Raw genomic sequence first — 115,343 nt, forward strand, 5'->3', positions numbered from 1 at the left:
GAGGCGACGGCTGGGACGGTGCGCTGGTCGAAGCACTGGTCGCGCGAGGCGCCCTGGTCGAACGGGTGGAGTGTGCCCCGGACTCCGACCGGGCGGAACTGGCCGCGCGGCTGACCGAGGCGGCCGGGCAGGAGCCGTTCGCCGGAGTGGTGTCGTCGCTGGCCCTGGCAGCGGGCGAGCGGGACGGCACACCCATGGGCGTGCTGACCACGACGCTGCTGGTGCAGGCGCTCGGTGACGCCGGGGTGGCCGCTCCCGTCTGGGCGGTGACACGCGGCGCCGTGTCCGTCGGACGCTCGGACGCGCCCCCGACCGCCCCTGCCGGCACCGCCGTCTGGGGCCTTGGCCGGGTGGTGGCGCTGGAGCATCCCGACCGGTGGGGCGGTCTGATCGACCTGCCGGAGTCATGGGACCGGCGGACCGCCTCGCGGCTCGCCGCCGTACTGGTCGACGGCGACGAGGACCAGGTGGCCATCCGCCCGTCCGGCGTGTTCGCCCGTCGGCTTGTACGGGCGTCCGGTGACGCGGCCTCGGCAGAGGGCGGCTGGGCGCCGCACGGCACGGTGCTGATCACCGGGGGTACGGGCGCGCTGGGCGCCCGGGTGGCCCGCTGGGCGGTCGAACGCGGCGCCGAGCAGGTCGTCCTGACCAGCCGGCGCGGCCCGGAAGCCCCGGGGGCTGCGGAACTGGAGGCGGAGCTGTCCGCCACGGGCGCCCGTGTGTCGGTCGTCGCCTGCGACCTGGCCGACCGGGACGCGGTGGCGCGGCTGCTGGAGGCGCACCCGGTGGACGCGGTCGTCCACGCGGCCGGGGTACTGGACGACGGCGTGATCGACACCCTGACCGCCGACCAGTTCGCCTCCGTGATGCGCGCGAAGGCCGTGTCCGCCGTCCACCTCGATGAGCTGACCCGGGACCGCGACCTCTCCGCGTTCGTCCTCTTCTCCTCCTTCGCGGGCACGGTCGGCTCCGCCGGTCAGGCCAACTACGCGGCGGCCAACGCCCTGCTGGACGCCGTGGCCGAACGGCGCGTCGCAGCGGGTCTGCCCGCCACCTCGATCGCCTGGGGTCCCTGGGCGGGCGGTGGAATGGCCGCCGAGGTGGGGAGCGGACAGCGGCAGCGGCGCGGGGGAGTGGGCCTGCTGGACCCGGACCCGGCGCTGGCCGCGCTCCGGGCGGCGGTCGCCTCGGCCGATCCGGTCCACTTTGTCGCGGACATCGACTGGGAGCGGTTCGGCCCGGCGTTCACCGCAGTCCGCCGCAGCCCGCTGATCGCCGACCTGTACGAGGCACCGAAGGCCGACACCGCCCACCGCACCGGCCCCTCCGAGCTGCGCCACCGGCTGGCCGGCCGACCGGCGGACGAGCAGGCACGGGAACTGCTGGACCTGGTGCGTACCCGGGCCGCCGCCGCGCTGGGACACTCGGGCCCGGAGGCGGTCCCGGCCGACCGGGCGTTCCGGGACCTGGGCGTCGACTCGCTGATCGCCGTCGAACTGCGCAACACCCTGGGCGCCGACTGCGGCGTGCCCCTGCCGTCCACCGTGGTCTTCGACTACCCGACGCCGCTGGCGCTGAGCCGCTATCTGCGCGGGCAGCTCCTCGGCGGCGACGCGGACGCCGACGGGGACGCCGACGCCCGGCAGCCCGTGGCGGGCGCTGTGGCGGTCTCCGACGATCCCGTGGTGATCGTGGGGATGAGCTGCCGCTTCCCCGGAGAGGTGCGCAGCCCCGAGGACTTCTGGACCCTGCTGGCCACCGGCCGGGACGGCGTCGCCGACTTCCCGCAGGACCGGGGCTGGGACCTGGACGCCCTGTACGACCCGGACGCGCGCCGCGAGAACACCAGCTACACGCGACTGGGCGGCTTCCTCTCCGGGGTCGACGGCTTCGACGCCGGGTTCTTCGGGGTCTCGCCGCGCGAGGCGCTTGCCATGGACCCGCAGCAGCGGCTGCTGCTGGAGGCCTCCTGGGAGGTGCTGGAGCGGTCCGGGATCGCCCCGGTCTCGCTGCGCGGCTCCCGTACCGGCGTCTTCGTGGGCACCAACGGGCAGGACTACCCGGCGCTGCTGGCGGCCTCGACCGACGACTTCGCCGGGTACATCGGCACGGGCAATGCGGCGAGTGTGGCGTCCGGGCGGATCTCCTATGTGCTGGGGCTTGAGGGTCCGGCGGTGACGGTGGACACGGCGTGCTCCTCGTCGCTGGTGGCGCTGCACTTGGCGGCGCAGGCGCTGCGGTCGGGGGAGTGCGACCTGGCGTTGGTGGGCGGCGTGACGGTGATGTCCACGCCGGGGGCGTTCATCGAGTTCAGCAAGCAGGGCGGACTTGCCGTTGACGGGCGGTGCAAGGCGTTCGCGGACGGCGCGGACGGCACCGGCTGGTCCGAGGGCGTCGGCATGCTTGCCGTGGAGCGGTTGTCGGATGCGCGGCGGCTTGGGCATCGGGTGTTGGCGGTGGTGGCGGGTTCTGCGGTCAATCAGGATGGTGCGAGTAATGGTCTGACGGCGCCGAATGGTCCGTCGCAGCAGCGGGTGATTCGGGCTGCGTTGGCGGGTGCGGGTGTGTCGGCTGCCGAGGTGGATGCGGTGGAGGCGCATGGTACGGGGACGGCGCTGGGTGATCCGATCGAGGCGCAGGCGCTGCTGGCGACCTACGGTCAGGGGCGGCCGGAGGGCCGGCCGTTGTGGTTGGGGTCGGTGAAGTCCAACATCGGGCATACGCAGGCTGCGGCCGGTGTGGCTGGTGTGATCAAGATGGTTTTGGCGCTGCGGCATGGGGTGCTGCCGGCGACCTTGCATGTGGATGAGCCGTCGTCGCATGTGGACTGGTCGGCGGGTGCCGTGCGGCTGCTGACCGAGTCGGTGGAGTGGGCCGCTGCCGAGGACCGTGTGCGTCGGGCGGGTGTGTCCTCGTTCGGGCTGAGCGGTACCAATGCGCACATCATCCTGGAGCAGGCTCCCGAACTCGCCGAGTCTGAGGGCGAGTCTTCTGCCGCCCAGCCGGAGCTGGTGCCCTGGGTGCTCTCTGCCCGTGGGGTCGACGCTCTGCGTGCCCAGGCCCGGCAGTTGCTGGCCCGGCTCGACGCGGACGCCGAACTCTCGCCGGTTGATGTGGCGTACTCGCTGGTCTCGACGCGTTCGGTGTTTGAGCGCCGGGCGGTGGTGTCGGGTGCGGGGCGGGCGGAGTTGGCCGCTGGGCTGTCTGCTTTGGCGGAGGGCGGTGAGCTGCCGGGGGTGGTCCAGGGGACTGCCGGTGAGGGGCGGACCGCGCTGCTCTTTGCGGGGCAGGGTGCGCAGCGGGTGGGGATGGGGCGTGGGTTGTATGAGGCGTTCCCCGTCTTTGCCGAGGCGTTTGATGCGGTGTGTGCCCATGTCGATGGGGAGTTGGGGCGTTCGCTGCGTGAGGTGGTCTTCGGTGACGATGCGGAGCTGCTGAACCGGACTGGGTTCACTCAGCCCGCGTTGTTTGCGGTGGAGGTGGCGCTGTTCCGGCTGCTGGAGTCGTGGGGTGTCCGGGCGGATTATCTGGTCGGGCATTCGGTGGGTGAGCTGGCGGCTGCGCATGTGGCGGGTGTGTTGTCGCTGGAGGATGCCTGCCGGCTGGTGGTGGCGCGTGGCCGTCTGATGCAGGCGCTTCCGGTCGGCGGCGCGATGGTGTCGGTGCAGGCCGCAGAGGCGGAGGTGCTGCCGCTGCTGGTCGGTCGCGAGGCCGAGGTGAGCGTTGCGGCGCTGAATGGCCCGGCCGCCACCGTCATTGCGGGCGACGAAGCCGTCGTCCTGGAGGTTGCCGGGGAGTTGGAGCGGCAGGGTCGCAAGACCAAGCGGCTGCGGGTCAGCCATGCCTTCCACTCCCCCCGGATGGAGCCGATGCTGGCGGACTTCCGCGCCGTCGCGGAGAGTGTGGAGTACCACCAGCCCGTGATTCCGGTGGTCTCCAATGTGACCGGCGAGCTTGCCACGGCCGAGGAGTTGACCTCGCCGGAGTACTGGGTGCGCCATGTCCGCCAGGCGGTCCGCTTCGCCGATGGCATCGGCTGGCTGGAGCAGCACGGGGTCACCCGCTTTATCGAGCTGGGCCCGGACGGCACCCTGACCGCCATGGCCCAGGGCTGCGTGGAGGGCGCCGACCATCTGCTGGTCCCGGCGCTGCGTAAGGACCGCCCGGAGTCAGCCGCGCTGCTGGCGGCGGTGTCGGGGCTGTTCGTGCGGGGTGGCGATGTCGACTGGGCGGAGTTCTTCCCGGGTGCCCGCCGGGTGGACCTGCCGACGTATGCCTTCCAACGTGAGCGCTACTGGCCGACCCTCGCCCTCGCCCCTGCTTCTGCCGCCGATGCGGGGAGCGGTGTCGATGCCCGCTTCTGGGACGCGGTCGAGCGTGAGGACCTGGATGCCCTGGCCAGCACGCTGGGCGTGGACGAAGGGTCGCTCGGCGGGCTGGTACCGGCGTTGTCCTCGTGGTGGCGCGGGCAGCGCGAGCAGTCCGTGGTGGACGGCTGGCGCTACCGGGTGACCTGGAAGCCGCAGCCCCCCGCGCCCGGCGGTGCGCGGCCGGCCGGGCGTTGGCTGCTGCTTGCGCCCGAGGGCACGGAGCTGGATGGCCTGGCGGCCTATGGCGCTGCGATCGAGTCGGTGGTGTGGGACCCGGCTGCGGAGCGTGATGTCCAGGCCCGGCGGATCAGGGAAGCGGTCGGCGAAGAGGCCGTCGCCGGTGTGCTGACGCTGACGCTGCCGGTCTCCGCCGACGCAGGGCCGGACGGTGTGCCTGCGGGCGTGCCCGCCACCGCGCTGCTGGTGCAGGCGCTGGGTGACGCTGGGGTGGCGGCTCCGCTCTGGGTGCTGACCCGTGGCGCGGTGTCGACCGGCCGCTCGGACGCGGAGCCCGATCCGGCGCAGGCGGCGGTCTGGGGTCTGGGCCGGGTCGCGGCGCTGGAGTACCCGGACCGCTGGGGTGGCCTGGTCGACCTCCCGCAGCGGCTGGACGAGCGGGCGACGGCCCGGCTGGCGGCCGTCCTGGCGGACGGCGCCGAGGACCAGGTGGCCATCCGCCCGTCCGGCGTCTTCGCCCGCCGGCTCGTACGGGCCCAGGGCGGCGAGACCGGACAGGAGTGGCGTGCACGCGGCACCGTGCTGGTCACCGGCGGGACGGGCGCGCTGGGCGCCCGGGTAGCCCGCTGGGCGGTCGAACGCGGCGCCGAGCATGTCGTCCTGACCAGCCGACGCGGCCGGAAGGCCCCGGATGCGGCCGGGCTGCGGGCGGAGCTGCGTGCGCTGGGTGCCAAGGTCACCATCGCCGCCTGCGATGTGGCCGACCGGGATGCGGTGGCGCGGCTGCTGCGCAGGTACCCCGTGGATGCGGTGGTGCATGCGGCGGGCGTGCTGGACGACGAGGTGATCGATGCGCTGACGCCCGAGCGGTTCGCCCCCGCGATGCGCGCCAAGGTGCTGGGTGCGCTCCACCTCGATGAGCTGACCCGGGACCGGGAGCTGTCGGCGTTTGTGGTCTTCTCCTCGATCGCCGGGGTGTGGGGCAGCGGCGGCCAGGCCGCCTATGCCGCCGCCAACGCCGCCCTGGACGCGCTGGTGGAGTCGCGGCGCGGCCGTGGCCTGGCGGGTACTGCGGTGGCATGGGGTCCGTGGGCCGAGGCGGGGATGGCGGCGGACGCGGACGTACGGGAGCAGCTTCGGCGGCGCGGCCTGGCGGCGCTGGAGCCGCAGTCCGCACTGCTGGCGCTGGAACGGGCCCTCGCCCTGGGCGATGTGTCCGTGGCGGTGGCCGATGTCGACTGGGGCCGGTTCGCCGCCGCGTTCGCCAGCGGTCGGCCCAGCCCGCTGCTGGCGGAGCTGCCGGAGGCCGCGCAGCAGCGAGACGACGGTACGGACGCACCCGGCGCCCGCACCGCCGGTTCGGCGCTGCGGGAGCGGCTGGCCGGGCTGTCGGCCGAGGAGCGGGACCGTGACCTGCTGGACCTGGTGCGCCGTCAGGCCGCCGTGGTGCTGGGCCACGCCGATCCGGCCTCGGTGGAGCCCGCCAGGGCCTTCCGCGAGATGGGCTTCGACTCGCTGACCGCCGTGGAGCTGCGCAACCGGCTGACCGCCGGGACGGGGGTGGCGCTGCCGTCCACGTTGGTCTTCGACCACCCGACGCCGCTGGCCGTCGCCGGGCACCTGCGCGACCAACTCTTCGGCGCGGAGCATGCGGCCCCGTCGGCCGTCACGCCCCTCGCGGCCGTGGACGACGACCCGGTGGTGATCGTCGGGATGGGGTGCCGCCTGCCGGGCGGGGTCTCCGGTCCCGAGGATCTGTGGCGGGTGCTCTCCGCCGGGCAGGACGCGATCTCCGGCTTCCCCGCCGACCGTGGCTGGGACCTGGACACCCTGCTCGGCGCCAGCGACACCCGGTACGGCGGCTTCCTGCCCGACGCCTCCCACTTCGACCCGGCGTTCTTCGGCATCAGCCCGCGTGAGGCCGTGGCGATCGACCCGCAGCAGCGACTGGTGCTGGAGACCTCCTGGGAGGCGCTCGAACGGGCCGGGATCGGCCCCGGTTCGCTCAGGGGCAGCCGGACCGGCGTCTTCGTGGGAGCGGGCAGCTCGGGGTACGCGGCCGGTCTGCGGCAGGTGCCCGAGGGGCTTGGCGGCCATCTGCTGACCGGCAGCGCCGGCAGCGTGGTCTCCGGCCGGGTCTCCTATGCGCTGGGTCTTGAGGGTCCGGCGGTGACGGTGGACACGGCCTGCTCCTCCTCGCTGGTCGCGCTGCACCTGGCGGCGCAGGCGCTGCGCTCGGGGGAGTGTGACCTCGCGCTCGCGGGCGGTGTCACGGTGATGGCCGACCCGGGTGCGTTCGTCGAGTTCAGCCTTCAGGGCGGTCTGGCCGCCGACGGCAGGTGCAAGGCGTTCGGGGACGGTGCGGACGGCACCGGCTGGTCCGAGGGCGTCGGCATGCTGGTGGTGGAGCGGCTGTCGGACGCCCGCCGCCACGGGCACACCGTGCTCGCGGTCGTCGCGGGTTCCGCGGTCAACCAGGACGGCGCCTCCAACGGCCTGACGGCGCCCAACGGCCCGTCGCAGCAGCGCGTCATCCGGCAGGCCCTGGCGAACGCCGGGCTGACCCCGTCCGAGGTGGACGCGGTGGAGGCGCACGGCACCGGGACCACCCTCGGCGACCCGATCGAGGCGCAGGCGCTGCTCGCCACCTACGGCCAGGACCGGCCGGAGGACCGCCCGCTCTGGCTCGGCTCGGTCAAGTCCAACCTCGGGCACACCCAGGCCGCCGCCGGGGTGACCGGCGTGATCAAGATGGTGCTGGCGCTGCGGCACGGCCGGCTGCCGCAGACCCTGCACGCCGACGCGCCGTCGTCCCGGGTGGACTGGACGGCGGGCCGGGTGCGGCTGCTGACCGAGCCGGTGGAATGGCCGGAGACCGGCCGTCCGCGCCGGGCCGGGGTCTCCGCGTTCGGCGTCTCCGGCACCAATGCGCATGTGGTGATCGCGCAGGCTCCGGCGCCGGAGCGGCCGGCGGACCCGCCGACCGCAGCCACCTCCCCGGTGGCCCCCTGGGTGCTCTCCGCGCGCAGCGCGGCGGGCCTGCGGGCGCAGGCGCAGCGGCTGCTGGCGCATCTGGAGGCGCGTACCGGCCTGGCACCGTTCGACGTGGGCTACTCGCTGGTGACGACCCGTTCGCCGTTCGAGCACCGGGCCGTGGTCTCCGGCACCGCGCGTGAGGAGCTGCTGCGCGGCCTGGCGGCGGTCGCCGAGGGCGGCGCCGTGGCCAACGCCGCCGTGGGGGACGCCTCCTCGGAGGGCCGGGTGGCCTTCCTCTTCGCCGGTCAGGGGACGCAGCGGCTCGGCATGGGCCGGGAGCTGTACGAGGCGTTCCCGGCGTTCGCCGACGCCTTCGACGCGGTCTGCGCCCAGCTGGACGACGCGCTGCCGCGCCCGCTGCGCGAGGTGGTCTTCGGCGACGACGCGGAGGTGCTGAACCGGACGGAGTACACCCAGACCGCGCTCTTCGCGGTGGAGGTGGCGCTCTTCCGGCTGGTCGAGTCATGGGGGGTCAGGCCGGACTATGTGGTCGGGCACTCCATCGGGGAGCTGGCGGCGGCGCATGTCGCGGGGGTGCTCTCCCTGGAGGACGCCTGCCGCCTGGTGGTGGCCCGGGGCCGTCTGATGCAGCAGCTGCCCGCCGGCGGGGCGATGGTGGCGTTGCAGGCCACCGAGGACGAGGTGCTCTCCCTGCTGGGCGGCCGCGAGGGCGAGGTGAGCATCGCGGCGCTCAACGGCCCGCAGGCGACGGTCATCGCGGGCGACGACGATGTGGTGCTCTTTGTCGCCGAGCACTTCGAGCGGGAGGGGCGGAAGGCGAAGCGGCTGCGGGTCAGCCATGCCTTCCACTCGCCCCGCATGGAGCCGATGCTGGCCGCCTTCCGGGAGGTGGCCGCCGGGCTGGAGTACGGGCAGCCGAGGATTCCGCTGGTCTCCAATGTGACCGGAGAGTTGGCCACCCCGGAGGAGCTGGCCTCGCCCGACTACTGGGTGCGGCACGTCCGGCAGGCGGTGCGCTTCGCCGACGGCATCGGCTGGCTGGAGCGCAACGGTGTGACCCGGTTCCTGGAACTGGGACCCGACGGGACGCTGACCGCCATGGCGCAGGGCTGCCTCCGGCAGACCGGCCTGCTCGCCCTGGCGACCCTGCGCGACGACCGGCCCGAGGTGGGCGCGCTGGTGGCGGCGGTCTCCGGCGCGTATGCGAACGGCGTGGCCGTCGACTGGCGCTCCTTCTTCGCCGCGACCGCCCCCGGTGCCCGCCCGGTCGAGCTGCCCACCTATGCCTTCCAGCACCAGCGCTACTGGCTGGAGGTGCCCGCCGGGACCGGCGACGCCTCCTCGATCGGCCTCGCCCCGGCCGACCACCCGCTGCTTGGCGCGGCCGTCCCGCTGGCCGCCAGCGGCACCGTGCTGATGACCGGACGGCTGTCGCTGCACGCCCAGCCGTGGCTGGCCGGGCACCGCATCGCGGACGCGGTGGTGCTGCCCAGCACGGCGCTGCTGGAACTGGCCGTACGCGCCGGAGACCAGGTCGGCTGCGGCCGGGTCGGCGAACTGACCCTGGAAGCACCGCTGGTCCTCGCCGACCACGGCGCGACCCAGCTCCAGCTGCGCATCGAGGAGCCGGACGCCTCCGGCACCCGTGCGCTCGGCGTGTACGCCCGACCCGCCGCCGACGGCGAGGACGGCGCCGATGGCAGCGGCACCCCCTGGACCCGGCACGCCGGCGGTGTACTCGGCGTCGGCACGCCGCACCGGCCGCAGGACGGCACCGACCTGGGCTTCGACTTCACCGCCTGGCCGCCCGCCGACGCCCGGCCCGCCGAGGTCGACGGCCTCTACGACCGGCTCGCCGAAACCGGATTCGGCTACGGCCCGCTCTTCCGGGGGCTGAAGGCGGCCTGGCAGCGCGGTGACGAGGTGTTCGCCGAGGTCGCCCTGCCCGAGGGCACGGAGGCCGAGGCCGGACGCTTCGGACTGCACCCGGCGCTGCTGGACGCGGCCCTGCACCCGCTCGGCCTCGGCCTCTTCGAGGACCTGGGCGACGGCCGGATGCTCTTCTCCTGGAGCGGCGCGACCCTGTACGCGGCCGGTGCGACCACCCTGCGCGTCCGGCTGGTCCGGCGCGGCCCCGACACCCTCGCCCTCCAGGCGGCCGACGGCACCGGGCAGCCGGTCCTCACGGTCGACTCGCTGCTGCTGCGCCGGATCGGCGCCGGACCGCTCGGCGCCGCCGCCTCCGGGCAGGCCCCGGGATCGCTGCTGCGCCGGGACTGGGTGCCGGTGGCCGTCCCCGGTGACGCGGACACCACCGGCTGGGCCGTCCTGGACGGCGACCGCACCGGGCTGCCGCAGCTCCTCCCGCTGCCCGTGGACGGCTCCGCCGCGACGGCCGAGGTGGTGCTGGTGAGCAGCGGCCCGGACGCCGGACCGCTCCCGCTGGAACTGCTGGAGCAGTGGCACGCCGACGGCCACCCCGGCCGACTGGTCGTCCTCACCCGGGGCGCGGTCGCCGTGGGCGACGAGGCAGCCGACCCGGCCGCCGCCGCGCTCCGCGCCCCGGCCCGCGCCGCACAGGCCCGGTACCCCGACCGGGTCGTCCTGGTCGACCTGGACGCACATGGGGAGTCGCTGCGCGCCCTGCCCGGGGCCGTCGCCTCCGGCGAGCCCGAACTCGCCGTACGCGGCGGTGCGGTGTCGGCAGCGCGGCTGGTCAGGATCGCCCCGGCCGCGACGGCGGACCTCGATCCGCACGGCACCGTGCTGGTGACCGGCGAGCTGGCCGGGCCGGTGGCCGAGGCCCTGGCAGGACGGGTCGCCGTATGGACCGCCGCGCCCGGCGAGGACCCGGCCGAGGCGCTGGCGCGCATCCCGGCCGAACGCCCGCTGACCGCCGTGGTGCACACCACCGACCTGGCGGGGGTCGACGCCGCCGACCAGGCGCTGCGCCTCCATGAGCTGACGGCGCACAGCGGCCTCTCCGCCTTTGTGCTGCTCGCCGCGACCCGCGACGACGCCGACGCCGGCGGGGACGGCCAGACGCAGGAAGCCGCGCTCGCCGCCCTCACCGCGCTCGCCGAGCGCCGCGCCGCCGACGGCCTTCCCGCGCTGGCGCTGGTCCCGCCGCACGGGCCCGGCATCGCGGCGCCCCCCGCACCGTCCCCGCTGGCCGCCCTCTCCCCCGGGAGACCGCCGAGCTGCTGCCCGCCGCGCTCGCCGCCGGCCGCACCACCGTGCTGGCCGCCCGGCTGGACACCGCCGCCCTGCGGTCGCCCGGCACACCGCTGCCGCCACTGCTGCGCGGGCTGGCGCCCGGCAGCGCCCGCCGCACCGCCGCCCGGGGCCAGGCCACCTCCGGCCTGGTGCAGCGGCTGGCCGGACGGACGGCGGCCGAACGGGACCGCGCGCTGCTGGGCGCGGTCCGCACCCAGGTCGCGGTGGTGCTGGGCTATGCCGGAGCGGAGGAGGTGGAGCCCGCGCGGTCCTTCTCCGACCTGGGGTTCACCTCGCTGACCGCCGTGGAGCTGCGCAATCAGCTCGGTACCGAACTCGGGGTGACGCTCCCCGCGACGCTCGTCTTCGACTACCCCACGCCGTCCGCACTCGCCCGGCACCTGGCCGACGAACTCTTCGGCGAGCAGCCCGACACGGCCGTACCCGCGCTGCCGGCCACCCTGGTCGACGACGACCCCATCGTCATCGTCGGCATGGCCTGCCGCTACCCCGGCGGCATCCGCACCCCCGAGGACCTGTGGGAGCTGGTCGCCACCGGCGGCGACGGGATCTCCCCGCTCCCCGCCGACCGGGGCTGGGACCCCGACCGGCTCTACCACCCCGACCCGGACCACGCGGGCACCGTCTACACCCGCGAGGGCGGGTTCCTGCACGACGCCAGCCGGTTCGACCCGGGCTTCTTCGCGATCAGCCCGCGTGAGGCGCTCTCCATGGACCCGCAGCAGCGGCTGCTGCTGGAGACCTCCTGGGAGGCCCTGGAGCGGGCGGGCATCGACCCGCTGGCGGCACGCGGCAGCCAGACCGGCGTCTTCGCCGGGGTCACCTACCAGGACTACGTCACCATCCTGGCGGCGGCCGAGGACAGCTTCGAGGGCTATGTCGGCACCGGCAACTCGCCGAGCGTGCTCTCCGGCCGTATCTCCTACGCCCTCGGGCTGGAAGGCCCGGCCGTCTCCGTCGACACCGCCTGCTCGTCCTCGCTGGTCGCGCTGCACCTGGCCGCGCAGGCGCTGCGGCAGGGCGAATGCGACCTGGCGCTGGCCGGTGGCGTCACCGTGATGTCCACCCCCGGCTCGCTGATCGAGTTCAGCCGGCAGCGGGCGCTGGCCGAGGACGGCCGGTGCAAGCCCTTCTCCGCCGACGCGGACGGTGCCAGTTGGGCCGAGGGCGTCGGCATGGTCGTGGTGGAGCGGCTCTCCGACGCGCGGCGCAACGGCCACACCGTGCTCGCCGTCGTACGGGGCAGCGCACTCAACCAGGACGGCGCCTCCAACGGCCTGACCGCCCCCAACGGCCCCTCCCAGCAGCGGGTGATCCGGCAGGCCCTGGCCGCCGCCCGGCTGGCACCGCAGGACGTCGACGCGGTGGAGGCGCATGGCACCGGTACCACCCTCGGTGACCCCATCGAGGCGCAGGCGCTGATCGCCGCCTACGGCCAGGACCGCGACCAGGACCGGCCGCTCTGGCTCGGGTCGCTGAAGTCCAACATCGGCCACAGCCAGGCCGCCGCCGGGGTCGGCGGCGTCATCAAGATGGTCATGGCCCTCAACAACGGCCTGCTGCCGCAGACCCTGTACGCGGAGCACCCGAGCCCGCACGTCGACTGGTCGGCCGGCGACGTACGCCTGCTCACCGAGCCCGTGCCCTGGCCGGAGACCGGCCGACCGCGCCGGGCCGGGGTCTCCTCGTTCGGCATGAGCGGCACCAATGCGCACGTCATCATCGAGCAGCCGCCCGCGCCGGACGCCGAACTGCCCGGCGGGTTCGGCCGCGCGGCCGGTGCCCCGGCCGCCACCGGCGGCGAGGTGCTGCCGGTCGTGCCGGTCGTCCTCTCCGGGCGTACCGAGGAGGCGCTGCGGGCCCAGGCCGCGCGGCTGCACGCACATCTGCTCGGCAACGGCGGGCAGAGCCTGGCCGACCTCGGGTTCTCACTGGCCACGTCGCGTTCGGCCTTCGAGCACCGGGCCGTGGTGCTGGCCGCCGACCGGGACGCGCTCGACCCGGCGCTGCGCTCGCTCGCCGAGGACGGCCTCGTCACCGGCGCCGACGTGGTGCGCGGCGTCGCCCGGGAGAGCGCCGGGCCTGTCTTCGTCTTCCCCGGCCAGGGCGCGCAGTGGGTGGGCATGGCGCGGGAACTGCTGGACGCCTCGGTGGTGTTCGCGGACCGGATCGCGGAGTGCGAGTGGGCGCTGCGGCCGTTTGTGGACTGGTCGCTGACGGCGGTGCTGCGGGGCGAGGGGGACCCTGCGGAGCTGGAGCGGGTGGATGTGGTCCAGCCCGTGCTGTGGGCGGTGATGGTCTCGCTGGCGGAGCTCTGGCGGTCGTTCGGTGTGGTCCCGGCCGCCGTGGTGGGCCACTCGCAGGGCGAGATCGCCGCCGCCTGCGTGGCGGGCGCGCTCTCCCTGGAGGACGGGGCCCGGGTGGTCGCGCTGCGCAGCCGGGCGATCGTGGGCATCACCGGTGCGGGCGGCATGGTGTCGGTTCCGCTGGCGGCCGAGGTGGTGCGGGAGCGCATCCGGCCGTGGGGCGAGCGGCTGGCGGTCGCCGCGGTGAACGGGCCCGGGTCGGTGGTGGTCTCGGGTGAGGCCGCCGCGCTGGACGAGCTGTTCACCGCGCTCACCGGCGAGGGGGTGCGGGCGCGGAAGGTCGCCGTGGACTACGGCTCGCACTCGGCGCAGGTGGAGGCGATCCGCGACGAGGTGCTGGAGGCGCTGTCCGGCATCACGCCGCGCGCCGCCGAGGTGCCGTTCTGCTCGTCGGTGACCGGCGGTTGGCAGGACACGGCGGAGCTGGGCCCGGAGTACTGGTACACCAACCTGCGGGAGACGGTGCGGTTCGAGGAGGCGGTGCGGGGCCTGCTGGCGGACGGCCACCGGTCGTTCATCGAGGTGAGCCCGCATCCGGTGCTGGCGGTGGGACTGCGGGAGACCGTGGACGCCGTGGGCGTGGACGCGGCGGCGCTGGGCTCGCTGCGGCGCGGCCGGGGCGGCCTGGACCGGTTCCTCACCTCGGTCGCGGAGGCCCATGTCCAGGGCGTACCGGTGGACTGGCGGGCCGTCTTCGCGGGCAGCGGTGCACACCGGGTGGACCTGCCGACCTATGCCTTCCAGCGGCAGCGCTACTGGCCGAAGGTCCGCGAGGCCGCCGCAGCGGCGGCCGGGGACGGCGCGCTCACCGCGGACTCCGTGGAGGCGCGTTTCTGGGAGACCGTCGAGCAGGAGGACCTGGAAGCGCTGACCGGCGCCCTCGACCTCGGCTCCCTCGGCGGCGACGCGCCGCTGAGCGCCGTACTGCCCGCCCTGTCCACCTGGCGCCGCAGCAGCCGTGAGCGGTCCACCACCGACGCCTGGCGCTACACCGTCACCTGGGCGCCGCTGACCGGGCGTGCCACCCCGGGCCCGCTCTCCGGGACCTGGCTGCTTGTCGTCCCGGCAGACACCGCCGGGTACGACGACCTGGCGACCGCCGCCGAGAAGGCGCTGCGGACCGGCGGGGCGCAGCACACCGTACTGGTCCGGCTCGCCGACGACGACGAGGGCGAGCCGGGCCGCGAGCAGCTGACCGCGCGGCTGCGGTCCGCACTCGGCCACGGTGACGGCGACGGTGACGGTGACGGCGACGGCGACGGCGACGGCGAGGAGACCCGGCGGATCTCCGGTGTGCTCTCGCTGCTGGCCCTGGACGAACGCCCGCACCCCGACCACCCGGCCGTGCCGCTTGGCCTGGCCGGCACCCTCGCCCTGGTGCAGTCGCTCGGCGACCTCGGGGTCGACGCTCCGCTCTGGTGCGGCACCCGTGGCGCCGTGGCGACCGGCCGCTCCGAGACGGTCGCCGCCCCGGCGCAGTCCCTGGTCTGGGGCCTCGGCCGGGTCGCGGCGCTGGAGCACTCCGAGCGCTGGGGCGGCCTGGTCGACCTGCCGCCCACCCTGGACTCCCGCGCCGGGGCCCGGCTCTGCGCAGCCCTCGCCGCACCCGACGGCGAGGACCAGATCGCGATCCGCGCCTCCGGGACCTTCGGCCGCCGCCTGGTCCGGGCGCCGCAGACCGACGCCTCGGCGGAGGTCTGGCGTCCGCGCGGCACCGTCCTGGTCACCGGCGGCACCGGAGCGCTCGGCGGCCATGTCGCCCGCTGGCTCGCCGGACGCGGCGCCGAGCATCTGCTGCTGACCAGCCGCCGGGGCCCCGACGCGCCCGGCGCGGCCGAACTGCGCGCCGAACTGGCCGCGCTGGGCTGCCAGGTCACCATCGCCGCCTGCGATGTCGCGGACCGCGACGCGCTGCGCGCGCTGCTGGACGCGGTGCCCGAGCAGTACCCGCTCGGGGCTGTGGTGCACGCCGCCGGTTCGCTGGACGACGGCGTGATCGACTCGCTCGACCCGGCCCGGATGGACCCGATCCTGCGCGGCAAGGTCACGGCCGCGCTCAACCTGCATGAGCTGACCAGGGACCTGGACCTGTCGGCCTTTGTGATGTTCTCCTCCACCGCCGGAGTCATCAGCGGCGCCGGCCTCGGCAACTACGCCCCGGGCAACGCCTTCCTGGACGCCCTGGCCCAGCAGCGCCGGGCCGCCGGCCTCCCGGCCACCGCCGTCGCCTGGGGCCTGTGGGCCGAGGGCGGCATGGTGCAGGACGCGGCGGGCGACCGGATGCGCCGCTACGGCGTCCACCCGATGGCGCCCGACCTGGCCTGCATCGCCCTCGGCCGGGCCCTGGACCACGCCGACACCGCCGTGGTGGTCACCGACATCCGCTGGGACACCTACGCCGTCGCCTTCACCGGCCCCCGGCCCAGCGCCCTGCTCCGCGACCTGCCCGACGCCCGGCGCGCACTGGACGCCGCAGCGCAGACGGCCCCCGCAGCCGGTGACGGCCCGGACGCCTCCTCGCTCCACCGCCACCTGGCCGACCTGCCCGAGTTCGAGCGCGACGGCGCCGTGCTGGACGTCGTACGCGCCTGCGTGGCGACCGTCCTCGGCTACCCGTCGCCGGACGCGGTCGACCCCGACCGGCCCTTCACCGACCTGGGGATCGACTCGCTCAGCGCGGTCGAACTGCGCAACAGCATGAACCGGCTGACCGGCCTTCGGCTGCCCGCCACCCTGGTCTTCGACTACCCGACCTGCACGGGACTGGCCCGCTTCGTCCGCACCGAGGTGTCCGGCACCCAGCCGGGCACGCCGGAGCCGCAGGGGCGGGCGGCGCTGGCGCCGTCCGCCGCCGCCGAGGACGACCCGATCGCCATCGTCGCCATGAGCTGCCGCTTCCCCGGGGAGGTGCACACCCCGGAGCAGCTGTGGCGGATGCTGCACGACGGCGCGGAAGCGCTGGTGCCGTTCCCCACCGACCGGGGCTGGGACCTTGACGCGCTCTACGACCCCGAGCCCGGAAAGCCCGGCGCCGTCTACACCCGCGAGGGCGGCTTCCTGCACGACGCCGGCGGGTTCGACCCGGCCTTCTTCGGGATCTCGCCGCGTGAGGCCGTCGCCATGGACCCCCAGCAGCGGCTGCTGCTGGAGATCGCCTGGGAGACCTTCGAACGGGCCGAAATCGACCCCGCCTCCCTGCGCGGCAGCCGGACCGGCGTCTTCGCGGGCACCAACGGCCAGGACTACACCGGGATGCTGGCCGCCTCGGGCGAGGACTACGAGGGGTATCTGCTCACCGGCAACGCCGCCAGCGTGGTGTCCGGGCGGCTCTCCTACACCTTCGGGCTGGAAGGCCCGGCGGTGACGGTCGACACCGCGTGCTCCGCCTCGCTGGTGGCGCTGCACCTGGCCGTGCAGTCGCTGCGCTCCGGGGAGTGCGACCTGGCGCTGGCGGGCGGACTCACCGTGATGGCCTCGCCCGGACTCTTCCTCGACTTCAGCCGGCAGCGCGGCCTCGCCGCCGACGGCCGCTGCAAGGCGTTCGCCGACGCCGCCGACGGCACCGGCTTCTCCGAGGGCGGCGGCATGCTGCTGGTCGAGCGGCTCTCCGACGCCCGCCGCAACGGGCACCGGGTGCTGGCGCTGGTACGCGGCTCCGCCGTCAACCAGGACGGCGCCTCCAACGGCCTGAGCGCCCCCAACGGCCCCGCGCAGCAGCGGGTGATCCGGGCGGCGCTGGCCGGTGCTGGACTGTCGCCGTCGGAGGTGGACGCGGTGGAGGCGCATGGCACCGGGACCACGCTGGGCGACCCGATCGAGGCGCAGGCGGTGCTGGCGACCTATGGCCAGGGCCGGGCCGAGGACCGGCCGCTCTGGCTGGGGTCGATCAAGTCCAATGTCGGGCACACCCAGGCGGGCGCCGGCGTCGCCGGGGTGATCAAGATGGTGCTGGCCATGCAGCACGGTGTGCTGCCGCAGACCCTGCATGTGGACGCGCCCTCGTCCCATGTGGACTGGACGGCGGGCCGGGTCCGGCTGCTGACCGAGAACACCCCGTGGCCGGAGAGCGGCGACCGGCCGCGCCGGGCCGGGGTCTCCTCCTTCGGCATCAGCGGTACCAACGCCCACCTGATCCTGGAGGAAGCCCCGGCCGCCGAGACTGCGGACCAGGTCGACGCATCGGCGCCGCTGCCCGTGGTGCCGTGGGTGGTGACGGCCAAGAGCCGTACCGCCCTGCGGGCCCAGGCGGAACGGCTGCTGGCGCACCTGGCGGCCCACCCGGACCAGGAGCCGCGCGACCTCGGCCGCTCGCTGGCCGCGACGCGGGCGGTCTTCGACCACCGCGCGGTGGTGCTGGGTGCGGGGCGGGCCGAGCTGCTGCGCGGGCTGGAGTCCGTGGCCGCTGGCGAGTCCGCTGCGGGCGTGGTCGCCGGGTCGGCGCGGGCCGAGGGCAAGACGGCGCTGCTCTTCACCGGGCAGGGTGCGCAGCGGGTGGGGATGGGGCGTGGGTTGTATGAGGCGTTCCCGGTCTTCGCTGAGGCGTTTGATGCGGTGTGTGCGTGGGTGGATGGGGAGTTGGGGCGTTCGCTGCGTGAGGTGGTCTTCGGTGCCGACGCTGACCTGCTGAACGAGACCGGGTTGACTCAGCCCGCGTTGTTCGCGGTGGAGGTGGCGCTGTTCCGGCTGCTGGAGTCCTGGGGCGTCCGGGCGGATTATCTGGTCGGCCACTCGATCGGTGAGCTGGCGGCTGCGCATGTGGCGGGCGTGCTGTCGCTGGAGGATGCGTGCCGGCTGGTGGTGGCGCGTGGCCGTCTGATGCAGGCGCTGCCGTCCGGTGGGGCGATGGTGTCGGTGCAGGCGTCCGAGGCTGAGGTGCTGCCGCTGCTGGCGGGCCGTGAGGCCGAGGTGAGTATCGCGGCGCTGAACGGCCCGACCGCCACCGTGATCGCGGGCGATGAAGCCGCCGTCCTGGAGGTCGCCGGGGAGTTGGAGCGGCAGGGCCGCAAGACCAAGCGGGTGCGGGTCAGCCACGCCTTCCACTCCCCCCGGATGGAGCCCATGTTGGCGGACTTCCGGGCGGTTGCGGAGAGCGTGGAGTACCACCAGCCCCGGATGGCCGTGGTCTCCAATGTCACCGGAGAACTGGCCACGGCCGAGGAGTTGACCTCCCCCGAGTACTGGGTGCGCCATGTCCGGCAGGCCGTCCGCTTCGCCGACGGCATCGGCTGGCTGGAGCAGCACGGCGTCACCCGCTATGTCGAGCTGGGCCCCGACGGCACCCTGACCGCCATGGCCCAGGGCTGCGTGGAGGGCACCGACCATCTGCTGGTCCCGGCGCTGCGCAAGGACCGCCCGGAGACGGCCGCGCTGCTCACCGCCCTGGCCCAGGCGTTCACCAAGGGCGTCGGACTCGACTGGGCGGCGGCCTTCCAGGGCAGCGGCGCCCGCACGGTCGCCCTGCCGACGTACGCCTTCCAGCGGCAGCGGTTCTGGCCGAAGCCCCCCGTGCTGCTGGGCGATGTCGGCTCGGTCGGGCTCGGGTCGGCGAACCACCCGCTGCTGGGTGCGGCGGTCGGCATGGCCGGGGGCGAGGAGTTCCTCTTCACCGGCAGGCTGTCGCTGCGGACTCACCCCTGGCTGGCCGACCACGCGCTGACCAGCACCGCGCTCTTCCCCGCCACGGGCTTCCTGGAACTGGCCCTGCACGCGGCCGACCAGCTGGGCTGCGAGCGGGTGGAGGAGCTGACCATCCTCACCCCGCTGACGCTGCCCGAGCACGGTGCGGTCCGCACCCAGCTGCGCGTGGAGGCACCGGATGCGTCCGGCAGCCGCGCGCTGAGCGTGTACTCGCGCCCCGAGGACGCGCCCGAGGAGCAGCCGTGGACGCTCAACGCCGCCGGGCTGCTGGCCGCAGGCAGCACGGCCGCGCCGGAGGACGGGCAGCGGCCGTATGACTTCGCCGTCTGGCCGCCGCAGGACGCGGTTGCGGTGCCGCTGGACGGCTTCTATGAGCGGTTCGCCGAGCGCGGCCACCTCTACGGTCCGCTCTTCCAGGGGCTGAAGTCGGTCTGGCTGCGCGGTGACGAGGTGTTCGCCGAGGTCGCCCTCCCGGAGGGGCACGACCCGGACGCCGCCGCGTTCGGCCTGCACCCGGCGCTGCTGGACGCGGCGCTGCACGCGGTGATGTATGTGCCGCTGGAGGACGCCGACCGGCTGCCGTTCTCCTGGAGCGGGGTGTCGGTCGAGGCGGTCGGCGCCAGGGCGCTGCGGCTGCGGATGGTCCAGGAGGGGCCCGAGTCCATCTCCCTCGCGCTGGCCGACCCGGCAGGCCGACCGGTGGCCTCCATCGGCGCGCTGACCCTGCGTGAACTCACCGGTGACCTGGCCGGCGGCCCGGCGGGCGGCACGCACCATGACGCGCTCTTCGCGCTGGACTGGGCCACGGTGCCCGCCGCCGCCACCGCTCCCGCACCGGGCGCCTGGACGGTGGTCGGGGCCGACCGGGCGGTCGAGTTGGGTGACGCCCTGGACGCCGCCGGGTTCCCGGTACGGGTCCACGCCGACCTGGCCGCGCTGGCCCGCTCCGGGGCGGAGATCCCCGAGACGGTGCTGCTCGCCCTGCCCGGCACCCCGGACCGGGAGGCCGGTGACCTGGCGGCGGCCACCCACGCGGTGGCCCGCGAGACCCTGGCCCTGGTCCAGCAGTGGCTGGCCGAGCCCCGGTTCGCCCATGCCCGGCTGGCCGTGGTCACCCGGGAGGCGACGGACGCCGGACACCGGCGGCCCGATCCGGTACAGGCCGCCGTCTGGGGCCTGGTGCGGGCGGCGCGGTCGGAGAACCCCGGCCGGTTCCTGCTGCTGGACCTCGACGGGGCCGCTGGTTCACCGGCGGCGGTGCCGGGGGCGCTGGCCTCGGGCGAACCCGAACTGGCGGTGCGCAGCGGGGCCGTGTACGCGCCCCGGATCGCCCGGGTCGCGGCCGAGCAGTCGCTCACCCCGCCCGAGGGGGCCGCCGCCTGGCGGCTGGGCATCGAGCGGAAGGGCACCCTGGAGAGCCTGCGCCTGGCCGAGTGCCCCGACGCCGTCCAGCCCCTCGCCCCCCGCGAGGTCCGGATCGCGGTGCGGGCCGCAGGCGTCAACTTCCGCGATGTGCTGACCGCGCTGGGCATGTACCCGGGCGATGCCACCGCCATCGGCCTGGAGGGGGCCGGGGTGGTGACCGAGGTCGGCGCCGAGGTGACCGGGCTGGCCCCCGGCGACCGCGTCATGGGCATGTTCGCGGGGGCCTTCGGGCCGCTCGCGGTGGCCGATGAGCGCATGGTGGCGCGCATCCCGCAGGGCTGGTCGTTCGCCGAGGCGGCGACCGTGCCGATCGTCTACCTCACCGCCTACTACGCGCTGGTGGACCTGGGCGGGCTGAGCGCCGGGCAGTCGGTGCTGGTCCACGCGGCGGCGGGCGGCGTCGGTACGGCGGCGGTGCAGCTCGCCCGCCACCTGGGCGCCGAGGTCTTCGGCACCGCCTCGCCCGGCAAGTGGGACGCGCTGCGCTCGGCGGGTCTGGACGACGCGCACCTCGCCTCCTCCCGCGACCTGGACTTCGAGAAGGCGTTCCTGGCCGCCACCGGCGGCCGGGGCGTGGATGTCGTCCTGGACTCGCTGGCCCGGGAGTTCGTGGACGCCTCGCTGCGGCTGCTGCCGCGCGGTGGGCGGTTCCTGGAGATGGGCAAGACCGACGTCCGCGATCCGCAGCGGGTCGCCACCGACCACCCGGGCGTCGCCTACCGGGCGTTCGACCTGGTGGAGGCGGGCCCGGAGCGGATCGGCGAGATGCTGGCCGAGCTGGTCGCCCTCTTCGAGCAGGGCGTACTGCGACCGCTGCCGCTGACCACCTGGGACGTCCGGCAGGCCCCGGAGGCGTTCCGGTTCCTCAGCCAGGCCCGGCACATCGGCAAGGTGGTCCTCACCGTGCCCGTGTCCGCCGACCCGGAGGGGACCGTGCTGCTCACCGGCGGCCTGGGCGGGCTGGGCAAGGTAACGGCCCGTCATCTGGTCGCCGAGCGCGGCGTACGGCACCTGGTGCTGGCCGGCCGGCGCGGTCCGGACGCCCCCGGGGCTGCGGAGCTGCACGCGGAGCTGACCGCGCTGGGTGCCGAGGTCACCATCGCCGCCTGCGACGTGGCCGACCGGGACGCCCTGGCGGCGCTGCTGGCGGCGATCCCGCCGACCCATCCGCTGACCGAGGTGGTGCACACCGCCGGGGTGCTGGCGGACGGGGTGGTCACCTCGATGACCCCGGACCAGCTCGACCGGGCGCTGCGGCCGAAGGTCGACGCGGTGGTCAATCTGCATGAGCTGACCCGGGACGCTGACCTGGCCCGGTTCACGGTCTTCTCCTCGGTGGCGGGCACCTTCGGCGGCGCCGGGCAGGCCAACTACTCGGCCGCCAACGCCTTCCTCGACGGGCTGGCCCACCACCGGCTCGGCCTGGGCCTCCCCGCCACCTCGCTCGCCTGGGGCACCTGGGTGGCGGACGCCGGGATGACCGGCGAGCTGACCGAGGCCGACCGCCGGCGCCACGCCAGGACCGGCATGGTCCCGCTGGGCCCGGACCAGGGCATGGAACTGCTGGACACCGCCTCCGACCTGGGCCGCGCGGTGCTGCTGCCGATGGACCTCGACCTGGCGTCCATGCGGGACCGTCCCGAGGCGCTGCCGCTGCTGCTCCAGGGCCTGGTCCGCAGGCGGCCCCGCCGCACCGCCGAGGCCGGCGCGTCCGGCTCCGGAAGCGGCGCCGCGAGCGGCCCCGACCTGGCGGAGCGGCTGGCGGCGCTGTCCCCGGCCGACCGCGAGCAGTTGCTGCTGGACCTGCTCTCCGCGCAGGTGGCCGCCGTGCTCGGGTACTCCTCGGCCGATGAGATCGAGCCCGAGCAGACCTTCAAGGAGCTGGGCTTCGACTCGCTGACCGCCGTCGAACTCCGCAACCGCCTCAACGCGGTCACCGGGCTGCGGCTGCCGGCCACCCTGGTCTTCGACTACCCGACACCGCTGGGTCTGGTCGGCCAGTTGCTGACCGAGATCGAGCTGCCCGACGCCCCCGGCGGCGCGCAGACCCTCCTCGGCGAGCTGGACCGCTTGGAGGCCGTACTCGGCAGCACCGCCCTGGACGGCGAGGACCGCTCCACGGTCGCCGCCCGGCTGCGGGAGCTGGCGGCCCGGTGGCAGGAGAAGCCGGGCACCGGCGCCCCCCTGGGCGGGGCGGTCCCGGAGCAGGACCCGGACGACGACGCGGCCCTCGCATCGGTCGAGACGGCGAGCGAGCTGTTCGACCTCATTGACAAGGAACTCGGCACGTCGTGATCGACACGTTGGGACAACGGAAACCGCTCGGCTCGGCTGGAGGATGTGGCGTTCGTGGCTGACGACGAAAAGTACGTGGAATACCTCAAGCGGGTGACGGCGGAACTGCGGCAGACCCGCCGTCAGCTGCGCGAGGTGCAGGCCCGGAGCCAGGAGCCCATCGCGATCGTCGCCATGAGCTGCCGCTTCCCCGGCGGGGTGCGGTCGCCCGAGGACCTGTGGCGGCTGGTGGACGAGGGCCGGGACGCGATCGGGGAGTTCCCCGCCGACCGGGGCTGGGACATCGAGGGGCGCTTCGACCCAGACCCCGACACCCCGGGCACCTTCTACGCCCGCGAGGGCGGCTTCCTGCACGACGCCAGCGAGTTCGACGCCGGCTTCTTCGGCATGAGCCCGCGCGAGGCGCTGGCCACCGACCCGCAGCAGCGGCTGCTGCTGGAGACCTCCTGGGAGGTCTTCGAGCGGGCCGGTATCCGGCCCGCCACCGTGCGCGGCAGCAGCACCGGGGTCTTCGTCGGCGCCGCGACCTCCGGCTACGGCGTGGGGCCGGTGGAGGTCCCCGAGGATGTGCACGGGCTGATGCTCGCGGGCAACGCCACCTCGGTCGCCTCCGGCCGCATCTCCTATGTCCTCGGACTGGAGGGCCCCACGGTCACCGTGGACACCGCCTGCTCCTCCTCGCTGGTGGCGCTGCACTGGGCGGTCCAGGCGCTCCGGTCGGGGGAGTGCGACCTGGCGCTGGCCGGCGGCGTCGCCGTGATGGCCACCCCTGGGCTGCTGTTCGAGTTCAGCAGGCAGCGCGGGCTGGCCCCGGACGGCCGCTGCAAGGCGTTCTCCGACGACGCGGACGGCACCGGCTGGTCCGAGGGCGTCGGCATGCTGCTGGTCGAGCGGCTCTCCGACGCCCGGCGCAACGGGCACCCGGTGCTCGCGGTGGTACGCGGCTCGGCGGTCAACTCCGACGGCGCCTCCAACGGCCTCACCGCGCCCAACGGCCCCTCCCAGCAGCGGGTCATCCAGCAGGCCCTGGCCGGTGCGGGACTCACCGCCGCCGAGGTGGACGCGGTGGACGCGCATGGCACCGGGACCTCGCTCGGCGACCCGATCGAGGCGCAGGCGCTGCTGGCCACCTACGGCCGGGGGCGGGACGAGGACCGGCCGCTCTGGCTCGGCTCGCTGAAGTCCAACCTCGGGCACACCCAGGCGGCGGCGGGCGTCGCCAGCGTCATCAAGATGGTGATGGCGCTGCGCCACGGCACGCTGCCGCGCACCCTGCATGTGAGCGAGCCGTCGTCGCATGTGGACTGGTCGGCGGGCCGGGTCCGGCTGCTGACCGAGCCGGTGCGGTGGCCGGAGACCGGCGACCGCCCCCGGCGGGCCGCCGTCTCCTCGTTCGGTATCAGCGGCACCAATGCGCACACCATCCTGGAGCAGGCCCCCGAGCCCGAGCCCGCCGAAGCCGAAGCCGAAGTCCAGCCGACCGAGGCGCCCAGGGCCGGGGCCCGGCTGCCCGTGGTGCCCTGGATCGTCTCCGCCCGCAGCGAGGCCGCCCTGCGCGCCCAGGCCGCCCGGCTGCTCGCCGGGCCCGCGGCCGACGACCGGATCGACCCGGCCGACCTGGGCCATGCGCTCGCCACCACCCGGCAGACCTTCGAGCACCGCGCCGTCGTCGTCGCCCCGGACCGCGCCGCCGCCCTGCGGGCGCTGGCGGCGCTGGCCGACCCGGACGGCGACGGCACCGGGCCCGGAGTGGTCCGGGGCCGCCCGCTGCGCGGCAGCACCGCCTTCCTCTTCTCCGGCCAGGGCGCCCAGCGCCCGGGCATGGGCCGGGAGCTGTATGAGGCGTTCCCGGTCTTCGCCGAGGCGTTCGACGCCGTCTGCGCCCACCTGGACGGGGAACTGGACCGCCCGCTGCGCGAGGTCGTCTTCGGCGACGACCCCGAACCGCTGGACCGGACCGACCTCACCCAGCCGGCCCTCTTCGCCGTCGAGGTCGCCCTCTTCCGCCTGTTGGAGCACTGGGGCGTCAAGGCCAAGTACCTGGTGGGGCACTCGCTCGGCGAGCTGACCGCCGCCCATGTGGCCGGGGTCTGGTCGCTGGCCGACGCCTGCCGGCTGGTGGCGGCGCGCGGTCGGCTGATGCAGGCGCTGCCACCCGGCGGCGCGATGGCCTCCGTGGAGGCGTCGGAGGCCGAGGTCCTGCCGCTGCTCGCCGGCCGCGAGGGGGAGGTGGCCGTGGCGGCGCTCAACGGCCCCCGGTCCACCGTGGTCTCCGGTACCGAGGCCGCCGTGGCGGAGATCGCCGACCACTTCCGGCAGCAGGGCAGGCGGACCCGGCGGCTGCGGGTCGGCCACGCCTTCCACTCGCCGCTGATGGACGCCGTGCTGGCGGACTTCCGGGCCGTCGCCGAGCAGGTCGAGTACCGCGCCCCCAAGACGGCCGTGGTCTCCAATGTGACCGGCAGGCTGGCCACCGCCGAGGAGCTGTGCTCACCCGAGTACTGGGTGCGGCATCTGCGGCAGGCCGTGCGGTTCGCCGACGGCGTCGGCTGGCTGGCCGAGCACGGGGTGACCCGGTTCCTGGAGGTCGGCCCGGATGGCACGCTGACCGCGATGGCGCAGGCGTGCCTGCCCGAGGACGGCGACCGGATGTCGTGGGCCGCGCTGCGCGGGGACCGGCCCGAGGCGGCCTCGCTGCTGTCGGCGGTGGCGGGCGTCTTCGCGCATGGAGCGGCGGTGGAGTGGCCGGCGGTCTTCGCGGACCGGCCGACCTCCCCGGTGGAGCTGCCCACCTATGCCTTCCAGCGGGACCGCTACTGGCTGCGGATGGCCGCGCCGCTCGGCGACATGGCGGCGGCCGGGCTCGGCGCCGCGAGCCACCCGCTGCTGGGCGCGGTGGTGCGGGTGGCCGACGGCGACCAGGTGCTGCTCACCGGCCGCCTGTCGGTGCAGTCGCACCCCTGGCTCGCCGACCACGCCGTGGCGGGCACGGTGCTGCTGCCCGGTACGGCCTTTGTGGAGCTGGCCGTGCGCGCCGGGGACGAGGTGGGCTGCGCGCTGCTGGACGAGCTGACGCTGGAAGCCCCGCTGGTGCTGCCCGAGAAGGGCGCGGTGCACCTTCAGCTCGCGGTCGGTGCGCCCGACGCCACCGGCAGGCGGCCGTTCCGGGTGCACTCCCGGCCGGAGGGGCAGGAGGACGCGGACTGGGTCCGGCACGCCGGCGGTCTGCTGGCCGCCGCCCCCACCGACGTACGGGCCTCCTTCGACCTGGCGGCGTGGCCCCCGGCGGGCGCCGAACCGGTGCCGCTCGGGGGGTTCTACGCCGACCTGGCCGCCACCGGCTACAGCTACGGCGACGCCTTCCAGGGGCTGCGCGCCGCCTGGCGGCTGGGCGGTGAGGTCTTCGCCGAGGTCGAACTGCCGGAGAGCCTGCGCAAGGAGGCGGGCCGCTTCGGGCTGCACCCGGCGCTACTGGACGCCGCGCTGCACGCTCAGCTGGTCGGCCCCGGTGACGGGCCGTCAGCGGTGAGTCTGCCGTTCGCCTGGAGCGGGGTGTCGCTCCAGGCGTCCGGCGCCCCGGCGCTGCGGGTACGCATCGCCAAGGCGGCCGGCGGCGTCACCCTGGAGCTGGCCGACACCGACGGCCGCCCGGTGGCCTCGGTGGCCACGCTGGTCTCCCGCGAGGTCCCGGCGGACCGCCTCCGCGCGTCCGACGGCTCGGCCGGCGACTCGCTGTACCGGGTGGAGTGGACCCCGGCCGGCGAGGCCGCACCACCGGCGTCCACCGACGGCTGGTACGTCCTCGGCGAGGACCCGACCGGCCCGGGCGCCGCATTCGCCCACGCCCCCGACCTCGCGGCACTGCCCGACGCCCCCGGCGTGGTGCTGCTGCCCTGCGGCCCCGGCCCGCAGAACGACCGGTACGGCGACCCGCAGGGCCCGGCGATCCGGGTGCTCACCGCCCTCCAGGAGTGGCTGGCCGACGAGCGCCTGGAGCCGTCCCGCCTGGTCGTGGTCACCCGGAACGCGGTGGCCGTGCACCCCGGGGACGATGTGCCCGCCCCGGCCGAGGCCGCCGTGTGGGGCCTGGTCCGGTCCGCCCAGGCGGAGAACCCCGGCCGACTGCTGCTGCTGGACCTCGACGGCGAGCAGGCGTCGTACGCGGCGCTGCCCACCGCCGTGGCCGTCGCCGCCGAACGCGGTGAGCCGCAACTGGCCGTACGCGACGGCGCGGTGCTGCTGCCCCGCCTCGCCCGCGCCGCCGCGCCCACCCCGGCGCCGGACGCGCCCGTCCCGGCGCCGGACGCGCCCGCCCCGCAGCACTGGGACCCGCAGGGCACCGTCCTGATCACCGGCGGCACCGGCACGCTGGGCGCGCTGGTGGCCCGTCACCTGGTCACCGCGCATGGCGTCCGCAGCCTGCTGCTGACCGGCCGACGCGGCCCCGACGCCCCGGCGCGGCCGAGCTGGCCGCCGAACTGACCGCGCTGGGCGCCGAAGTCACCGTCGCCGCCTGCGACGCGGCCGACCGGGACGCGCTGGAGCGGCTGCTCGCCGCCATCCCCGCCGACCGCCCGCTGCGCGGGGTGGTGCACACCGCAGGCGTCCTGGACGACGGGGTCGTCGGCTCGCTGACCCCCGAGCGGCTGGCCCGGGTGATGCGGCCCAAGGCCGAAGCGGCGCTCCATCTGCACCAGCTGACCCGTGGGCTGGACCTGTCGGCGTTTGTGCTCTTCTCCTCGGCGGCGGGCCTGCTCGGCGGAGCCGGGCAGGGCAACTACGCGGCGGCCAATGTCTTCCTGGACGCGCTGGCCCAGCACCGCAGGGCCCACGGCCTGCCCGCCGTCTCCCTCGCCTGGACGCTCTGGGCCGGGCCCAGCGGCATCACCGGCCACCTGGGGCAGCAGGAGCTGGCCCGGATCGCCGGGTCCGGGCTCCCCGCCCTCTCCGCCGAGCAGGGCCTGGCCCTGTTCGACCAGGCCCTGGCCACCGGCGAGGCCGTGGTCGCCCCGATCCGCCTGGACCTGCCGGTGCTGCGCCGTACGGCCGCCGCCGGCCGGCTGCCCGCCCTGCTCAGGGGCCTGGTCCGGACACCCGGCCGCCGCACCGTGGACACCGCGCCCGGCACCGCCACCACCCCGGCGCTGGCCCGGCGGCTCGCCGGCCTCTCCCCGGCCGAGCAGGAACGCGCCCTGCTGGAGGTGGTGCGCAGGCACGCCGCCGCCGCGCTCGGCCACAGCGGCGCGGAGGCGATCGGCGCGGAGGCGTCCTTCCGGGACCTCGGCTTCGACTCGCTCACCTCGATCGAGCTGCGCAACGGCCTCAGCGCCGACACCGGCCTGCGGCTGCCCGCCACCCTGGTCTTCGACCACCCCCGCCCGGCCGCGCTCGCCCGCCACCTGCGGGACGAGATCGCCGGGACCGTGCAGCAGGCCGCCGCCGCCCCGGTCGCCACGGCCGACGAGGACGACCCCATCGTGATCGTCGGCATGGCCTGCCAGTACCCCGGCGGCGTCGCCTCGCCCGAGGACCTGTGGCGCTTTGTCGCCGACGGCGGCGACGCCATCTCCGCACTCCCCACCGACCGGGGCTGGGACCTGGACCGGCTCCCCGGCCAGGAGGCCGGATTCCTGTACGGCGCGGCCCACTTCGACGCCGGCCTCTTCAACATCTCGCCGCGCGAGGCGCTGGCGATGGACCCGCAGCAGCGGCTGCTGCTGGAGACCTCCTGGGAGGTGTTCGAACGGGCCGGTGTCGACCCGCTGTCGCTGAAGGGCAGCCGGACCGGGGTCTTCGTCGGCGCGATGGGCTCCGGGTACGCCTCCGGTCTCCAGTCCATCCCCGACGGCATGGAGGGCTACATCGGCACCGGCATCTCCGGCAGCGTCATCGCCGGACGGGTGGCCTACACCTTCGGCCTCGAAGGCCCCACCATGACCATCGACACGGCCTGCTCCTCCGCGCTGGTCGCCCTGCACCTCGCCGCCCACGCCCTCCGGCAGGGCGAGTGCACCCTGGCGCTGGCCGGCGGCGTGACCGTGATGGCCACCCCCGGCACCTTCACCGAGTTCACCAAGCAGAACGGCCTCTCCTCCAACGGCCGCTGCAAGGCGTTCGCCGCCTCCGCCGACGGCACCAGCTTCTCCGAGGGCGTCGGCGTGCTGCTGCTGGAGCGGCGGTCCGACGCCGAACGCCACGGCCACACCGTGCTCGCCGTGGTACGCGGCTCCGCCACCAACCAGGACGGCGCCTCCAACGGCCTCACCGCCCCCAGCGGCCCGTCCCAGCAGCGCGTCATCCGGCAGGCCCTGGCCAACGCCGGACTGACCCCCGCCGAGGTGGACGCGGTGGAGGCGCACGGCACCGGCACCTCCCTCGGCGACCCCATCGAGGCACAGGCGCTCTTCGCCACCTACGGCCAGGACCGGCCGCAGGACCGCCCGCTCTGGCTGGGCTCCTCCAAGTCCAACTTCGGCCACACCCAGGCCGCCGCCGGAGCCGCCGGGATCATCAAGATGGTGATGGCGATGCGCCACGGCGAACTGCCGAGGACGCTCCACATCGACGAGCCGTCCCCGCACATCGACTGGTCCAGCGGCACCATCCAACTGCTCACCGAGCCCCGCGCCTGGCCCGCCGGCGGAGACCGGCCGCGCCGCGCCGGAGTCTCCTCCTTCGGCATCAGCGGCAGCAACGCACACGTCATCATCGAGGAGCCCCTGACGGCGCCTCAGCCGACGGCGCCGCGCCCCGACACCCCCGCCGGGCCGTACGCCCTGACGGTCTCCGGGCAGACCCCGGCCGCCCTGCGCGACCAGGCCAAGCGGCTCCGTACCCACCTCGCCGCCCACCCCGAGGCGGAGCTGCACGACCTCGGCCATGCGCTGGCCACCACCCGCCACGCCCTGGACCACCGCGCCGTCGTGGTGGCCGAGGACCGCGAGCAGTTCCTCACCGGGCTCGCCGCGCTCGCCCAGGGCACCCACGACACGGCGGACCTGGCCGTCGGCGCCGCCGGGACCGGCGGTCGCACCGCGTTCCTCTTCAGCGGCCAGGGCACCCAGCGCCCCGGCATGGGCCAGGAGCTGTACCGGCGGTTCACGGTGTACGCGGAGACCTTCGACCGGGTCTGCGCCGAACTCGACCGCCACCTGGACGGGCCCCCGCTGCGGGACACCGTCTTCGCCCCCGAGGGGTCCGAGGCGGCGGCCCTGCTGGACCGCACCGCGTACACCCAGGCGTCGCTCTTCGCCGTCCAGACCGCGCTGTACGCGCTGGTGCGGTCCTGGGGCGCCCACCCCGACGCCCTGCTCGGCCACTCCATCGGCGAACTCACCGCCGCCCACGCCGCCGGGGTGCTCACCCTGGAGGACGCCTGCGCCCTGGTGGCCGCCCGGGGCCGGCTGATGCAGGCGCTGCCCGAGGGCGGCGCCATGACCGCCGTCCAGGCTGCCGAGGACGAGGTACTGCCCCTGCTGGACGGCCTGGAGCGGCAGGTCTCCATCGCCGCCGTCAACGGCCCGTCCGCCGTGGTGCTCTCCGGCGACCAGGACGAGGTGGCCAGGATCGCCGACCACTTCACCGCGCTCGGCCGGAAGACTAGGCGTTTGCCGGTCAGCCATGCGTTTCACTCACCACGTATGGACGCGATGCTGGCGGAGTTCGCAGAGGTCGCGGCGGGCGTGCGGTACGCCCCGCCGACGATCCCCGTGGTGTCCAACCTGACCGGGCGGACCGCCACCGACGAGGAGCTCCGCTCGCCCGACTACTGGGTCCGGCACGTCCGGCACGCCGTGCGGTTCAGCGACGGCATCCGCCGACTGGAGGCCGACGGCGTCGCCACCTTCCTGGAACTCGGCCCCGACAGCACCCTCACCGCGATGGCCCTGGACAGCCTCCGCGACCCGGCCCCCGGCACCCTGGCCGTCCCGCTGCTGCGCCGCGACCGCCCCGAGGTCCGCACCGCACTGCTGGCCGCCGGCCAGCTGCACGTCCGAGGCCCCGGGCTCGACCTGGCGGCCCTGTACGGCGACGACGCCCGCCGGGTGGAGCTGCCGCCGTACGCCTTCCAGCGCGAGCGGTACTGGCTCCAGCCCGAGCCGCCGTCAGCCCCCGCCACGGCGGGCGGCGCCGGCGCGGCCGACGAGCAGTTCTGGTCGGTGGTCGAACGGGCCGACCTGGCCGAGCTGACCGGCTGGCTGGGCCTCGACGGCGACACCCCGCTGAGCGCCGCACTGCCCGCCCTGTCGTCCTGGCGGGACCGCCGCCGCGACCAGTCCGCGATGGACTCCTGGGAGTACCGGATCAGCTGGCGCCCGGCCCCCGACAACGCCGCCGCCTCCCTGACCGGCACCTGGCTGCTGCCGGTGCCCGCCGAGCACGCCGCAGACGCCCGGACCGCCTCGCTGGTGGACGCGCTCACCGCGCACGGCGCCCACGTCGTGCCGCTCCCCGTGGAGTGCGCCCGCGCCGACCGCGCCGCCCTCGCCGCGCTGCTGGCCGAGCACCCCGGCGCCGACCGGGTGCTCTCACTGCTCGCCCTGGACGAGCGCCCGCACCCCGACCACCCCGCCACCCCGCGTGGCCTGGCCGCCACCGTGGCGCTGCTCCAGGCCCTCACCGGCACCGACACCGGCAGCGACACCGGCAGCGACACCGGCACGGGCAGCGGCGCACCGCTCTGGTGCGCCACCACCGGCGCGGTGGCCGTGCACGACGGAGAGGCCGTCACCTCGCCCGTCCAGGCCGCCGTCTGGGGCCTGGGCCGCGCCGCCGCCCTGGAGCACCCGCAGCACTGGGGCGGCCTGGTGGACCTGCCCGGCGGCAGCGGCACCACCGCGCTGCCCACCCGGGTCACCGACCGGCTCTGCGCCGTACTGGACGGCGCACCCGGGCCGGACGGGCGACCGGGCGAGGACCAGGCGGCGGTCCGGGCCTCCGGGACCTTCCTGCGGCGGCTGGTCCACGCCCAGCGGTCCACCGACGGACCGGGCGAGCCCGTCGACTGGACCGGCACCGTGCTGCTCACCGGCGGCACCGGCGCACTCGGCAGCCGCATCGCCGACTGGCTCGCCGACCAGGGCGCCAAACGCCTGATCGTGGCCGGTCGCAGCGGCGCCCGCGCCGAAGGCGCCGCCCCGCTGGCCGCCCGGCTCGCCGACGCGGGCGTCGAGGTGACCTTCGCCGCCTGCGACCTCGCCGACCGCGAAGCCCTCGCCCGGCTGCTGGCCGAGCACCCCGTCGACGCGGTGGTGCACACCGCCGGCGTCCTGGACGACCGGCTGATCGACACCCTCACCCCCGAGAGCCTGGAGACGGTGCTGCGCCCCAAGCTGGCCGCCGCCCGCAACCTCCATGAACTCACCCGGGACCGCGAGCTCTCCGCCTTTGTGCTCTTCTCCTCCATCGCCGGTTCGATCGGCTCCATCGGCCAGGCCAACTACGCCGCCGCCAACGCCTATCTCGACGCCCTGGCCCAGCAGCGCCACGCCGAAGGACTCCCGGCCACCTCACTGGCCTGGGGCCCCTGGGCCGGCGGCGGCATGGCCGTCGAGAACGCCGAGGTCGAGCAGCGGATGCGGCGCAGCGGTATGCAGCCGCTCGACCCGCAGCTGGCACCGGCCGCACTCGGCCGGGCCCTCGCCCACGGCGACACCCTGCTGGCCGTCGCCGACGTCGACTGGTCACGCTTCGCCCCCGGCTACACCTCGGTCCGGCGCAGCCCGCTGCTCTCCGACCTGCCGGAGGTACGGGACCTGCGCGCGGCCCGGCCGTCCCCGGACGACGAGGCCGACCCGGCCGGGAAGCTCCGCGCCCAACTGGCCGGGCTGTCCGCCCCCGAGCAGGAGCGGACCCTGGTCCAGCTGGTCCGCGACCAGGTCGCCCGGGTGCTGGGACACGCCACGGTGGAGCGGGTCGAGGCCACCCGCGCCTTCAACGCGCTGGGCTTCGACTCGCTGATGGCCGTGGAACTGCGCAACCGGCTCGGCATCGCCACCGGCCTCCAACTGCCCGCCACGCTGCTCTTCGACCACCCCACCGCCCGCGACCTCGCCGCCCAGCTGCGCGGCCGACTGGTCGCCGACACGGGCGGCGGAGCGCCGCTGCTCGCCGACCTCGACCGGATCGAGGCGGCGCTGGCCGAGGTGGACCAGGACGACGCACAGCGCGCCCGGATCGGCGTACGGCTCCAGGCGCTGCTCACCCGCTGGAACGGCACCCATGGCACCTATGGCACCCACGGCACACCGGGGAGCGGCGGTGGCGACGTGGCGGACGACATCAGCGACCGGATCAACTCCGCGGCGGCGGACGAGATCTTCGACTTCATCGAGAACGACCTTGGCATCTCCTGAGCGGCGGCTACAGGACCGGGAGCGGGAGAACGGGTGAACACGCATGAGCGATGAAGAGAAGATCCTCGGCTACCTGAGGAAGGTCACCGCCGACCTCCACCAGACGCGGCAGCGGCTGCGCGAGGCCGAGGCCAGGAACCAGGAGCCGGTCGCGATCGTCGCCATGGGATGCCGCTTCCCCGGCGGGGTCACCGGCCCGGAGGAGCTGTGGCGGCTGCTGCGGTCCGGTACCGACGCCATGGCCGAGTGGCCCCACGACCGGGGCTGGGACGTCGACGCCTGCTACGACCCCGAGCCCGGGACACCCGGCCGCAGCTACACCCGCACCGGAGGCTTCCTGGACCGGGTCGGCGACTTCGACGCGGGCCTCTTCGGCATCTCGCCGCGCGAGGCGCTCGGCACCGACCCGCAGCAGCGGCTGCTGCTCGAAGTCTGCTGGGAGGCCCTGGAACGCGCCGGGATCGACCCGCTCGCGCTGCGCGGCAGCCGCACCGGGGTCTTCGCCGGCACCAACCTCCAGGACTACCCGACTCTGCTCTCCCTCTCCGCCAGCCCGGAGGCCGGCGGCGTCGGCAACTCGCCCAGCGTGGTCTCCGGCCGGGTCTCCTACACCCTGGGCCTGGAGGGCCCCGCCGTCTCCATCGACACCGCCTGCTCGTCCTCGCTGGTGGCGCTGCACCTGGCCGCACAGGCGCTGCGGGCGGGGGAGTGCGACCTGGCGCTGGCGGGCGGCGTCACCGTGATGTCCACCCCCGGGGTCTTCCTGGAGTTCAGCCGGCAGCGCGGTCTGGCCGCCGACGGCCGCTGCAAGGCGTTCGCCGACGCCGCCGACGGCACCGCCTGGGGCGAGGGCGTCGGGGTCCTGCTGGTGGAACGGCTCTCCGACGCCCGCCGCAACGGCCATCCGGTACTCGCCGTGCTGCGCGCCAGCGCGGTCAACCAGGACGGCGCCTCCAACGGCCTCACCGCCCCCAACGGCCCGTCCCAGCAGCGCGTCATCTGGCAGGCGCTGTCCGCCGCCGGACTCTCCCCGGCCGATGTGGACGCGGTGGAGGCGCACGGTACGGGGACCACGCTGGGCGACCCGATCGAGGCACAGGCACTGCTGGCCACCTATGGCCAGGACCGGCCGGACGGCAGCCCGCTGTGGCTCGGCTCGGTCAAGTCCAACATCGGGCACACCCAGGCCGCCGCCGGGGTGGCCGGTGTGATGAAGATGGTGCTCGCGATACGCGAGGGGCTGCTGCCGCAGACCCTGCATGTGGACGCGCCGTCCTCCCATGTGGACTGGACGGCCGGCCGGGTCGAACTGCTCACCGAGGCCCGCCCCTGGCCCGAGCTGGACCGGCCGCGCCGGGCCGGGATCTCCTCCTTCGGCGTCAGCGGCACCAATGCGCATGTCATCGTCGAACAGGCACCGCCCCCGGACGGTTCCGAGACCACCGACGCCCCCGAGGCCGCCGGCGTACTGCCCTTCGCCATCTCGGGGCGGGGCGAGGCGGCGCTGCGCGCCCAGGCCGCACACCTCCGCGACCACCTGCGCAGCGGCGCCGGGCGGACCCAGCGGCCCGCCGATGTCGCCTGGTCGCTGACGGCTTCCCGCCCGGCGCTCGACCACCGCGCCGTGCTGATCGCCCACGACCCGGACGAACTGCTGCGGAGCCTGGACGCCTTGGCCTCCGGCACCCCCGCCGCCGGTCTGGTGCGCGGCCTTGCCGACACCGAGAGCGGGCCGGTGTTTGTGTTCCCGGGTCAGGGGGCGCAGTGGGTGGGGATGGCGGTGGGGTTGTTGGATGCCTCGCCGGTGTTTGCTGCGCGGGTTGCGGCGTGTGAGGCGGCGTTGGCGCCTTTTGTGGACTGGTCGCTGGCGGATGTTCTGCGTGGGGTTGAGGGTGCGCCTGGGTTGGACCGGGTGGATGTGGTGCAGCCGGTGCTGTGGGCGGTGATGGTCTCTCTCGCCGAGCTGTGGCGGTCGTTCGGTGTGGTGCCGTCTGCGGTGGTGGGGCATTCTCAGGGGGAGATCGCGGCGGCTGTGGTCGCGGGGGGTCTGAGTCTGGCGGATGGCGCGCGGGTGGTGGCGTTGCGCAGCCGGGCGATTGTGGCGTTGGCCGGGCGCGGTGGGATGGTGTCGGTGGCGCTGTCTCGGCCGGATGTTGATGAGTTGCTGGGTGGGTTTGCGGGCCGGGTGTCGGTGGCGGCGGTGAACGGGCCGTCGTCGGTGGTGGTCTCGGGCGATGCCGATGCGCTGGATGAGCTGATGGCCCTGTGTGAGGGCCGGGAGATCCGGGCGCGGCGGATCGAGGTGGACTACGCGTCGCATTCGGCCCATGTGGAGGCCATCCGCGAGAAGTTGGCGCAGGTCCTGGCACCGATCGCGCCGGTGAGCGGCACGGTGCCGTTCTTCTCCACGGTGACCGGGGACTGGCTGGACACCTCCGGTCTGGGCGCGGAGTACTGGTACACCAATCTGCGGCAGACCGTGCAGCTCGAACCGGCGGTGCGGGCCCTGCTGAGCGAGGGCCACCGGGCGTTTGTCGAGGTGAGCCCCCACCCGGTGCTGACCATGCCCGTCCAGGAGACCGCCGAGGCAGCCGACACCGGCGTCGTGGTGACGGGAACGCTGCGCCGTGGTGAGGGCGGCCCGGAGCGGTTCTATGCCTCGCTCGCCGAGCTATGGGTCCGTGGCCTGGCCGTGGACTGGGCTCCGGCCTTCGCCGACCACGCCCCCCGTACGGTCGACTTGCCGACGTATGCCTTCCAGCGCCAGCGCTACTGGCCGCAGCCCGCCCCGGCCCGGGTGGTGACCGGGGACACCGCCGACGCCCGGTTCTGGGAGGCGGTCGACAGCGGCGACCTCGGCACGCTGACCGACGCCCTGGCCCTGGACACGGAGGCCCTGTCCGCCGTCGTGCCCGCGCTCTCCGACTACCGCCGACGTGCCGTGGAGGGCGCCACCGCCGACTCCTGGCGGTACCGGATCACCTGGCGTCCGCTGCCCGGCGGACCCGCCCGATCGCTGACCGGCAGCTGGCTGGTGGTGGCCCCCGCGCAGCACGCCGGGAACGCCACGGTCGGCGCCGTTCTGGACGCCCTGCGGCGGGCCGGGGCCGACCCGGTGACCGTGCCGGTGGACCCGGAGTCCGACCGCGACGGCTGCGCGGCGGCGCTGGAGGCCGCACTGCGGACCGGCGACGGCGACCCGCGCGGCGTGCTGTCGCTGCTCGCCCTGGACGAGGGCCCGCATGCGGCCCGCCCCGGCCTGCCGCGCGGCTTCGCGGCCACGGTCGCGATGGTGCAGGCGCTGGACGGTCTCGACCTCCGCGCCCCGGTCTGGTTCGCCACCCGAGGTGCGGTCGCCACCCGGCCGCACCATGGCGTCGACTCCCCGACGCAGTCGCTGGTCTGGGGCTTCGGCCGGGTCGCCGCCCTTGAACAGCCCGCCCGCTGGGGCGGTCTCGTTGACCTCCCCGAGACGCTGGACGTCACGGCGGCCGACCGCCTGGCCGGTGTCCTGGCCGGGACCGACCATGAGGACCAGGTGGCGATCCGGCCGACCGGCGTGCTGGCCCGGCGGCTGGTCCGGGCCGCCACCGGCGGGATCGGCGGCGCCCGCCGCTGGACCCCCTCCGGTACGGTCCTGGTCACCGGCGGCACCGGGGCGCTGGGCCGACATGTGGCCCGCTGGCTGGCCCGCAGCGGCGCCGAGCATCTGCTGCTGGTGAGCCGCCGGGGCCGGGAGGCGCCCGGCGCAGACGAGTTGGAGGCCGAGCTGACCGGCCTGGGCGCCGGCGTCGAGCTGGTCGCCTGCGACATCGCGGACCGGGACGCGCTCGGGGCGCTGATCGCCGCGATCCCCGCCGAACGCCCGCTCACCGCCGTTGTGCACACCGCCGCCGTCCTGGACGACGGCGTGATCACCTCGCTGACCCCGGAACGGCTCGCCCGGGTGCTGCGGGTCAAGGTCCAGGGCGCCCTCAACCTGGATGCGCTGACGGAGCGTCACGAACTCTCCGCCTTCGTTCTCTTCTCCTCCTCGGCCGGTACCTTCGGCGGCCCGGGCCATGGCAACTACGCACCGGGCAACGCCTTCCTGGACGCCCTGGCCGAGCAGCGCCGGGCACGCGGCCTGCCGGCCACCGCCGTCGCCTGGAGCGGCTGGGCCGACGGCGGCATGGCCGAGGGCACCGTGGGGGAGCGGTTGCAGCGGCACGGCGTACGGCTGATGGACCCCGGCACGGCGGTCTCCGCATTGCAGCGGGCCCTGGACCACGACGACACCTCACTGGTCGTCAGCGACATCGACTGGGAGGTCTTCGGCGCCGAGCTGGCCCAGGGCAGGCCGCGCCGCCTCTACGCCGACCTGCCCGACCTTCAGCGGGTGCTCGCCGCCACCCGGCAGCCCGACCGGGACGGCGCCCCCGCCGACGGCCCCGCGCTGGCCGACCGGCTGGCCGAACTCGGCGAGAGCGACCGGCGCCGGGCCGTACGGGAGCTGGTCCGGGCGCATATCGCCCATGTGCTCAACCACCCCGACCCGGACGATGTGGAGCCCACCCGCTCCTTCCGGGAACTGGGCTTCGACTCGCTCACCGCCGTCGAGCTGCGCAACACGCTCGGCGAGGCCACCGGCCTGCGGCTGCCGGCCACCCTGGTCTACGACTACCCGACCCCCGCCGCGCTGGCCGACCACCTCAGGGCGGAACTGGCCCCGAGCACGGCGGCCTCTGCCTCGGCCCCCACACCTGTCCCGAGCGCTGCCCGGACCGACGACGACCCCATCGCCATCGTGGCGATGGGCTGCCGCTTCCCGGCCGGCTCCGACTCCCCCGAGGCGTTCTGGCGGCTGCTCTCCGACGGCGTCGACGCGGTCGCGCCCTGGCCGGACGACCGTGGCTGGGACCTGGACGCGCTCTATGACCCCGAGCCCGGTGTGCCGGGCCGGAGCTATGCCCGCACCGGCGCCTTCCTGGACGGTTTCGCCGACTTCGACCCCGGCTTCTTCGGTATCTCGCCGCGTGAGGCGCTGGCCATGGACCCCCAGCAGCGGCTGCTGCTGGAGACCTCCTGGGAGGCGTTCGAACGGGCCGGGATCGACCCGCTGTCGCTGAAGGGCAGCCGCACCGGAGTCTTCGCCGGGACCAACTACCAGGACTACTCCTCCCGGCCCATCGCCGCCGGTCAGGGGGCCGACGCCCACCTGGGCACCGGCAACTCCGCCGCCGTGATGTCCGGCCGGATCTCCTACACCCTCGGGCTGGAAGGCCCGGCCGTCACCGTCGACACCGCCTGCTCCTCGTCGCTGGTCGCGCTGCACCTGGCCGCGCAGGCGCTGCGGGCGGGGGAGTGCGACCTGGCGCTGGCGGGCGGCGTCACCGTGATGTCCACCCCGGGCCTCTACCTGGACTTCAGCCGGCAGCGCGGCTTGGCCGCCGACGGCCGCTGCAAGGCGTTCGCCGACGCCGCCGACGGCACCGGCTGGGGCGAGGGCGCGGGCATGATCCTGCTGGAACGCCTCTCCGACGCCCGCCGCAACGGCCACCCCGTGCTGGCCCTGGTCCGGGGCTCCGCCGTCAACCAGGACGGCGCCTCCAATGGCCTCACTGCCCCCAACGGCCCCTCGCAGCAGCGGGTGATCCGCCAGGCGCTCGCCGCCGCCGGACTCTCCCCCGCCGAGGTGGACGCGGTGGAGGGGCACGGCACCGGGACCACGCTGGGCGACCCCATCGAGGCGCAGGCGCTGCTGGCGACCTACGGTCAGGACCGCGACGAGGACCGGCCGCTCTGGCTGGGCGCGGTGAAGTCCAACATCGGGCACACCCAGGCCGCCGCCGGTGCGGCCGGACTGATCAAGATGGTCCTCGCCCTGCGGCACGGGCTGCTCCCCAGGACGCTGCATGTGGACACGCCGTCCTCGCATGTGGACTGGGCGGCGGGCCGGGTCCGGCTGCTCACCGAGAACACCCCCTGGCCTGAGCTGGGGCGTCCGCGCCGGGCCGGGGTCTCCTCCTTCGGCATCAGCGGCACCAACGCCCATGTGATCCTCGAAGAGGCCCCCGCCCCCGAGCACTCCGAGTCCGCCCCCGAGCCCGCCCCGGCGCAGCCCGCCCCGGTCGTCCCCTGGACGGTGGCGGGCCGCACCCGGGCCGCCCTGCGGGCGCAGGCCGAACGGCTGCTGGCGCATGTCCGCGCCCACCCCGAGCTGGCCCCCCGGGACATCGGCCTCTCGCTGGCCGCGACCCGCTCCGCGTTCGAGCACCGCGCCGTGGTGCTCGGCTCCGACCCGGCCGAACTCTGCGCGGGCCTCGCCGCCCTGGCCGCCGACGAGACGGCCCCCGCCCCCACCCCCGGCCTTGCGGTCGGCACGGCCAAGGGCGACGGCGGGCTGGCCTTCCTCTTCACCGGCCAGGGCGCCCAGCGCACCGGCATGGGCCGCGAGCTGTACGACGCCCACCCGGCCTTCGCCGAGGCATTCGACGCGGTCTGCGCGCACCTTGACGGGGTGCGCGAGGTGGTCTTCGGCGACGACGCGGAGCGGCTGGACCGTACCGGGGCCACCCAGCCCGCGCTCTTCGCGTTCGAGGTGGCGCTGTACCGGCTGCTGGAGTCCTGGGGGATCGAACCCGACTACCTGACCGGTCACTCCGTCGGCGAGCTGGCCGCCGCCCATGTGGCCGGTGTGCTCTCCCTCCCCGACGCCTGCGCCCTGGTCACCGCCCGGGGACGGCTGATGCAGGACCTCCCCGCCGGCGGCGCGATGTACTCCCTCCAGGCGTCCGAGGACGAGGTCGCCCCGCTGCTGGCGGGCCGCGAGGCCGAGGTGGACATCGCCGCCCTCAACGGCCCCGCCGCCACCGTGATCGCCGGTGACGAGGACGCCGCCGCCGAGATCGCCGCGCACTTCGCCGGGCTCGGCCGCAGGACCGCCCGGCTGCGGGTCAGCCACGCCTTCCACTCGCCCCGGATGGAGCCGATGCTCGACGCGTTCCGGGAGGTCGCCGGGACGCTCGGCTATGCACCGCCCCGGATCGGCGTGGTCTCCGGAACGACCGGCCGACTCGCCACCGCCGAGGAGCTGACCTCGCCCGAGTACTGGGTGCGGCACGCCCGCCGGGCGGTCCGCTTCCATGACGCCGTCAGCTGGCTGGCGGACCACCAGGTCACCCGGTTCCTGGAGATCGGCCCCGACGCCACCCTCACCGCCATGGCGCAGGCGGCCGTCGACCCGGACCGCGCCCTGCTGGTACCGGCGCTGCGCAAGGACCGCCCGGAGACCCGCACCGTGCTGGAAGCCGTCGCCCGGCTGCATGTGCACGGCATCTCGCCGGACTGGCGGGCGCTCCTCCCCGGGGCCCGGCGGGTGGAGCTGCCCACCTATGCCTTCCAGCGCGACCGCTACTGGCTGGCCGCCGGACCCTGGACCGGCGACCTGGAGGCCGTCGGCATCGACCCCGCCGGGCACCCCTTCCTGGGGGCGGCCGTCACCCCGGCCGGTACCGACACGGTCGTCCTCACCGGCAGGCTCTCGCTGGCCACCCACCCCTGGCTGGCCGACCATGCCGTGCTGGGCCGGGTGATCCTGCCCGCCACCGGCTATCTGGACCTGGCCGTCCACGCCGGTGACCGCACCGGCTGCGGCCACCTCGCGGAACTCACCCTGGAGACCCCGCTGGTCCTCCCGGAGAGCGGCGCCGTCCAGCTCCAACTGGTCGTGGACGGCGCGGACGACTCCGGGCAGCGCGCCTTCGCCGTGCACTCGCGGCCCGCTGGCGCGGACGTCCCCTGGCAGCGGCACGCCCAGGGACTGCTGGGCCCCGGGCCCGACCGGCCCGGCCCGGCGGCGGAGCTGACCAGCTGGCCGCCCGCCGGAGCGGTGGAGGTCGCCTCCGACGGCCACTACCAGCGGTTCGCCGACGGCGGATTCCACTACGGCCCGGCCTTCCAGGGGCTCGGCACGGTCTGGCGGCGCGGCGACGAGGTCTTCGCCGAGGTCGCGCTGCCCGAGCAGTGCCACCCCGACGCCACCCGCTTCGCCCTGCACCCCGCCCTGCTGGACGCCGCCGTCCAGGCCCTGCTGGTCGACCTGCCGACCGGCCCGGAGGCGGCCGAGGGGACCGGTACCGGCGAGGCCATGCTGCCGTTCGCCTGGAACGGCCTCACGCTGCACGCCGAGGGCGCCACCGCCCTGCGCGTACGGCTGGCACCGGCCGACCGCCCCCGCACCTTCTCCGTCCTGGTCACCGACACCGCCGGGCAGCCGGTCGCCACCGCTGACGCCCTCTCCCTACGGGCGGTGACGGCCGATCAGCTGCACCGCGACCCGGCCGACCCGCAGCGCACCGGGCAGCACACCCCGCAGGCCGCCCTGCTGGTCGCCGACTGGCGGGCGGCCGTCCCCGCGTCGCAGCCTCCCCGGCCGGAGACGGTGCGCTGGATCCTGCTCGGCGAGGGCGACGACCGGGTGGCGAAGGCGCTGGACTCCGCAGGCGTCCACCTGGAGTCCTACGCCGACCTGGAATCGCTCGGCCGAGCCGTGGACACCGGGATGGCCATGCCGGAAGCCGTCCTGGTCGCCTGCGACCCGCGCGCCCGCGAAGGCCGGCCCGTACCCGAGGCCCTGCACCGGCTGCTCGGCGAGACCCATGACCTCTGCCGCCGCTGGCTGACCGATGAACGGTTCACCGCGTCCCGGCTGGTCCTGGTCACCCGAGGCGCCATCGCCGCGACCGCCGAGGAGGGCGTCCACGACCCGGCCGCCGCAGCGCTGTGGGGCCTGGTGCGGTCCGCGCAGGCGGAGCACCCCGAGCGGTTCCAGCTGATCGACCTGGACGACACCGACGCCTCCGAGCGCGCCATGCTCGCGGCCGTCGCCGCCGCCCACCCGCAGACCCTGGTCCGCGACGGTGAGCCCCGGCTGCCGGGCCTCGCCCGGGTGGAGCCCGCCGCGACCGCGCACCCGGACCCAGCTGGCCCGGACGGCACCGGCACCGTCCTGGTCACCGGGGCGACCGGCGCCCTGGGCGCACTGACGGCCCGTCACCTGGTCGTCCGGCACGGCGTACGGTCCCTGCTGCTGGCGAGCCGCCGGGGACCCGCCGCCGACGGCGCCGACGCCCTGGTCGCCGAACTCACCGCGCACGGCGCCGAGGTGCGCCTGGTCGCCTGCGACGCCGGAGACCGGGCGGCGGTCACCCGGCTGCTCGCCGAGGTCCCCGCCGGACACCCGCTGACCGGGGTCGTCCATATCGCCGGGGTGGTCGACGACGGCACCCTGACCTCCCTGGACGGCAGCCGGTTCGACCGGGTGCTGCGGCCGAAGGCGGACGCCGCCTGGCTGCTGCACGAGCTGACCGCCGACCTCGGCCTCTCGGCCTTTGTGCTCTACTCCTCCGTCGCCGGGACCTTCGGCTCCGCCGGGCAGGCCAACTACGCCGCCGCCAACGCCTTCCTGGACGGCCTGGCCGCCCACCGCAGGGCGCTCGGCCTGCCCGCGACCTCGCTGGCCTGGGGGGCGTGGGCGGACGGCAGCGGCATGACCGCGAGCCTGGCCGACACCGACCGCCGCCGGATGGCGCGCGGCGGCATGCGTCCGCTCACCGCCGACCAGGGCCTCGCCCTGCTCGACGCGGCGCTGGCCACCGACCGGCCGGCCCTGGTCGCCATGGCGCTCGACCCCGGCCGCAACGCCGTCGACGCACTGCTGCGCCGACCCGGCGCTGCTGCGCCGCGCCGCACCGCCGAAGCGCACCGCCCGGGGCCCGCCGCCCTGGCCGCCCGGCTCTCCGGGCGCACCCCGGAGGAGCGCCGGGCCGTCCTGCTCGACCTGGTACGCGGACAGGCCGCCGCCGCGCTCGGCCATGCCTCGCCCGAGGCGGTCGAGCCGGACCGGCTCTTCACCGAGCTCGGCTTCGACTCGCTGACCGCCGTGGAGCTGCGCAACCAGCTCGGCACCGCCACCGGACTGCGGCTGCCCCCCACGCTGCTCTTCGACTTCGCCACGGCCGACGCCCTCGCCGCCCAGCTGGACCGGCGGCTCGCCGAGCAGCCGACCGCCACCGCCGCACCGGCGGAGGGGGCCGCCCCCGCAGCCCGGTCGGAGGACACCCTCGGTGCCCTCTTCCGGCGGGCCTGCGAGTCCGGCCGGGTCGACCAGGGCTTTGAACTGCTCCAGGCGGCGGCCGAACTGCGGCCCACCTTCACCACCCCGGCCGAACTCCCCACCGTCCCCGAGCCGATCAAGCTGGCGAGCGGTACCGGCGCCCCGCCGCTGGTCTGCTTCAGCTCCTATGTGGCGCTGGCCGGTGTGCACCAGTACGCCCGGTTCGCCTCCGCCTTCCGGGGCGAGCGCGACGTCTGGGCGATGCCCACCCAGGGCTTCGGCACCGGGGAGCCGCTGCCCGCCTCGCTGGACGCCATCGCCCGCCTCCAGGCGGAGTCGGTGGCCCGGCAGCTGGACGGCGCCCCGGGCGTGCTGCTCGGCTCCTCCTCCGGCGGCGTGCTGGCGCTGGCCGCCGCCCGCCACCTGGAGGAGTCCGGGACCCCGCCCACCGCCGTGGTGCTGCTGGACACCTATATGCCCCGCGCGGACTCGCCGTTCCTGCGCTTCTCCCAGGAGATGATCGGCGGGATGTTCGACCGCGAGTCGATGTTCGCGCATATGGACGCCGACCGGCTGACCGCGATGAGCTGGTACATCCGCATGATCGGCGAATGGGAGCCGGGCGCGCTCTCCAGCCCGGTCCTGCTGGTGCGCTCCAGCGAGCCACCGCTGCCCGCCGACACCACCGGCCCGCTGGAGCCGCACCAGTGGCAGACCTCCTGGGACCGGGCGCACACCGTGCTCGACGTCCCCGGAAACCACTTCACCATGATGGAGTCGCATGCCCGCTCCACGGCGGCGGCGACAGCCGACTGGCTGCGCACCCTCAAGCCCTGACGCCCCGACGCGCCGGCATGCGAATATCTCCCCGCCTTCGCCCGGCGGCCTTTAGCAACTTTCCTAGTGCGCCCCGACCGATACTGGCGGTATGGCAGTGAGGATGAGCACGGAATCATTGAAAGCGCTGACCGACGGCTGGCTTTCCTGGGATCTCGACGCATGGACGCGGCATATTGTGCAGCGCCATTTCGACCCCGCGACGGGGTCGGCGTTCTGGCTGAAGCAGCGCGGCAGCCTGGACTTCGACCCGCTGGAGATCACCCGGTACGAGGAGCTGGCGGCTTTCGGCAACTTCGACCTGGCCACCCTCCGCGACCAGGACCCGGCCGACTTCGTCCCCCAGGACGTGCCGCGCCCGCTGGCCGGACGGGTCTTCGAGTCGGCCGGGACCACCGGCAAGCCGTGCCGGGTCTTCTACACCGAGGCGATGGCCGAGCACTGGGCGGCCTGGCGCCAACTCGGCCGCACCATGGCCGGGTTCGAGCCGGGCGGCACCTGGCTCGACGCCTGTCCCAGCGGCCCGCACCTGGTCGGCCAGGAGGCCGACCAGCTGGCCGACCTCTACGGCTCCACCGTCTACTCCATCGACCTGGACCCCCGCTGGATCAAGACGCTCATCCGGGGCGGCCGGCTCGCCGAGATGAACGCCTATGTCGACCATGTCATCGAGCAGGTCACCGACATCCTGGAGAGCCGGCCGGTGGACTATCTGCGGACCACCCCCGCGATCGTCCAGGCGCTGATCAACCGCCGGCCGGAGCTCACCTCCCGGCTCAAGGGCGTCTACCTCGGCGGCACCCAGCTCACCCCCGACTCCTACCGCCGCTTCTCCGAGGCGCTGGGCGGCGGCGTGATCGGAGCGACGTACGGCAACACCTTCGGCAACGCCAACGGCCTGCCGTCGCCCGACGGCGGCAGCACGCTGCCCTATGTGCCCAACTACCCGCACACCACCATGGCCGTGGTCGACAAGACCGACCCGACCCGCGTCGTGGAGTACGGCGAGGAGGGCCGGGTGCGGCTGATGGTGCTGCACGAGGACCTCTTCCTGCCCAACGTCCTGGAGCGCGACCAGGCGCTGCGCTATGAGACCCCGGCCGAGTGGCCGTGCGACGGGGTGGCCAATGTGCAGCCCCTGAAGATATCCACCGCCAGCCCCGAAGGTCTCTACTGAGACGCACCGCGCACACCGCCGTGCCCGCCTGGTCGTGGCATTCACCCCGAATTACGATCGAAAGGTAGGGCGGTCATGCTGCGCACCGATGTGATCCGGCCGCTGCACGAATTGCTCGCGGAGCACGCCGATCGCCTCGGCGAAAAGACCGCATTCCATGACGCGCGGGGCAGCGTGACCTATGCCGCGCTGGAGCGGCGCACCCGGCTGCTGGCCGGGCATCTCGCCGCGCTGGGCCTGGAGCGCGGCGACAGCGCGGCGCTCTACCTCGGCAACTGCCTGGAGACGGTCGAGAGCCATCTCGCCATCGCCCGGTCCAGTGCGGTGGGCGTGCCGCTCAACCCGCACTCCACCGACGCCGAACTGGCGTATCTGCTCGACGACAGCGACGCCCGGGTGGTGATCACCGACCCCGCCCACCTCGACCAGATCCGCCGGATGCTGCCGCAGCGCCCCCGGCTGGCCGTCGTGGTCACCGGGGACGGGCCCGCTCCGCCCGGCGTCGCCTCGTTCGAGTCCATGGCCGCCACCGAACCGCCCGTCCCTGCCCGGGACGACGCCGGGCTGGACGACCCCGCGTGGATGCTCTATACCTCCGGCACCACCGGCCGGCCCAAGGGCGTGCTCTCCACCCACCGCAAGTCGATGTGGGGCACCGCCGCCTCCTATGCGCCGCTGCTCGGACTCTGCGAGTCGGACCGGGTGCTCTGGCCGATGCCCATGTTCCACATGGTGGCGCACAACCTCTGCGTACTGGGCGTGGTCGCCGTCGGCGCCACCGCGCGCATCCTGGACGGCCTGGCCGCCGGGGACATCGTGGAGGCGCTGCGGGAGGAGCGCTCCACCTTCCTGGTCGGCGTCCCGACGATGTACCACCAACTGCTGGAGACGGCCCGGGAGACCGGCCTCGGCGCACCCGAGCTGCGGATCTGCATGGTCGCCGGGTCCGCCTGCGCCGCCTCGCTGCACCATGACTTCGAGGACGCCTTCGGCATCCGGCTGCTGGACAGCTACGGCTCCACCGAGACCGGCGGCCCGATCACCGCCAATCTGCCGGACGGCCCCCGCTTCCCCGGCTCCTGCGGCATCGCGGTGCCCGGGCTGACCGTGCGCCTGACGGACCCCCGGACCGGGGAGGAGGTGGCCGACGGCGAGGAGGGCGAGATCCGGGTGCAGAGCCCGGCCGTGATGCTCGGCTACCACCGGCAGCCCGAGGCCACCGCGACCGTGCTGAGCGACGGCTGGTACCGCACCGGGGACCTGGCCCGCCGCAATGCGTCCGGCTTTCTCACCATCACCGGCCGGATCAAGGAACTGATCATCCGTGGCGGCGAGAACATCCACCCCCGCGAGGTGGAGGACGTCCTGATCCAGGTGGCCGGCGTCGCCGAGGCCGCGGTGGTGGGCCGACCGCACCCGGTGCTCGGCGAGGTACCGGTGGCCTATGTGGTGCCCGGCCCCGCCGGGGTGGACCCCGGAGTGCTGCTCGCCACCTGCCGCGAGCAGCTTTCGTACTTCAAGGTGCCGGAGGAGCTGTACGAGGTCGACCGGATCCCTCGGACGGCGATCGGCAAGGTCACCCGGCAGGCGCTGCTCGACCTGCCCGCCCGGCTGCGGCTGGCGGGCGGGACCTTCCATGCCTCGCTCCTCGCCGTCGACTGGCAGCCGCCGGCGCTTCCCGTTGCGCCGCCGCCACCGGACGGCTGGGCCATGATCGAGGCCGGTACGGACATCCCGGCCGCCCCGATCCCGGGTATCGCCGTACTGCCCTGCCTGCCCGACCCGGCCGGCCGGGCGCCGGTCCAGGTGCTGGAGCAGGTGCGGCAGTGGCTTGCCGACGAACGGTGGGAGTCCTCCCGGCTGGTGGTGGCGACCCGGGGCGCGGTGGCCGCCGTACCGGGCGAGGAGGTGCCCGACCTGGCACACGCCCCGCTCTGGGGCCTGCTGCGGACCGTCCAGGCGGACCACCCGGGCCGGGTCGTCCTGGTGGACCTCGGCCCCGACGCGGAGCTGCCGGACGCGGCGGCCGTCGCCGCCACGACGGATGAACCGGCGGTGGCGCTGCGGTCCGGCGAGGCCCTGGTACCCCGGCTGGCCCGGGTCCCCGCCGACACCGCGCCCCGCCCGGCCCTCGCTCTGGACCCCGATGGCCTGGTGCTGCTCAGCGGCCCGCTCGGCGGACCCGGCTCGGTGCTCGCCCGGCAGCTGATGGCCGAGCACGGCGCACGCCACCTGCTGCTCATCGGACCCGGCACGGCCGACACGGCGGACGCGGCGGACGAGGCGGACGAGGCGGCCCTCCGGGCAGAGGCGGCGGAGTTCGGCGCCACCGTCACCGCCGAGCCCTGCGACCCGGCCGACCGCGACGCCCTGGCCGCACTGCTGCACCGGCTGCCCCGCCCGCTCACCGCCGTCGTCCAGATCGCCGACCCGGCCCCCGACCGGCTCCAAGCGGCGCTCCACCTCCATGAACTGACACAGCATCATCAGCTGGCGGCCTTTGCCACCATCTCCTCGGCGGCGGGCCTGACCGGCGCCCCGGGCCACGCCGACCATGCCGCCGCCGGAGCCTTCCTGGACGCGCTCGCCCACCACCGCCGCGCCCACGGCCTGCCCGCCACCTCCCTCGCCTGGGGCCCGCCGGACGCAGCCGACGGCCTCGCCGCCCCGCCGACCTGCGGGGCGCCGCCCTCTTCGGCCTCGCCCTGACCGGCGACCGGGCCGCCCTGGTCGCCGCCGACCTGGACCTCGACCACGTCGCCGGCGCACCGGTCCCCGGGCTGCTGCGCGACCTGGTACGCCCCACCGGCGCCGCCGCCCCGACCGACGGCCCGGACGCGGCGGACCTGGCCCGCCGCCTCGCCGAAGCGCCCGACGCCGCACGCGGCCGGATACTGCTGGACCTGGTGCTCGCCCAGGTCGCCGCCGTCCTCGGCAGCGGCCCAGCCGACCCGACCGGGGCCGACCAGCCGTTCAAGGACCTGGGCTTCGACTCGCTGACCGCCGTCCGACTGCGCGACCGGCTGGCCTCGGCCCTCGGCATCCGGCTGCCCGCCACCCTGGCCTTCGACCACCCCACCCCAGCCGCGCTCGCCGACCATCTGCGCACCGAACTGGCGCCGACCCCGAAGCCCGCAGCCACCCGAACCGCCGACCGACCCGACCGGCCCGACCACGACGACCCCATCGCCATCGTCGCGGTGGGGTGCCGCTACCCCGGCGGCGTCCGCTCCGCCGAGGACCTCTGGCAGCTGGTGGACCAAGGCACCGATGCGGTCGGCGCCTTCCCTCTCGACCGGGGCTGGGACGTCGACAGCCTCTTCGACGAGGACCCCGACCGGCCCGGCACCTCCTACGCCCGCGAGGGCGGATTCCTGTATGACGCGGACCGCTTCGACGCCGCCCACTTCGGGATCAGCCCCCGCGAGGCCCTGGCGATGGACCCGCAGCAGCGGCTGCTGCTGGAGTGCGCCTGGGAGACCTTCGAACGGGCCGGTATCGACCCCGCCTCGGTCAAGGGCAGCAGGACCGGGGTCTTCGCCGGGGTGATGTTCGGCGACTACGGGACGCGGCTGCACCGCCGGATACCCGACGGCGTCGAAGGCTACCTGGGCAACGGCAGCGCCGGCAGCGTCGCCTCCGGCCGCGTCTCCTACACCTTCGGCCTGCAAGGGCCCGCCATCACCGTGGACACGGCCTGCTCGTCGTCGCTGGTGGCGCTCCACCTGGCGGTGCGGTCGCTGCGCTCGGGCGAGTGCGCGCTGGCCCTGGCCGGCGGGGTGACCGTGATGGCCACCCCCTCCCCGTTCGTCGAGTTCAGCCGGCAGCGGGCGCTCTCCCCGTCCGGCCGCTGCAAGGCGTTCTCGGCGGCGGCGGACGGTACGGCCTTCGGCGAGGGCGCCGGCCTGCTGCTGCTGGAACGGCTCTCCGACGCGCGGCGCCATGGGCACCCGGTACTGGCCGTGATCCGGGGCAGCGCCGTCAACCAGGACGGCGCCTCCAACGGCCTGACCGCGCCCAACGGCCCCGCGCAGCAGCGGGTGATCCAGGAGGCGCTGGCCGACGCCGAGCTGACCGCCGATCAGGTGGACGCGGTGGAGGCGCATGGCACCGGCACCGCGCTGGGCGACCCCATCGAGGCGCAGGCCCTGCTGGCGACCTACGGCCAGGACCGCCCGCAGGACCGGCCGCTACGGCTGGGATCGCTCAAGTCCAACATCGGGCACACCCAGGCAGCCGCCGGGGTCGCCGGAGTCATCAAGATGGTCCAGGCGATCCGCCACGCCACCCTGCCAAGGACCCTCCACCTGGACCGGCCGTCACCGCATGTGGACTGGTCCGCCGGGGCGGTGGAACTGCTGGCCGAGGCGGCCCCCTGGCCGCAGACCGGCCGCCCCCGGCGGGCCGGGGTCTCCTCCTTCGGCGTCAGCGGCACCAATGCCCACCTGATCCTGGAGCAGGCGCCGGACGACCCCGCCGAACCCCGGCCCCCACGCCCGCGGACCGACCCCGCCACCGTGCCCTGGGTGGTCTCCGCCCGCAGCGAGGCCGCGCTCGACGCCCAGCTGGCACAACTGCGGGACACCGCCGCGCTGCTGGACCCGGTGGACGCCGGGCTCTCGCTGGCCACCGGACGGGCCCGGCTGCCGCACCGGGCCGTGGTGGTCGGCGGAGACTTCGACCGCCCGGAGCGGGGACGCGCCTCCGGCGGCAGGCTGGCGGTGCTCTTCACCGGCCAGGGCGCCCAGCGGCCCGGCATGGGGGAGGAGCTGTATGACGCCTTCCCGGCCTTCGCCGACGCTTACGACGAGGTCTGCGCCGCCCTGGACGCCCATCTGGAGCAGCCGGTCCGCGAGGTGGTCCGCACCCGCCCCGACCTGCTGGACCAGACCGCCTACACCCAGGCCGCGCTCTTCGCCGTCGAGGTGGCGCTGTACCGGCTGGTCGCCTCCTGGGGCGTCACCCCCGACGCGGTCGGCGGCCACTCCGTGGGCGAACTCGCCGCCGCCCATGTCGCGGGCGTGCTCACCCTGGAGGACGCGGCGGCCCTGGTGGCCGCCCGAGGCCGACTGATGCAGGCGCTCCCGCCCGGCGGCGCGATGGTGTCGCTGCGCGCCGCCGAGGCCGACGTCCGGCCGCTGCTGGACGGCCGGGTGGACATCGCCGCCGTCAACGGCCCGCAGGCGGTGGTCGTCTCCGGCGACGAGGACGCGGTCCTGCGGGTGGCGGCGCACTTCGCCACGGCCAAGCGGCTCAAGGTCTCGCACGCCTTCCACTCCGCCCATATGGACGCCATGCTCGGCGACTTCCGCACCGTCGCCGAAAGCCTCACCTACCACGCCCCGGCCGTCCCGGTGGTCTCCCTGCTGACCGGCCGGATGGCCGACCCGGACGACCTCTGCTCGGCCGACCACTGGGTCCGCCATGCCCGCCTGCCCGTCCGGTTCGCCGACGGCGTCCGCACCCTGCACGGCGAGGGCATACGGACCTTCCTGGAACTCGGCCCCGACGGCGTCCTCACCGCCATGGCGCAGGAGTGCCTGAACGGCGCCGGGGACGCGGTCCTCGCCGCAGCGCAGCGCCGTGGCCGCCCCGAGGCCCGGTCGCTGGTCACCGCCCTCGGACGGCTGCACGCCACCGGCACCGAGATCGACTGGGCAGCCTTCTTCGCCCCCACCGGCGCCCGCCGCACCGACCTGCCCACCTATGCCTTCCAGCGGCAGCGGTACTGGCTGGACGCCGAGCCGGACGGCGGTGACGCGCTGTCGATCGGCCAACGCCCGGCCGCACACCCGCTGCTGGGCGCGGCGGTCCCGCTGGCCGACGGCGACGGGGTGCTGCTCACCGGCAGGCTGTCGCTGCGCACCCATCCCTGGCTGGCCGACCACGCCGTGCGGGGCACGGTCCTGCTGCCCGGCACGGCCTTTGTGGAACTGGCCGTCCGCGCCGGGGACGAGGTCGGCTGCGACACCCTGGACGACCTGGTCATCGAGGCGCCGCTGGCCCTGCCCGCGCAGGGCGGGGTGCTGCTCCAGGTCCGGGTGGGCGCCCCGGACGCCACCGGTCGCAGGCCGGTCTCCGTACACGCCTGCGCCGAGGAGGAGCAGGACGGTACCGGCGCCGACGCGGTCTGGGTGCGGCACGCCGCCGGGTTCCTCGCGGCCGGCGGCCCGGACGGCGCCGCCGAGCCGTTCGCGCCCATGGTGTGGCCGCCGGTCGGCGCCGAGCCGGTGGACCTGGACGGCGCCTATGACCGGCTGGCCGGCAGCGGCCATGGCTATGGGCCGGTCTTCCGGGGGCTGCGGGCAGTGTGGCGGCGCGGCGAGGAGGTCTATGCCGAGGTGGCCCTGCCGGATGACGCCCGGCAGACCGCCGCCGGATTCGGCCTGCACCCCGCCCTGCTGGACGCCGCGCTGCACGCGGACATCGTGACCGCCCCCGACGACGGCTCCGCCGGTCGGCTGCGGCTGCCCTTCTCCTGGAGCACCGTACGGCTGCTCGCCCCGGGCGCCGCCGCACTGCGGGTGCGGCTGGTGCGCACCGGGGACGACGCGGTCGCGCTGGACGCCGCCGACGCCTCCGGCGCCCCGGTGGTCTCGGTCGGCGCGCTGCTGACCCGGCCGGTCCCGGATGGCGGGGTGGCGGCCCCGGGCGGCTCCGCTCATCGGTCGCTGCTCCGGCTCGACTGGGTTCCCATACCCGGGACGGCCCCCTCCGGCAGTGGCCCGGCGCCGCTGCCACGGGGGTGGGTGGTCCTCGGGGGCGAGACCGCGCCCTTCGAAGGGCGGACCCTCCCCGACCTGGCCGCCGTCGGCGACCTGGTGCAGGCGGGAGGCGCGGTGCCCGAGGTGGTGGTGGCACCCCTCGCGGCGGACCCCGCCGGTGACGGGACGCCGCCTACGGAAGCGCTGCACACGGCCGCCCACCGGGCGCTCGCCCTGGTGCAGCAGTGGCTCGCCGACGACCGGCTCGCCTCCGCGACCCTGGTGGTGGCGACCAGCGGCGCGGTGACCGGCGCGGCGGGCGGTACGGTGACCGACCTGGCGCACGCGGCCGTCTGGGGCCTGGTGCGGTCCGCCCAGGCGGAGCACCCCGGCCGGATCGTGCTGGCCGACCTGGCCGACCTGGCCGACCCGGCGCTGGTCGCCGGGGTGGAGTCCGGAGAACCGCAGTTCGCGGTGCGGGCTGGAGCCGTGCTGGCACCCCGGCTGGCGCGGACTCCGGGCGGCCCCGCCACGGCCGCCCCGGCGACACCGCTGGACCCCGAGGGCCTGGTACTGATCACCGGCGGCACGGGGATGCTCGGCGGGGTGTTCGCCCGCCACCTGGTGACCGAACGCGGAGCCCGCCATCTGCTGCTGGTCAGCAGGGCCGGACGGGACGCCGCCGGAGCCGCCCGGCTGGAGGCCGACCTGACGGCGCTCGGCGCCGAAGTCACCGTGGCCGCCTGCGACATCGCCGACCGGGACGCGCTGGCCGCCCTGCTGGACCGCACCGGCCGCCCGCTGACCGCAGTGGTGCACGCGGCGGGCGTGCTCGACGACGGCGTCATCGCCTCCCTGACCCCCGACCGGATGGACGCCGTGCTGCGCCCCAAGGCTGACGCCGCACTCCATCTGCATGAGCTGACCCGAGACAGCGACCTCGCCGCCTTTGTGCTCTTCTCCTCCGTCGCCGGCACCCTCGGCGGCCCCGGCCAGGGCAATTACGCGGCGGCCAACGCCTTCCTGGACGCCCTGGCGCAGCACCGCCGCGCCCACGGGCTGCCGGCCACCTCGCTCGCCTGGGGCCTCTGGGCGCAGCAGAGCGGCATGGCCGCCACCCTGGACACCGCCGACCGCAGCCGGATGGCCCGGGACGGCATGCGTCCGCTCGCACCCGAGCAGGGCGTGCAACTCTTCGACGCGGCCGGTGCGCTGGACGAGGCGGCACTGATCGCCGCCCGGCTGGACCTCGCCGCGATACGGACCCGGCCGGAACCGGTGCCGCCGCTGCTGCGGGGCCTGGTACGGGCCCCCGTCCGGCGCGGCGGCGAGAGCGGCGCGGAGAGCGGCGGCGAGGCGGTGTCCTGGCGGCGCCGACTGGCCGACCGGCCGGAGGAGCAGCGCGAGGCCGCCCTGCTGGAGCTGGTACGCGCCCAGGTGGCGCTGGTGCTGGGCTTCGGCGGCCCGGACGGCGTCGATCCGGCGCAGAGCCTGGTGGAGGCGGGCTTTGACTCGCTCACCGCCGTGGAACTGCGCAACCGGCTCGCCACGGCGACCGGGCTGCGGCTGTCGACCACGCTGGTCTTCGACCACTCCACGCCATCCGCGCTCGCCAAGCACCTCCAGGCGGAGATCGCCGCCGACCTGCCTCAAACACCCACCACCGCCGCTGCTTCCGGCACCGCAGACCCGGCGGAGACCCTGGCCGCGCTCTTCCGCGAAGCCTGCCGGTCCGGCCGGTCCCAGCAGGGTTTCGCCTTCCTGCGCGGGGCCGCGCTGCTCCGGCCGTCCTTCGCCGCCGCCCCCGACTTCGGCCGCGACCTGGCGCCGGTCAGGCTGGCCTCCGGCGGCGGGGACCGGCCCGGCATCCTCTGCCTCTCCTCCTATGTCGCCCTGGGCGGCGTCCACGAATATGTGCGCTTCGCCTCCCACCTCCGGGGCAGCCATGACCTTCTGGCGCTGCCCAACCCCGGCTTCGAGCGGTCCGATCCGCTCCCGGGGAGCAGGGAGGCGGTCCTGGCCATGCACACCGAGACCGCCCGCCGCCGGCAGGCTGCGGACGGCCCGGTCGTGCTGCTGGGGTCCTCCTCCGGCGGCGTCCTCGCCCACGCGGTGGCGAGCCGCCTCGCCGAGGACGGGACACCGCCCGCCGCCGTCGTACTGCTGGACAGCTACCCGCCGACGGGCGTCGACTCCCCGCTGCGCGGCTTCCTGGACCGGCTGGTCGAGGGCATGTACGCCCGCGAGGAGGCGTTCGCCGGTCTGGACGCCGCCCGGCTGACCGCGATGAGCCGCTACTTCGACCTCTTCGCCGACTGGCAGCCGGCCCCGCTGCCGGTCCCCACCCTGCTGCTGCGCGCCTCGCAGCCGCTGCCCGGGACCGGCCCGGAGGAGGAGTGGCGGACCTCCTGGCGCGAGGCACGCACGGTCACCGAGGTGCCCGGCGACCACTTCACCCTGATGGAGGCGCACGCCGGAACCACCGCTCAGGCCGTACGGGACTGGCTGGACGCGACCCTGGGCGGCTGACCGTCCGCACCCAGCAGAACGACTGTGGCCCGGCCGCCGGAAGGCGACCGGGCCACAGCCCTGTGGTGCGGTGGCGTCAGCTGCTCGCCGACCGGTACTTGCGCACCGCGAGGGTGCGGCAGACCGCGACGACGACAACCGACCAGAGGACCGAGACCAGCGTGGCGTGCTGCATCGGCCAGACGTCGGAGTGGGTGAGGCCCGGGTTGCCGAAGAGGTCCCGGCACGCCTGGACGGTCGCGCTGATCGGGTTCCACTCGGCGGCGTACCGCAGGACGGCGGGCAGCGTGGCCGGGGCGACAAAGGCGTTGGACAGGAATGTCAGCGGGAAGAGCCAGATGAAGTTGGAACCGGCCGCCGCCTCGGGCGACTTCACGGAGAGCCCGATCAGCACGCCGATCCAGGAGAGCGCATAGCCGAGCAGAAGCAGCAGCAGAAACGCCCCCGCCGCCTTGAGGAAGCCATGGTGGATCCGCCAGCCGACCACCAGCGCACAGCCGATCATCACCGCGATGACGATGAGGTTCTGCACGAAGTCGGCGGCGGTGCGCCCGGTGAGCAGCGCACCGCGTGCCATCGGCAGCGAGCGGAACCGGTCCACCATGCCCCGGTGCAGATCGGTGGCCATGCTGACGCTGCTGGTGCCGGCCGTCACAAAGGCCACGGTCTGGGCGAAGAAGCCCGGCATCATGAATTCGCGATAGGCCATGGTTCCGCCGCCGCCGGGAATGCCGAAGGAACCGGCGAAGATATAGGCGAAGAGCAGGACGAACACCACCGGCTGCACCAGGGACAGCAGCAGGACCTCGGGAATCCGGAACATCCGGACGAGATTCCGCCGGGTGATGACCCAGGAGTCGTGCAGGGATCTCAGCAGGCCGTCGGGCCGGAATCCGTCCGCCTCGTCCACCGTCGCCACGGGTGCCGTGGTCGCCGCCACCGTCATCACTGCTCCTTCTCGTTCTTCGCGGTGGCGCCGGCCGCCGCACGGTCCCCGGTGAGGGCCAGGAAGACCTCGTCCAGGGTGGGGCGGCGCAGGCCGATGTCGTCGATCTCCACGGAGGCCGCGTCCAGGGCCAGGATCGCCTCGGCGAGCAGTCGCACCCCGCCCTCGACCGGGACCGAGATCTGCCGGTCGGTCAGGTCCACGGTCGGCTTGCCGAGGCCCAGCCGGGCGAGGATCGACACCGCGTCCTCGATCTGCTCGGGTCCGCGTACCACCACCTCGATGCGCTGGTGCCCGGTCTCGGCCTTGAGCGCGGCGGGCGTGCCCCGGGCGATCACCCGGCCGTGGTCGACCACCGCGATGTCATGGGCGAGGCGGTCGGCCTCCTCCAGGTACTGGGTGGTCAGCAGCAGCGTCGTACCGTCCGAGACCAGCGCCTCGATGGACTCCCAGAGCATCAGCCGGCTGCCCGGGTCCAGGCCCGCCGAGGGCTCGTCCAGGAAGAGCACCGGCGGACGCACCACCAGGGCGGCGGCGAGGTCCAGGCGGCGGCGCATGCCGCCGGAGTAGGTGCTGGACATCCGGTCGGCCGCGTCGGTCAGCCGGAACCGCTCCAGCAGCTCGTCGGCCCGGCGGATGGCCGTCCGCTTCCGCATGCCGTAGAGCTCGCCGACCATGCGCAGGTTCTCCCGGCCCGTCAGCCGCTCGTCCACGGCGGCGAACTGGCCGGAGAGCCCGATGGAGCGGCGGACCTGAGCGGGTGAGCGGACCACGTCATGGCCGGCCACGGTGGCGGTGCCCGCGTCGGGCCGCAGCAGGGTGGTCAGCAGGCGGACCGTGGTGGTCTTGCCCGCGCCATTGGGCCCCAGCAGCCCCAGCACGCTGCCCTCCGGGACCTCCAGGTCCACTCCGTCGAGTGCTCTCACCTCGCCGAATGACTTCACCAGGCCCTCGGCGTGAATAGCGCCCGGCATGGACTTCTCCGTCCTGTCTGCGGAAGGCACCGGGCGGTGCCCCGCGTTCTGAGTGGAATTCCCGGCCGCCCGGCTGCCCGGCCCATCGGGGCACGGCGCGGCCGGGCGGCTTCTCGGGTCTCTCGGTTTCTCGACGTACCGGTCGTCGGGCTATTCGGCGATATAGGTCCGGCCGACCCAGACGAACACCTGGAGTTCACGGTCGCCGTGGCGGATCTTCTCCGGCGACGGCTCGAAGTGCTCATAGCGATTGCCGCGGGCGATCTTCAGGGTGGCGTTGCGGTCCGCCACGTACCGGATTCGCTCGTCCTCCTTGAGCTGCGACGAGACTCCGCCGCGGAGGATCACATTCGCTTCTTCTGTCAGCATGGCAGGCCGTTCCTTCCTCGGTTCTGCAGCGGGCGGCTCAGGTGGTGGCGATGAGCCTCAACTCGGGGTGGGCGGTGCCGCCTTCGATGGCGGTGGAGGCGATGTGGGAGGCGACCCGGGCGTCGACGGGGTCGTTGGCGGGGTCGTCGTGGACCGCGAGGTGCTCGTAGGTGGTGGCGCGCTGGGCTGGGGTGCGGCCGGCGGCGCGGATCAGGTGGATGAGCTCCAGCAGGTTGGAGCGGTGCTTGGCGCCGGCCGAGGAGACGACGTTCTCCTCCAGCATCACCGAGCCGAGGTCGTCGGCGCCGTAGTGCAGGGTGAGCTGGCCGGCCTCCTTGCCGGTGGTCAGCCAGGAGCCCTGGATGTGGGCGACGTTGTCCAGGAAGAGCCGGGCCACCGCGATGATCCGCAGGTACTCGAAGACCGTCGTCTGGGTGCGGCCCTTGAGGTGGTTGTTCTGCGGCTGGTAGGTGTACGGGATGAAGGCGCGGAACCCGCCGGTGCGGTCCTGCACGTCGCGGATCATCCGCAGGTGCTCGATCCGCTCGGCGTTGGTCTCGCCGGTGCCCATCAGCATGGTGGTGGTGGACTCCACGCCCAGGTTGTGGGCGGTCTCCATGATCTCCAGCCAGCGCTCCCCGGACTCCTTCAGCGGCGCGATGGCCTTGCGCGGGCGCTCCGGCAGCAGCTCGGCCCCGGCTCCGGCGAAGGAGTCCAGCCCGGCGGCGTGGATGCGGGAGATCGCCTCCTCCACGCTCACCTTGGAGATCCGCGCCATGTGCTCCACCTCGGAGGCGCCCAGCGAGTGGATCACCAGCTGCGGGTACGCGGCCTTGATCGCCGAGAAGTGCTCCTCGTAGTACTCCACCCCGTAGTCCGGGTGGTGGCCGCCCTGGAACATGATCTGGGTGCCGCCCAGCTCCACGGTCTCCGCACACCGCCGCAGGATCTCCTCCAGATCCCGCGACCACCCCTTGTCGCTCTTCGGCGGCGCATAGAACGCGCAGAACTTGCACGCCGTCACACAGACGTTGGTGTAGTTGATGTTCCGCTCGATGATGTACGTCGCGATGTGCTCCGTGCCCGCATAGCGCCGTCGCCGCGCGGCGTCGGCGGCGGAGCCCAGGGCGTGCAGGGGGGCGTGCCGGTAGAGGTCGAGCGCCTCTTCGGGGGTGATCCGGCCGCCGGCCGCCGCGCGGTCGAGGACGGACTGGAGCTCGGGGTGGGCAGTGTGCGGTGGTCGGGGCATGGGTCCGGCCTTTCCGGGCGGATGAAGGGGCGTGGTACCGGTCATGTCTGGTTCTCTGCCTGGTCGACGGCGTCCAGCAGCCGCACCCGCACATCACGGGGGAAGCCCGCCTCCCCGCCGCCGACCCGCCGGGCGAACTCCGTGATACCCGCGAGCTGCCGCGCGCCGAGGCTGAAGTCGAGTGCGGTGGTGTAGTAGCGCTCCAGCGTCTCCGCGTCGAACGCCTCCCAGCGGGACGCCTGCTCGCAGACCTTGGCCACCTCGGCCAGCGACAGGTCCCGCGACGCCAGCAGGTCGGCGTGCACCTGACGGACCGTCTCCGGCTCCCTGGCCAGGAAGTCCCTGCGGGCGGCGAAGACCGCGAAGACAAACGGCAGCCCGGTCCAGTCCCGCCACATCGCGCCCAGGTCGTGGACCTCCAGGCCGAGCAGCGGGGCCTCGTGCAGCGCCGCCCGCAGCGCGGCGTCACCGATCACCACGGCCGCCTGCGCCTCGTTCATCATCGCCCCCAGGTCCGGGGGGCAGGTGAAGTACTCGGGCCGCACGCCGATCGACTCGGCGAAGAGCAACTGGGCGAGCCGGACCGAGGTACGGCTGGTCGAGCCGAGCGCGACCGGGGCGCCGTCCAGCTGGTCCAGCGGGACCTGGCTGACGATCAGGCACGACATCACGGGCCCGTCGCTGCCCACCGCGATGTCCGGCAGCGCCACCAGGTCGTCGGCGTGCCGCAGGAACTCCATCAGGCTGATCGGCCCGATGTCCAGGTCCCCCTTGGCCAGCGCGTCGCTCAGGCCGTCCGGGTCGTCCTTCCGCAGATCCAGGTCGAGCAGGCTGCCCGTCCGTGCCAGCCCCCAGAAGAGCGGCAGGCAGTTCAGGAACTGGATGTGGCCGACCCTGGGCCGCCGACGTGCTGTGCGCGGGGGCGACACGCCCTCCGCGAGGAGTTGTTCAGCCATCTCTCAGTGCTCCCAGCGTTTTCGAGGATCGGGACAGCAGGGCGGCGGGACAGCAGGACGGCGGGACAGCGGAGTCGATGAGGCCGGACGGCCGCTACGCACCGTGCGGCACGGCGGTCAGGGCGAAGTGCTCGGCGAGCACCGCCATCACGTCCGCCGCGCGGCTGGAGAGGTAGAAGTGCCCGCCGGGGAAGACCCGCAGGTCGAACCCGCCGGTGGTGTGGTCGCTCCAGGCGCGGGCCTCGTCCAGGGTGGTCCTGGGGTCGTCGTCGCCGACCAGGACGGTGATCGGGCACTGCACCGTGGCCCCGTCCGCACTGCGGTAGGTCTCCACCGCCCGGTAGTCGCTGCGGATCGCCGGAAGGATCATGCGCAGCAGCTCCTCGTCCCCAAGGAGCTTCGCATCGGTCCCGCTCAGTGCGCGCAGCTCGGCCACGATGCCGTCGTCGTCGCGCCGGTGCACCCGCTCGTCCCGGTTCCGGGACGGCGCCCGGCGGCCCGAGGCGAAGATCTGCACCGGGCCGCTGCCGGCCTGTTCCATGCGCCGCGCCACCTCGAAGGCGACCACGGCGCCCATGCTGTGGCCGAAGAAGGTCAGCGGCCGGTCGTCCCAGCCGCCGAGCGCCCGGGTGACGCTCTCCGCCAGCTCCTCGATCGAGTCGACGCCCTTCTCCTTGCGCCGGTCCTGCCGCCCCGGGTACTGCACGGCGAGCACGTCCACATCCGGGCTCAGCTCGGCCGAGACCGGGAAGTAGAAGCTCGCCGAGCCGCCGGCGTGCGGAAAGCAGACCAGGCGTCGGCTTGCGTCGGGAGCGGGGTGGAACCTGCGGCACCACAGGTCGTCCGTGGGGGGTGGACTCATGGGACTGACGTGTCCTTCCAGCGAATCGGCGCACCGGGACCAGAGCGGTGGGCGCGGGACGTCCCGACGGAATCGGGCACTGGTGTGCGGCGCGAGCGGTGTGCTGCCCGTCGGGGCCCACTATCCAGCGCGCCCCGACGGGCAGCACAAGGTCTGCCCGGCCGATGCGGCGGAAGTCTGGTCGTTTCCCCGGTTCTTGCCGGGGCCCGGCGGGTGCCGGTGGTGCTCCCCGGCGGCGGCGACCTAGCCTCGGGGAGTGCGGACCCGGGCGTGGTCAGACCCCGCTCCGCCCCCCTGTGACCGGCACCCTCCCGAGGAGGTTCGTCCATGACGACCGAGACCGCACCCGGCACCGGCGGAGCAGCGCCCGGCACCCGGCGCCGCACCCGGGCCCTGGCCGTGCTCGGCGGGGTGGTCGCGGCGTTCGCGGTCTGGGTGGTGGCCGTGCCGGTACTGGGCGTGGACCTCGACGCCCGGATGGGCTCGGGGTCCGGGGCGGACCCGCAACGGGTCGGCCCCGGGGCGGTCCTGGTGGCGAGTCTGCTGGTCGGGCTGGCCGGCTGGGGGCTGCTCGCCCTGCTGGAGCGCGGCGCCCCGGAACGGGCCCGCACCCGGTGGACGGCCGTCGCCGTCGTCGTCCTCGTCCTCTCCCTGGCCGGCCCCCTGCCGGGCGGTGCCACCACCGCCGCGAAGGTGGCGCTCACCTGTATGCACCTGGCGGCCGGGGCGGTGCTCATCCCCCTCCTGTCCCGCTCGGCCACCCGCCGGTGACACCCCCCACCCACTGCCCCGCGCTCGGCTTCCCGCCTGGCTCCGCTCCGGGATTCCCGCCTGGACCCATGCCCGGCCTCGCTCCCGGCGCTGTGCCTGGCCCCGTGCCGGGCCCCCTGCCGGGCTCCGTGCCTGACCTGGTGTCGGGCTCACTGCCCGGCCTCACGCCGAGCCCCGCCTCGGGCTTCACACCTGGCCCCGCGCTTGGCTCCGCGCCGGGCTTCCCGCCTGGACCCACACCCGGCCCCACGTCCGGCCCTTTGCCCGGCCCCGCCCCGGGCTCCGCGCCCGGCCTCGGCCCCGCTCCCGGGTTCGGCTCCGAGGTGGCGAGATGACCCTGGCGTTCCTCTGCGGTCCGGAGCCGGCCGAGGACGACGGGGCCGGTGCCGCCGCCTTCCATGCGGCCTTTCCGGTGATGCGCCACCACTACGGCAGGGTCGCGCAGTGGACCGGCCTGGACACCGCCGCCCTGCTGCACGGCCGCGGCGCCCCGGCGGGCCGGGTCGCGCTCGCCACGGCGATGCTCGGCATCCATGACGTCCTCGCCGTACACGGCATCCGCCCCGCCGTCCTCGGCGGACTCGGGGTGGGGGCACTGGTGAGCGCCTGCCTCGCCCGCGCCCTCCCCCGGCAGGACCTGATCGGCCTGCTGCTCGACAGCGACAGCGACAGCAGCGACGCCGCCACCCTCGGCGGCACCGCGCTGGCCTTCCTCCCGGCCGGCCACGACCCCGCCTGGTACCGGGCCGCCGACCCCGGGAGCGTGCGTACCGAAGCCGTGCTGGGGCTCGACCCCAGCGGCCGGTACCGGGTCCTGCTGCTGACGGGGGTCCGCGCCGCCCTGGAGAAGCTCGCCGCCGAGGCCCCGCCCGGCGCCGTCCGGGTACACGAGGGCAACGGCGCCGTCCTGCACAGCCCGCTCGGCCGGCAGGCGGACGGCATCCCGTTCACCGCCCCCGCGCTGCCGCTCTGCTGCGGTCCCGACGGCACCACCCTCACCACGGCGGACGACGTCGCACGGCTCTTCCGCCGCACCACGCCGGCAACGGCCGACCTCGACGCGATGCTGCGGGAGATACACGGCCACGGCACCCGGCTCGCCCTGGTCCTCGGCCCCTCACTGCCGAGGAACCTGGTCCGCTTCCCCTTCCCCGTGGTGCACATCGAGTCGCCCGGCGACATCAGCGCCGCCATCTCGGCCATCCTCGACTTCGGCGTACGGCTGCCCACCGCCAGGTGAACGCCTGATGGGTGTGCCCTCCCCGGCCGGAGCCGGGGAGGGCACACCCATCAGGGGCGGCGGCCCGCCCTCAGACCGCGAACTCCGCGTCCGCGTCCGGCCCGTAGACCTCCACCGCATCGCTGGTCCGCCGCACATGGATGCATTCGCCGGGGCACTCCCGGGCGGAGTCCACCACATCCCGCAGCAGCGGCAGCGGGACCCGTGCGGTCGCCCCCGGAGCCTGCCGCAACTCGTCGTCCTCGCCCTTCACATAGGCGAGGCCGTCGATATCCAGCTCGAAGACCTCGGGCGCGTACTGGGCGCAGATCCCGTCCCCGGTGCACAGATCCTGGTCGATCCAGACCTCAAGCTCCTGGTCGTTCTGTGTGGTCGTCTGCGTGGACATTCCACCTGCCTGCCGATCCTGTCGGAATGGTTGAGGGGACCCGGACTCCGGGCCGTCAGACCCGCATGGCCTGCGGGGACTCACGGCGGTCCGGGTCCGGTCCCTGGTACTCGCGGATGATCTCGTACCGGGTGTTGCGCTCCACCGGGCGGAAGCCGGCGTCCCGGATCAGGTCCAGGATGTCGTTGCGGGTCAGCTTGTTGGGGGTGCCGAAGTCGTCCGCGTCATGGGTGATCTTGTACTCCACGACCGAGCCGTCCATGTCGTCCGCGCCGTGGCTCAGCGCCAGCTGCGCCGTGGCGAGGCCGTGCATCACCCAGAAGACCTTCACATGCGGGACGTTGTCGAAGAGCAGCCGGGAGACCGCGAAGGTCTTCAGCGCCTCGGCGCCGGTCGCCATCGTGGTGCGCGCCTGGAGCCGGTTGCGGACCTTGCCGTCCTTCATGTCCACGAAGTCATGCTGGTAGCGCAGCGGGATGAAGACCTGGAAGCCGCCGGTCTCGTCCTGGAGTTCGCGCAGCCGCAGCACATGGTCCACCCGGTGCCGGGGCTCCTCGATGTGCCCGTAGAGCATGGTGCAGGGCGTCTTGAGACCCTTGCCGTGCGCCAGCCGGTGGATCCGCGACCAGTCCTCCCAGTGCGTGCGGTGGTCGACGATGTGCTGCCGCACCTCCCAGTCGAAGATCTCCGCGCCGCCGCCGGTCAGCGACTCCAGACCGGCGTCGATCAGCTCGTCCAGGATCTCGCTGGCGCTCAGCCCGGAGATCGTCTCGAAGTGGTGGATCTCGGTGGCGGTGAACGCCTTCAGGCCGACGTTGGGCAGCGCCTTCTTCAACTCCCGCAGCGAGCGCGGGTAGTAGCGCCAGGGCAGCGACGGGTGCAGGCCGTTGACGATGTGCAGCTCGGAGAGGTTCTCCCCCTCCATCGCCTTGGCCAGCCGCACGGCCTCCTCGATGCGCATGGTGTACGCGTCCTTCTCGCCCGGCTTGCGCTGGAAGGAGCAGTACGCGCACGAGGCCGTGCACACATTGGTCATATTGAGATGGCGGTTGACGTTGAAGTGGACGAGGTCGCCGTTCTTCTCGGTCCGCACATGGTGCGCCAGCCCGCCCAGCCAGGCCAGGTCGTCGCTCTCGTACAGGGCGATGCCGTCCTCGCGGGACAGCCGCTCACCCGCGAAGACCTTCTCCTCCAGCTCGCGCTTGAGCCCGATATCCATTCCCAGCAGTCTCCTCGGTAGGTGCCCATGGCAGAGAGAGTGGGCGAGCGTCCGCGACGCCTCGCCGTCAGTAGATTCCTTCGGGAACCGCCCAGGTGGCCTGCAACGGCTGGATGTTGGCGACACCGTCGCACGGCGGCCCGGCCGGGAGCCGGTGGCGCACGGCCTGGTCGCGCTCCAGGACACCGGGCAGGAACAGGTCCTCGTGCAGCACGGTGAGCCGGACCCGGCCGACCTCCCCGTACTCCACCGTCCGGGACGGATCGCCCCGGTCGACCACGTCCATGGTCACCTGCGGATAGTGCGGGACATACGGAAGGACGTCCCCGCCGTCCTCCGCCGGCAGCCCCGTCGCGCCGCCGAAGGTGTTCTCGTACGCCGTCCCGATCAGGCCGCCGCCGAGCGCGTCGGCGAACTCCCGGTACATCGCCGGCAGGATCTGCGTCCCGCTCAGCCACACCCCGGAGAGCCCCGCCACCAGCTCCGGCCGGCGCCGCAGCAGCGCCTGGAACAGTGCCGGAGTCGTCTCCAGGTAGTCGACCCCGGTGCTGCTCAGAATGTCGGTGATCTGCCCCGTCAGATGGTCCACATAGCGGTTGACCTCCGCGAGCCGGCCGGCCCCGATCAACCGCCTGATCCAGCGCGGGTCGAGATCGATCCGGTACACCACCGATTCCTGCGACCGGGCCACCTGCGCGGCCCCCAGCCCCACCGGATGCGGCCCGCCGGGCGTGGCATGCACCCAGGTCCGGCCGCTGCGGAAGCCGGCCGCCGCCAACCCGGCACCGCGCCAGGCGGCGCGGTGGGCCGACATCGCCTCCGTGAGGAAGACCCGGCACGGCCTACCCATGGTGCCCTCCGACTCGAAGACGCACCCGGTCGGCGGACCGGACGCACCCTGCGGCACGAGGTCGACGGGGTCCACCTGCCGCAGCACCTCCGGCATCAGGTCGCCGAAGGCCCGCAGCTCCCCGTACCGCGTGATGTCGAACGGGTCGAACCCCAGCGCGCCACGCCGCTTCAGCCAGAACGGGGAACCCGAGACCGGGTCGAAGTGGCGCCGCACGACCTGCCGGGTCCACGCGTCCAGGTCGGTGGCCGACTGCCGCTCCAGCCACTGCCCGGAGAGAAGGGCGTCCGGTGATCCGGTGATCGCCATCACCGTTCCTTTCCTCAGGGCAAGGTCACGAGCGCGGGGCATCGGGGCCCGGGGCTCCCCCGTGAGCAGCCCGCTCATACTCGCCGAGGTCTCTCTGGGGAAATCCCCACACCCGGAACCGGTTTGCTGGAACAGGGCACCCGCCCCCCGCGACGCACACCCACCCACCCGCGCAGAGCAGAGCAGCGAGAGGCGGCCCCATGCCCACCACGACCGACCGACTGACGATGGCGTACTCGCCCTGCCCCAACGACACCTTCGTCTTCCACGCCTGGAGCCACGGCCTGGTCCCCGGAGCCCCCGAGATCGACGTGACGCTCGCCGACATCGACATCACCAACGGACTGGCCGAGCGCGAAGAACTCGACATCCTGAAGATCTCGTACGGCGCCCTGCCCCACGTCCTGGACCACTACGCACTGCTGCCCTGCGGCGGCGCACTCGGCCGGGGCTGCGGCCCGCTGCTGCTCCGCAACGACCAGGCCGGCCCGGACTCCCTGGTCGGCGCGACGATCGCCGTCCCCAGCACCCACTCCACGGCCTACCTGCTCTTCCGGCTCTGGGCGGCCCGCGCCGTCCCCGGCTACACCGGAGAGGTCGTGGTGATGCCGTTCCACGAGATCATGCCCGCCGTCCGCGACGGCCGGGTCGACGCGGGACTCGTCATCCACGAGGCCCGCTTCACCTACCACCAGTACGGCCTGCACTGCCTCGCCGACATGGGCGAGGAGTGGGAGAAGGACACCGGACTGCCCATCCCGCTCGGCGCGATCGTCGCCCGGCGCAGCCTCGGCGCCCAGCAGCTGAACGCCCTCGCCGACGCCCTCCGCAGCTCCGTCCGCTACGCCTGGAACGCCCCCGAGGCGTCCCGCGACCATGTGCTGCGCCACGCCCAGGAGATGGCCCCCTCGGTGGTCGACCAGCACATCGAGCTCTATGTGAACACCTTCACCGCCGACCTCGGCGAGAGCGGCTACGCGGCCGTACGCGCACTGCTCGACCGCTCCGCCGACGCGGGGCTGCTCCCGGCCGTCGCCCCCGCCGCACTGGACTTCCCGCCCGCCCGGCAGGAACGCTAGGAGTTCTCTTAGAGCCGGTCCGGCAGCGCCGGGGGACCCCCTCGGACCTGCGCATAATCGGGCGGAGGCGGCAGTCCGGCGGAGGCCGCGCGACGCCCCAGCACCCCCGGTACCCGGTCCTGCCAGGGACCGCCCGCACCCGATGGGTTCGTTCATCTCCCGGCGGTGTCCCGGTGTCCCGGTGACACCCTGCGCCCGCTGTCGAAGGGAACCGACCTGTGAGCGAGGACCGGCTTCGCGACTACCTCAAGCGCGTCACCGCAGAGCTGCACCGCACCCGCAGCCGCCTGCGCCAGGTCGAGTCCAAGACCGCGGAACCGATCGCCATCGTCGCCATGAGCTGCCGCTACCCGGGCGGGGTACGGACCCCCGAGGAGCTGTGGCGACTCGTCGACACCGCGACCGACGGCATCTCCGCCTTCCCCGAGGACCGGGGCTGGGACATCGACGCGCTGTACCACCCGGACCCCGACCGGCCGGGCACCTGCTACACCCGCGAAGGCGGCTTCCTGCACAGCGCCGCCGACTTCGACGCCGACTTCTTCGGCATGTCGCCCCGCGAAGCCCTCGCCACCGACCCCCAGCAGCGGCTGCTGCTCGAAATCTCCTGGGAGGCGTTCGAGCGCGCCGGCCTGGACCCCGGCACCCTGAAAGGCAGCCCCACCGGCGTCTTCGTCGGCGTGATGTACAACGACTACGGCTCACGCTTCCCGGAACCCCCCGCCGGTCTCGACGGCTACATCGGCAACGGCAGCGCCGCCAGCATCGCCTCCGGCCGGATCTCCTACACCTTCGGTCTTGAAGGCCCGGCGGTGACGGTGGACACGGCCTGCTCGTCATCGCTGGTCGCCCTGCACCTGGCCGCGCAGGCGCTGCGGGCCGGGGAATGCGACCTGGCCCTCGCCGGGGGAGTCGCGGTGATGTCGACACCGGTGACCTTCCTGGAGTTCAGCCGCCAGCGCGGCCTCTCCGCCGACGGCCGCTGCAAGTCGTTCGCGGACGGCGCGGACGGCACCGGCTGGGGCGAGGGCGCCGGAATGCTGCTGCTGGAGCGGCTGTCGGATGCGCAGCGCCTCGGGCATCAGGTACTGGCGGTGGTACGGGGATCCGCGGTCAACCAGGACGGTGCGAGCAGCGGCCTGACCGCGCCCAACGGCCCCTCGCAGCAGCGGGTGATCCGGGCTGCTCTGGCCAGTGCCGGGTTGACGGCTGCCGAGGTGGACGCGGTGGAGGCGCACGGTACGGGGACGACGCTGGGCGACCCCATCGAGGCGCAGGCCCTGCTGGCGACGTACGGTCAGGGGCGCGAAGAGGCGCAGCCGCTCTGGCTGGGCTCGCTGAAGTCCAACATCGGGCACACGCAGGCGGCGGCCGGGGTCGGCGGCGTCATCAAGATGGTGCAGGCGCTGCGCCATGGACGGCTGCCGCGCACCCTGCACGTCGACGCCCCCTCCTCCACCGTGGACTGGTCGGAGGGGAACGTCCGGCTGCTCACCGAGCCGGTGGAGTGGCCGGAGAGCGGTGATCGGCCGCGCCGGGCGGGGGTCTCGGCGTTCGGCGTCAGCGGGACCAATGCGCACGCCATCCTCGAAGAGGCTCCTCCTGCGGCCGTCGATGAGGAGGGGGAGCAGCCCACCACTGCTGTGGAGGCGCTGCCGGTGCTGCCCTGGGTGGTCTCGGGCCGTACCCCCGAGGCGCTGCGGGCCCAGGCGGCGCAGTTGCTGGCCCACTTGGACACGCACGCCGACGCGGACCCGCGTGAGGTGGCGTACTCCCTGGCCACCACCCGGTCCGCGTTCGACCACCGGGCGGTGGTGCTGGGCGAGGACCGCGCCGCGCTGGTCCAGGCCCTGGGCGCGGTGGCGACCGGCGAACCCGCGCCTGGCGCGGTGGTCGGCACCGCCCGGCGCGGGGGGCGGCTGGCGTTTCTGTTCGCTGGGCAGGGTGCGCAGCGGGTGGGGATGGGGCGTGGGTTGTATGAGGCGTTCCCGGTTTTTGCGGGGGCGTTTGATGCGGTGTGTGCGTGGGTGGATGGGGAGTTGGGGCGTTCGCTGCGTGAGGTGGTCTTCGGCGACGACGCGGAGCTGCTGAACGGGACGGGGTTGACTCAGCCTGCGTTGTTTGCGGTGGAGGTGGCGCTGTTCCGGCTGCTGGAGTCGTGGGGTGTCCGGGCGGATTATCTGGTCGGGCATTCGGTGGGTGAGCTGGCCGCTGCGCATGTGGCGGGGGTGTTGTCGCTGGAGGATGCGTGCCGGCTGGTGGTGGCGCGTGGTCGTCTGATGCAGGCGCTGCCTTCGGGTGGGGCGATGGTGTCGGTGCAGGCGTCCGAGGCTGAGGTGCTGCCGCTGCTGGTCGGTCGTGAGGCCGAGGTGAGTATCGCCGCGCTGAACGGCCCGACCGCCACCGTGATCGCGGGTGATGAGGCCGCCGTCCTGGTGGTGGCCGCGCACTTCACCGCACTCGGCCGCAAGACGACGCGCCTGCGGGTCAGCCACGCCTTCCACTCCCCCCGGATGGAGCCGATGCTGGCCGACTTCCGGGCCGTCGCGGAGAGCGTGGAGTACCACCAGCCCGTGATTCCGGTGGTCTCCAATGTGACCGGTCGACTCGCCACGGCAGAGGAGTTGACCTCGCCGGAGTATTGGGTGCGGCATGTCCGGCAGGCCGTCCGCTTCGCCGACGGCATCGGCTGGCTGGAGCAGCACGGCGTCACCCGCTATGTCGAGCTGGGCCCCGACGGCACCCTGACCGCCATGGCCCGCGCCTGCCTGACGGACGACGGCGACCCGCTTCTCACCCCGACGCTGCGCAAGGACCGCCCGGAGGGCGCGAGCCTGCTCACCGCCGTCGGTGAGCTGTATGTGCACGGCACCGGCGTGGACTGGACGGCGCTCCTCCCCGCCGCCCGGCCGGTGGATCTGCCCACCTATGCCTTCCAGCGCCGCCGCTACTGGCTCGACGCCGCAGCCGGGACCAGGTCCCGTACCGGAGCGCATCCGCTGTGGGGAGCCACCGTCACGCTGGCCGACTCCTCCGCCGTGATCTCGACGGGGCGGCTCTCCCGGCGCACCCATCCCTGGCTGGCCGACCACACCACCTTCGGCAGTGCGCTACTGCCCGCCGCCGCGCTGGTCGACCTGGCCCTGCATGTCGGCGGCCAGACCGGCAGCGACCACCTGGCCGAACTGACCGTGGAGGCACCCCTTCTGCTGCCGGAGCGGGACCCGGTCGAGATCCAGACCGTGGTGGACGGCCCGGCCGACGACGGACGGCGCACCTTCTCGATCCACTCCCGCCCCCTCGACACCGGCGCCGGCGAGGGCGGCGGCGACCACCCGTGGACCTGCCACGCCCGGGGCATCCTCGCCACCCACCCGGCGGCCCACCCCGAGCAGCCCGGCACCGACCTCTGGACCTGGCCGCCCACCGACGCCCAGCCGGTCGACGTGGACGGCCTGTACCGGACCCTGGACGACCACGGTGTGCAGGTCGGCCCGGAGTTCCGCAGCCTGCGCGCCGTCTGGCGGCATGGCGACGACGTCTTCGCCGAAGCCGAACTCCCCGAGACCCGCCAGGGAGACGCCGCACACTTCACCCTGCACCCGGCGCTGCTCGACGCGGCCGTGCAGGCGCTGCCGGCGCTGGGCCTCCCCGCCGTCTCCGCGCTCTCCTGGACGGATGTCACCCTGCATGCGGTGGCCGCCGAATCCATCCGGATACGGATCACCCGGCAGCCCGACGGGCCCCTGGGCCTGCACCTCGCCGACGCCCTGGGCGACCCCGTTCTCTCGGTCGGCGCGCTGGCCGTACTCCCGGTCGGCGAGATCAGCCTTCCGGCGGCCCAGGACACCGACCTCTACGCGCTGGAGTGGGCCCCGCCCACCCCGCTCACCCCGACCGTCCAGCCCGCCCAGCCCGCGAGCCTCGCCGTTCACCCGGACCTGGCAAGCCTGGACGCCGCCGTACAGCAGGGTGCCGACCTCCCGGCCGCCGTGGTCCTGCCCTGGCCGACGGCGACCGGCGACGACCTGGCCGCCACCGTCCACGAGGCGACCACCCGGGCGTTGATCCTGCTTCAGGACTGGCTCGCCGACGCACGCTACGCCGCGTCGCAGCTCGTCATCCTGACCCGCGGCGCGGTCGCCACGACACCGGACGAGACGGTGCACGACCTCGCAGCCGCCGCCGTCTGGGGCCTGGTGCGCTCCGCGCAGTCCGAGAACCCCGACCGGTTCGCCCTGCTGGACATCGACGCGGCCGACCCGGACACCACCCCGCCGGGCGAAGCGCTGGCCGCAGCCCTGCGCCTCGGCGAACCGCAGCTCGCCCTCCGTGGCGGACAGCCGCTGGTGCCACGGCTCACCCGCCCCCGCACACCCGGACCGGAGTCGCGTCCCGGTGCCTCCTTCGACCCGCAGCGCACCGTACTCGTCACCGGCGCGACCGGGACCGTGGGCACCGCCGTGGTCCGCCACCTGGTGGAGCGGCACGGAGTACGCCGCCTCCTGCTGGCCGGGAGGCGGGGCGCCGACGCTCCGGGAGCCACCCGCCTTGCCCGCGAACTGGCCGACCTGGGCGCCGAGGTCTCCCTCGCCGCATGTGACGTGGCCGATCGCGCCGCAGTGGCCGCACTGCTCGCCGCCGTCCCCGACGAACACCCGATCGGCGCGGTCGTACACGCCGCCGGAGTCATCGACGACGGCGTGATCACCTCGCTGACCCCCGAGCGGGTCGACGCCGTCCTGCGCCCGAAGGTCGACGCGGCGGTCCACCTGGACCAGCTCACCGCCCACCTGGACCTGTCGGCCTTTGTGCTCTTCTCCTCGGCCGCCGCCACCTTCGGCGGCCCCGGGCAGGGCAACTACGCGGCAGCCAACGCCTTTGCCGAGGCACTCGCCCACCGCCGCCGGGCCGAGGGACGCAACGCGCTCGCGATCGGCTGGGGCCTCTGGTCGCAGAGCAGCGGAATGACCGAGGCGCTGGACGAGTCCGACCGCCACCGGATCGCCCGCAGCGGCATCGGCGCCCTGCCCACCCAGGACGCCCTGGCGCTCCTCGACCGCTGCCTGGCACACGACCGCTCCACGCTGCTGCCGGTCAGGGTGGACCTCCCGGCACTGCGCGCGGGCGGCGCCGAGCCCCCGGCCCTGCTGACCCACCTGGCGGGCCGTCCCGCCCGGCGGCAGGCCGCCGCCTCCGGGGCCGGTTCCGGGGCCGGGGGCGCCATGGGCTCATGGGCCCAGACGCTCGCGGGGCTGTCCGAGAGCGACCGGCGCGCAGCCGTACGGGACGTCGTCCGTACCGGGATCGCGGCCGTACTCGGCCATACCTCCAAGGCGGCGATCGACCCCACCCGCGCCTTCGGCGATCTCGGCTTCGACTCGCTGACCGCCCTGGAACTGCGCAACTCCCTGGCCCGGAAGACCGGCCTGCAACTCCGTGCCACCCTGGTCTTCGACCACCCGACGCCGGACGCCGTCGCCGACCACGTACACCGCGAACTGACCCGCGCGGCCGGTCCGCAGACCGGCACCGATCTCGGCACCGACCTCGGCACCGACCTCGGCGGCGAGGCCGGGACGGCTGGCGCCGCAGCGTTCGGGGAACCGATCGCGATCATCGGCATGAGCTGCCGGTTCCCCGGCGGGGCCGACAGCCCGGACCGGCTCTGGCACCTCCTGGCCGACGGGGGCGACGGCATCGCGGAGTTCCCGGAGGACCGGGGCTGGGATCTGGACGCCCTCTACGACCCGGACCCCGACTCCCGGCGCGACGGCACCACCTACACCCGAAGCGGCGGCTTCCTCGCCGGCATCGACCGCTTCGACGCGGCCTTCTTCGGCATCTCACCGCGTGAGGCCACGGCGATGGACCCGCAGCAGCGGCTGCTGCTGGAGGCGTCCTGGGAGGCGGTGGAACGGGCCGGTATCGACCCGGTCTCCCTGCGGGGCAGCCGTACCGGCGTCTTCGCCGGAACCAATGGGCAGGACTACACCAACGTCCTGCGTACGGCGGCGGAGAGCGCCGAAGGCTACCTCGGCACGGGCAATGCGGCGAGCGTGCTGTCCGGCCGGGTCTCCTATGCGCTGGGCCTTGAGGGTCCTGCGGTGACCGTGGACACGGCCTGCTCGTCGTCACTGGTGGCCCTGCACTGGGCCTCCCTCGCCCTCCAGTCCGGCGAATGCACCATGGCCCTGGCCGGGGGCGTCAGCGTGATGACCACCCCTGCGGCCTTTGTGGAGTTCAGCCGCCAGCGCGGTCTTGCCGCCGATGGGCGGTGCAAGGCGTTTGCGGAGGGTGCGGACGGTACGGGGTGGGGTGAGGGTGTCGGGGTGGTGGTGTTGGAGCGGTTGTCGGATGCGCGGCGGCTTGGGCATCGGGTGTTGGCGGTGGTGGCGGGTTCGGCGGTCAATCAGGATGGTGCGAGTAATGGTCTGACGGCGCCGAATGGTCCGTCGCAGCAGCGGGTGATCCGGGCTGCGTTGGCGGGTGCGGGTGTGTCTGCTGCCGAGGTTGATGTGGTGGAGGCGCACGGGACGGGGACGGCGCTGGGTGATCCGATCGAGGCGCAGGCGTTGCTGGCCACCTATGGGCGGGGTAGGCCGGAGGATCGGCCGTTGTGGTTGGGGTCCGTGAAGTCGAACATCGGGCATACGCAGGCGGCGGCCGGTGTGGCTGGTGTGATCAAGATGGTTTTGGCGATGCGGCATGGGGTGCTGCCGGCGACCTTGCATGTGGACGAGCCGTCCTCGCATGTGGACTGGTCGGCGGGCACCCTTCGGCTGCTCACCGAGACCGTCCCCTGGCCCGACCTGGGGCGTCCGCGCCGGGCGGGCGTGTCCGCCTTCGGCTTCAGCGGGACCAATGCGCACATCATCCTTGAGCAGGGTCCCGCCGCCGCCATCCCCGAACCGGCCGTGGAGCCGGCCGCCGACGCAGCGCCGCTGGTGCCGTGGGTGCTCTCCGCCCGTAGCCGGTCGGCTTTGCAGGCCCAGGCGGAGCGGCTGCTGTCCCATGTGCAGGCCGACCCGGAGCTGGTACCGCAGCACATCGGGCTCTCGCTGGTCTCGACGCGTTCGGTGTTTGAGCACCGCGCGGTGGTGTCGGGTGCGGGGCGGGCTGAGCTGCTGCGGGGGCTGGAGTCGGTTGCCGGGGGAGAGTCGGCCGCAGGTGTGATTGTCGGCTCGGCGCAGCCTGAGGGGGCGACGGCGTTTCTGTTCGCTGGGCAGGGTGCGCAGCGGGTGGGGATGGGGCGTGGGTTGTATGAGGCGTTCCCGGTCTTTGCGGGGGCGTTTGATGCGGTGTGTGCATGGGTGGATGGGGAGTTGGGGCGTTCGCTGCGTGAGGTGGTCTTCGGTGACGATGCGGAGCTGCTGAACGAGACCGGGTTCACTCAGCCTGCGTTGTTCGCGGTGGAGGTGGCGCTGTTCCGGCTGGTGGAGTCCTGGGGTGTCCGGGCGGATTATCTGGTCGGGCATTCGGTGGGTGAGCTGGCGGCTGCGCATGTGGCGGGTGTGTTGTCGCTGGAGGATGCCTGCCGGCTGGTGGTGGCGCGTGGCCGTCTGATGCAGGCGCTTCCGGTCGGCGGCGCGATGGTGTCGGTGCAGGCCGCAGAGGCGGAGGTGCTGCCGCTGCTGGTCGGTCGCGAGGCCGAGGTGAGCGTTGCGGCGCTGAATGGCCCGGCCGCCACCGTCATTGCGGGCGACGAGGCCGTCGTCCTGGAGGTTGCCGGGGAGTTGGAGCGGCAGGGTCGCAAGACCACGCGGCTGCGGGTCAGCCATGCCTTCCACTCCCCCCGGATGGAGCCCATGCTGGCGGACTTCCGGGCCGTCGCGGAGAGCGTGGAGTACCACCAGCCCCGGATGGCCGTGGTCTCCAATGTGACCGGCGAGCTGGCCACGGCCGAGGAGTTGACCTCGCCCGAGTACTGGGTGCGCCATGTCCGCCAGGCGGTCCGCTTCGCCGATGGCATCGGCTGGCTGGAGCAGCACGGCGTCACCCGCTTCATCGAGCTGGGCCCGGACGGGACACTGACCGCCATGGCCCAGGCGTGCATGGCCGGTGATGACACACTGCTGGTCCCGGCGCTGCGTAAGGACCGCCTGGAACCCGCCGCGCTGCTGGCGGCGGTGTCGGGGCTGTTCGTACGGGGCGGCGCAGTCGACTGGACGCAGTTCTTCCCTGGGGCCCGCCGGGTGGACCTGCCGACGTATGCCTTCCAACGCGAGCGGTACTGGCCGACCCCCGCCCTCGCTTCCACTCCTGCCGCCGATACGGCCAGCGGTGTTGACGCCCGCTTCTGGGAGGCGGTCGAGCGTGAGGACCTGGATGCTCTGGCGAGCACGCTGGGCGTGGACGAAGGGTCGCTCGGCGGGCTGGTACCGGCGCTGGCGACGTGGCGGCGGGCCCGCCGTGAGCAGTCCGTGGTGGACGGCTGGCGCTACCGGGTGACCTGGAAGCCGCAGCCCCCCGCGCCGGGCGGTGCGCGGCTGGACGGCCGTTGGCTGCTGCTCGCGCCCGAGGGCACGGAGTTGGACGGCCTGGCCGCGTACGGCGCAGTTGTCGAACGGGTGGCGTGCGCCCCCGACGCCGACCGCGAGGAACTGGCCCGATGCCTGCGCGAGGCTGCCGGTGATCTGCCGGTTGCGGGGGTCATGTCGCTCCCCGCGTCGGCCGGTGGTGCGTGGGCGACGGCCGAGCTGGTGCAGGCGCTGGGCGACGCGGGGGTGGCGGCTCCGCTCTGGGTGCTGACCCGTGGCGCGGTGTCGACCGGCCGCTCTGACGCGGAGCCCGATCCGGCGCAGGCGGCGGTGTGGGGTCTGGGCCGGGTGGCGGCGTTGGAGTACCCGGACCGCTGGGGTGGCCTGGTCGACCTCCCCGACCGGCTGGACGAGCGGGCATGGGCCCGGTTGGCGGCCGTCCTGGCGGACGGCGCCGAGGACCAGGTGGCCATCCGCCCCTCCGGTGTGTTTGCCCGTCGGCTCGTACGGGCCCAAGGTGGCGAGCCCGGTCAGGAGTGGCGGGCACGCGGCACGGTGCTGGTCACCGGCGGCACGGGCGCGCTGGGCGCCCGAGTGGCCCGCTGGGTGGCCGGTCGCGGCGCCGAGCAGGTCGTCCTGACCAGCCGACGCGGCCCGGAAGCCCCGGGCGCGGCGGAGTTGGAGGCGGAACTGCGCGCGCTGGGCGCCAAGGTCACCATCGCCGCCTGCGACGCGGCCGACCGCCCGGCGATGGCCCGGCTGCTGGCCGAGCATCCGGTCGACGCTGTGGTGCACGCCGCAGGTGTCGGGGATGCGACGCCGCTGGCGGAACTGCACCCGAAGTACTTCGCCGAGGTCATGGCGGCAAAGGCGGAGGGCGCCGCCCATCTGGACGAGTTGCTGGCGGATCGGCAGCTGGATGCGTTTGTGCTCTTCTCCTCCATCGCCGGCGTCTGGGGCAGCGGCGGACAGCCCGCCTACGCGGCGGCGAACGCCGCTCTGGATGCTCTGGCCGAACGGCGCCGTGCCCGGGGCCTCCCCGCGACCGCCGTGGCATGGGGACCGTGGGCGGACGGCGGGATGGCGTCCGGCGAAGGAGCGGACGACCAGCTGAGGCGCTGGGGCCTGGTGCCCCTGCGGCCGGAGCCCGCGTTCCGGGCGCTGGAACGGGCGCTCGGGTCGGGCGACGCCACCGCGACGGTGGCCGATGTCGCCTGGGACCGCTTCGCCACGGCGTTCACCAGCCGCCGCCCGAGCCCGCTGCTTGCCGAACTGCCCGAGGTACGTCAGGCGTTGGAGGAGACCGGCACGACCGACCCCGCGCTCCGGGAGCGGCTGGCCGTACTGCCCGCAGCCGACCGGAAGCGGGCGCTGCTGACCCTGGTGCGTACGGGTGGCGCAGCGGTCCTGGGCCATGCCGACGGACAGGCGCTGGAGGCGGGCCAGGCATTCCGGGATCTGGGTTTCGACTCGCTGACCGCCGTCGAACTGCGCAACCGGCTCAACGCCGAGACCGGCCTCCGCCTCCCCACCACGCTGGTCTTCGACTACCCGACGCCGAGTGCCCTGGCCGACCACCTCTATGCCGAACTCTTCCCGGAATCGGAACCGGCGACCCCCGGCGAGCCGGACGAGGCCGCCGTGCGGGAGGCGCTCGCCGAGATCCCGGTCGCCCGGCTCCGCGAGGCCGGCCTGCTGGGCGCCGTACTGGCCCTGGCCGGGCCCCGGCCACTGCCGCAGGCCGCCGCCGCCGATGACGACGACGCCATCGGCACCATGGCGGTCGACGATCTCGTGCAGCTGGCATTGCGCGGTACGGACGGCTGAGCCGCCGGACGCCCGGCCTGGCCCGGCCCGGACCGGCCCCCGGTCACACACACCGACGGAAGCCCGAAGCAAGGAAATGTGGAGCTGAGCATGGCCACGTCCGACGATCAAGTCATCAAAGCCCTTCGGGCCTCGCTGCGTGAGAACGAGCGGCTGCGCAAGCAGAACGAGCAACTGGCGGGCGCCGCGACCGAGCCCGTGGCGATCGTCGCGATGGCCTGCCGCTATCCCGGTGGCGTGCAGACCCCGGAGGACTTCTGGCGCCTACTGGCCAAGGGCGAGGACGCCCTGTCCGAGTTCCCCGTCAACCGGGGCTGGGACCCGGACCTTGCCGCACCGGGCGGGGGACCGGCCCTGCTCGGCGGATTCGTCCATGAGGTGGACGAGTTCGACGCGGCCTTCTTCGGGATCTCGCCGCGTGAGGCCATGGCGATGGACCCGCAGCAGCGGCTGATGCTGGAGGCGTCCTGGGAGGCGGTGGAGCGGGCCGGTATCGACCCGGTCTCGCTTCGGGGCAGCCGCAGCGGCGTGTTCGTCGGGTGCAGCAACCAGAACTACGGCGGTGCCGCTGGCCGGGAGGTGCCCGAAGGCATCGAAGGGCACATCCTCACCGGCAATGCGGCGAGTGTGGTGTCGGGCCGGGTGTCCTATGTGCTGGGTCTTGAGGGTCCGGCGGTGACGGTGGATACGGCGTGCTCGTCGTCGCTGGTGGCGCTGCACTTGGCGGCACAGGCGCTGCGGGCCGGGGAGTGCGACCTGGCGTTGGCGGGCGGGGTGACGGTGATGTCCACGCCGGACGTGTTCGCGGAGTTCGGGCGGCAGGGTGGTCTCGCCGTTGACGGGCGGTGCAAGGCGTTTGCGGAGGGTGCGGATGGTACGGGGTGGGGTGAGGGTGTCGGGGTGGTGGTGCTGGAGCGGTTGTCGGATGCGCGGCGGCTTGGGCATCGGGTGTTGGCGGTGGTGGCGGGTTCTGCGGTCAATCAGGATGGTGCGAGTAATGGTCTGACGGCGCCGAATGGTCCGTCGCAGCAGCGGGTGATCCGGGCTGCGTTGGCGGGTGCGGGTGTGTCTGCTGCCGAGGTGGATGCGGTGGAGGCGCATGGTACGGGGACGGCGCTGGGTGATCCGATCGAGGCGCAGGCGTTGCTGGCGACGTACGGTCAGGGGCGCGAGGCTGGTCGGCCGTTGTGGTTGGGGTCGGTGAAGTCGAACATCGGGCATACGCAGGCTGCGGCCGGTGTGGCTGGTGTGATCAAGATGGTTTTGGCGCTGCGGCATGGGGTGCTGCCGGCGACGTTGCATGTGGACGAGCCGTCGTCGCATGTGGACTGGTCGGCGGGTGAGGTGCGGCTGCTGACCGAGCCGGTGGAGTGGCCCGAGACCGGTGATCGGCCGCGCCGGGCCGGAGTCTCGGCGTTCGGTGTGTCCGGGACCAACGCTCATGTGGTCGTGGAGCAGCCCCCGGCTTCGGACGACGTCGAGACGCCTGTCTCCGCGCCGCTGCCTGTCCTGCCGTGGGTGGTGTCGGGGCGGAGCCCGGAGGCGCTGCAAGCCCAGGCACGGGCACTGCTGTCATCCGTGGAGAACCGCCCCGACATCGGCCTGCATGACGTCGGCCTCTCGCTGGCCGCGACGCGTTCGGTGTTTGAGCACCGCGCGGTGGTGCTGGGTGCGGGGCGGGCCGAGTTGCTGCGGGGGCTGGAGTCCGTTGCCGGGGGAGAGTCGGCCGCAGGTGTGATTGTCGGCTCGGCGCAGCCCGAGGGGGCGACGGCGTTTCTGTTCGCTGGGCAGGGTGCGCAGCGGGTGGGGATGGGGCGTGGGTTGTATGAGGCGTTCCCGGTCTTCGCTGAGGCGTTTGATGCGGTGTGTGCGTGGGTGGATGGGGAGTTGGGGCGTTCGCTGCGTGAGGTGGTCTTCAGTGCCGACGCTGACCTGCTGAACCGGACTGGGTTCACCCAGCCTGCGTTGTTTGCGGTGGAGGTGGCGCTCTTCCGGCTGCTGGAGTCCTGGGGTGTCCGGGCGGATTATCTGGTCGGTCACTCCATCGGTGAGCTTGCCGCCGCGCATGTGGCGGGTGTGCTGTCGCTGGAGGATGCGTGCCGGCTGGTGGTGGCGCGTGGCCGTCTGATGCAGGCGCTGCCGTCCGGGGGCGCGATGGTGTCGGTGCAGGCATCCGAGGCGGAGGTGCTGCCGCTGCTGGTCGGTCGCGAGGCCGAGGTGGGTATCGCGGCGCTGAACGGCCCGGCCGCCACGGTGATCGCGGGTGATGAGGCCGCCGTGCTGGAGGTCGCCGGGGAGTTGGAGCGGCAGGGTCGCAAGACCAAGCGGCTGCGGGTCAGCCACGCCTTCCACTCCCCCCGCATGGAGCCGATGCTGGCGGACTTCCGGGCCGTTGCGGAGAGCGTGGAGTACCACCAGCCCGCGATTCCGGTGGTCTCCAATGTGACCGGAGAACTGGCCACGGCCGAGGAGTTGACCTCTCCCGAGTACTGGGTGCGCCATGTCCGCCAGGCGGTCCGCTTCGCCGACGGCATCGGCTGGCTGGAGCAGCACGGCGTCACCCGGTTCCTGGAGTTGGGCCCGGACGGAACTCTGACCGCCATGGCCCAGGCGTGCATGGCCGGTGACAACGCACTGCTGGTCCCGACGTTGCGCAAGGACCGCTCCGAGAGCACGGCCGTACTCGGGGCGCTGGCGCGGGCCCATGTACACGGTCCGGCGGTCGACTGGGCCAGGGTGTTCGCCGGCACAGGTGCCCGGCCCGTCGAGCTGCCGACGTACGCGTTCCAACGTCGGCGCTACTGGCTGGACTCCACGCCCTCGCAGCGCACCGGCCTTGCGCCCACCGATGTGGACACCCGCTTCTGGGAAGCCGTCGAACGCGAGGACCTTGAGGCCCTGGCCGGTGACCTGGGCGTCGACCGCGACGTGCTCGGCGCCGTGGTACCGGCGCTGTCCTCCTGGCACCGGAAGCAGAGCGACCTTTCCGCTGTGGGCTCCTGGCGTTACCGGGTCACGTGGAAGCCGATCACCGTGGCCACCGATACGAAGCCCGCAGCGGGCACCTGGCTGGTCGTGGTCCCCGCAGCGTTGGCGGATGACGCGTACGTCCGCAGCGTCTGCGGCGGCTTCGAGGCCCAGGGATACGACGTCCTGACCTGCGACGTCGGTGAGTGCGACCGGACACGGCTCGCTGCCGAGCTTCGTACTGCCGTCGGTGACCGGCCGGTTGCGGGTGTCGTGTCGCTGCTGGCGTTGGCCGGTGGTGTGTGGGCGACGGCCGCGCTGGTGCAGGCGTGCGGTGATGCCGGGGTGGCGGGCCGGTTGTGGACCTTGACGCGGGGTGCGGTGTCGACCGGGCGGTCCGACGGTGTCCTGGACACGGCGCAGGCTGGGGTGTGGGGTCTGGGCCGGGTGGCGGCGTTGGAGTACCCGGATCGCTGGGGCGGCCTGGTCGATCTGCCGGAGCAGTTGGACGGGCGGGCGTTGGCCCGGTTGGCGGCTGCGGTGGCGGACGGTTCCGAGGACCAGCTGGCCATCCGCTCGTCCGGGGTGTTCGCCCGCCGTCTGGTACGGGCCCGGGGCGGCCAGACCGGCCGGGAGTGGCGGGCGCGTGGCACGGTGCTGGTCACCGGCGGTACGGGCGCGTTGGGTGCCCGGGTGGCCCGCTGGGCGGTGGAACGCGGCGCCGAGCAGGTCGTACTGACCAGCCGCCGTGGCCCGGAGGCCCCGGGCGCGGCGGAACTGGAGGCGGAGCTGCGCGCGCTGGGCGCGCGGGTCACCATCGCCGCCTGCGATGCGGCCGACCGGGAGGCGATGGCGCAACTGCTGGCCGAGCACCCGGTGGACGCGGTCTTCCACGCGGCGGGAGTGGTGGACGACGGGATCATCGACTCGGTCGAACCGGAGCAGTTCGCCGCCGTACTCCGGGCCAAGGCAGACGCCGCGCACCACCTGCACGAACTCACCCGGGACGCCGACCTCTCGGCATTTGTGCTCTTCTCCTCCCTCGCCGGGGTCGTGGGCAGCGCCGGCCAGGGCGCGTACGCCGCCGCCAACGCCGTGCTGGACGCGCTCGCTGAGCAGCGCCGAGCCGAGGGGCGCCCGGCCACGTCGGTCGCCTGGGGGCCCTGGGCCGGGAACGGTATGGCCGCGACGGCCGCAGTCGAGCGGCGTCAGCGCCGGGGGGCGGTCGCGCCGCTCGACCCGGAACTGGCCCTCTCCGCGTTGCAGGATGCGCTCGCCTCCGCCGAACCCACGGTGCTGGTCGCCGATGTGGACTGGTCCCGGTTCGGCCCGGCCTTCACGGCGATCCGGCCCAGCCCGCTGGTCAGCGGCCTCTACGAAGCGGCACCGCCCACGGGGGGCGAGCAGGCGGGGGAGTCCTCCCCGCTGCGGCAGCGGCTCCGCAGCCTGACGGCGGACGGCGGGGTGGCGGCTCTGCTGGACACGGTCCGTTCGTGCGCTGCGGGCGCGCTCGGCTTCGCGGGGCCGGCCGAGGTGCCGGGTGACCGCGCGTTCCGCGATCTGGGCGTCGACTCGCTGATCGCGGTCGAACTGCGCAACGCCCTGGCCAAGGTCTGCGGGGTGCCGCTGCCGGTGGGGGTGGTCTTCGACCACCCGACGCCGGTGTCGCTGGCGCGGTTTCTGTACGGCGAGGTCACAGGCCATGCGGAGGCCGAGGGCGATGTGCCCGCGACCGGCTCGGACGTCCGGGCCGACCCGATTGTGATCGTGGGCATGGGGTGCCGCTTCCCGGGTGGCGTCGACTCCCCGGAGGCCATGTGGCGGCTGCTCTCGGAGGGCGTCGACACGGTCGCCGGGTTCCCGTCCGACCGGGGGTGGGACGACCTGGGTGCGTCCTACTTCCGGCGCGATGCGTCGCTGCCGGGCGAAGGCCGTGGGGACGTCGGGGCCTTTCTGCACGGGGTCGACCGGTTCGACCCGCTCTTCTTCGGTATGAGCCCCCGTGAAGCCCTGGCCACCGATCCGCAGCAGCGGTTGCTGCTGGAGGTCTCCTGGGAGGCGGTGGAGCGGGCCGGTATCGACCCGGTCTCGCTGCGGGGCAGCCGCTCGGGGGTGTTCGTCGGTACCAATGGGCAGGACTATCCGGCACTGCTGGCAGCCTCGACCGACGACTTCGGCGGACACATCGGTACGGGCAATGCGGCGAGTGTGGCGTCCGGGCGGATCTCCTATGTGCTGGGTCTTGAGGGTCCTGCGGTGACGGTGGATACGGCGTGCTCGTCGTCGTTGGTGGCGCTCCATCTGGCGGCGCAGGCGCTGCGGTCGGGGGAGTGCGACCTGGCGTTGGCGGGTGGCGTGACGGTGATGTCCACGCCGGGTGCCTTTGTGGAGTTCGGGCGGCAGGGTGGTCTTGCCGCCGATGGGCGGTGCAAGGCGTTTGCGGAGGGTGCGGATGGTACGGGGTGGGGTGAGGGTGTCGGGGTGGTGGTGCTGGAGCGGTTGTCGGATGCGCGGCGGCTTGGGCATCGGGTGTTGGCGGTGGTGGCGGGTTCTGCGGTCAACCAGGATGGTGCGAGTAATGGTCTGACGGCGCCGAATGGTCCGTCGCAGCAGCGGGTGATTCGGGCTGCGTTGGCGGGTGCGGGTGTGTCTGCTGCCGAGGTTGATGCGGTGGAGGCGCATGGCACGGGGACGGCGCTGGGGGATCCGATCGAGGCGGAAGCGCTGCTGGCTACCTATGGGCGGGGGAGGTCGGAGGATCGGCCGTTGTGGTTGGGGTCGGTGAAGTCGAACATCGGGCATACGCAGGCTGCGGCCGGTGTGGCTGGTGTGATCAAGATGGTTTTGGCGATGCGGCATGGGGTGCTGCCGGCGACGCTGCATGCGGACGAGCCGTCATCGCATGTGGACTGGTCGGCGGGCAACCTTCGGCTGCTGACCGAGCCGGTGGAGTGGGCTGCCGCTGAGGACCGAGTACGCAGGGCGGGTGTGTCCTCGTTCGGGCTGAGCGGTACCAATGCGCACATCATCCTGGAGCAGGCTCCCGAACTCGCCGAGCCTGCGGCCGAGCCTTCCACCTCGCAGCAGTCGCTGGTTCCGTGGGTGGTCTCCGGGCGGGATCAGGCGGCGGTGCGGGCGCAGGCCGGGCGGTTGCTTGCGCAGGTGAACGCCCACGCCGATGTGTCGGTGACCGACATCGGGTTCTCGTTGGCCTCGACGCGTTCGGTGTTTGAGCACCGGGCGGTGGTGTCGGGTGCGGGGCGGGCGGAGTTGACGGCTGGGCTGTCCGCTTTGGCGGAGGGCGGTGAGCTGCCGGGGGTGGTCCAGGGGACTGCCGCCGAGGGGCGGACGGCGCTGCTCTTTGCGGGGCAGGGTGCGCAGCGGGTGGGGATGGGGCATGGACTGTATGACGCGTTCCCGGTCTTTGCCGATGCGTTTGATGCGGTGTGTGCCCATGTCGACGGGGAGTTGGGGCGTTCGCTGCGTGAGGTGGTCTTCGGTGACGACGCTGACCTGCTGAACGAGACCGGGTTCACCCAGCCTGCGTTGTTTGCGGTGGAGGTGGCGCTCTTCCGGCTGGTGGAGTCGTGGGGTGTCCGGGCGGATTATCTGGTCGGTCACTCCATTGGTGAGCTTGCCGCCGCACATGTCGCGGGCGTGCTCTCGTTGGAGGATGCGTGCCGGCTGGTGGTGGCGCGTGGCCGTCTGATGCAGGCGCTGCCGTCCGGTGGCGCGATGGTGTCGGTGCAGGCCGCAGAGGCTGAGGTGCTGCCGCTGCTGGTCGGCCGCGAGGCCGAGGTGAGTATCGCGGCGCTCAACGGCCCGACCGCCACCGTGATCGCGGGTGATGAAGCCGCCGTCCTGGAGGTCGCGGGCGAGTTGGAGCGGCAGGGTCGCAAGACCAAGCGGTTGCGGGTCAGTCATGCCTTCCACTCCCCCCGGATGGAGCCGATGCTGGCCGACTTCCGCGCCGTCGCGGAGAGTGTGGAGTACCGCCAGCCCGTGATTCCGGTGGTCTCCAATGTGACCGGCGAGCTGGCAGCAGCCGAGGAGTTGACCTCGCCCGAGTACTGGGTGCGCCATGTCCGCCAGGCCGTGCGCTTCGCCGACGGCATCGGCTGGCTGGAGCAGCACGGCGTCACCCGCTTCATCGAGCTGGGTCCGGACGGCACCCTGACCGCCATGGCCCAGGCGTGCATGGCCGGTGACGACGCACTGCTGGTCCCGGCGCTGCGCAAGGACCGCCCGGAGTCAGCCGCGTTGCTGACGGCGGTGTCGGGGCTGTTCGTACGGGGTGGCGCAGTCGACTGGGCGCAGTTCTTCCCGGGCGCCCGCCGAGTGGACCTGCCGACCTATGCCTTCCAACGCGAGCGCTACTGGCCGGACCTTCTGCACGGCGAGCACTCGCGCTCCCATCAGGACGGGGACGACGCCCGTTTCTGGGAGGCGGTCGAGCGTGAGGACCTGGAAGTGCTGACCGCCGACCTCGGTATCGACCGCGATACGCCGTGGAGCGAGGCGGTGTCGGCGCTGTCCACCCGGCGGCGTCTCGACCGTGAACGGTCGATGGTCGATCAGTGGCGCTACCGGGTCGTGTGGGAGCCGGTCGCCGATGTCGTCCCGGCCTCGCTGTCGGGCCGGTGGCTGGCGCTTGCGCCGACGGGACGGCCCGACGACGGCGTGACCGACGCGGTACTGCGTGCGCTCGGGAACGGCGGGGCCGAGGTGCTGCCGGTCGAGTGCGCGCAGGGGATCGCCCGTCCCGCCCTGGCACAGCGCATCCGGGAGGCCGCCGGTGACCGGCCGGTTGCGGGTGTGGTGTCGCTCCCGGCGCTGTCCGGTGACACGGGGGCGACAACCGAGCTGGTGCAGGCATGCGCTGACGCAGGCGTGGTGGCCCCGCTCTGGGTGCTGACCCATCGCGCGGACGCGGAGCCCGACCCCGCGCAGGCGGCGGTCTGGGGTCTGGGCCGGGTCGCGGCGCTGGAGTACCCGGACCGCTGGGGCGGCCTGATCGACCTCCCGCAGCGGCTGGACGAGCGGGCATGGGCCCGGTTGGCGGCCGTCCTGGCGGACGGCGCGGAGGACCAGGTGGCCATCCGCCCGTCCGGCGTCTTCGCCCGCAGGCTCGTACGGGCCCAGGGCGGCGAGACCGGACAGGAGTGGCGTGCGCGCGGCACGGTGCTGGTCACCGGCGGTACGGGCGCGCTGGGCGCCCGGGTGGCCCGCTGGGTGGCCGGTCGCGGTGCCGAGCATGTAGTCCTGACCAGCCGACGCGGCCCGGAGGCCCCGGGCGCGGCGGAGTTGGAGGCGGAACTGCGCGCCTTGGGCGCCAAGGTCACCATCGCCGCCTGCGACGCGGCCGACCGCCCGGCGATGGCCCGGCTGCTGGCCGAGCATCCGGTCGACGCCGTCTTCCACACCGCAGGGGTGGTGGACACCACGATGCTGGCCGACCTCGGGCCGGACAGGGTCGCGGAGGTGATGGCGGCCAAGGCGGACGGCGCGGCCCAGTTGGACGCCCTGCTCGGGGACCGGCCGCTTGACGCCTTTGTGCTCTTCTCCTCCATCGCCGGGGTCTGGGGCAGCGGCGGCCAGGCCGCCTACGCCGCCGCCAACGCCTACCTGGACGGTCTGGCCGAGCGCCGGCGGGCCCGTGGGCTCGCCGCGACCGCCGTGGCATGGGGGCCGTGGGCGGAGGGCGGTATGGCGTCGGTGGCGGACGCGGAGGAGCAGCTGCGGCGGCGGGGGCTGCCGGCGCTGCGGCCCGAGGCCGCGCTGAAGGCGTTGCAGCGGGCGCTGGACCAGGACGACACCTCGGTCGTGGTGGCCGATGTCGACTGGGCGCGGTTCGCCCCGGCGTTCACCAGCCGCAGGCCCAGCCCGCTGCTGGCCGGTCTGGCCGAGGTGCGGCAGGTCCTGGAGGCCGAGGGCGTGCCCACCGCCGAGGACCCGTCGGGCGGCATCAGGCAGGAACTGGCCGACGCGTCCGCTCCGGAACGCGAGCAGGCGCTGCTCACCCTGGTCCGCAGCCGGGCCGCCGTGGTCCTCGGCTTCTCCGCTCCCGGGGCCGTGGAGCCCGCCCGGGCGTTCCGCGAACTGGGCCTGGACTCGCTGACCGCAGTGGAGCTGCGCAACCGGCTCAATGCCGATACCGGGCTGCGGCTCCCCGCCACCGTGGTCTTCGACTATCCGACGCCCCAGCTTCTCGCCGGGTACCTGAACAGCTCGCTCTTCGGGGACGAGACGGACACCGAGGCCGTGCTGCTCGCCGAGGTGGAGCGCACCGCCGCCAGGATCGCCAAGGCGTCCCTGGACGAGGATGCCCGGGCCGTCCTCAAGGCCAGGCTGAAGAGTCTGCTGTCGGAGGTGGACGCGGCGGACGGCGACGGGGACGCCAAGGCCGTGGTGTCGCAGCGGCTGGACGGCGCCTCGGACGACGAGCTCTTCGACTTCATCAACCGGGAGCTCGGCCGGTCGTGAGCACTGTGCCGCCACCGCCACCCCCCGCCCCCCGGCAGCGGTGGCGGTGGCAGTGGCGGCACACAAGAGCTGCGGCCGGGTCCCGCGCGCTCTGCGCGGGACCCGGCCGTCGGCTGCTTCAACTACTGCGGCTGCTTCAACTACTGCGGCTGCTGCGACTGCTGCGGCTGCTTCAACTACTCTGGTCGGCTACTTCACAAACTCCGGCAGTACGCGCGGCGGCCAGTGGCCGACGGTCAGCATCCCCATGGAGTGCGCCCGGGACACCAGGGCAGCGCGGTTGGGGGCCTTGAGCTTACGCAGCATCAGCCCGACGTGGTACTCGACGCCCTGGCGGCTGAGATAGAGCCGCGCGGCGAGCTGCACGGTGGAGGCGCCGCTGGCCACGCCTTCGAGGACCAGGGCGTCCAGCTTGCTCAGCATGGGCTTGCGCCGTGCCACCGAGTCGTCCGGGGCGGCGGCCGAGGTGTCCTCGTCGGGCTGCACCAGGACGACGATGCCCGACAGGCGGTCCGTGGTGCCCTGCACCGCGATGCCGGTCAGCTCGCCGGAGAAGACGTGGTTGGTGCCGCCCAGGCCGACCATGCGCTCGACGAAGCGGTTGCAGCGGCCCTCGGCGAGCCGGGTGAAGTGCCGGCCCATGACGGCGGGTGCGCTGGGGTGGAGCAGCTCGTACAGGCTGCGCCCGCAGGTGTCGGCAGAGGTTCTCCCGAACTGCCGGTAGAAGTCGGGGTCCGCCGCTATCACATTCAATTCCGGATCGAGGCTGGCCATGCAGGTGCGGCGGTGCGGGCGTGCCCGGATTCTTTCTTCGGTGGCCTGGCCGGGAAGTGCGGGGAGCGTCGCGGTGAGAGTTCCCAGCGCAGGCTTCGTGACACTAGTGATTTCCTGGTCCATAGAGGCTTACTGTCTTTCTGGAGTCAGAAGTGAGCGGGCTCGAAGGCGTGGGGGAGCCGAATACGGGGAGAGGGGCCGCCGAGACTTCGGAGGGTGGGCCCGGGAAAGGTGACTTCTGTACTTTGCTTACCTGTGCAATGAGCTTAGAAAGCACCGTCAGGTCAGTCAAGCAAGGCCCTGGCCATAGCTCAAACACTGTGGTTTCGGGGTTCTGTGGTTCGGTCGCTCCGGATCGGGCGGGCGGTGTGGTTCGGTGGTCTGGACCTCTGGATGGTACGGTCGGCCGATCGCCATCACCGCAGTTCAGAGGCGGGAAGCAGCCCAGCTCCCGCCGTGCCGGTACGGAGCGGGGAGGCGCACCCGCCCCCCGTACGGCAGCGGACCGTACCACCCGGTGGGCCGCTGGGCCCGGCGGGTCACCTCCCCGCGCCCCGCTGGTCGAGCGCCGGAGCCAGTGCGGAGCGGCCCTTGATGCCGAGTTTTCGATAACAGCTCGTCAGATGCTTCTCGACCGCCCGGACGGAAATGGACAGCTGGTCGGCGATTGCCTGGTTGCTGGAGCCGGTGGCCGCGAGCCGGGCCACTTTGTGTTCCGCCGGGGTCAGCGGCAGGGGTGACATCCGGGGCTCCGGGGAACCGTTTCCGAGCCGGATCCGTATGCGCTCGGCAAGCGAGGGCGCCCCGCACCCGACGGCGAGGTCGAGTGCCCGGCGCAGCGCGGCCGCGCCCCGGGAATTCGGGGCTCCCAGCCGTTCGCCCAGGGCCGTCAGCGCCTTGCACAGCTCGAAGCGATTGGCCGAGGACTCCAGAATTTCCACGGATTCCTCCAGGAGTTCCAGTCCGCGTCGACCGGGTGTCACCAGCCCCTGCACCGACAGCGCCCGTCCCACCGTGGCGGGGGCGCCCCATGCCTGCGCCTGCTCCACCTCGTGGCGGCTGAGTTCGGCCGCCCGCACGGTGTCGCCGAGTCTGTGGTGCATCAGGGCGGCCCGGGAGGCCCAGGGCAGCAGCACCGGGTTGTGCCAGCTGATCTGCTCCAGCCGGTGTCCGGCGTTGAGGAAGTGGTCCAGTGCGGCCTGCCGGTCGCGCTGGCGTGCGGCGGTGGCCCCTTTGACCATGGCGAGCAGGGCCGCGAGGTGCTGGGCCTCGACCCCGACCCGGTGGCGGCGCAGGATCTGCTCGGCGAGCCCGGGTTCGTCGGCCTGGAGGGCGACGACGGCGAGGGTGGACGCCGACATGGTGGTGAAGCCGCCCTGGTCGGAGCCGGACAGCTGGTACGCCTCCAGGATCTTGGCCCTGGCGTCGGCGAGGTCGCCGGAGGCGAGGGCCACCAGGGACTGCTCGGTCCGGATCACCGCCTGCTCCACGTCGCCCTCGCGGCGCTCCGCGATCCGGTACGCCTCGTCGAGCCAGGCCATTACGCCGTCCACATGGTCCGCCCCGGCCAGGACGGCCGTGGTCAGCGGAAGGGTGGTGTGCACATGGACCGGAGAGGGGGGTTCCCGGTCCAGCAGCTGCATCGAGAGCCGGGCCGCTTCGGACGCCGGGATGGAGTTGGCGGCGGTGGCCGCATAGATCAGTACGGCGAGCAGTTCCCGTTCGCCGACGGTGTCGATGGCGGGGTCGGGGCCGAGGCCGGAGAGCCGCCGCACGGAGGTGGCGAGGTCGGCCGGGTCCCAGGCCGACATATAGCGCAGCCGTGCCTCCAGCCGCAGCGCCAGCTCGCGGTCGGGCCCTTCGAGCTGCCCCGATCCGGTCAGGTCGCCCGCGATCCGCCGCAGCATCTCGTCCACCTGGAGGGAGACCGAGTCGATGACGATCGGCCCCAGCCTGGCCAGCGCCGCAGCCTGCTCCCGGGTGGAGTCCAGCAGTGGGACGGCCTGCGCCACATGCCGTACGGAGGCGGAGGTGGCGAAGCTGCGTTCCACCGTGGCCAGGTCCACCAGCAGCCGCGCCCGGTCGGGGCCGGCCGGTGAGCTGTCCAGCAGCGCCCGCCGCAGATACTGGGCGGCGGCCTTGGGGGCGCCGCGCCGCAGCGCGCTGTCGGCCGCGGTGCGCAGCACCTGGGCCGCCCACGGCCCCTGCGGGGTGATGACCGCCATCAGCTGGTCCGCGACCTGCTCGGCCGGGCGGCCGGAGCGGTGCAGCAGCTCGGCCGCGACCACATGCATCGCGGCCCGTTCGGAGAGCGGCATGCCCTCCTCGACAGCGTCCTGGACGACCGGGTGGACGAACCGCGGCCGGGCCAGGCCGGTGACCAGCCCGAGCGCATGCAGGATGCGCAGCGCCTCGGCCTGCCGGACCGCGTCTAACCCGGCGAGTCGGCCGAGCAGTTCGGCGTCCGGGTCCGGGTCGAGGATGGTCATGGCGAAGGCGGTCCGGCGGACCTGTTCGGGCAGCGAGGTGAGCAGGACCAGCAGCCGCTGCCGCAGCAGTGAGGGGCGCAGCCCGGCGGCGTCCGCCGCGTGCTCGGCGGACGGCTTCAGACCGCGGAAGGCGGCTTCGGTCAGCAGGGAGGTCAGAAAGAGCGGGTTGCCGCCGGACGCCCGGTGGCATGCGGTGACGAACTCCTCGTCGGCCGGCCCGTCGCAGTGGTGGTGCACCAGCGTCCGGGTGCCGGCGATGCCCAGGCTGGTCGGGACGATGGTGTGCTGTGCGTGGCCGGTCAGTTCGCGGACCGACGGCAGCTCGGCGCGGATGTCGCCGTCGAGCAGGGTGCAGACCAGCAGCACGCGTTTCGACTGCATACGCCGGGCGAAGTGGCGCAGCCAGTGCAGCGACTCGGCGTCCGCCCAGTGCAGGTCGTCGATGAGGATCAGCAGCAGCCGGTCGCGGCTCATAGTGGCCACCAGCGTCGACAGGCCGTGCAGCACCGCCTCGAACTCGGGGGCCCGGTGCGGGTACGGACGGCTGGTCAGGGTGTCGTCCGCCAGCGCCGGGCGGGAGTTCTGGGCCGCTCCCGAGAGCCAGCGCTCGACGTCGGCGGGGGACGCCCGGGAGAGCGCGGGTTCCAGCAGCTGCCGTACGACGCCGAAGGAGAAGTCGTGCTCCATCGACGCCGCGTTCGCCCGCAGGGTCAGCGCGTCCAGCCGGGAGCCGAGTTCATTGACGCTCTCCAGCAGGGCCGACTTGCCGATCCCCAGCGGGCCTCTGACGAGAAGCATGGAGCCGCGTCCCGCCTGTGCGGCGAGCAGCGCTGCCGCCACCAGGTTGTGAGCGCTTTCCCGTTCCAGCAACACTGTTGATCCCCCCACATGATTGTCGGACGCAGCTGCGGGCGGCTGTTGGCGGGGTCTACGACCGCGCCGCACCGGAAGTTCACCCTCCTTCCAGGAGCACGGACGGCGGGGCCGGCGGGTTCCCGGACGGCGTCAGCGGTCGGTGCGGAGCCGATCGTGCATGAGCGTGTGCCCGAGCCCGGCGGCCAGTTGCGCGGCCTCGGCCTGCAGGGAGCAGGAGGAGTCCCGCTCGCCGAGCCGGTCCCGGGCCGAGGCGAGCTGCGCCAGCGCGAGGACGTACAGGTCGGCCGCCGGCGATACCCGCAGCCGCTGCACGGCGCACTCCAGCAGCCGCACCGCCGGATCGCCCTCCGCCAGCAGACCGGAGATCAGGTCCACCGTCCCCAGGGCGCTCGGGGTAGCCCAGCGGGCGGCCAGCCGCTGCTCCTCGGCGAGCAGCCGGGCCGCCTCCGCCGACTCGCCGGAGCAGGCGTGGGCGATGGCCCGGACCGGGCGCCAGGCCATCAGCCCGGGGCTGGTCCAGCCCCGGGCCAGCAGCCACCGCCCGCACTCCCGCAGCTCGGCCGCCGCCTCCTGCGGCCGACCCTGGGCCAGGCGGAGGACCCCCCGGGCGAAGAGCAGTTGCGGCCAGGAGTAGCGCTGCTCCCCGCCGACCGGGCAGTCCAGGTAGGCGATGTTCTCCGCGGCGTCCAACTGGTCGCGGGCGACCCGGATCCGTACCTCCAGTGCCTGCACCGCAGGGGCCATGGTGGGATGCCAGGCGCTGATCGGCATCTCGATCCGGGCCATCGCCAGGTCCCGGGCGGCCCTGCCGATGTCTCCGCATCTCAGGTGCAGTTCGCAGCTGAAGAGCAGCGCGAGCCCGACGAGCGGCGGCATCTGCCGCCGTCTGGCCTCGGCGAGGGCGGCGGAGAGGCCGGTGTGGGCGGCGTCGACCTCGTCGGTGACGCCCAGCGCGCGGCAGGCGAAGAGCCGTGGGTAGAGCGGCAGTCCACGGAGTGGGAAGTCCAGCGCGGCGAGGCCGAGGTTCCGGGCGCGGGCGGCGTCCTGGCCGACCGTTGCGGCCTGCCAGGCGGCGGCGGCCAGGCCGGACGGGTCCTGCGGTACGGCCGGCAGCGCGGGCATGTCCGACAGGATGCCCTCCAGGCCGCTCTCGTCCAGCCGGGCGTTCTCGGCGAACCAGTGCAGGGCGAGCAGCGCGGCCCGCTCCTGCTCGTCGTCCCGCGCCGCCGGGTAGGCCGCCGCCAGGGCGTGCCGCGCGGCCACCGCGTCCCCCCGGGCCAGCAGCAGGTCGGCGGCAGTGGGCCGGTTCCAGGTGCCGCCGTGGCGGCCGGTGCCGTGCAGGGCCTGGACCAGGAACCGGTCGGCGGCGTCCGGGTCCGTCAGGCAGCCGGCGGTGCCCAGCTCCACCAGCAGCCGGGCGTGCTCGTCGGCGGGCAGCGGCTCCTGGAGGGCGCGTGCCAGGCAGCGCACCGCCCGCCGGTGCTCGCCACGGGCCCGGCATGCGGCGGCGACCCGGCGGAGGGTGCCGCTGACCCAGGGCGCCCCGGAGGGCCGGGCCCGCAGCAGCAGGTCGGCCAGGGCCTCGTCCTGGAGGGCGGCTTGGTGGCCGAGTTCGGCGGCCTGCTCGTACAGGGCCTGCCGGTCGGCGTCGTCCATCGCGGAGAGCACCCGCTCGGGGTTGACCAGGCCGGTCAGCCGGGGCGGCTGATCCGAGGTCACCAGACCGGCGGCGCGCAGGGCGCGGAGCGCGGAGACGGTGGAGGTCTCCTCCAGGCCGACCAGGGCGGAGACCAGCGGGACCGGAAGCAGGTCCCGGCAGGCGGCCATGCCGCGCAGCAGGGCCAGCGGCTCCGGCGCCATGCCCCAGGTCAGGTCGGCGGTCCGGTCCGGGGCGGCCGTCGGCGGGGTGCTGCCGGGCCGGGGGCGCTGCCGGGTCGGCAGCCCGTTCCCCGGGGGCGGGGTGCGGCGCCGGTCCGCCGGGACCGGGCCAGCTGCGCGGTGCGCTGGGCGGGCACCGTCGGGGGCGGCGGCGGGTCCAGCCGCACCACATGCCCGCGGACCGGCGGCGAGCAGACCAGGGTGAGCAGTTCGGTGCAGGAGGCGGGGACGTCCGGCGCGGTCCCCGTCATCGAGATCATCACGGTCAGCCGGGTGGAGCGCATCCGGCGCAGCACGGCGCAGAGCACATCGAGGGAGTGGGGGTCCGCCCACTGCACATCGTCGACGGCGAGCGCCAGCGGGCGTCGGCGGGCGGCGCGCAGCAGCGCCTGGCTGAACCCCTCGACCAGCACCGAGCGGCGAGGGGGCGCGGTCAGTGCCTGCTCCAGGTCGGCCGGGCGCTCGGCGTCGGGGAGCGCGGAGGCCAGTTGCAGGGCCACACCGCAGGTCGACTGCTGTTCCGAGGGGGATCCCCGGCCGGTCAGGACGGTCACCCCCGAGGCGGAGGCGAAGGCCGCGGCGCGGCGCAGGAAGGTGGTGCGTCCCGCTCCGCGCGGCCCGATGACGGCGATGGCCGTGGGCACCCCCGCGCGCACCTCCGAGGCCAGCCGCCGTACGAGGGACGGTCCGACGCCGCGAACGGTCAGCGGCCGGCCGTAGCCGTAGAAGGGCTCCCCGGTGTCCTCGGTGTCCTGGTGATGGGCGAGTTGGGGGTGCATGATGCGGACTCCTTGATTCCGAGGCGTGGGTCTGCCATGGGTGAGGAGCGGTGGGTCACAGCGGAGCGGGGGTTCCGGGCTCCGGCTGCGGTGTGCGGCGGGCGGTACGCCCGGGTGGAGGAATGCTCCGGTAGTGTGTGGCAGATGGGGGGATTGTCAGGAGCATGCAGCACAGCTTACAAGGTTTACTTGAACGTGCAACATCCGGCATTTGAACATATTCCTCTCGCATGGCGAGATGGATCGCCCCGATCACCTGTGTGTCGCACCAGGGGAGAGGGCGCTGCCCGTCATCCTCAGGAGGCCCGGCAGCCCGGCGTCGCCCGTGTCCGCGTCCCGATCGCCCCGATCGTCGCGGCCGTGCGGTGGGCTGGTCATCCTGTGGCCGTCTCCTGGGAGAGAGAAGGTGGGGCCGCCGCCCCGGGGGTCACCCTACAGCAGCGATAGCAGGAACATGCCAACAATCGGGGAGTGGCCGGAACCCTGCCCCGCCGACTACGCGGGCTCGCTGTCGGTGGCGCCGTCGAGCAGCGAGCGCAGCCTGCGCCGCCCGGAGCTGCCGAGCTTGCGGTAGACCGAGGTCAGATGCTGCTCGACGGTGCGCTGGGTGACGAACAGCGCCTCCGAGATCTCCTGGTTGGTCCGGCCGTCCGCGGCCAGCCGCGCCACCTGGGCCTCGCTCGGGGTGAGCGAGGCGAGGCCGCTCGACATCGGGCGGCGCGGCCGGGCGCCGGTGGCCAGCAGCGCGTGGTGGGCCTGTGCGCGCAGCACCCGCGCCCCCAGCGCGTACGCCGACTCCAGCCCCCGGCGCAGGACCTCCCGCGCGGCCTCGGTACGGCCCGACTCATGCAGCGCCGCCCCCTGGGCGATCAGCACCCTGGTGAGCTCCAGCCGGGCGGGCGAGTCCTCCAGCATCGCCAGCGCCTCCTCCAGCAGCGCCAGCCGCCGCACCCCCGTCTCAGCCCCTGCCTTAGCCCCCGCCTTGGCCCCCGTCTCGGTCTGCGCGAGCAGGCTGAGACCCGCGCCGAGCGCATACGGCAGATCGCCGCGCCGGGCGCGGAACACGGCCTCCTCGGCCAGCGCCCGGGCCCGCCCGCCGTTCCCCAGGGCGAGATGGGCGCGGGCCGCCCAGACCCACCAGGAGGAGACCGCCGGGCTGGTCCGCGCCCACTGCACCTGGCGCCGGCCGCACTCCAGCAGGTCGGCCAGCGCGGCCTCCGGCTCGCCCTGGGCCAGCCGCAGCCGCCCGCGCGCCGCCAGGTACTCGTTCCACCGCCAGGTGTCCGCAGCGGCCTTGGCGAACCGCTGGGCGGCGACCGCCTCCGCACCGGCCAGGTCCCCGTACTCCAGCAGCACATGGATGCGGGTGGAGGCCGGCAGCAGCTGGGCCATGCCCGACGTCCCCGGCGGCGCCAGGTCGAGCGCCGTCCGGGTGGCGTCCAGCGCCTCCGGGAGGGCCCCCAGCCGGTAGGCGGCCTCGGACCGCAGGCCGCTGCACACGCTGTAGGAGAGCGTGCTGTGGTCCTGGTCCGCGCTGCCCATGATCCGCCGGTACGCCGCGTCCGCCTCGTCGGGCCGGTCGGCGTAGAGCAGCACGGTCGCGGCGCTGGCCAGGAAGAACGGCGAGTCGGCCGCCGACTCGCCGCGCCGCAGCACCCGCCCGGCCGCGGCGGCGGCCTCCGCCGCCCGGTCCCCGCGCACCACGACGACGCCGGCCCGGGCGGCGAGCAGGCCGCGCTCCCCGGGGGTGTGCCCGGGCAGCTCCAGCCCGAACGAGGACTCGCCGAGGATGTCCCGGTAGCTCGGCAGGTCCTCGTAGGCGGCCAGCAGCCGCTGCCCCTCCAGCAGCCGGGAGAGGTCCCCGGTGGCGTCCCGCACGGTGGGGGTCTGCTCGGCCAGCAGCCGCACCGCCTGCGCGGCCTGCCCGCTGCGGACCAGCCCGCTGGAGAGCGACGAGAGGACGAAGAAGCGCGGCAGCGGCTCATGGACATGCTCCAGCGCCAGCTGGAGATGGCGCACGCTGGCGTGCGTGTCGACCGCGGCCTCGGCCAGGCCCAGTTCGACCAGCAGGGCGGCGTCGGCGGCGGGGTCCACCTCATCGGGCAGGCAGTGCCGCAGCAGGTCCACGGCGAGCGCCGGGGCGCTGCGGAACGACGCCTCCCGGGCGGCCTCGCGGAGCACCGTGACCGCCCACTCCCCGGTCGCCGGCAGCTCGGTCATCAGCAGGTGCGCGGCCACCTGCTCGGCCCGCGCCCCGTCGTCCAGCAGCAGCCGGGCGGCCCGTCGGTGGCTCTCGGCCCGCTCGGCGGACGGCATGTCCGCCAGGATGACCTCCCGGACGATGCCGTGGTTGAACGACCAGGTCCGGCCGTCCTCGGTGCCGGTCAGCAGGCCGAGGGAGCCCAGCGTCCGCAGGGCCGGGACGAGCGTCGCGACATCCAGTCCGGCCAGCCGGGCACAGCTCTCGGCCGGGCTGCCGTCCCCGAGGACGGCCATTGCGCGGGCGGCGGCCATGGCGGCCGGAGGCTGCTGCCGCAGGACCCGCAGCATGGGCTCGGCGAAGAGGCTGCTGTCATGGGCGGAGATGCGCTCCAGGCTCTCCACGGTGGGCGGTTCGCCGTGCAGCCGCAGCGCGGCCAGCAGAGCGTGCACCAGGAACGGGTTGCCGCCGGTGGCGGCCAGGCAGGCGGCGTGGAACGCCTCGTCGGAGGTCCGGCCGAGGACCTCCTGTACCAGCTCGGCGATCCCGTCGTGGGTCAGCGGCCGGGGGCGGATCACACGGCAGAGCGGCTGCGCGGCCAGGTCGTCCAGCAGGGCCGCCCCGGTGGCCCGGTCCCCGGTGCGCTGGGAGACGGCCAGCAGGACCGGCAGCCCTTCGAGGCGGCGGGCGAGGTGCACCAGGAACCGCAGCGACGCCAGGTCGGCGCAGTGCGCGTCGTCCACCGCGATGACCAGCGGCCCCTGCTCCGCGAGATGCGAGGTGAACCAGTAGAGCCCGTGCAGCACCGCGAAGGAGACGTCCTCCGCCAGGTCCATCATGCTGCCGTGCAGCGCCTCCGAGCCCAGCGCCTGCCGCGCCGCCCGGGCGTTGCCGGACAGCAGCCGGGCCCGCTGCTGCGGGTCGGCCGAGGCCAGCAGCGGTTCGAAGAGCCGCCGCACCGCACCGAACGGGAAGTCGCGCTCCAATGCGTCGCAGCGCGCCTCCAGGACGCGTATGCCGTTCAGCCGCGCCTCGGCGGTCAGGCTGCGCAGCAGTCGGCTCTTGCCGCTGCCGACCGGCCCTTCCAGCAGGGCGATGGCGGCTCCTCCGGCGCGGGTGCCTCGGACCAGGGAGGAGAGCGCGGCGCGTTCCTGCTCGCGGTCGACGAGTGTCGCAAAGGTGCAGGGCGGAGGTGCCTTCGGGCGCGGCAGGTCGCGGTCCGTCCGCTGATCGGCGTGGTCAGCGGCATGCTGCGGCTGATCGGTCACGTTCGGCATCCTATGCACAGGAACAGGGCGGGCGCGCGCCCATCCTCGCCGAGGTGAAGGTGGGCAAATCCCCAGAGAGCAGCCGGGGTTGACGGTCCGTGGGATCAGCTCGCCCGGGCCCCGGGGAGCGACGGTGCATGGCAGTGCAGCCGCTCCTGCCAGGGCCGGGTGCGGATCTCCTCGGCGTGCGGCAGGGGCAGGCAGAGGTACACGTCCCGCCCGCCGTCCCCGTCCGGGGTCGGGGCGATGTGCACCGTCGGGATGGGCAGGTCGGGGAACTCGTACCAGAAGGGCGTGCCCGCGCCCAGGTCGATGCGGTAGAGGGGGAACCTCGACCAGTTGTTGACCGTGACGGCGGTGTCGAAGACATCGAACGCCCGGGTGGACATCACCCGCCGGGAGACCCCCAGTCGGCGGTGGGCGTTGAGGAAGGCGATCTCGTCGCGGACCTTCTCCTCGGTGTTGGCCTCCAGCCCGGCCCGGATGGCCCGGGCGGTCTCCCCGAGCGGCCGGGACCGCAGCTCGGCGGCGGTCGTCCCGGTCCAGCTGTTGGTGACGCAGTTGCCCCAGTACCCCTCGGGCAGCGCGCCGCCGAGCTGCGACTGGGCGCCGACCACCAGGCCGAGCCACTCGGTGGCGGCGTCCGGCCGGGCCCGCAGCCGACCGAGGACCTGCCACAGATGGGCGGTCAGCGCGTCATTGGTGGACACCCACCGCCCGGTACCGGCCAGGTCCGCCGTCGCGACCTCCTTCAGCGCGGCGACCTCCGCCGCCGCGAAGCGGGTGGCGACCGTGGCCAGCCGCTTGAAGCCCAGCCGCGCGGTGGCGTGCAGATGGGTACGGCGCGGTACGGCGACAAAGGCCCGGTCGCGGATCGCCTCGGCGCTGCGGGCCGGCTCCCCGAGGGCGTCCAGCAGCCCCCGGTCGTGGCAGGGCGCGGCGGGGGCGAGCCCCCGGTGGACCCGCGACCAGCTCTCCAGGAAGGCCAGGCTGCTGCTGCCGTCGGCCAGGCTGTGGTTGATCACCACGCCGAGGATCGAGCCGCCGCCCCGCATCCGGGTCAGCCGCACCTTGAGCAGCGGGGTGTCCCGGTCGACCACCCGGAACGGGCCGACCTCGCGCAGGAAGTTGCCGACCACGGGCTCGGCCCGCCGGTCGGGCCCGTAGTCCGGCATGGGGTCGGGTGAGGACGCCTCCACAAAGCGGGCGCCCGCGTCGTCGCAGAGCACGCTGAGGCCGCCGTCGGCGTCCCGCTTCAGCCGGCCCGCCAGCATCGGGTAGTGCCGCAGCGTCCTGGCCAGCGAGGCGCGCAGCGCCGCACCGTCCAGCGTGCGGCGGTAGAAGAACGTCAGCGGGGTGTAGACCGGGCCGGTCAGCAGGTCGTACCCGCTGAGCCGGACCCGGTCGCCGCTCGCCTCACCGGCGCGGACCCGGAAGGTCTGCTCCGTGCGGCTCTTCACGGGGGTGCGGAAGGTCGTCACAGCTCTGCTCGCCTCCGCCGGTCAGCCCCAGGTCACCATGAGCGAGTCCACGCCGTAGTGCACGGCCCGGTCGCGCAGCGGCACCTGGTCGGCGGGGACCGCGAGGCGCAGCGTGGGGAACCGCTCGAAGAGGCGGCGCAGGCCGATCCGCAGGGTGGCGCGGGCCAGGTGCTGGCCCAGGCACTGGTGGATGCCGAAGCCCAGCGCCAGGTGCTTGCGCGGGACGCGGGTCACATCCAGCGCGTCCGGGTTGTCGAAGAGGGCCGGGTCGCGGTTGGCGGCGGGCAGCGACAGCACCACCGTCTGACCGGCCTTGATGGTCCGGCCGCCGATCTCCACATCCTCCAGCGCGCAGCGGCTGGAGCCCATCTGGGAGATCGTCAGATAGCGCATCAGCTCGTCCACGGCGGTCTCGTACAGCTCCGGGCGGGCCCGCAGTTCGGCCAGTTGGTCGGGGTTCTCCAGCAGCGCGAAGGTGCTCAGCCCGAGCATGTTGGGGGTGGTGTCCAGGGAGCCGCCGACGGTCAGCACCGCCAGGTTGACCAGCTCCTCCTCGGTGAGTTCGCCGGTCGCGATGAGCTGGCCGAAGAAGTCGTCGGCGGGCTCGTCGATCCGGGTCTTGACCATCCGCCCGAGGATCTCGTTGATCGACTCCAGGTGGTGGATGAACTCCCCGAGGGTGTACGTGAGCTTCATCAGCGCGCCGAAGTGCTCGGACATGTCCGAGACCAGCTCCGGCGAGACGCCCATCAGCGAGCAGACCGACCGGGCGGGCACCGTCTCGGCGAAGACCTTCAGCAGGTCGACCGGCGGCTCCAGCCCGGCCATCTCGTCCAGTACCCCGTCGATGATCCGGGTCAGCTCCGGCTCGTGCTGCTGGATCCGGCGGACCGTGAAGTGCCCGGCCAGCAGCCTGCGGTACTTGGAGTGCTCGGGCGCGTCCGTCTTGGCGAAGGCGCCGGGCGGGGACGGCTGCGGCACATACTCCGGGATGGGGAACGGCGGCGCGACCACATGGGCCAGCAGCTCATTGCGGTGGCTGAAGCGGTCGTCGGCCAGGATCTGCCGGACGTAGTCGTGCCGGGTGACCAGCCAGCCGTCGCGGTCCCCGGGGGCGACCTGGAAGGTGATCGGGCTGATCGGGTCCTGCTCACGCAGCCGGGCGTACTCCGCGGGCGGGTCGAACGGGCACTTGCCGCGCTCGCTGGGGATCACGGGTGGCTCGGGCCTGGTGGTCATGTCGTCTCCGTCCGGTCCGGCCCTGGGGCGCGGTCCGTGTGCTGCGGGGGAATGGGGGAGGGGGAGGGCTCAGGCCCGCTTGACGGCCAGCGGGAGATGCCGCGCGCCGTACACATTGGTGCCGTGGTAGCTCAGCCGGGCGCCGGGGTCGACCCGGATGTCGGAGAACCGGTCGAGCAGCAGGTCGATCACGATGCGGCCCTCCAGCCGGGCCAGCGGCGCCCCGATGCAGTAGTGGATGCCATGGCCGAACGCCGCCTGCCGCGCATTGGAGCGGCCCGGGACGAAGGCCGCCGGGTCCTCGAAGGCCCGCTCGTCGTGGTTGGCCGACAGCAGCCAGAGATGGACCAGGGTGTCCGGCGCGACGGTCACCCCGCCGATCTCCACCTCCCGGACCGGCACCCGCTCGATCCGGGTGAAGGGGGGCCGCAGCCGCAGCGTCTCCTCGATCAGCGCCGGGATCAGCGACCGGTCCTCCCGCACCGTCCGCAGCAGCTCCGGGTGCCGGTCGAGGCAGAGCACCGTATTGCCGACCAGCACCGAGGTGGTGATGTGCCCGGCCAGCAGCAGCAGGGTGGCGAAGCTGACGATGTCCTCGTCCGTCAGCCGCTCCCCGTCGATCCCGGCCTGGACCAGGGTGCCCAGCAGGTCGTCGTGCGACCGCTCCCGGCGCGCGGTGATGAACTCCTGGAGGTAGCCGGAGATCCGGACGGCGGTCTCCTCCATCCGCTGCACGCTCTGCGGGTCGTCGGGGTCCGTGGAGAGCAGCTGGTCCGCCCAGCCCTGGAAGAGGGACCGGTCGGAGAGCGGCACCCCCAGCATCCCGGCGATGACGGTCACCGGGAGCGGGTTGGCGACCGCGTCCACCAGATCGAAGTGGTCGGAGTCGACGGCGTCCAGCAGCTCCGTGGTCAGCTCCGTGATCCAGGGCTCCAGACCGGCGATCAGCCCGGTGGTGAAGGCCCGGCTCACCAGCCGCCGCATCTTGCTGTGCAGCGGCGGGTCGAGCAGCAGCAGGGTGCCGCGCGGCGCCTGCCGCTCACCGCCGGAGAGCCGGCCCACGGTGTCGGAGGAGAACGTCGCCGGATCGGAGAGGATGCGCTGCACCTCCTGGTGGCGGAAGACATGGGTGTTGCCCGCCTCGTCCCGCCACACCGGCTGCTCGTCGCGCATCCGGCGCAGCCAGGCCAGCAGCGTCGCCCCGCCGTCCGGCTCCACCGTGGGGGCCTTGCCGACCTCCGGGCCGGGGACCCGCGGCGGCGGTGCATCGGGCAGGACGTCCACGCTGTCGTGCTGCGCCACCAGAGATTCCCCTTTCGCGCGGCCCGGCGGTAGGCCAGGACCGGATGTCGCACCGCCGGCCGGGGCCGGGCGGGTCGGCCGTCGACTCAGCCCAGCACGGCGGGGGGACGGCGGGCCAGCGTCTCCGGCGGACTCTAGGGATTCACCGAGTCCCGGACGCTGACGTGGGGTGCCGCGATTGTCTGGAGGAATTCCCAGACCCCGGCGGCGGCGGTCCGCAACCGGGCACCGCCGACCGCAAGATGGCCTTCCACGGTTCTGAAGGGCAGAGGGTCCGTATGGAGATCGCGATCGACCGGGACAGGTGCCTGGGGGCCGGGCAGTGCGTGCTGGCCGCCCGTGAGGTCTTCGACCAGGACGAGCGGGACGGCCTGGCCTTCCTGCTGGTCGAGCGGCCGGCGGACCGGCTGCGGGAGGCGGTGTACGAGGCACGTGACACCTGCCCGGCCGGTGCCGTCACCGTCCGGGAGGACTGACCCGGGGGGACTGACACCGAAAGGCGAAGCGATGAACGAGGTCGGTCTTCCGAAGCTGCTGCGGCGCCCGGACCGGGCGCTGCTCTCCCGGCTCGCGGACTCGGCGGCGGCCACCGACGGTGCGGTGACGACCAATGAGCAGTTCCTCGACTGGCTCTCCCGCCGCTGGTGGGCGCATGCACAGCAGGTACGCCCCACCCGGCTGGACCGGATGGCGGACTGGTACGTCGAGCCCCGCACCGGCGACCTCCGCCACACCAGCGGGCGGTTCTTCTCCGTGGAGGGGCTGCGGGTGCGGCGCGGCGACGGCCCCGTCCCGGACTGGGACCAGCCGGTGATCGTCCAGCCGGAGACCGGGCTGCTGGGCCTGCTGGTCCGTGAGATCGGCGGTCTGCTGCACCTGCTGATGCAGGCCAAGGCCGAACCGGGCAACATCGGCGGCATCCAGCTCGCCCCCACCGTCCAGGCCACGCCGAGCAACTACGACCGGGTGCACGGCGGCGCGGCGGTCCCCTATGTCGGGCACTTCCTCGCCCCCGCGCCGGAGCGGGTGGTGGCCGAGGTGCCGCTGCCCGGACCCGGCCCCTGGCTGGCGCAGGGGCGCAACCGCGCCCTGGTGGTGGAGGCCGGCCCCGAGGTCGGCGCCGGGCCCGACTTCTGCTGGCTGACCCTCGGCCAGGTCAATGCGCTGCTGCGGCAGCCCAACCTGGTCAGCGCCGACGCCCGTACGGTGCTTTCGACCCTGCCGGACTGGCACGCCGACGCCGGCACCCCTGACGCCGACACCCCTGACGCCGACGACCCGTACGCGGCAGCCGAGACCGACCGCTGGATCGCCCGCTGCGGGGCCGCGCACCAGGCCACCGTGGAGCGGACGGCGCTCTCCCGGGTGGCCGGCTGGAACCCCTCGCCGTCCGGGCTCGCCGACCGCAGCGGGCTGCTCTTCGACATCGTCGCCGTGGATGTGCGCTCCGCCCGCCGCGAGGTGCCCGCCTGGTCCCAGCCGCTGCTGAGGCCGCACCGGCCGGGCACGGCCGCCCTGCTGGTCAAGGAGGTCGGCGGGGTGCCGCGGCTGCTGCTCGGCGCCCACCCGGACCCCGACCGGCCCGGCAGGGTGGCGCTCGGCCCGACCGTGCGGTCCACCCCCGACCCGTACACCGACCCCCGTACGCCCTGTCTGGACGCGGTGCACCACGCACCGCCGGAGCGCGTCCTCTTCGACACCGAGCTGTCCGAGGAGGGCAGCCGCTTCCACCACGCCCGCACCCGCCACCTGGTCATCGACGCCTCCGCGCTGCCCGACGGAGCCGACGGCCGCCACCACTGGGTGAGCCTCCCCGGGCTGGACCGGCTGCTCGACCGGGGCCACCGGCTCGACGCCGAGGCCAGGACGCTGCTCGCCGCCCTGCGAGCGGTCCGATGACGGCCGCCCCGCACGGCCGCCACCGCCCGAGCACCCGAAGGGGTCCCATGCGCGTCCTGTTCGCCGGCCTGTCCGAGAAGTCGCACCTCTACGGCATGGTGCCGCTGGCCTGGGCCCTGACCTCGGCCGGCCACGAGGTGCTGATGGCCAACGCCCCCTCGCTCACCGACACCATCACCCGGGCCGGACTGGTCGCGGCACCGGTCGGCCGGGACCACACCCTGCACCAGGCGATGGCCGCCGCCCGGGACTCCCAGGACAACGACATGGCCAACTGGAGCCGGCTCGGCCCCGGGGAGGTGGACTGGCCCGCCATCCGCGCCCGCTACGAGATCAGCGTCCCGTACGGCTTCGCGCTCTACAACGAGCCGGTGATGGACGGCATGGTGGCGCTGGCCCGCAGCTGGCAGCCGGACCTGGTGATCCGCGACCCGCTCGCCTACGCCGGAGCCGTCGCCGCCCGGGTCAGCGGCGCCGCCCACCTCCGGCTGCTCTGGTGCGCGGACGTCTACGGGCAGGCCCGCACCACCTTCACCGAGCTGATGCGGCAGGCCCCCGAGGACCAGCGGGTCGACCCGCTCGCCGACTGGCTGGACGAGCGCGCCCGCCCGTACGGCGTCAGCTGCGACGAGGAGCTGGTCAACGGCCAGTACACACTGGACACCCTGCCGCCCAGCCTGCGACCGCCCAGCGCGCTGCGGCAGCTCTCCATGCGCTACCAGCCCTACAACGGCTCCGCCGTGCTCTGGGACTGGCTGCGCGAACCCCCCAAGCGGCCCCGGGTCTGCCTCACCCTCGGGCAGTCCAACACCGAAGCGTACGGCGGCGACTATGTCTCGGTACCGGAGATCCTGGCCGCCCTCGCCCCCCTTGACGTGGAGGTGGTGGCCGCGCTGCTGCCCCGGCAGCGCGAACTGCTCGGGCCGGTCCCCGGCAACGCCCGGATCGTGGACGACGTGGCCCTGAACACCCTGCTGCCCAGCTGCTCCGCCGTCATCCACCACGGCGGCTGGGGGACCTTCTCCACCGCCCTGGTCAATGCGGTGCCCCAGCTGATCCTCTCCACCCTGGTCGCCGACCAGGAGCTGCGCGGCCGGTCCCTGGAGCGCCAGGGCGCCGGGATCTTCGTACACCACAGCCAGGTCGACGCCGATCAGGTGGTCCGCCACACCCGGCGCCTGCTGGACGACCCGGGCTTCGCCGCCGCCGCCCGCCGCCTGCGCGACGAGTCGGCGGCCATGCCCACCCCGCATGAGACGGTCGCCGTACTCGAACGGCTCACCGCCGAGCGCTGACCGGCCCGCAGCCCGCAGCCCGCTGTACCCCAGACCACGCACCCATGGGAAGGAGACCGGCGCCCCCGCCGACCTGGACCGCCCAGGTCGCCGCGCCGCAGCCCAGATGAGTCAGACGAGAATCCTGGTGACCGGCGGCGCCGGCTTCATCGGCTCGCACTATGTGCGGACCCTGCTCGGCCCCTCGGGCCCGGGCGAGGTCTCCCTCACCGTCCTGGACAAGCTCACCTACGCGGCCAGCCTCGCCAACCTGGACCAGGTCCGCCGGTCCGACCGGTTCACCCTCGCCGTCGGGGACATCTGCGACGAGGAGTTGGTCGGCCGGCTGGTCGCCGAGCACGACCAGGTGGTCCACTTCGCCGCCGAGTCCCATGTGGACCGGTCCATCGCCGACTCCGGCGAGTTCGTCCGCACCAATGTGCTGGGCACCCAGGTCCTGCTGGACGCCGCGCTGCGGCACGGCGTGGACACCTTCGTCCATGTCTCCACCGACGAGGTGTACGGCTCCATCCCGACCGGCTCCTGCTCCGAGTCCCAGCCGCTCGCCCCCAACTCTCCGTACGCCGCCTCCAAGGCAGCCTCCGACCTGATCGCCCTCGCCTACCACCGCACCCACGGCCTCGACATCCGGGTCACCCGCTGCTCCAACAACTACGGGCACCACCAGTTCCCGGAGAAGCTCATCCCGCTCTTCGTCACCAACCTGCTGGACGGCAGGACCGTCCCGCTGTACGGCGACGGGCTCAACGTCCGCGACTGGCTGCACATCGACGACCATGTCCAGGGCATCGAGCTGGTGCGCGCCAAGGGCCGCGCGGGCGAGGTCTACAACATCGGCGGCGGCACCGAGCTGAGCAACGCGGACCTGACGGCGCTGCTGCTCGACGCCTGCGGAGCCGGCCCCGAGAGGGTCGAGTACGTCGCCGACCGCAAGGGGCACGACCGCCGCTACTCCGTCGACTGGAGCAAGATCCACACCGAGCTGGGCTACAAGCCGGGCCGGGACTTCGCCGACGGCCTCGCCGAGACCGTCGCCTGGTACCGCGACCACCGGCCCTGGTGGGAAGCGCTCAAGGCACGGGCCGCACTGCCCGCCTCCGGAGCGGCGCCATGCTGAAGTGCCGCACCCTCGGACTGCTCGACGTCACCTGCGGCGACCGCCCCGCCACCCCCAGCGCCCCCAAGGTGCGCCAGGTCCTCGCGCTGCTGATCGCCCGGCGCAATGAACTGGTGCCGATCCCCGACATCGCCGCCGAACTCTGGGAGGGCAGCCCGCCCCGCAGCGCCACCGCCACCGTGCAGACCTACATCTACCAGCTCCGCAAGCTGCTGGAAGGGGACGACCCCGCCGACGCCGGGACCGGCCCGCTGCTCACCAAGAGCTCCGGCTATCTGCTCCGGCTGGCCTCCGGCGAGTGCGACGAGGAGGAGTTCGACGGCCTCTCCGCGCTCGGCCGGACGGCGCTGCGGCAGGGCGACGCACGGGCGGCGGCCGACCTGCTGGGCGCTGCTCTGGCGCTGTGGACCGGCCCGCCGCTCGCCGATGTCGGCCAGGGCCGGATGCTCCAGGCGCACGCCCTGCGGCTCCAGGAGCGGCGGATGCACACCATGGAGCTGCGGATCAGCGCCGACCTCCACCTCGGGCTCCACCGCGAACTGGTCGGCGAGCTCAAGGAGCTGGCCTGCGCCCACCCGCTGCACGAGTGGTTCCAGGGCGGCCTGATCATCGCCCTCCAGCGGTGCGGGCGCCGGGGCGAGGCCCTCCAGGTCTACCAGCGGCTGCGCGAGGTCCTCCGCGACGAACTGGGCCTGGACCCCTCACCGGGACTCCAGCGCATCCAGCAGCGGGTCCTCACCGACCAGGTCACCGCCGCCGACCTGAGCCTGCTGGCCGGCTGAACCACGCAGCGGCCCGACGGCCGAACCGCCCTCAGCGGGGCTCCGTCGCCCGCCAGAGGTCCCGTACCGAGCTCTCCAGCGACCGGCGCGGCGACCAGCGCAGCAGCTCCCGGGCGGCACCGATGTCCACCCGCATCCAGTCCGGGTCGGCCGGAGACCTGGTGGTGCGCCCGGTGTTCTCCACCACCCGGGCGGCCATCCCGCTCGCCGCGATCAGCAGGTCCACCATGGTGCGCACATGCACCACCGCGCCCCGCCCGATGTTGATCACCTGCCCGCCGACCGGCAGCAGCGCCGCCGCCACGACCGCCTCGGAGGTGTCCCGGGCGTCCACGAAGTCCCGGCTGGCCCGCAGCGGGGCGACCCGGACGAGCGCCTCCCCCTCCGACCGGGCGGCCTCCCGCAGCTGCCGGGCCACCTGGCCCAGCAGGCTGTTCGGCGGCGTGCCCGCGCCGATCACATTCGCCAGCCGCAGCACCACCGCATCGGCCCGCCCCGCCGCCGACGCCTCCAGCACCGCCTCGGTCCCCAGCAGCTTGGACTGCCCGTAGGCGGTGGCGGGGTCCGTCGGGGTGCGCTCGTCGACGGCCGTCCCCACCGGCTGCGGGGTGTACTCGTGCATCGATCCCAGATGGACCAGCCGGGGCCGCCACGAGGCGCCGTCCAGCGCCTCCAGCAGCCGCTGCACCAGCAGTTGGTTGCCCTGCCGCATGTACTCCGCCGAGGACGACCAGGCCGTACCGGCGGCGTTGACCACCGCCACCGGCTGCTCGGTGTCGATCATCCGGGCCAGGTCGCCCGGGCCGCCGTTCACCAGGTCCATCGGGAAGAAGCGCCATGCCGCCGAGGTCTTGACGGGCTGCCGGGCCACCGCCAGCACCTCATGGCCGGCGGCCTGGAAGGCGGCTCCCGCGTGGCGGCCGACGAAGCCGGTGGCCCCCAGGACGACCACCCGGCGGGTCGTGCCGTCCCGCCTCCCGGCCAGCCCCTCCGCGCCGCCCACCGCCATCGCTGCCTCCTCGCGGGTCCGTCCCCGCCGCTTGTGCGCCCTCGCAGCGGCCGTGCCCCGCACCGGGAGCGAGCGCCGCCGACTCACCATGGCACGCCGGGTTCGAGCCTCCCTCCAGGATGAGTGGACTCGACCGTGCCCTGCTCCGCCCTCCATCAGCCCTCGAACACCGCGCCATATCGTTGCGTCACCATGAAGGTTCGAGAGATGGCGGTGCCGGACGCGTTCCGCATCACGCCGCACAAGCTCACCGACCTGCGCGGAAACTTCTATGAGTCGTTCCGCTCCGACAGGCTGGCCGAAGAACTCGGACGCCCCTTCCCGGTGGCGCAGGTGAACTACTCGGTGTCCAGGAAGGGAACGCTGCGCGGGCTGCACGGCACCCTGCTGCCGCCCGGCCAGGCGAAGATCGTCTGCTGTGTGCGCGGAGCCGTCCTGGACATCGTGGTCGACCTGCGGCTCGGCTCGCCGGCCTTCGGCGTCCACGAGGTCAACTGGCTGGACGCGGACTCCGGGGACACCGTCTTCGTGGCGGAAGGGCTGGTGCACGGCTTTCTGGCGCTCGCCGACGACACCTGCATCAGCTACCTCTGCTCCACCGAGTTCGTCCCCGGCACCCAGCTCGACATCGACCCCTTCGATGCCGAACTGGCGCTGCCCTGGCAGTTGACCGAGGAGCCGGTGATGTCCGCCAAGGACTCCGGGGCCCTCTCGGTCGCCCAGGCCCGGGACGCCGGCCTGCTCGCGGACTACGACGCCTGCCTGGCCCACTACGCCTCGCTGCGCGGCGGCGCGGTGGCGTGACCCGCCCTCGCCCGCCCGGCAGCCGGAACGAAGGTATCGGACATGTCCAGCAGCACCCCGTCCCCCCGGCATGTCGCCGTGTTCGTCTTCGCGGACTTCGGGCACGTCAACCCGACGCTCGGGCTCGCCCGTGAACTGGTGGCCCGGGGCCACCGGGTGACCTATGTCGTCGACCGCCGGTTCACCGAGCCGATCGAGCGGACCGGCGCCCGCGTGGTGGGGTACGACTCCGCGCGCGGAGCGTTCTACCGGGCGCCCGACCCCACACACGCGCAACTCGCCGCCGACGGCTACCAGCTGCTCCTGGAGTCCATGGAGACGGTCTTCCCGCTGGCCCTCGCCGCCTTCCGCAACGATCCGCCGGACCTGGTGCTGTACGACTTCGAGTCCTTCGCGGCCGGACGGGTGGCCGCCCATGTGCTGGGCGCCGCCTCGGTGCAGCTGTGCCCCAGCCATGCGTCCAATGAGACGTTCTCGATGCGGGCCCGGATGTTCCCCGCCGACGAGGCGCTGATGCGCGACGGCGCGCTGGCCTTCATCGACTTCATGGAGGCGCACGGGATCGGCACCGACCAGCTCGCCCGCTACGGCACCGAATGGGACCGGCGGAACCTGGTCTTCCTGCCGAGGGAGTTCCAGATCGAGGGCGAGACCTTCGACGACCGCTACGCCTTCGTCGGCCCCTCGGTCGCCGAGCCCGACGGCGCCGTCCCGTGGTCGCCGCCGCGCGACGGCAGGCGGCTCGCCCTGGTCTCGCTGGGCACCGAGTCCACCGGGCAGCGCGATCTCCTGCGGGCCTGCGCCGAGGCCTTCGACGGAGCCGACTGGCAGGTGGTGATGACCCTGGGACGCGGCGGCGAGCGGCCCTGGCGCCACTCCCTGCCGCCGCATGTGGAGACGCATGAGTGGCTGCCGCACCCGGCGGTCCTGCCGCACGCCGACATCCTGGTCTGCCACGGCGGGATGGGCTCCATCATGGAGGCGCTGTACTTCGCCACCCCGGTGGTGGCCGTACCGCAGGTGCTGGAACTCTCGCTGAGCGCCCAGCGCCTGGCCGACCTCGGCCTGGGCCGGATGGTCCCGCACCAGGGGCTCACCGCGGCGACGCTGGCCCGGGCGGTGGAGGGCGTGCTGCTGGACCCGGGCACGCCCGAGCGCCTGGCCTGGATGCGGGAGCGGGTGCGCGGGGCCGGGGGCGCGGTACGCGCGGCCGACCTGCTGGAGCGGTGGGCCGCCGAGCCGGTCCCGGTCGGCTGACCGCACCGCAGACGGCCGCACGGACAGACAGGTCGGCCGCCCCTCCCGGGAGGGGCGGCCGACCTGCCTGGACGGCGTCGTCAGCGGTGCCGGGAGACGAAGTCGCTGAGGGTCGCCACGCTGTGGTCGATCATCTCGTCGGTGAGGCCGGGGAAGACCCCGATCCAGAAGGTGCGCTCCGCCATGAGGTCGCTGTTGGTCAGCGGACCGCTCACCCGGAACTCCCTCTCCAGATAGGCGGGGTGGCGGGTGAGGTTGCCCGCGAAGAACCGGCGGGTGGCGATCCGCTGCGCCTCCAGCTGGTCGATCAGCTCCCCGGGCGGGAACGGTGCGTCCGGCTGCACGGTGATCGCGAAGCCGAACCAGCTGGGGTCGCTGCCGGGCGTGGGCTCGGGCAGCAGCAGATGCGGCAGGCCGTCCAGACCGGCCCTCAGCCGCGCCCAGTTACGGCGCCTGGCCTCGCCGAACTCCTCGATCCTGCCGAGCTGGTTGAGCCCCAGCGCTGCCTGGAGGTCGGTCGACTTCAGGTTGTAGCCGATGTGGGAGAAGATGTACTTGTGGTCGTAGCCCGGCGGCAGGGTGCCCAGCTGCTGCTCGAACCGCTTGAAGCAGCGGTTGTCCTCACCGGGTTCGCACCAGCAGTCGCGGCCCCAGTCGCGCAGCGACTCCACGACCCTGGCCAGCGCCAGATTGTCCGTCAGCACACAGCCGCCCTCGCCCATGGTGATGTGGTGGGCGGGATAGAAGCTCTCCGTGGCCAGGTCGCCGAAGGTGCCGGTCAGCCGGCCCCGGTAGGTGCTGCCGAAGGCGTCGCAGTTGTCCTCGATGAGGAAGAGGCCCCGGTCCTCGGCGAGTTGGGCGACCTCCTCGACCGCGAACGGGTTGCCCAGCGCATGGGCGACCATGATGGCCCGGGTGCGCGGGCCGATCGCCTGCTCGATCCGCTCGGGGGACGGGTTGTAGGTGCCGAGCTCCACATCGGTGAAGACCGGGACCAGGCCGTTCTGGAGGATCGGGTTGACCGTGGTGGGGAAGCTCGCCGAGACGGTGATGACCTCGTCGCCGGGGCGCAGCCTGCTCTCCTCCAGCTGAGGTGAGGTCAGCGCGCTCAGCGCCAGCAGATTGGCGGACGACCCGGAGTTGGTGAGATGCGCCTTGCGCAGCCCGAAGTACTTCGCCAGTGCGCGTTCGAAGCGGCGGGAGCTGACCCCGGCCGCGATCCGCATGTCGAGGGCCGCCTCGACCAGGGCGACGCGGTCGTCCTCGTCAAGGACCGCACCCGACGCCTGCACCAGGGTGACCCCGGGGATGAATCCCGTGGTGGAGGTGTTCTGGTGGTACTTGCGTACCCGTTCGAGAATGTCGCTCTTGTCGTTGCCCATCGGCTGCGGCCTCCTGTCGATACCGTGCGGGGATGTGCGCCGCGCGTCGCCGCGGGCGTGGACTCCGGCGAACCGCTACCCGGCGGGCAGTTCCACGCCGAACTCGAACAGCGCGGCCACGGCCTCGGCGATGCCCTCGGGCGAGTCGACATGCACCATCGGGAACGGGAACCTGATGACGTCCTTGATCAGCGAAGGCCCCAGCACCAGGCCGAGCCGCACCCCGTGCGCGGCCATCTCCTCGGTGAGACCGCCCAGGTCCACCGGCTCCACCATGTTGCGGACCATCATGTCGCGGACCTCGGCCCCGGTCCGCAGCTGCCTGCGCTCCAGGCAGGAGGCGACCGGCAGCTGCGGGTCCGCCACCTCGATCGCGTCGACCCGCTGCCGGAACAGCTCGCCCGCCTCCCGGTGCAGCGGACTGTGGATCGCCGCGCTGCTCTCCGGGCTCACCAGGATGGACCCCGGCGGACATTCCGCCGCGAGCCGGTCCAGCGCGTCCCGGTATCCGGAGAGCAGCAGAATCCGGCACGACCCGGTCACGTCATGGCCGAGATCACCGGCCAGATAGACGCCCTCCCGCTTCTCCCCGTAATAGAAGGAAGCGTCGAAGTCCAGCGGCAGAAATGCCGAGGCGAATCCCTGGACACGGGCGCCCTCGGTCGCCTCCGGCACATGCTGGCTGTGGAAGAGCAGATCGATCAGGTCCTGCCGTCCGATGGACCCCGCCACGCAGCCGCTGACGATCCCGCCGAGGCTGAGACCGCCCACGACGGCCGGGCGGATACCCGACTCCCGCAGCACGTCATGGATTCCCAGCATGGCCGCGGCGAGCGCCACGGCACTCGCCGAGAGCCGCAGCTGCTCATCGTCCTCGAATCCGGTCTGGTGCAGCAGCGCATCCGTGCCGATCCCGGTCCATTCCGCAGCCTGCCGATAGGACTCACGCACCGCCGGATGGGACTCGTAGAAATCGAGAACGCCTTTCGGCTTATAGTTGAACTGGTGCGTGCCGAAGAAGAAGGCCAGAGTCATGATGTCATCGTAGGCAGCCGGGACTAGTGAATTCTCCAGTTCTCGACCGCCGTCTCTAGGGATCTCCTCACTCTCTTTCCGGCCATGCTGGACTCCATGAGGAACCTCCGCAGCCCGGCCGCGCGGCAGCGCGCACGCTCCCACGTCGTGCGGGCGGGGGCGGCGAGCGGAGACCGGGTGCGGTTGACCGTCTACGACCTGCTGACCGGGACCTTCTACACCCCGAGGACGTTCTTCTACCGGACCACGCTGGACGCCGGGGCGCTGCGGGACTCGCTCGCCCGGACCCTGGTGCACTACCCGCTGCTGACCGGTCGGCTGGAACGCGACCGGGACGGCGGGCTGAGCGTCCGCTGCAATGACGCCGGGGCCGTCTTCACCGAGGTCGACGCGGACGAGCCCATGCCCGACTACGGGCTCGGCCGGTCGGCCCGGCCGGAGTTGCGGCGCTACCTCCACGAGGTCAATCCGTTCCTGGTGGTCGGCCGGGACGCTCCGCTGCTCACCGTGAAGGTCACCCGGATGCGCGGCGGCGGCTCGGTGCTGGGCGTGGCGATCAACCACTGCGTGGTGGACGCGACCAGCCATCTGGCGTTTCTGCGGCACTGGTCGGCCGAGCACCGGGGTCTGGACCACCCGCTTCCCTGCCATGACCGGGGCCTGCTGGACGCGCTGGGCGCGCGGGTGGAGCCCGGTGCCCGCGAGCGGAGCGAGCAGTACGCGGTGACCCGCCGCCGGGAGAAGTGGGCCTTCATCGCCCGGGTCAACGCGGGCGCGGCCCGGATGCGGACGCTGACCCTGCGGTTCCCCGCCGAGGAGGTCGGGGCGATCAAGGAGGCGGCGGCGGCCGGTCTCGCCGGTACCGGCCGGTGGGTCTCGACCAGCGACGCCTTCACCGCCCATCTGTGGAAGGTGCTGGCGGAGCTGCGGGCCCGGCCCGGGGAGAGCCGCGAGTCCCTGGGCCTGATCGTCGGCGTCCGGGCGGCGCTCGGGTCGGCCCTCCCCGAGCACTACTGGGGCAATGCCGTCACCAACTCCCGGCCCGCGCTGACCGCCGCCGAGCTGCGGTCGGCGCCGCTCGGCGCCGTCGCCGAGACCGTGCGGGCCGCCGTCGCGGGCGTCACCGAGCAGCGGGTCCGCGACGAGATCGGCTTCCTGGACGCGCAGCGGGCGGCGGGCCGCTCCCGGCGCGTCCTCAGCCGTATGTCGCTGGAGGCGTTCGACTCCGCCGTCGCGCTCAACAATGTGGGCAAGCTGCCGGTCTACGGCGTGGAGTTCGGCGGCGGTCGGCCCTTCTGGTACGAGTTCCCCGCCAGCCCCGTGCCGTGGACGGTGCTCATCACCCCGACCCCGGCCGAGGACGACAGCCGCGATGTGCGGCTGAGCCTGCCGCGCGACCAGGCCCGGGTGCTCGGCGAACCCGGCTGGCAGCGACGGCTGCACGCCCACGCCTACGCCTACGCCGACGCCGACCGGCCTCGGTAGGGCCGGTCGGCGTCGGTGCTGGCTGTGCCGGTGCTGGCTGTGCCGGTGCTGCGTGTGCCGGTGCTGCGTGTGTCGGTCGCTGCGGGCGGTCCGCTACTTGCCCCGGCCGCCGGCCGGGTCCGCTCCATACAGGGCGTCATGGAGCACGCTGCCGACCTCGGCGACCGCCTCCCGGTCGGACCGGGTGCCCGCCAGCGCGTCGAGCATCATGAAGTCATGGGTGATGCCCCCGTAGTGGGTGGTGGTGACCGGGACCCCGGCGGCGCGCAGCTTGGCCGCGTAGGCGTTGCCCTCGTCGAGCAGGACGTCCGAGTCGGTGATCAGCAGCGCCGGCGGGAGGCCGCGCAGCTGGTCGACTCGGGCCCGCAGCGGGGCGGCCAGCGGATTTTTGCGGTCCGCGACTTTGGGCGCGTAGGCGTCCCAGAACCACATCATGGCCTTGCGGGTGAGCCAGCAGCCGTCGGCGAAGCGGCGGTAGGAGGCGGTGTCGAAGCGGGCGTCGGTGACCGGGTAGAGCAGCACCTGCTGCTTGAAGTGCGGCCCGCCGCGCTGCTTGGCCAGCAGGGTGACGGCTGCGGTCATGTCGCCGCCGACCGAGTCGCCGGCGATGGCCAGCCGGGTCGGGTCGACGCCGATCTGGCGGCCGTGCCGGGCGAGCCACTTGGCGACCGTGTAGGACTGCTCCAGCGGCACCGGGAACTGGGCCTCGGGGGAGGGCGTGTAGTTGACGAAGACCACGGCGGCGCGTGCCCCGTTGGCGATCTGCCGCACCAGCCGGTCGTGGGTCTTCGCGTTTCCGAGGACCCATCCGCCGCCGTGCAGGTAGACCACACCGGGCAGCGTGCCCTTGACCCCGGCCGGTCGGACGACCCGGATGGAGACCGGGCCGGTGGGGCCGCCGGGGACGGTCCGGTCGCTGATGTCGGCGGGCAGTTTGGCGATCGGCTGCGCCTGGAGGTTGTCCAGCACCTTGCGGGCCGCCGCGTAGGAGAGCGTGTAGAGCGGCGGTTCGTCGGCGGCGGCCAGCTGGTTGAGGAAGGCCTGGGCCTGCGGTTCCAGGGTCACCGGGGGCTTTCCGCAGAGCGCCGGCGCCGGGGCGTGCGCCCGGGCGGGGCGCACGGCGGGGGCCACGGCGGCGGCCGGGGCCGCCTTCCGGGCGACGTGCCCGGTACAGGAGGCGAGAGCGGCGGTCGTGAGGACCGCCGCGACCAGGCCCGGCAGGGCCGTGCGCCGGTGAGGGGCGTGAGGGGCAGAGGTCATGGCTCATCTCGTTCCGGAGAGGGATCCCCTGTGCATCCTCTGCGGAAGGCACCCCCCGGGGCATGCGGATGTAGGCCGTAGGGGTGATGGGGACGCCGCCCGCGCATCGTCAACGGGCCGATCATCGGACAGTATTGCTGCCACGTGGCTGTGCAGCGCAGATCCGTCCCCCCGCCGCCCGATCGGAGAGTCCCGTGGCACCTCCCCGGAGCCTTGCCCGGCGCATGGTCGCGAGCGGACTGCTGCTGGCCCTGACCGCGACCGGCGCCACCGTCACCTCCCCCGCCGGCGCCGCCGCTGCGGACCCGGTCTTCGCCGCCGCCTCCGGGGTGGTCTTCCCCGGTACGGCCCCCGGCCCCGCGCACGCCTCGCTCGGCCGACACGGCTTCACCCTGTCGAACGCGGTCCTCTCCGCGACCTGGTCGGTGGCGGGCAGCAGAGTGGCCCTCGCCTCCTTCAGCAATGCGGCGGCGGGCAACCGCCTCCCGGTCGGGCCGGGTGAGCTCTTCACGCTCACCCTGGCCGACTCCACCGCCATCACCTCCTCCGCGATGACGGTCACCTCCCCGCCGTCGCTCTCCCGTCTGGCACCCCGCAGCGATGCGACCCGCCTGGCCGAACGCGAGCCGGGCAGCGCGGTGACCACCGCCTTCCACTGGGCCGGGGGCGGCAGAGCCCTCGATGTGGTCTGGACGGTCGAGCTTCGCGACGGCGCCAACACCGTCCGGCAGCGGTTCGCCATCACGCCGGTCTCCGGCACCTTCGACGTCACCGCCGTCCGGCTGATCGACCTGCGGCTGCCCGGCTCCCGGGTGCTCGGCGGCGACGACGGCAGCCCGGTCGCGGTCGGCGGCCCCGGCGCCGAGACCGCCTTCCTCGGGGTGGAGAACCCGCTGGCCAAGGCCACCGTCTCCGGCTCCGCCGTGGCCGTCTCGGTACCCCGCTCCGGTGCCCTGGCCCCGGGGAGGACCTATGCGTACACCGCCTCGATCGGCGTCTCACCGCCCGGCCAGCTGCGCCGCTCCTTCGCGTACTACGTGGAACGGGAGCGCGCGCAGAGCCGCCGCACCTTTCTGCACTACCAGAGCTGGCTGGACCTCAAGCCCCCGGGCCTGGTGATCGACGGCGCCGACCTCACCTCCTCGATCGACCTCTTCGGCTCCGAGCTGACCCGGCGCGGCGCCACGGTCGACACCTTCTGGGTGGACGACGGCTGGGACTACCTGCGGGCGCCCCGGCAGGCCGACGAGTCCCGGCTGGACGTCTGGTCGTTCGACCCGGTTCAGTTCCCCACCGGGTTCGCACCGCAGCGGGCCGCCGCCGCGCGCTACGGCGCCTCGCTCTCGGTCTGGATGTCCCCCTTCGGCGGCTACGGCGAGAGCGCCACCCGCCGCCTGCGGCTCAACGCGGCCAAGCCCGCCGACCAGCGCTACCGGACCGAAGGCGGCACCGCGTTCACCCTCGCGGACCCCCGCTACGCCGACCGCTTCCGCTCCGTGGCCTTCGACATGATGGACCGTCAGGGAGTCCGGGGCTTCAAGATCGACGGCATCGGCGGCGGCCTCTACCGGAGCGGCCCCGACGCCGCCCACCTCGCCGACTACCAGGCACTGCTCGACCTGACCCGGGAGATGCGCGACCACCGCCCGGACGTGTGGATCAACGCCACCGTCGGCACCTGGGGCTCGCCCTACTGGCTCTGGTATGTGGACTCGGTCTGGCGGGACGGCGCCGACGCCTCGCAGGCGGGCACCGGCTCCCCGCAGCAGCGCTACGTCAGCTACCGGGACTCCCAGACCTACCGCAACATCGCCGAGCAGAACCCGCTCTTCCCGATCCCCGCAGTGTCCAACCACGGCATCATCTTCTCCGACCGGACCTCGCAGTTCAGCGCCGACCACGACCTCGCCAAGCCCGAGGTGCGCGCGGCGGTCTCGGCCGACATCCGCTCCTACTTCGCCCAGGGCCTCGCCCTCCAGGAGCTCTACGTCCGCAACACCCTGGTACGGCCGCCGGTCCCCGGCGCCGACTGGTTCTGGGACACCCTCGCCGCCAACGCCCGATGGGCCCGGAACAACGCGGCGCTGCTCGCCGACGCGCACTGGGTCGGCGGGGACGCCGCCACCGGCGGGATCTACGGCACGGCGGCCTGGAGTTCGGCGGCGGGCGCCTCCCGGGGGGTGCTGATGCTACGCAACCCCTCCGGGGTGCCGCAGACCTTCCGGGTCGACCCGCAGGCCGTCTTCGCACTGCCGCCCGGCGTCGGCGGCGGCTACCGGTTCACCGAGAAGGACGGCCTGCACCAGGGGTTCGACGCCACCCGGGGACGCGCCGCCCCCGTCACCCTCAAGCCGTACGAGGTCGCGGTCTTCGAGGCCGTACCGACGGGCTGAACGGCAGCCATGCCGTACGGCCCCCGCTCCGGGCCCGCTCAGCGGCCCGCCCCGGGAAAGGGATGTGTGGAGATGTGCAGCAGACCCAGGCTGGTGCCGGCCGTCGTCGCGGCAGTGGCGGCCGTCCTGCTGGCGGCGGACGGGCTCGCCGTGGTCACCGCGACCGGG

At 74.0% G+C, this 115,343-nt stretch carries 40 protein-coding genes and 4 pseudogenes (2 of these 44 running past the window's edge); 23 read left to right on the forward strand and 21 right to left on the reverse strand.

Translation table 11 applies throughout. The features are described from left to right. The 8 genes and pseudogenes from C7M71_RS25720 to C7M71_RS25755 all read left to right on the forward strand — a co-directional run. Nucleotides 1-11,060: the 3' portion of a type I polyketide synthase gene (locus C7M71_RS25720; protein ID WP_229758911.1), read on the forward strand. 2,866 nt of this gene lie to the left of the window's left edge; the window shows 11,060 of its 13,926 coding nt (coding positions 2,867-13,926); the start codon falls outside the window, past its left edge; the stop codon is at nucleotides 11,058-11,060. After that, nucleotides 11,027-11,104: pseudogene (locus C7M71_RS33295) on the forward strand (acyl carrier protein); the annotation flags it as partial. The gene C7M71_RS25720 and the pseudogene C7M71_RS33295, both read left to right, overlap by 34 nt. A 150-nt stretch (nucleotides 11,105-11,254) precedes the next feature. Beyond that, nucleotides 11,255-22,504: a type I polyketide synthase gene (locus C7M71_RS25725; RefSeq protein ID WP_407676001.1), complete on the forward strand. Its 11,250-nt coding sequence runs from the start codon at nucleotides 11,255-11,257 to the stop codon at nucleotides 22,502-22,504. Nucleotides 22,505-22,600: 96 nt separating this feature from the next. Then, a pseudogene (locus C7M71_RS33300) lies at nucleotides 22,601-32,859 on the forward strand (type I polyketide synthase); the annotation flags it as partial. A gap of 79 nt (nucleotides 32,860-32,938) precedes the next feature. Beyond that, nucleotides 32,939-43,792 (forward strand): annotated as a pseudogene (locus C7M71_RS25740) (type I polyketide synthase); the annotation flags it as partial. A 103-nt stretch (nucleotides 43,793-43,895) separates the two neighbouring features. Further along, nucleotides 43,896-44,969, forward strand: a complete 1,074-nt coding sequence (locus C7M71_RS25745; protein ID WP_111494735.1) for an arylcarboxylate reductase — start codon at nucleotides 43,896-43,898, stop codon at nucleotides 44,967-44,969. 75 nt (nucleotides 44,970-45,044) lie between these two features. Next, nucleotides 45,045-47,678: an AMP-binding protein gene (locus C7M71_RS25750; protein ID WP_114914570.1), complete on the forward strand. Its 2,634-nt coding sequence runs from the start codon at nucleotides 45,045-45,047 to the stop codon at nucleotides 47,676-47,678. Between the two features lie 167 nt (nucleotides 47,679-47,845). Next, nucleotides 47,846-54,202: pseudogene (locus C7M71_RS25755) on the forward strand (SDR family NAD(P)-dependent oxidoreductase); the annotation flags it as partial. Nucleotides 54,203-54,278: 76 nt separating this feature from the next. On the opposite strand, the gene C7M71_RS25760 reads toward C7M71_RS25755, so the two are convergent. From C7M71_RS25760 to C7M71_RS25785, 6 genes are all read right to left on the reverse strand, one after another. Further along, nucleotides 54,279-55,148: an ABC transporter permease gene (locus tag C7M71_RS25760; RefSeq protein WP_111493319.1), complete on the reverse strand. Its 870-nt coding sequence runs from the start codon at nucleotides 55,146-55,148 to the stop codon at nucleotides 54,279-54,281. After that, entirely contained in the window at nucleotides 55,148-56,122 is a 975-nt protein-coding gene (locus C7M71_RS25765) for an ATP-binding cassette domain-containing protein (protein WP_111493321.1), read from the reverse strand. Before C7M71_RS25765 ends, C7M71_RS25760 begins: the two co-directional genes overlap by 1 nt. Before the next feature lie 150 nt (nucleotides 56,123-56,272). Next, on the reverse strand, nucleotides 56,273-56,491 hold the full coding sequence (locus tag C7M71_RS25770) for a DUF5988 family protein (RefSeq protein WP_111493323.1): 219 nt from the start codon (nucleotides 56,489-56,491) through the stop codon (nucleotides 56,273-56,275). A 37-nt stretch (nucleotides 56,492-56,528) separates the two neighbouring features. After that, on the reverse strand, nucleotides 56,529-57,740 hold the full coding sequence (gene mqnC / locus C7M71_RS25775; protein ID WP_114914572.1) for a cyclic dehypoxanthinyl futalosine synthase: 1,212 nt from the start codon (nucleotides 57,738-57,740) through the stop codon (nucleotides 56,529-56,531). 41 nt (nucleotides 57,741-57,781) lie between these two features. Continuing rightward, nucleotides 57,782-58,696: a menaquinone biosynthetic enzyme MqnA/MqnD family protein gene (locus C7M71_RS25780; protein ID WP_111490110.1), complete on the reverse strand. Its 915-nt coding sequence runs from the start codon at nucleotides 58,694-58,696 to the stop codon at nucleotides 57,782-57,784. Between the two features lie 94 nt (nucleotides 58,697-58,790). Further along, the gene (locus C7M71_RS25785; protein WP_111490109.1) at nucleotides 58,791-59,558 is read right to left on the reverse strand and encodes a thioesterase II family protein; all 768 of its coding nucleotides are present in this window, start codon (nucleotides 59,556-59,558) and stop codon (nucleotides 58,791-58,793) included. Nucleotides 59,559-59,885: 327 nt separating this feature from the next. On the opposite strand from C7M71_RS25785, the gene C7M71_RS25790 reads away from it, so the two are divergent. Both C7M71_RS25790 and C7M71_RS25795 read left to right on the forward strand, forming a co-directional pair. Then, nucleotides 59,886-60,329 (forward strand): DUF6069 family protein, encoded by a 444-nt coding sequence (locus C7M71_RS25790; RefSeq protein WP_111490108.1) that lies wholly within the window; start codon nucleotides 59,886-59,888, stop codon nucleotides 60,327-60,329. A 331-nt stretch (nucleotides 60,330-60,660) separates the two neighbouring features. Beyond that, complete coding sequence (locus C7M71_RS25795) at nucleotides 60,661-61,569, forward strand: hypothetical protein (RefSeq protein WP_111490107.1); 909 nt, start codon at nucleotides 60,661-60,663, stop codon at nucleotides 61,567-61,569. Between the two features lie 70 nt (nucleotides 61,570-61,639). Here C7M71_RS25795 and C7M71_RS25800 read toward each other — a convergent pair whose 3' ends face one another. The 3 genes from C7M71_RS25800 to C7M71_RS25810 form a co-directional block, all read right to left on the reverse strand. Then, on the reverse strand, nucleotides 61,640-61,957 hold the full coding sequence (locus C7M71_RS25800) for a ferredoxin (RefSeq protein WP_111490106.1): 318 nt from the start codon (nucleotides 61,955-61,957) through the stop codon (nucleotides 61,640-61,642). A 55-nt stretch (nucleotides 61,958-62,012) separates the two neighbouring features. Then, nucleotides 62,013-63,176, reverse strand: a complete 1,164-nt coding sequence (gene mqnE / locus C7M71_RS25805) for an aminofutalosine synthase MqnE (RefSeq protein ID WP_111490105.1) — start codon at nucleotides 63,174-63,176, stop codon at nucleotides 62,013-62,015. 67 nt (nucleotides 63,177-63,243) lie between these two features. Next, nucleotides 63,244-64,335, reverse strand: coding sequence for a phenylacetate--CoA ligase family protein (locus C7M71_RS25810; RefSeq protein WP_111490104.1), 1,092 nt, complete (start codon nucleotides 64,333-64,335; stop codon nucleotides 63,244-63,246). A gap of 200 nt (nucleotides 64,336-64,535) precedes the next feature. On the opposite strand from C7M71_RS25810, the gene C7M71_RS25815 reads away from it, so the two are divergent. The 3 genes from C7M71_RS25815 (at nucleotide 64,536) to C7M71_RS32770 (ending at nucleotide 85,171) form a co-directional block, all read left to right on the forward strand. Beyond that, on the forward strand, nucleotides 64,536-65,414 hold the full coding sequence (locus C7M71_RS25815; protein ID WP_111490103.1) for a menaquinone biosynthesis family protein: 879 nt from the start codon (nucleotides 64,536-64,538) through the stop codon (nucleotides 65,412-65,414). Nucleotides 65,415-65,632: 218 nt separating this feature from the next. Further along, on the forward strand, nucleotides 65,633-75,721 hold the full coding sequence (locus C7M71_RS25820; protein ID WP_111490102.1) for a type I polyketide synthase: 10,089 nt from the start codon (nucleotides 65,633-65,635) through the stop codon (nucleotides 75,719-75,721). Between the two features lie 78 nt (nucleotides 75,722-75,799). Then, complete coding sequence (locus tag C7M71_RS32770; RefSeq protein ID WP_456107174.1) at nucleotides 75,800-85,171, forward strand: type I polyketide synthase; 9,372 nt, start codon at nucleotides 75,800-75,802, stop codon at nucleotides 85,169-85,171. 189 nt (nucleotides 85,172-85,360) lie between these two features. Here the strand turns inward: C7M71_RS32770 and C7M71_RS25830 are convergent, their stop codons facing one another. The 8 genes from C7M71_RS25830 to C7M71_RS25865 all read right to left on the reverse strand — a co-directional run bounded on the left by C7M71_RS25830 (nucleotide 85,361) and on the right by C7M71_RS25865 (nucleotide 99,457). After that, nucleotides 85,361-85,945: a helix-turn-helix transcriptional regulator gene (locus C7M71_RS25830; RefSeq protein ID WP_111490101.1), complete on the reverse strand. Its 585-nt coding sequence runs from the start codon at nucleotides 85,943-85,945 to the stop codon at nucleotides 85,361-85,363. A 539-nt stretch (nucleotides 85,946-86,484) separates the two neighbouring features. After that, complete coding sequence (locus C7M71_RS25835) at nucleotides 86,485-89,379, reverse strand: AAA family ATPase (RefSeq protein WP_111490100.1); 2,895 nt, start codon at nucleotides 89,377-89,379, stop codon at nucleotides 86,485-86,487. Between the two features lie 60 nt (nucleotides 89,380-89,439). Next, complete coding sequence (locus tag C7M71_RS25840; protein ID WP_114914573.1) at nucleotides 89,440-91,170, reverse strand: hypothetical protein; 1,731 nt, start codon at nucleotides 91,168-91,170, stop codon at nucleotides 89,440-89,442. An 8-nt stretch (nucleotides 91,171-91,178) separates the two neighbouring features. Then, the gene (locus tag C7M71_RS25845; RefSeq protein WP_114914574.1) at nucleotides 91,179-91,967 is read right to left on the reverse strand and encodes an ATP-binding protein; all 789 of its coding nucleotides are present in this window, start codon (nucleotides 91,965-91,967) and stop codon (nucleotides 91,179-91,181) included. 495 nt (nucleotides 91,968-92,462) lie between these two features. Then, nucleotides 92,463-95,435: a helix-turn-helix transcriptional regulator gene (locus C7M71_RS25850; protein WP_162824377.1), complete on the reverse strand. Its 2,973-nt coding sequence runs from the start codon at nucleotides 95,433-95,435 to the stop codon at nucleotides 92,463-92,465. Between the two features lie 104 nt (nucleotides 95,436-95,539). Then, entirely contained in the window at nucleotides 95,540-96,895 is a 1,356-nt protein-coding gene (locus C7M71_RS25855) for an acyltransferase (protein ID WP_162824379.1), read from the reverse strand. A gap of 42 nt (nucleotides 96,896-96,937) precedes the next feature. After that, nucleotides 96,938-98,155: a cytochrome P450 gene (locus tag C7M71_RS25860; RefSeq protein ID WP_111490645.1), complete on the reverse strand. Its 1,218-nt coding sequence runs from the start codon at nucleotides 98,153-98,155 to the stop codon at nucleotides 96,938-96,940. 69 nt (nucleotides 98,156-98,224) lie between these two features. Then, entirely contained in the window at nucleotides 98,225-99,457 is a 1,233-nt protein-coding gene (locus C7M71_RS25865) for a cytochrome P450 (RefSeq protein ID WP_229758912.1), read from the reverse strand. A gap of 278 nt (nucleotides 99,458-99,735) precedes the next feature. Between C7M71_RS25865 and C7M71_RS25870 the strand changes: the two genes are divergently transcribed. From C7M71_RS25870 to C7M71_RS25890, 5 genes are all read left to right on the forward strand, one after another. After that, nucleotides 99,736-99,933: a ferredoxin gene (locus tag C7M71_RS25870; protein WP_111490646.1), complete on the forward strand. Its 198-nt coding sequence runs from the start codon at nucleotides 99,736-99,738 to the stop codon at nucleotides 99,931-99,933. Nucleotides 99,934-99,964: 31 nt separating this feature from the next. Continuing rightward, nucleotides 99,965-101,356 (forward strand): NDP-hexose 2,3-dehydratase family protein, encoded by a 1,392-nt coding sequence (locus C7M71_RS25875; RefSeq protein WP_111490647.1) that lies wholly within the window; start codon nucleotides 99,965-99,967, stop codon nucleotides 101,354-101,356. Nucleotides 101,357-101,403: 47 nt separating this feature from the next. Then, nucleotides 101,404-102,651 carry an activator-dependent family glycosyltransferase gene (locus C7M71_RS25880; protein ID WP_111490648.1) on the forward strand — a complete coding sequence of 416 codons (1,248 nt, stop codon included), beginning with the start codon at nucleotides 101,404-101,406 and terminating at the stop codon, nucleotides 102,649-102,651. A 106-nt stretch (nucleotides 102,652-102,757) separates the two neighbouring features. Next, a complete protein-coding gene (gene rfbB, locus C7M71_RS25885; protein WP_111490649.1) occupies nucleotides 102,758-103,768 on the forward strand; it encodes a dTDP-glucose 4,6-dehydratase in 1,011 nt (336 codons plus the stop codon). After that, nucleotides 103,762-104,550 carry an AfsR/SARP family transcriptional regulator gene (locus C7M71_RS25890; RefSeq protein ID WP_111490650.1) on the forward strand — a complete coding sequence of 263 codons (789 nt, stop codon included), beginning with the start codon at nucleotides 103,762-103,764 and terminating at the stop codon, nucleotides 104,548-104,550. The genes rfbB and C7M71_RS25890 overlap by 7 nt, the downstream gene beginning before the upstream one ends. A gap of 31 nt (nucleotides 104,551-104,581) precedes the next feature. Here the strand turns inward: C7M71_RS25890 and C7M71_RS25895 are convergent, their stop codons facing one another. Next, nucleotides 104,582-105,559: an NAD-dependent epimerase/dehydratase family protein gene (locus C7M71_RS25895; protein ID WP_229758913.1), complete on the reverse strand. Its 978-nt coding sequence runs from the start codon at nucleotides 105,557-105,559 to the stop codon at nucleotides 104,582-104,584. A gap of 192 nt (nucleotides 105,560-105,751) precedes the next feature. On the opposite strand from C7M71_RS25895, the gene C7M71_RS25900 reads away from it, so the two are divergent. Next, a complete protein-coding gene (locus C7M71_RS25900) occupies nucleotides 105,752-106,363 on the forward strand; it encodes a dTDP-4-dehydrorhamnose 3,5-epimerase family protein (RefSeq protein WP_175607747.1) in 612 nt (203 codons plus the stop codon). Nucleotides 106,364-106,405: 42 nt separating this feature from the next. Next, a complete protein-coding gene (locus C7M71_RS25905) occupies nucleotides 106,406-107,620 on the forward strand; it encodes a macrolide family glycosyltransferase (protein ID WP_111490652.1) in 1,215 nt (404 codons plus the stop codon). An 80-nt stretch (nucleotides 107,621-107,700) separates the two neighbouring features. Here the strand turns inward: C7M71_RS25905 and rfbH are convergent, their stop codons facing one another. After that, nucleotides 107,701-109,002: a lipopolysaccharide biosynthesis protein RfbH gene (gene rfbH, locus C7M71_RS25910; RefSeq protein ID WP_111490653.1), complete on the reverse strand. Its 1,302-nt coding sequence runs from the start codon at nucleotides 109,000-109,002 to the stop codon at nucleotides 107,701-107,703. Between the two features lie 75 nt (nucleotides 109,003-109,077). Beyond that, on the reverse strand, nucleotides 109,078-110,037 hold the full coding sequence (locus C7M71_RS25915) for an ACP S-malonyltransferase (RefSeq protein ID WP_111490654.1): 960 nt from the start codon (nucleotides 110,035-110,037) through the stop codon (nucleotides 109,078-109,080). Between the two features lie 96 nt (nucleotides 110,038-110,133). On the opposite strand from C7M71_RS25915, the gene C7M71_RS25920 reads away from it, so the two are divergent. After that, nucleotides 110,134-111,522 carry an acyltransferase gene (locus tag C7M71_RS25920; RefSeq protein WP_162824382.1) on the forward strand — a complete coding sequence of 463 codons (1,389 nt, stop codon included), beginning with the start codon at nucleotides 110,134-110,136 and terminating at the stop codon, nucleotides 111,520-111,522. 93 nt (nucleotides 111,523-111,615) lie between these two features. Here the strand turns inward: C7M71_RS25920 and C7M71_RS25925 are convergent, their stop codons facing one another. Beyond that, nucleotides 111,616-112,782 carry an alpha/beta hydrolase gene (locus C7M71_RS25925; RefSeq protein WP_111490656.1) on the reverse strand — a complete coding sequence of 389 codons (1,167 nt, stop codon included), beginning with the start codon at nucleotides 112,780-112,782 and terminating at the stop codon, nucleotides 111,616-111,618. Nucleotides 112,783-113,006: 224 nt separating this feature from the next. Here C7M71_RS25925 and C7M71_RS25930 point away from each other — a divergent pair, with 224 nt between their 5' ends. Then, the gene (locus tag C7M71_RS25930) at nucleotides 113,007-115,175 is read left to right on the forward strand and encodes an alpha-amylase family protein (protein WP_111490657.1); all 2,169 of its coding nucleotides are present in this window, start codon (nucleotides 113,007-113,009) and stop codon (nucleotides 115,173-115,175) included. Between the two features lie 72 nt (nucleotides 115,176-115,247). Beyond that, a protein-coding gene (locus C7M71_RS25935; protein ID WP_162824383.1) for a family 20 glycosylhydrolase crosses the window boundary here: on the forward strand, nucleotides 115,248-115,343 show its start. Its footprint extends 1,878 nt past the window's final position; only the first 96 of its 1,974 coding nucleotides appear in the window; its start codon is at nucleotides 115,248-115,250; its stop codon lies off the right edge, out of view.

Origin of the sequence: Peterkaempfera bronchialis, from assembly GCF_003258605.2 — a bacterium.
Classification (GTDB): domain Bacteria; phylum Actinomycetota; class Actinomycetes; order Streptomycetales; family Streptomycetaceae; genus Peterkaempfera; species Peterkaempfera bronchialis.

Excerpts from the sequence above, each read along its gene's own strand:
- C7M71_RS25725 (WP_407676001.1), top strand. The coding sequence starts at position 11,255 with ATGGCCTGCCGCTACCCCGGCGGCATCCGCACCCCCGAGGACCTGTGG.
- C7M71_RS25745 (WP_111494735.1), top strand. The coding sequence starts at position 43,896 with ATGAGCACGGAATCATTGAAAGCGCTGACCGACGGCTGGCTTTCCTGG.
- C7M71_RS25750 (WP_114914570.1), top strand. The coding sequence starts at position 45,045 with ATGCTGCGCACCGATGTGATCCGGCCGCTGCACGAATTGCTCGCGGAG.
- C7M71_RS25760 (WP_111493319.1), bottom strand. The coding sequence starts at position 55,148 with ATGACGGTGGCGGCGACCACGGCACCCGTGGCGACGGTGGACGAGGCG.
- C7M71_RS25765 (WP_111493321.1), bottom strand. The coding sequence starts at position 56,122 with ATGCCGGGCGCTATTCACGCCGAGGGCCTGGTGAAGTCATTCGGCGAG.
- C7M71_RS25770 (WP_111493323.1), bottom strand. The coding sequence starts at position 56,491 with ATGCTGACAGAAGAAGCGAATGTGATCCTCCGCGGCGGAGTCTCGTCG.
- mqnC (WP_114914572.1), bottom strand. The coding sequence starts at position 57,740 with ATGCCCCGACCACCGCACACTGCCCACCCCGAGCTCCAGTCCGTCCTC.
- C7M71_RS25780 (WP_111490110.1), bottom strand. The coding sequence starts at position 58,696 with ATGGCTGAACAACTCCTCGCGGAGGGCGTGTCGCCCCCGCGCACAGCA.
- C7M71_RS25785 (WP_111490109.1), bottom strand. The coding sequence starts at position 59,558 with ATGAGTCCACCCCCCACGGACGACCTGTGGTGCCGCAGGTTCCACCCC.
- C7M71_RS25790 (WP_111490108.1), top strand. The coding sequence starts at position 59,886 with ATGACGACCGAGACCGCACCCGGCACCGGCGGAGCAGCGCCCGGCACC.
- C7M71_RS25795 (WP_111490107.1), top strand. The coding sequence starts at position 60,661 with ATGACCCTGGCGTTCCTCTGCGGTCCGGAGCCGGCCGAGGACGACGGG.
- C7M71_RS25800 (WP_111490106.1), bottom strand. The coding sequence starts at position 61,957 with ATGTCCACGCAGACGACCACACAGAACGACCAGGAGCTTGAGGTCTGG.
- mqnE (WP_111490105.1), bottom strand. The coding sequence starts at position 63,176 with ATGGATATCGGGCTCAAGCGCGAGCTGGAGGAGAAGGTCTTCGCGGGT.
- C7M71_RS25810 (WP_111490104.1), bottom strand. The coding sequence starts at position 64,335 with ATGGCGATCACCGGATCACCGGACGCCCTTCTCTCCGGGCAGTGGCTG.
- C7M71_RS25815 (WP_111490103.1), top strand. The coding sequence starts at position 64,536 with ATGCCCACCACGACCGACCGACTGACGATGGCGTACTCGCCCTGCCCC.
- C7M71_RS25830 (WP_111490101.1), bottom strand. The coding sequence starts at position 85,945 with ATGGCCAGCCTCGATCCGGAATTGAATGTGATAGCGGCGGACCCCGAC.
- C7M71_RS25840 (WP_114914573.1), bottom strand. The coding sequence starts at position 91,170 with ATGGCGCCGGAGCCGCTGGCCCTGCTGCGCGGCATGGCCGCCTGCCGG.
- C7M71_RS25845 (WP_114914574.1), bottom strand. The coding sequence starts at position 91,967 with ATGCACCCCCAACTCGCCCATCACCAGGACACCGAGGACACCGGGGAG.
- C7M71_RS25860 (WP_111490645.1), bottom strand. The coding sequence starts at position 98,155 with ATGACCACCAGGCCCGAGCCACCCGTGATCCCCAGCGAGCGCGGCAAG.
- C7M71_RS25870 (WP_111490646.1), top strand. The coding sequence starts at position 99,736 with ATGGAGATCGCGATCGACCGGGACAGGTGCCTGGGGGCCGGGCAGTGC.
- C7M71_RS25875 (WP_111490647.1), top strand. The coding sequence starts at position 99,965 with ATGAACGAGGTCGGTCTTCCGAAGCTGCTGCGGCGCCCGGACCGGGCG.
- C7M71_RS25880 (WP_111490648.1), top strand. The coding sequence starts at position 101,404 with ATGCGCGTCCTGTTCGCCGGCCTGTCCGAGAAGTCGCACCTCTACGGC.
- rfbB (WP_111490649.1), top strand. The coding sequence starts at position 102,758 with ATGAGTCAGACGAGAATCCTGGTGACCGGCGGCGCCGGCTTCATCGGC.
- C7M71_RS25890 (WP_111490650.1), top strand. The coding sequence starts at position 103,762 with ATGCTGAAGTGCCGCACCCTCGGACTGCTCGACGTCACCTGCGGCGAC.
- C7M71_RS25895 (WP_229758913.1), bottom strand. The coding sequence starts at position 105,559 with ATGGCGGTGGGCGGCGCGGAGGGGCTGGCCGGGAGGCGGGACGGCACG.
- C7M71_RS25900 (WP_175607747.1), top strand. The coding sequence starts at position 105,752 with ATGAAGGTTCGAGAGATGGCGGTGCCGGACGCGTTCCGCATCACGCCG.
- C7M71_RS25905 (WP_111490652.1), top strand. The coding sequence starts at position 106,406 with ATGTCCAGCAGCACCCCGTCCCCCCGGCATGTCGCCGTGTTCGTCTTC.
- rfbH (WP_111490653.1), bottom strand. The coding sequence starts at position 109,002 with ATGGGCAACGACAAGAGCGACATTCTCGAACGGGTACGCAAGTACCAC.
- C7M71_RS25915 (WP_111490654.1), bottom strand. The coding sequence starts at position 110,037 with ATGACTCTGGCCTTCTTCTTCGGCACGCACCAGTTCAACTATAAGCCG.
- C7M71_RS25920 (WP_162824382.1), top strand. The coding sequence starts at position 110,134 with ATGAGGAACCTCCGCAGCCCGGCCGCGCGGCAGCGCGCACGCTCCCAC.
- C7M71_RS25925 (WP_111490656.1), bottom strand. The coding sequence starts at position 112,782 with ATGACCTCTGCCCCTCACGCCCCTCACCGGCGCACGGCCCTGCCGGGC.
- C7M71_RS25930 (WP_111490657.1), top strand. The coding sequence starts at position 113,007 with ATGGTCGCGAGCGGACTGCTGCTGGCCCTGACCGCGACCGGCGCCACC.